Origin of the sequence: Streptomyces solicamelliae (assembly GCF_045348655.1) — a bacterium.
Classification (GTDB): domain Bacteria; phylum Actinomycetota; class Actinomycetes; order Streptomycetales; family Streptomycetaceae; genus Streptomyces; species Streptomyces solicamelliae.
Genome location: NZ_CP160404.1, coordinates 4,588,681 through 4,701,418, shown reverse-complemented (window position 1 = coordinate 4,701,418; position 112,738 = coordinate 4,588,681). Strand labels below are relative to the sequence as shown.

The 112,738-nt window shown below is 71.5% G+C and carries 107 protein-coding genes and 1 pseudogene (2 of these 108 running past the window's edge); 48 read left to right on the top strand and 60 right to left on the bottom strand.

Going from position 1 to position 112,738, the window contains the following annotated elements; genetic code table 11:
- The 3 genes in view from ABZO31_RS22040 to sigE are tightly spaced (at most 56 nt apart) and all read right to left on the bottom strand, a layout consistent with a single transcriptional unit that may run on beyond the window.
- Positions 1-33, bottom strand: partial view of a S1C family serine protease gene (locus ABZO31_RS22040; protein ID WP_406862978.1) — the start only. It extends 2,106 nt beyond the left edge of the window; only the first 33 of its 2,139 coding nucleotides appear in the window; the start codon lies at positions 31-33; the stop codon falls past the left edge of the window.
- Between the two features lie 56 nt (positions 34-89).
- The gene (locus ABZO31_RS22035) at positions 90-1,040 is read right to left on the bottom strand and encodes an anti-sigma factor family protein (RefSeq protein ID WP_406862977.1); all 951 of its coding nucleotides are present in this window, start codon (positions 1,038-1,040) and stop codon (positions 90-92) included.
- On the bottom strand, positions 1,037-1,819 hold the full coding sequence (gene sigE, locus ABZO31_RS22030) for an RNA polymerase sigma factor SigE (protein WP_406862976.1): 783 nt from the start codon (positions 1,817-1,819) through the stop codon (positions 1,037-1,039). The genes ABZO31_RS22035 and sigE overlap by 4 nt, the downstream gene beginning before the upstream one ends.
- A gap of 184 nt (positions 1,820-2,003) precedes the next feature.
- On the opposite strand from sigE, the gene ABZO31_RS22025 reads away from it, so the two are divergent.
- Positions 2,004-2,678 (top strand): O-methyltransferase, encoded by a 675-nt coding sequence (locus ABZO31_RS22025; protein WP_406862975.1) that lies wholly within the window; start codon positions 2,004-2,006, stop codon positions 2,676-2,678.
- Positions 2,679-2,762: 84 nt separating this feature from the next.
- Here ABZO31_RS22025 and ABZO31_RS22020 read toward each other — a convergent pair whose 3' ends face one another.
- Positions 2,763-2,930, bottom strand: coding sequence for a DUF3117 domain-containing protein (locus ABZO31_RS22020; protein ID WP_003966491.1), 168 nt, complete (start codon positions 2,928-2,930; stop codon positions 2,763-2,765).
- A gap of 319 nt (positions 2,931-3,249) precedes the next feature.
- On the opposite strand from ABZO31_RS22020, the gene ABZO31_RS22015 reads away from it, so the two are divergent.
- A complete protein-coding gene (locus ABZO31_RS22015) occupies positions 3,250-4,050 on the top strand; it encodes an enoyl-CoA hydratase/isomerase family protein (protein WP_406862974.1) in 801 nt (266 codons plus the stop codon).
- A gap of 46 nt (positions 4,051-4,096) precedes the next feature.
- Here ABZO31_RS22015 and ABZO31_RS22010 read toward each other — a convergent pair whose 3' ends face one another.
- Both ABZO31_RS22010 and ABZO31_RS22005 read right to left on the bottom strand, forming a co-directional pair.
- On the bottom strand, positions 4,097-4,675 hold the full coding sequence (locus ABZO31_RS22010) for a DNA-3-methyladenine glycosylase I (RefSeq protein ID WP_406862973.1): 579 nt from the start codon (positions 4,673-4,675) through the stop codon (positions 4,097-4,099).
- Entirely contained in the window at positions 4,672-5,025 is a 354-nt protein-coding gene (locus ABZO31_RS22005) for a hypothetical protein (protein ID WP_406862972.1), read from the bottom strand. Before ABZO31_RS22005 ends, ABZO31_RS22010 begins: the two co-directional genes overlap by 4 nt.
- A 108-nt stretch (positions 5,026-5,133) precedes the next feature.
- On the opposite strand from ABZO31_RS22005, the gene folP reads away from it, so the two are divergent.
- Positions 5,134-5,994, top strand: coding sequence for a dihydropteroate synthase (gene folP, locus ABZO31_RS22000; protein WP_406862971.1), 861 nt, complete (start codon positions 5,134-5,136; stop codon positions 5,992-5,994).
- 40 nt (positions 5,995-6,034) lie between these two features.
- Here folP and ABZO31_RS21995 read toward each other — a convergent pair whose 3' ends face one another.
- Positions 6,035-6,784 carry a TIGR00730 family Rossman fold protein gene (locus ABZO31_RS21995; protein WP_406862970.1) on the bottom strand — a complete coding sequence of 250 codons (750 nt, stop codon included), beginning with the start codon at positions 6,782-6,784 and terminating at the stop codon, positions 6,035-6,037.
- Between the two features lie 82 nt (positions 6,785-6,866).
- Positions 6,867-7,958, bottom strand: a complete 1,092-nt coding sequence (gene dapE / locus ABZO31_RS21990) for a succinyl-diaminopimelate desuccinylase (protein WP_406865430.1) — start codon at positions 7,956-7,958, stop codon at positions 6,867-6,869.
- Between the two features lie 144 nt (positions 7,959-8,102).
- On the opposite strand from dapE, the gene ABZO31_RS21985 reads away from it, so the two are divergent.
- Positions 8,103-9,044, top strand: coding sequence for a hypothetical protein (locus ABZO31_RS21985; protein ID WP_406862969.1), 942 nt, complete (start codon positions 8,103-8,105; stop codon positions 9,042-9,044).
- A 164-nt stretch (positions 9,045-9,208) separates the two neighbouring features.
- On the opposite strand, the gene ABZO31_RS21980 is transcribed toward ABZO31_RS21985, so the two are convergent.
- Together ABZO31_RS21980 and ABZO31_RS21975 are read right to left on the bottom strand one after the other, a co-directional pair.
- On the bottom strand, positions 9,209-9,424 hold the full coding sequence (locus ABZO31_RS21980) for a hypothetical protein (RefSeq protein ID WP_406862968.1): 216 nt from the start codon (positions 9,422-9,424) through the stop codon (positions 9,209-9,211).
- A gap of 123 nt (positions 9,425-9,547) precedes the next feature.
- Positions 9,548-10,261 (bottom strand): DUF2625 domain-containing protein, encoded by a 714-nt coding sequence (locus ABZO31_RS21975; protein WP_406862967.1) that lies wholly within the window; start codon positions 10,259-10,261, stop codon positions 9,548-9,550.
- Positions 10,262-10,569: 308 nt separating this feature from the next.
- On the opposite strand from ABZO31_RS21975, the gene ABZO31_RS21970 reads away from it, so the two are divergent.
- Positions 10,570-10,926, top strand: a complete 357-nt coding sequence (locus tag ABZO31_RS21970) for an ATP-binding protein (protein ID WP_406862966.1) — start codon at positions 10,570-10,572, stop codon at positions 10,924-10,926.
- A 65-nt stretch (positions 10,927-10,991) separates the two neighbouring features.
- On the opposite strand, the gene ABZO31_RS21965 is transcribed toward ABZO31_RS21970, so the two are convergent.
- Complete coding sequence (locus tag ABZO31_RS21965) at positions 10,992-12,089, bottom strand: bifunctional succinyldiaminopimelate transaminase/glutamate-prephenate aminotransferase (RefSeq protein ID WP_406862965.1); 1,098 nt, start codon at positions 12,087-12,089, stop codon at positions 10,992-10,994.
- 95 nt (positions 12,090-12,184) lie between these two features.
- Positions 12,185-12,505, bottom strand: coding sequence for a ferredoxin (gene fdxA / locus ABZO31_RS21960; protein WP_031078476.1), 321 nt, complete (start codon positions 12,503-12,505; stop codon positions 12,185-12,187).
- Between the two features lie 114 nt (positions 12,506-12,619).
- On the opposite strand from fdxA, the gene ABZO31_RS21955 reads away from it, so the two are divergent.
- From ABZO31_RS21955 to ABZO31_RS21930, 6 genes are all read left to right on the top strand, one after another.
- A complete protein-coding gene (locus ABZO31_RS21955) occupies positions 12,620-13,624 on the top strand; it encodes a GNAT family N-acetyltransferase (RefSeq protein WP_406862964.1) in 1,005 nt (334 codons plus the stop codon).
- Positions 13,621-14,451, top strand: coding sequence for a transglutaminase-like domain-containing protein (locus tag ABZO31_RS21950; RefSeq protein ID WP_406862963.1), 831 nt, complete (start codon positions 13,621-13,623; stop codon positions 14,449-14,451). The genes ABZO31_RS21955 and ABZO31_RS21950 overlap by 4 nt, the downstream gene beginning before the upstream one ends.
- Positions 14,452-14,509: 58 nt before the next feature.
- Entirely contained in the window at positions 14,510-14,632 is a 123-nt protein-coding gene (locus ABZO31_RS21945; RefSeq protein WP_406862962.1) for a hypothetical protein, read from the top strand.
- A 15-nt stretch (positions 14,633-14,647) separates the two neighbouring features.
- Complete coding sequence (locus ABZO31_RS21940) at positions 14,648-15,730, top strand: Na/Pi symporter (protein ID WP_406865429.1); 1,083 nt, start codon at positions 14,648-14,650, stop codon at positions 15,728-15,730.
- A 63-nt stretch (positions 15,731-15,793) separates the two neighbouring features.
- A complete protein-coding gene (locus ABZO31_RS21935) occupies positions 15,794-15,949 on the top strand; it encodes a hypothetical protein (RefSeq protein ID WP_406865574.1) in 156 nt (51 codons plus the stop codon).
- A gap of 451 nt (positions 15,950-16,400) precedes the next feature.
- The gene (locus ABZO31_RS21930; protein ID WP_406862960.1) at positions 16,401-16,565 is read left to right on the top strand and encodes a hypothetical protein; all 165 of its coding nucleotides are present in this window, start codon (positions 16,401-16,403) and stop codon (positions 16,563-16,565) included.
- Here the strand turns inward: ABZO31_RS21930 and ABZO31_RS21925 are convergent.
- The 5 genes from ABZO31_RS21925 to ABZO31_RS21905 all read right to left on the bottom strand — a co-directional run bounded on the left by ABZO31_RS21925 (position 16,541) and on the right by ABZO31_RS21905 (position 19,149).
- A complete protein-coding gene (locus ABZO31_RS21925) occupies positions 16,541-16,810 on the bottom strand; it encodes a hypothetical protein (RefSeq protein WP_406862959.1) in 270 nt (89 codons plus the stop codon). The genes ABZO31_RS21930 and ABZO31_RS21925 overlap by 25 nt on opposite strands.
- Positions 16,811-16,940: 130 nt before the next feature.
- Positions 16,941-17,396, bottom strand: a complete 456-nt coding sequence (locus ABZO31_RS21920; protein ID WP_406862958.1) for an SRPBCC family protein — start codon at positions 17,394-17,396, stop codon at positions 16,941-16,943.
- Between the two features lie 85 nt (positions 17,397-17,481).
- Positions 17,482-18,108, bottom strand: coding sequence for a hypothetical protein (locus ABZO31_RS21915; RefSeq protein ID WP_406862957.1), 627 nt, complete (start codon positions 18,106-18,108; stop codon positions 17,482-17,484).
- Complete coding sequence (locus ABZO31_RS21910) at positions 18,105-18,338, bottom strand: DUF397 domain-containing protein (RefSeq protein WP_406862956.1); 234 nt, start codon at positions 18,336-18,338, stop codon at positions 18,105-18,107. The genes ABZO31_RS21915 and ABZO31_RS21910 overlap by 4 nt, the downstream gene beginning before the upstream one ends.
- Positions 18,310-19,149: a helix-turn-helix domain-containing protein gene (locus ABZO31_RS21905; RefSeq protein ID WP_406862955.1), complete on the bottom strand. Its 840-nt coding sequence runs from the start codon at positions 19,147-19,149 to the stop codon at positions 18,310-18,312. The genes ABZO31_RS21910 and ABZO31_RS21905 overlap by 29 nt, the downstream gene beginning before the upstream one ends.
- A gap of 114 nt (positions 19,150-19,263) precedes the next feature.
- Here ABZO31_RS21905 and ABZO31_RS21900 point away from each other — a divergent pair, with 114 nt between their 5' ends.
- The gene (locus ABZO31_RS21900; protein ID WP_406862954.1) at positions 19,264-19,476 is read left to right on the top strand and encodes a hypothetical protein; all 213 of its coding nucleotides are present in this window, start codon (positions 19,264-19,266) and stop codon (positions 19,474-19,476) included.
- Positions 19,477-19,516: 40 nt separating this feature from the next.
- The gene (locus ABZO31_RS21895) at positions 19,517-19,795 is read left to right on the top strand and encodes a hypothetical protein (RefSeq protein ID WP_406862953.1); all 279 of its coding nucleotides are present in this window, start codon (positions 19,517-19,519) and stop codon (positions 19,793-19,795) included.
- Between the two features lie 80 nt (positions 19,796-19,875).
- Here the strand turns inward: ABZO31_RS21895 and ABZO31_RS21890 are convergent, their stop codons facing one another.
- The 4 genes from ABZO31_RS21890 to ABZO31_RS21875 all read right to left on the bottom strand — a co-directional run bounded on the left by ABZO31_RS21890 (position 19,876) and on the right by ABZO31_RS21875 (position 23,832).
- Entirely contained in the window at positions 19,876-22,083 is a 2,208-nt protein-coding gene (locus ABZO31_RS21890; RefSeq protein ID WP_406862952.1) for a hypothetical protein, read from the bottom strand.
- Positions 22,084-22,280: 197 nt separating this feature from the next.
- Positions 22,281-22,640, bottom strand: coding sequence for a DUF6113 family protein (locus ABZO31_RS21885; protein ID WP_406862951.1), 360 nt, complete (start codon positions 22,638-22,640; stop codon positions 22,281-22,283).
- A complete protein-coding gene (gene mshB / locus ABZO31_RS21880; RefSeq protein WP_406862950.1) occupies positions 22,637-23,614 on the bottom strand; it encodes an N-acetyl-1-D-myo-inositol-2-amino-2-deoxy-alpha-D-glucopyranoside deacetylase in 978 nt (325 codons plus the stop codon). The genes ABZO31_RS21885 and mshB overlap by 4 nt, the downstream gene beginning before the upstream one ends.
- Before the next feature lie 23 nt (positions 23,615-23,637).
- On the bottom strand, positions 23,638-23,832 hold the full coding sequence (locus ABZO31_RS21875; protein WP_406862949.1) for a hypothetical protein: 195 nt from the start codon (positions 23,830-23,832) through the stop codon (positions 23,638-23,640).
- Positions 23,833-23,998: 166 nt separating this feature from the next.
- Here ABZO31_RS21875 and ABZO31_RS21870 point away from each other — a divergent pair, with 166 nt between their 5' ends.
- Positions 23,999-26,149 carry a S9 family peptidase gene (locus tag ABZO31_RS21870; protein ID WP_406862948.1) on the top strand — a complete coding sequence of 717 codons (2,151 nt, stop codon included), beginning with the start codon at positions 23,999-24,001 and terminating at the stop codon, positions 26,147-26,149.
- Between the two features lie 146 nt (positions 26,150-26,295).
- Here the strand turns inward: ABZO31_RS21870 and ABZO31_RS21865 are convergent, their stop codons facing one another.
- From ABZO31_RS21865 to ABZO31_RS21810, 12 genes are all read right to left on the bottom strand, one after another.
- Complete coding sequence (locus ABZO31_RS21865) at positions 26,296-27,387, bottom strand: ABC transporter ATP-binding protein (RefSeq protein ID WP_406862947.1); 1,092 nt, start codon at positions 27,385-27,387, stop codon at positions 26,296-26,298.
- The gene (locus ABZO31_RS21860; RefSeq protein WP_406862946.1) at positions 27,380-28,363 is read right to left on the bottom strand and encodes an ABC transporter ATP-binding protein; all 984 of its coding nucleotides are present in this window, start codon (positions 28,361-28,363) and stop codon (positions 27,380-27,382) included. Before ABZO31_RS21860 ends, ABZO31_RS21865 begins: the two co-directional genes overlap by 8 nt.
- Before the next feature lie 6 nt (positions 28,364-28,369).
- Entirely contained in the window at positions 28,370-29,356 is a 987-nt protein-coding gene (locus ABZO31_RS21855) for an ABC transporter permease (RefSeq protein ID WP_406862945.1), read from the bottom strand.
- A complete protein-coding gene (locus ABZO31_RS21850; RefSeq protein WP_406862944.1) occupies positions 29,349-30,272 on the bottom strand; it encodes an ABC transporter permease in 924 nt (307 codons plus the stop codon). The genes ABZO31_RS21855 and ABZO31_RS21850 overlap by 8 nt, the downstream gene beginning before the upstream one ends.
- A gap of 102 nt (positions 30,273-30,374) precedes the next feature.
- Positions 30,375-32,003 carry a peptide ABC transporter substrate-binding protein gene (locus ABZO31_RS21845; RefSeq protein WP_406862943.1) on the bottom strand — a complete coding sequence of 543 codons (1,629 nt, stop codon included), beginning with the start codon at positions 32,001-32,003 and terminating at the stop codon, positions 30,375-30,377.
- Positions 32,004-32,154: 151 nt separating this feature from the next.
- Entirely contained in the window at positions 32,155-33,303 is a 1,149-nt protein-coding gene (locus ABZO31_RS21840) for an ABC transporter ATP-binding protein (protein WP_406862942.1), read from the bottom strand.
- Positions 33,296-34,354, bottom strand: coding sequence for an ABC transporter ATP-binding protein (locus tag ABZO31_RS21835; RefSeq protein WP_406862941.1), 1,059 nt, complete (start codon positions 34,352-34,354; stop codon positions 33,296-33,298). Before ABZO31_RS21835 ends, ABZO31_RS21840 begins: the two co-directional genes overlap by 8 nt.
- 11 nt (positions 34,355-34,365) lie before the next feature.
- Entirely contained in the window at positions 34,366-35,328 is a 963-nt protein-coding gene (locus ABZO31_RS21830) for an ABC transporter permease (protein ID WP_406862940.1), read from the bottom strand.
- Positions 35,321-36,250 (bottom strand): ABC transporter permease, encoded by a 930-nt coding sequence (locus tag ABZO31_RS21825; RefSeq protein WP_406862939.1) that lies wholly within the window; start codon positions 36,248-36,250, stop codon positions 35,321-35,323. Before ABZO31_RS21825 ends, ABZO31_RS21830 begins: the two co-directional genes overlap by 8 nt.
- Before the next feature lie 132 nt (positions 36,251-36,382).
- Entirely contained in the window at positions 36,383-37,996 is a 1,614-nt protein-coding gene (locus ABZO31_RS21820) for a peptide ABC transporter substrate-binding protein (protein WP_406862938.1), read from the bottom strand.
- 433 nt (positions 37,997-38,429) lie between these two features.
- The gene (gene typA / locus ABZO31_RS21815; RefSeq protein WP_406862937.1) at positions 38,430-40,331 is read right to left on the bottom strand and encodes a translational GTPase TypA; all 1,902 of its coding nucleotides are present in this window, start codon (positions 40,329-40,331) and stop codon (positions 38,430-38,432) included.
- A gap of 290 nt (positions 40,332-40,621) precedes the next feature.
- On the bottom strand, positions 40,622-42,907 hold the full coding sequence (locus ABZO31_RS21810; RefSeq protein WP_406862936.1) for an ABC transporter family substrate-binding protein: 2,286 nt from the start codon (positions 42,905-42,907) through the stop codon (positions 40,622-40,624).
- A gap of 245 nt (positions 42,908-43,152) precedes the next feature.
- Between ABZO31_RS21810 and ABZO31_RS21805 the strand changes: the two genes are divergently transcribed.
- From ABZO31_RS21805 to ABZO31_RS21790, 4 genes are all read left to right on the top strand, one after another.
- Entirely contained in the window at positions 43,153-43,377 is a 225-nt protein-coding gene (locus ABZO31_RS21805; RefSeq protein WP_406862935.1) for a hypothetical protein, read from the top strand.
- Positions 43,378-43,522: 145 nt separating this feature from the next.
- Positions 43,523-44,350: a hypothetical protein gene (locus tag ABZO31_RS21800; RefSeq protein ID WP_406862934.1), complete on the top strand. Its 828-nt coding sequence runs from the start codon at positions 43,523-43,525 to the stop codon at positions 44,348-44,350.
- A gap of 1 nt (position 44,351) precedes the next feature.
- The gene (locus tag ABZO31_RS21795; RefSeq protein ID WP_406862933.1) at positions 44,352-46,247 is read left to right on the top strand and encodes a fumarate reductase/succinate dehydrogenase flavoprotein subunit; all 1,896 of its coding nucleotides are present in this window, start codon (positions 44,352-44,354) and stop codon (positions 46,245-46,247) included.
- On the top strand, positions 46,244-47,014 hold the full coding sequence (locus ABZO31_RS21790) for a succinate dehydrogenase/fumarate reductase iron-sulfur subunit (RefSeq protein WP_406862932.1): 771 nt from the start codon (positions 46,244-46,246) through the stop codon (positions 47,012-47,014). The genes ABZO31_RS21795 and ABZO31_RS21790 overlap by 4 nt, the downstream gene beginning before the upstream one ends.
- 44 nt (positions 47,015-47,058) lie before the next feature.
- Here the strand turns inward: ABZO31_RS21790 and ABZO31_RS21785 are convergent, their stop codons facing one another.
- Positions 47,059-48,078 carry a hypothetical protein gene (locus ABZO31_RS21785; protein ID WP_406862931.1) on the bottom strand — a complete coding sequence of 340 codons (1,020 nt, stop codon included), beginning with the start codon at positions 48,076-48,078 and terminating at the stop codon, positions 47,059-47,061.
- 122 nt (positions 48,079-48,200) lie between these two features.
- On the opposite strand from ABZO31_RS21785, the gene ABZO31_RS21780 reads away from it, so the two are divergent.
- Both ABZO31_RS21780 and ABZO31_RS21775 read left to right on the top strand, forming a co-directional pair.
- Positions 48,201-50,306, top strand: a complete 2,106-nt coding sequence (locus ABZO31_RS21780) for a TPM domain-containing protein (protein WP_406862930.1) — start codon at positions 48,201-48,203, stop codon at positions 50,304-50,306.
- A gap of 41 nt (positions 50,307-50,347) precedes the next feature.
- Complete coding sequence (locus ABZO31_RS21775; protein WP_406862929.1) at positions 50,348-51,055, top strand: PspA/IM30 family protein; 708 nt, start codon at positions 50,348-50,350, stop codon at positions 51,053-51,055.
- 115 nt (positions 51,056-51,170) lie between these two features.
- Here the strand turns inward: ABZO31_RS21775 and ABZO31_RS21770 are convergent, their stop codons facing one another.
- The 5 genes from ABZO31_RS21770 to ABZO31_RS21750 all read right to left on the bottom strand — a co-directional run bounded on the left by ABZO31_RS21770 (position 51,171) and on the right by ABZO31_RS21750 (position 56,147).
- On the bottom strand, positions 51,171-53,732 hold the full coding sequence (locus ABZO31_RS21770) for a SpoIIE family protein phosphatase (RefSeq protein WP_406862928.1): 2,562 nt from the start codon (positions 53,730-53,732) through the stop codon (positions 51,171-51,173).
- Positions 53,733-53,878: 146 nt separating this feature from the next.
- Entirely contained in the window at positions 53,879-54,289 is a 411-nt protein-coding gene (locus ABZO31_RS21765; protein ID WP_406862927.1) for an ATP-binding protein, read from the bottom strand.
- Positions 54,290-54,533: 244 nt separating this feature from the next.
- Complete coding sequence (locus ABZO31_RS21760; RefSeq protein ID WP_406862926.1) at positions 54,534-54,953, bottom strand: (deoxy)nucleoside triphosphate pyrophosphohydrolase; 420 nt, start codon at positions 54,951-54,953, stop codon at positions 54,534-54,536.
- A gap of 43 nt (positions 54,954-54,996) precedes the next feature.
- Positions 54,997-55,176, bottom strand: coding sequence for an SPOR domain-containing protein (locus tag ABZO31_RS21755; RefSeq protein WP_406862925.1), 180 nt, complete (start codon positions 55,174-55,176; stop codon positions 54,997-54,999).
- 218 nt (positions 55,177-55,394) lie between these two features.
- Positions 55,395-56,147 carry a GntR family transcriptional regulator gene (locus tag ABZO31_RS21750; protein ID WP_406862924.1) on the bottom strand — a complete coding sequence of 251 codons (753 nt, stop codon included), beginning with the start codon at positions 56,145-56,147 and terminating at the stop codon, positions 55,395-55,397.
- Positions 56,148-56,391: 244 nt separating this feature from the next.
- On the opposite strand from ABZO31_RS21750, the gene ABZO31_RS21745 reads away from it, so the two are divergent.
- The gene (locus tag ABZO31_RS21745; protein WP_406862923.1) at positions 56,392-57,738 is read left to right on the top strand and encodes a glycoside hydrolase family 18 protein; all 1,347 of its coding nucleotides are present in this window, start codon (positions 56,392-56,394) and stop codon (positions 57,736-57,738) included.
- A gap of 217 nt (positions 57,739-57,955) precedes the next feature.
- Entirely contained in the window at positions 57,956-58,159 is a 204-nt protein-coding gene (locus ABZO31_RS21740; protein ID WP_406862922.1) for a hypothetical protein, read from the top strand.
- A gap of 73 nt (positions 58,160-58,232) precedes the next feature.
- Here ABZO31_RS21740 and ABZO31_RS21735 read toward each other — a convergent pair whose 3' ends face one another.
- Positions 58,233-59,801 (bottom strand): S8 family peptidase, encoded by a 1,569-nt coding sequence (locus ABZO31_RS21735; RefSeq protein WP_406862921.1) that lies wholly within the window; start codon positions 59,799-59,801, stop codon positions 58,233-58,235.
- A 189-nt stretch (positions 59,802-59,990) separates the two neighbouring features.
- On the opposite strand from ABZO31_RS21735, the gene ABZO31_RS21730 reads away from it, so the two are divergent.
- Positions 59,991-61,127, top strand: coding sequence for a pyridoxal-phosphate dependent enzyme (locus tag ABZO31_RS21730; RefSeq protein WP_406862920.1), 1,137 nt, complete (start codon positions 59,991-59,993; stop codon positions 61,125-61,127).
- On the opposite strand, the gene ABZO31_RS21725 is transcribed toward ABZO31_RS21730, so the two are convergent.
- Together ABZO31_RS21725 and ABZO31_RS21720 are read right to left on the bottom strand one after the other, a co-directional pair.
- Positions 61,124-61,606 carry a cupin domain-containing protein gene (locus ABZO31_RS21725; protein WP_406862919.1) on the bottom strand — a complete coding sequence of 161 codons (483 nt, stop codon included), beginning with the start codon at positions 61,604-61,606 and terminating at the stop codon, positions 61,124-61,126. The genes ABZO31_RS21730 and ABZO31_RS21725 overlap by 4 nt on opposite strands.
- 16 nt (positions 61,607-61,622) lie before the next feature.
- A complete protein-coding gene (locus tag ABZO31_RS21720) occupies positions 61,623-63,494 on the bottom strand; it encodes a DUF4132 domain-containing protein (protein WP_406862918.1) in 1,872 nt (623 codons plus the stop codon).
- A 296-nt stretch (positions 63,495-63,790) separates the two neighbouring features.
- On the opposite strand from ABZO31_RS21720, the gene ABZO31_RS21715 reads away from it, so the two are divergent.
- The 6 genes from ABZO31_RS21715 (at position 63,791) to ABZO31_RS21690 (ending at position 69,063) form a co-directional block, all read left to right on the top strand.
- Positions 63,791-64,993 carry a sensor histidine kinase gene (locus ABZO31_RS21715; protein WP_406862917.1) on the top strand — a complete coding sequence of 401 codons (1,203 nt, stop codon included), beginning with the start codon at positions 63,791-63,793 and terminating at the stop codon, positions 64,991-64,993.
- Complete coding sequence (locus ABZO31_RS21710) at positions 64,990-65,391, top strand: roadblock/LC7 domain-containing protein (protein ID WP_406862916.1); 402 nt, start codon at positions 64,990-64,992, stop codon at positions 65,389-65,391. Before ABZO31_RS21715 ends, ABZO31_RS21710 begins: the two co-directional genes overlap by 4 nt.
- Positions 65,388-65,768 (top strand): DUF742 domain-containing protein, encoded by a 381-nt coding sequence (locus ABZO31_RS21705; protein WP_406862915.1) that lies wholly within the window; start codon positions 65,388-65,390, stop codon positions 65,766-65,768. Before ABZO31_RS21710 ends, ABZO31_RS21705 begins: the two co-directional genes overlap by 4 nt.
- Positions 65,743-66,345 (top strand): GTP-binding protein, encoded by a 603-nt coding sequence (locus ABZO31_RS21700; RefSeq protein WP_406862914.1) that lies wholly within the window; start codon positions 65,743-65,745, stop codon positions 66,343-66,345. The genes ABZO31_RS21705 and ABZO31_RS21700 overlap by 26 nt, the downstream gene beginning before the upstream one ends.
- A gap of 6 nt (positions 66,346-66,351) precedes the next feature.
- Positions 66,352-67,698, top strand: a complete 1,347-nt coding sequence (locus tag ABZO31_RS21695; protein WP_406862913.1) for a cytochrome P450 — start codon at positions 66,352-66,354, stop codon at positions 67,696-67,698.
- 234 nt (positions 67,699-67,932) lie between these two features.
- Entirely contained in the window at positions 67,933-69,063 is a 1,131-nt protein-coding gene (locus tag ABZO31_RS21690) for a tryptophan dimethylallyltransferase family protein (RefSeq protein WP_406862912.1), read from the top strand.
- A 65-nt stretch (positions 69,064-69,128) separates the two neighbouring features.
- Here the strand turns inward: ABZO31_RS21690 and ABZO31_RS21685 are convergent, their stop codons facing one another.
- From ABZO31_RS21685 to ABZO31_RS21670, 4 genes are all read right to left on the bottom strand, one after another.
- On the bottom strand, positions 69,129-70,427 hold the full coding sequence (locus tag ABZO31_RS21685) for a flavin-containing monooxygenase (RefSeq protein ID WP_406862911.1): 1,299 nt from the start codon (positions 70,425-70,427) through the stop codon (positions 69,129-69,131).
- Between the two features lie 115 nt (positions 70,428-70,542).
- Positions 70,543-71,499, bottom strand: a complete 957-nt coding sequence (locus ABZO31_RS21680) for a hypothetical protein (RefSeq protein ID WP_406862910.1) — start codon at positions 71,497-71,499, stop codon at positions 70,543-70,545.
- Positions 71,484-75,866 carry a hypothetical protein gene (locus ABZO31_RS21675; RefSeq protein ID WP_406862909.1) on the bottom strand — a complete coding sequence of 1,461 codons (4,383 nt, stop codon included), beginning with the start codon at positions 75,864-75,866 and terminating at the stop codon, positions 71,484-71,486. The genes ABZO31_RS21680 and ABZO31_RS21675 overlap by 16 nt, the downstream gene beginning before the upstream one ends.
- On the bottom strand, positions 75,859-77,331 hold the full coding sequence (locus ABZO31_RS21670; protein ID WP_406862908.1) for an esterase/lipase family protein: 1,473 nt from the start codon (positions 77,329-77,331) through the stop codon (positions 75,859-75,861). Before ABZO31_RS21670 ends, ABZO31_RS21675 begins: the two co-directional genes overlap by 8 nt.
- A 131-nt stretch (positions 77,332-77,462) precedes the next feature.
- Between ABZO31_RS21670 and ABZO31_RS21665 the strand changes: the two are divergent.
- From ABZO31_RS21665 to ABZO31_RS21655, 3 genes and pseudogenes are all read left to right on the top strand, one after another.
- Positions 77,463-77,681: pseudogene (locus ABZO31_RS21665) on the top strand (DUF6000 family protein); the annotation flags it as partial.
- Positions 77,682-77,926: 245 nt separating this feature from the next.
- Positions 77,927-78,178, top strand: a complete 252-nt coding sequence (locus ABZO31_RS21660; protein WP_046423495.1) for a hypothetical protein — start codon at positions 77,927-77,929, stop codon at positions 78,176-78,178.
- Entirely contained in the window at positions 78,178-78,570 is a 393-nt protein-coding gene (locus ABZO31_RS21655; RefSeq protein WP_406862907.1) for a DNA-binding protein, read from the top strand. The genes ABZO31_RS21660 and ABZO31_RS21655 overlap by 1 nt, the downstream gene beginning before the upstream one ends.
- A gap of 127 nt (positions 78,571-78,697) precedes the next feature.
- Here the strand turns inward: ABZO31_RS21655 and ychF are convergent, their stop codons facing one another.
- Entirely contained in the window at positions 78,698-79,786 is a 1,089-nt protein-coding gene (gene ychF / locus ABZO31_RS21650; protein WP_406862906.1) for a redox-regulated ATPase YchF, read from the bottom strand.
- A gap of 240 nt (positions 79,787-80,026) precedes the next feature.
- Between ychF and ABZO31_RS21645 the strand changes: the two genes are divergently transcribed.
- Positions 80,027-80,611 (top strand): DUF6542 domain-containing protein, encoded by a 585-nt coding sequence (locus tag ABZO31_RS21645; protein WP_406862905.1) that lies wholly within the window; start codon positions 80,027-80,029, stop codon positions 80,609-80,611.
- A gap of 42 nt (positions 80,612-80,653) precedes the next feature.
- Here the strand turns inward: ABZO31_RS21645 and ppgK are convergent, their stop codons facing one another.
- Positions 80,654-81,409, bottom strand: coding sequence for a polyphosphate--glucose phosphotransferase (gene ppgK, locus ABZO31_RS21640; RefSeq protein WP_406862904.1), 756 nt, complete (start codon positions 81,407-81,409; stop codon positions 80,654-80,656).
- A gap of 129 nt (positions 81,410-81,538) precedes the next feature.
- A complete protein-coding gene (locus ABZO31_RS21635; RefSeq protein WP_406862902.1) occupies positions 81,539-82,555 on the bottom strand; it encodes a 4-hydroxy-3-methylbut-2-enyl diphosphate reductase in 1,017 nt (338 codons plus the stop codon).
- Positions 82,556-82,625: 70 nt separating this feature from the next.
- Between ABZO31_RS21635 and ABZO31_RS21630 the strand changes: the two genes are divergently transcribed.
- From ABZO31_RS21630 to ABZO31_RS21615, 4 genes are all read left to right on the top strand, one after another.
- Positions 82,626-83,966 (top strand): APC family permease, encoded by a 1,341-nt coding sequence (locus tag ABZO31_RS21630; RefSeq protein ID WP_406862901.1) that lies wholly within the window; start codon positions 82,626-82,628, stop codon positions 83,964-83,966.
- 377 nt (positions 83,967-84,343) lie between these two features.
- Positions 84,344-85,576 (top strand): exodeoxyribonuclease VII large subunit, encoded by a 1,233-nt coding sequence (gene xseA / locus ABZO31_RS21625; protein WP_406862900.1) that lies wholly within the window; start codon positions 84,344-84,346, stop codon positions 85,574-85,576.
- Between the two features lie 56 nt (positions 85,577-85,632).
- Positions 85,633-85,872 (top strand): exodeoxyribonuclease VII small subunit, encoded by a 240-nt coding sequence (locus ABZO31_RS21620; RefSeq protein ID WP_406862899.1) that lies wholly within the window; start codon positions 85,633-85,635, stop codon positions 85,870-85,872.
- A 116-nt stretch (positions 85,873-85,988) separates the two neighbouring features.
- Complete coding sequence (locus tag ABZO31_RS21615) at positions 85,989-86,582, top strand: malonic semialdehyde reductase (protein ID WP_406862898.1); 594 nt, start codon at positions 85,989-85,991, stop codon at positions 86,580-86,582.
- Between the two features lie 134 nt (positions 86,583-86,716).
- Here the strand turns inward: ABZO31_RS21615 and ABZO31_RS21610 are convergent, their stop codons facing one another.
- Complete coding sequence (locus tag ABZO31_RS21610; RefSeq protein WP_406862897.1) at positions 86,717-87,250, bottom strand: DUF4245 domain-containing protein; 534 nt, start codon at positions 87,248-87,250, stop codon at positions 86,717-86,719.
- Positions 87,251-87,370: 120 nt separating this feature from the next.
- Between ABZO31_RS21610 and glpX the strand changes: the two genes are divergently transcribed.
- The gene (glpX, locus tag ABZO31_RS21605; protein WP_406862896.1) at positions 87,371-88,405 is read left to right on the top strand and encodes a class II fructose-bisphosphatase; all 1,035 of its coding nucleotides are present in this window, start codon (positions 87,371-87,373) and stop codon (positions 88,403-88,405) included.
- A 112-nt stretch (positions 88,406-88,517) separates the two neighbouring features.
- Here the strand turns inward: glpX and ABZO31_RS21600 are convergent, their stop codons facing one another.
- Together ABZO31_RS21600 and ABZO31_RS21595 are read right to left on the bottom strand one after the other, a co-directional pair.
- Entirely contained in the window at positions 88,518-88,889 is a 372-nt protein-coding gene (locus tag ABZO31_RS21600) for a WhiB family transcriptional regulator (protein WP_406862895.1), read from the bottom strand.
- A 174-nt stretch (positions 88,890-89,063) separates the two neighbouring features.
- Complete coding sequence (locus tag ABZO31_RS21595) at positions 89,064-89,783, bottom strand: DUF1707 SHOCT-like domain-containing protein (protein WP_406862894.1); 720 nt, start codon at positions 89,781-89,783, stop codon at positions 89,064-89,066.
- A 231-nt stretch (positions 89,784-90,014) separates the two neighbouring features.
- On the opposite strand from ABZO31_RS21595, the gene ABZO31_RS21590 reads away from it, so the two are divergent.
- Positions 90,015-91,685, top strand: a complete 1,671-nt coding sequence (locus ABZO31_RS21590) for a fumarate hydratase (RefSeq protein WP_406862893.1) — start codon at positions 90,015-90,017, stop codon at positions 91,683-91,685.
- A 187-nt stretch (positions 91,686-91,872) separates the two neighbouring features.
- A complete protein-coding gene (locus ABZO31_RS21585) occupies positions 91,873-92,502 on the top strand; it encodes an HAD family acid phosphatase (RefSeq protein WP_406862892.1) in 630 nt (209 codons plus the stop codon).
- Positions 92,503-92,567: 65 nt separating this feature from the next.
- On the opposite strand, the gene ABZO31_RS21580 is transcribed toward ABZO31_RS21585, so the two are convergent.
- The gene (locus tag ABZO31_RS21580; RefSeq protein WP_406862890.1) at positions 92,568-94,094 is read right to left on the bottom strand and encodes a ricin-type beta-trefoil lectin domain protein; all 1,527 of its coding nucleotides are present in this window, start codon (positions 94,092-94,094) and stop codon (positions 92,568-92,570) included.
- A gap of 107 nt (positions 94,095-94,201) precedes the next feature.
- Here ABZO31_RS21580 and ABZO31_RS21575 point away from each other — a divergent pair, with 107 nt between their 5' ends.
- The 3 genes from ABZO31_RS21575 to ABZO31_RS21565 all read left to right on the top strand — a co-directional run bounded on the left by ABZO31_RS21575 (position 94,202) and on the right by ABZO31_RS21565 (position 98,689).
- Positions 94,202-95,596, top strand: a complete 1,395-nt coding sequence (locus ABZO31_RS21575; protein ID WP_406865428.1) for a class II fumarate hydratase — start codon at positions 94,202-94,204, stop codon at positions 95,594-95,596.
- A 44-nt stretch (positions 95,597-95,640) separates the two neighbouring features.
- Positions 95,641-96,315 carry a DUF402 domain-containing protein gene (locus tag ABZO31_RS21570; RefSeq protein WP_406862889.1) on the top strand — a complete coding sequence of 225 codons (675 nt, stop codon included), beginning with the start codon at positions 95,641-95,643 and terminating at the stop codon, positions 96,313-96,315.
- A 277-nt stretch (positions 96,316-96,592) separates the two neighbouring features.
- Entirely contained in the window at positions 96,593-98,689 is a 2,097-nt protein-coding gene (locus tag ABZO31_RS21565) for a SpoIIE family protein phosphatase (RefSeq protein ID WP_406862888.1), read from the top strand.
- Positions 98,690-98,762: 73 nt separating this feature from the next.
- On the opposite strand, the gene ABZO31_RS21560 is transcribed toward ABZO31_RS21565, so the two are convergent.
- On the bottom strand, positions 98,763-100,916 hold the full coding sequence (locus tag ABZO31_RS21560) for a transglycosylase domain-containing protein (RefSeq protein ID WP_406862886.1): 2,154 nt from the start codon (positions 100,914-100,916) through the stop codon (positions 98,763-98,765).
- 265 nt (positions 100,917-101,181) lie between these two features.
- On the opposite strand from ABZO31_RS21560, the gene ABZO31_RS21555 reads away from it, so the two are divergent.
- Genes ABZO31_RS21555 through ABZO31_RS21545 form a run of 3 tightly spaced genes read left to right on the top strand, consistent with a single transcriptional unit; the run spans position 101,182 to position 104,737 of the window.
- Complete coding sequence (locus ABZO31_RS21555) at positions 101,182-101,706, top strand: PadR family transcriptional regulator (protein ID WP_406862885.1); 525 nt, start codon at positions 101,182-101,184, stop codon at positions 101,704-101,706.
- The gene (locus tag ABZO31_RS21550; RefSeq protein WP_406862883.1) at positions 101,703-102,383 is read left to right on the top strand and encodes an ABC transporter ATP-binding protein; all 681 of its coding nucleotides are present in this window, start codon (positions 101,703-101,705) and stop codon (positions 102,381-102,383) included. Before ABZO31_RS21555 ends, ABZO31_RS21550 begins: the two co-directional genes overlap by 4 nt.
- Positions 102,380-104,737 (top strand): FtsX-like permease family protein, encoded by a 2,358-nt coding sequence (locus tag ABZO31_RS21545; RefSeq protein WP_406862881.1) that lies wholly within the window; start codon positions 102,380-102,382, stop codon positions 104,735-104,737. Before ABZO31_RS21550 ends, ABZO31_RS21545 begins: the two co-directional genes overlap by 4 nt.
- 12 nt (positions 104,738-104,749) lie before the next feature.
- Here the strand turns inward: ABZO31_RS21545 and ABZO31_RS21540 are convergent, their stop codons facing one another.
- Entirely contained in the window at positions 104,750-105,721 is a 972-nt protein-coding gene (locus ABZO31_RS21540) for a hydrogen peroxide-inducible genes activator (protein ID WP_406862879.1), read from the bottom strand.
- A 133-nt stretch (positions 105,722-105,854) separates the two neighbouring features.
- Here ABZO31_RS21540 and ABZO31_RS21535 point away from each other — a divergent pair, with 133 nt between their 5' ends.
- Both ABZO31_RS21535 and ABZO31_RS21530 read left to right on the top strand, forming a co-directional pair.
- Positions 105,855-106,409 (top strand): peroxiredoxin, encoded by a 555-nt coding sequence (locus ABZO31_RS21535; RefSeq protein WP_406862877.1) that lies wholly within the window; start codon positions 105,855-105,857, stop codon positions 106,407-106,409.
- A 2-nt stretch (positions 106,410-106,411) separates the two neighbouring features.
- The gene (locus tag ABZO31_RS21530) at positions 106,412-106,948 is read left to right on the top strand and encodes an alkyl hydroperoxide reductase (RefSeq protein ID WP_406862876.1); all 537 of its coding nucleotides are present in this window, start codon (positions 106,412-106,414) and stop codon (positions 106,946-106,948) included.
- Positions 106,949-107,020: 72 nt separating this feature from the next.
- On the opposite strand, the gene ABZO31_RS21525 is transcribed toward ABZO31_RS21530, so the two are convergent.
- The 5 genes from ABZO31_RS21525 to ABZO31_RS21505 form a co-directional block, all read right to left on the bottom strand.
- The gene (locus tag ABZO31_RS21525; protein WP_406862874.1) at positions 107,021-107,698 is read right to left on the bottom strand and encodes a hypothetical protein; all 678 of its coding nucleotides are present in this window, start codon (positions 107,696-107,698) and stop codon (positions 107,021-107,023) included.
- Entirely contained in the window at positions 107,695-109,128 is a 1,434-nt protein-coding gene (locus ABZO31_RS21520) for an AI-2E family transporter (protein WP_406862873.1), read from the bottom strand. Before ABZO31_RS21520 ends, ABZO31_RS21525 begins: the two co-directional genes overlap by 4 nt.
- Before the next feature lie 147 nt (positions 109,129-109,275).
- A complete protein-coding gene (locus ABZO31_RS21515) occupies positions 109,276-109,968 on the bottom strand; it encodes a transglycosylase SLT domain-containing protein (protein ID WP_406862871.1) in 693 nt (230 codons plus the stop codon).
- A gap of 385 nt (positions 109,969-110,353) precedes the next feature.
- Positions 110,354-111,676 carry a PhoH family protein gene (locus ABZO31_RS21510; RefSeq protein WP_406862870.1) on the bottom strand — a complete coding sequence of 441 codons (1,323 nt, stop codon included), beginning with the start codon at positions 111,674-111,676 and terminating at the stop codon, positions 110,354-110,356.
- 392 nt (positions 111,677-112,068) lie between these two features.
- On the bottom strand, positions 112,069-112,738 hold the 3' portion of the coding sequence (locus ABZO31_RS21505) for an isoprenyl transferase (RefSeq protein WP_406862868.1). 92 nt of this gene lie beyond the right edge of the window; 670 of the gene's 762 nt are visible here — the last part of the coding sequence; the start codon falls outside the window, past its right edge; the stop codon is at positions 112,069-112,071.

Sequence of the window (112,738 nt, the reverse complement as noted above, 5' to 3'; positions counted from 1 at the left end):
CGGCTTCCGGCCGGTGATCTTCCCGTCTTCCATGCTCTCCCCGTCACAGCGTGTCCTGTCCCTGCCCCGAGGATTCAATCAGGTTCAGGTCAACGCCGGGACGGGAGCGGGTCGCTCGAATGCGTCGGAGCCGTCAGAAGGGTCGGTTCGGGGGTGGCGGTCGGGAGGACCGGGGCGAACGCCGACTGGATCGCGGACCCCGTCGGCCGTATCAGCGGCGGGGACATCACCAGCAGCGGCGTGACCGACGACTGGAACCGGACGCCCGACGCCGCGTTCAGCCGGGCGTCGTTGAGGCGGGCCGCGTTCAGCCGGTCCGCGTTCAACGGGTCGGCGTTCAGCCGCGCCGACGTCACCAGCAGAGGGGCCGGCCGCTCCGCCGACCGCCCGCCGCGGTCCGTGGGGGTGTCGCCGATGCTCTGCGCGCCACCACCACCGCCACCGGACCGCGCCGGCGTCACCGCGCCCGCACCCTCGCCGCGCGCACTCGCCTCGACCGCCGCCTCCAGCGGCAGCGCGCCGCCGAGGGCGATGGCCGCGAAGGACACCGCGCTGGCCGCCGCGAAGGCGAACCGGCGCCCGCGCCCCGCGCGGTCCTGGCCGGGCCTGCCGACGTCGTGGATCCGGAAGCCTGGGGGTCCCCCCTGCTCGAGCGGAGCCGAGAGCTTGGGGGAATGCGGATCGACGGCGGCGGCCGTCGCGAACCCGGTGCCGGGCGGCATCCGGCGCAGGCCGAAGACGTCGACCGGGTCGAAGGGGCTGCCGCCGCCTCCGTCACCACCGGGGTCGCCCGGTCCGCCGGGCAGTCCTTGAAGGCGCGCCAGAAGCCCTTCGGACGGGGGCGGCGGCGCGGCCTGCGCGAACACGTTCTTCAGGCTGCGCTGCGCATCGGCCTCGGCCTTGCACTTGGCGCAGGTGGCGAGATGCGCGAGCACCCGCTCGCGCGCGTCATGACCGAGCTCGCCGTCGACGAGCGCCGCAAGCCGGTCCCCGAGGTGGTGCTCCACGGGGGTGGGACCGAGAGGACTGGAGCTGCTCACGCGGTTCCGCCCTCCCAGCCGACGGCGGCGGTCGCGGCCGGCGCCGGCGCCGCGTACGCCCGCTCCGCCCGGGCCTCCGGGGAGCGGTGCTGCAGGGCCTTGCGCAGATGGGACCGCCCGCGGTGGATCCGGCTGCGGACCGTGCCCAGCTTCACGCCGAGCGTCGCGGCGATCTCCTCGTACGAGAGCCCCTCGATGTCACAGAGGACGACCGCGGCGCGGAACTCCGGCGCGAGGGTGTCGAGCGCCTGCTGCACGTCCGCGTCGAAGTGGGTGTCGTTGAACGCCTGCTGCGGGGACGGCTCGCGGCTCGGCAGCCGCTCCGCCGCGTCGTCGCCGAGCGCGTCGAACCGGATGCGCTGCTTGCGGCGGACCATGTCCAGGAACAGGTTGGTCGTGATGCGGTGCAGCCAGCCCTCGAAGGTGCCCGGCGTGTACGTGGACAGCGAGCGGAAGACGCGGACGAAGACCTCCTGGGTGAGGTCCTCGGCGTCGTGCTGGTTGCCCGTGAGGCGGTAGGCGAGGCGATAGACCCGACCACTGTGCGTGCTGACGATCTCCTCCCAGGTGGGCGGAGTCCACGCCTGCCCGTCCGCGTCCGATGCGAAGGTCGCGGTGATGGGTGCGGAGTCGTCGGTGCGGAAACGGTCAGCGGTCTCGGTCACGGATTTCGGCTCACCCGCCGACCTGAGAAGACGCCGAAGCACTCCTCCCCGATCCACAGGCGCAGCCGCACCTCCCCTGTCGGCTCTGGTGGTGTCCAGTGGAGCCCCTACCATAGCCACCTCGTCCGTTAGCTCCGGATAAGAATCTTTACGCGAATTTGGGATCGGCTCGCAGGTCGCCGCCGGTCGTGCCATCGCGTACCCCCCGTTCTCGCGCTTCTCTCGCGCATCCCTCCCTGTCCCTTATGAACGCCCGGTCCCATCTGCGGGTTCCCGGGCACAGCGGATACAGTCACCGTTGCGCCAACTACGGGGACAGGAGAGGGCCATTACCGCCAACCGGCAGACGAGCTGGGCGTTCGCCGACGCCTTTGTCGCCGAGGACGAAGCACTGCGCTGGGCCCGTGACCGGGCCCGGGAGACAGGGCTGCCCTCGGTGTCGCCGTCTACCGGCGCCGCGCTGCGGCTCCTCGCCGCGACGGCGGACGCGAAGGCGGTGGCGGAGATCGGTACCGGCACCGGCGTGTCGGGGATCTATCTGCTGCAGGGCATGCGGCCGGACGGGGTCCTGACGACGGTTGATCCGGAGCCGGAGCGGCAGCAGTTCGCGAAGACGGCGTTCCGCGCGGCGGGCTTCGCCGGCAACCGGGCCCGCTTCATCCCCGGCCGTGCGCTGGACGTGCTGCCGCGGCTCGCGGACGGCGGGTACGACCTGGTGTTCTGCGACGGCGACCGGCTGGAGTGCCTGGACTACCTCGCTGAATCGTTGCGCCTGCTGCGCCCGGGGGGCCTGGTGTGCTTCGAGGGCATGTTCGCGGAGGGCCGCACGGTGGACTCGGCGGCGCAGCCGGCGGAGGTGCTGCGGGTGCGGGAGCTGCTGCGGGCGATACGCGAGAGCCAGGAGCTGCTGCCGTCGCTGCTGCCGGTGGGGGACGGGCTCCTCTGCGCCGTGCGGCGCGGTCAGACGGTCTGACAGAGACCCCCGGAAACGGCACCGCCCCGGCGCGGTCCTGGGGGCCGTGCCGGGGCGGTGCGGAATTCGTGGGTGCCTGTCGCGTCAGCCGACGACCTTCTTGAGGGCGTCGCCGAGCGCGTCGGCCTCGTCCGGGGTCAGCTCGACGACAAGCCGACCGCCGCCTTCGAGCGGAACGCGCATGACGATGCCCCGCCCCTCCTTGGTCACCTCGAGCGGGCCGTCGCCCGTCCGCGGCTTCATGGCCGCCATGCTCGTTCCCCTTCCTGAAACAGCTCACCGTCGCCGACGGCTGCCCCGGAAGAGGAGCACGCGTCACCGGCATCGAACACATTGCTTCCTGGTCATTATCCCGCATCCACGGACCCGATGACCAACATCGGACGGCATCGCTTACGCAACGCGCTCTCGCAAAACCCCCCATTTCGGCGATCGGCCTGCGATACTTCGCCGCTGCGGCTCCCGGGCGACGCGCCGAATGTTTGACGCAGCTCACATGTTCCCTCAGGGCAGAACTCCGCCATGCTGGTCGGATCAGCGATCAACGCTGACCGTCCGAAGGGGATCTGACATGGCCGACACCGTCCTGTACGAGGTGAGCGACGGGCTCGCCACGATCACGCTCAACCGGCCCGAGGCCATGAACGCGATGAACGTGGCGGCGAAGGTGGCTCTCCGGGACGCCGCGGAGGCGGCTGCGGCGGATTCGGCCGTTCGGGCGGTGCTGCTGACCGCGACGGGCCGGGCGTTCTGCGTGGGGCAGGACCTGAAGGAGCACGTGGGCCTGCTGCTGTCGGCCCACGAGACCGGCTCGACCGAAGTGATGAGCACGGTGCGCGAGCACTACAACCCGATCACGCGAGCCCTGGCCGGCATGAAGAAGCCGGTGGTGGCGGGCGTGAACGGTGTCGCGGCGGGTGCGGGCTTCGGCTTCGCGCTGGCGGCGGACTACCGGGTGGTGGCGGACACGGCGTCGTTCAACACGTCGTTCGCGGGTGTCGCCCTGACGGCGGACTCGGGCATGTCGTGGACGCTGCCGCGGCTGATCGGCGCGAGCCGGGCGTCGGACCTGCTGCTGTTCCCGCGGTCGATCACGGCGCAGGAGGCGTACGAGCTGGGCATCGTGAACCGCCTGGTCCCCGCGGCGGACCTCGCCAAGGAGGCGGAGGCGGTCGCGCGCACCCTGGCGGAGGGCCCGACGGTCTCGTACGCGGCGCTGAAGGAGTCCCTGGCGTACGGGGCGGACCACTCCCTGGAGGAGGCCCTGGAGAAGGAGGACGAGCTCCAGTCCAAGGCGGGCGCGTCGGAGGACCACACCATCGCGGTGCGCGCCTTCCTGGCCAAGGAGAAGCCGAAGTACCTGGGCCGCTGACACGGGTCCCCCGCCCCCCGGCCGGGGGCGGGGTCGCACCCCGCCGTCAGCGCAGGGCGCAGTCCTCGAGGTGGTCGTTGACCAGGCCGCAGGCCTGCATCAGGGCGTAGGCCGTCGTGGGGCCGACGAAGCGGACGCCCTGCTTCTTGAGGGCCTTCGACAGGGCCGTGGACTCCGGGGTCACCGCCGGGACGTCCGCCAGCGTGCGCGGCGCCGGACGGCCGGCGTCCGGGGCGTGGGACCAGATCAGCGCGTCCAGGTCCCCGGGCGTCCAGGTCGCCAGCAGCTTCGCGTTCGCCAGGGTCGCGTCGATCTTCGCCCGGTTGCGGATGATGCCCTCGTCCGCCAGCAGCCGGTTCCGGTCCGGCTCCCCGAACCGCGCCACCTCGGCGATCCGGAAGTTCGCGAACGCCTTCCGGAAGCCCTCCCGGCGGCGCAGGATCGTGATCCACGACAGACCCGACTGGAACGCCTCCAGGCACAGCCGCTCGAAGAGCGCGTCGTCGCCGCGGACCGGCTTGCCCCACTCCTCGTCGTGGTACGCGACGTAGTCCTCCGCCGACAGGCCCCAGGGGCAGCGGAGCCGTCCGTCGGGACCCGCGATCGACACACCGGCCTCCGTCATCGCTCGTCCTCCGGGCCCGGCTTCTTGAACAGGTCCGGTCGCGACACCGCCTGCGCCTGCGCGCCCGCCAGCGCCGCCTCCAGCTCCGCGATCCGCGCGTCCCGCTCCGCCAGCTCGGCGCCCAGCCGGGCCAGTACGTCGTCGACGTCCGCCATCCGGTACCCGCGCGCCGCCACCGGCAGCCGCAGTGCCTCGACGTCCGCCCTGCCCACCGGGCGCGTCGCGGGCAGCGGATCCACCAGGCCCTCCGGCGCGGCCTCGGGCAGCACCTCACCGTCGCCGCCGCCGACCACCACCAGGGTGACCGCCGCGACGACCACGACCATCGCTACAGCCAAGAACCAGAACACAGCGCGCCTCTCCCGGTGTGGAATTCGTCCCGTGCCGATCGTGCCATGCGTCACCGACAGCTAGGGTCGCAGGCGAAGAGACCCGAGGGACGAGGGAGGACAAAGGGGATGCTGCGCTTGGGGCGGCGGGAATTCGGGCCGCACGAGCCGGTGATCATGGCGATCGTCAACCGGACCCCGGATTCGTTCTACGACCAGGGCGCGACCTTCCGCGACGAGCCCGCGCTCACCCGCGTCGAGCAGGCCGTCGCCGAAGGCGCGGCGATCATCGACATCGGCGGCGTCAAGGCCGGTCCCGGCGAGGAGGTCACCGCCGAGGAGGAGGCGCGCCGCACCGTCGGCTTCGTCGCGGAGGTGCGCCGGCGCCACCCGGACGTGGTCATCAGCGTCGACACCTGGCGGCACGACGTCGGCGCGGCCGTCTGCGAGGCCGGGGCGGACGTGCTGAACGACGCGTGGGGCGGCGTCGACCCCAAGCTCGCGGAGGTCGCCGCGCGGTACGGAGCGGGGCTCGTGTGCACGCACGCGGGCGGTGCGGAGCCGCGTACGCGGCCGCACCGGGTCGAGTACGAGGACGTCATGGCGGACATCCTGCGGGTCACCCTCGGCCTCGCCGAACGCGCCGTCGCGCTCGGTGTGCGGCGCGACGGGATCATGATCGACCCCGGTCACGACTTCGGGAAGAACACCCGGCACAGCCTGGAGGCGACCCGGCGGCTGGGGGAGATGGCGGAGACGGGGTGGCCCGTGCTCGTGTCTCTGTCCAACAAGGACTTCGTGGGCGAGTCGCTCGACCGGCCCGTCAAGGAGCGGGTCCTCGGGACGCTGGCGACGACGGCGGTCTCCGCGTGGCTGGGGGCGCAGGTGTACCGGGTGCATGAGGTGGCCGAGACCCGGCAGGTGCTGGACATGGTGGCGGCGATCGCGGGTCACCGGGAGCCGGCGGTCGCGCGGCGCGGGCTGGCGTAGCCGACCTGACGCGGGCGCTCGCGCGCCCGCGTCGGCTCCCCTACCGGCCCGTCTCCTTCGACACCAGGGCCACCGCCTCGTCCACGTCGTCCGTCACGTGGAACAGGAGCAGGTCCTTCTCCGAGGCCTTGCCGCCGGCGACGACCGAGTCCCGGAGCCAGTCGACCAGGCCCTTCCAGTACTCCGTCCCGAACAGGACGATCGGGAAGCGGGTGACCTTGCGGGTCTGGACGAGGGTCAGGGCCTCGAAGAGCTCGTCGAGCGTGCCGAGGCCGCCGGGCAGGACGACGAACCCTTGCGCATATTTCACAAACATCGTTTTCCGGACAAAGAAGTACCGGAAGTTGACGCCGATGTCGACGTGCGGGTTCAGCCCCTGCTCGAAGGGCAGCTCGATGCCGAGGCCGACCGAGATGCCCTTGGCCTCCCGCGCCCCCTTGTTCGCCGCCTCCATGGCGCCCGGGCCGCCGCCCGTGATCACCGCGAAGCCGGCCTCGACCAGCGCCCGGCCCAGCCGGATGCCGGCCTCGTACTCGGGCGAGTCCGGCCGGGTACGGGCCGAGCCGAAGACGCTGATCGCGCTCGGCAGTTCCGCGAGGGCACCGAAGCCCTCCACGAACTCCGACTGGATGCGCATGACCCGCCAGGGATCGGTGTGCACCCACTCGGAGTCGCCCTCGGTGTCCAGCAGCCGCTGATCCGTGGTTCCCGGCACGATCTGCTCGCGGCGCCGCAGCACCGGACCGAGCCGCTGCTCCTCCGGCTTCGACGCACCCTCGGGCATGGCCATGGCCTGCTCCCTCCACCGATGTTGCCGATGTTGTGCGGTCAGCGTAGGTCGCCTCAGGTGACAAAGAGCGAAATTGCGGGAGTCAGGCAGTCAGCCAGTCGTGGAGGCGTGCCTCGCAGTGCCGGATCTTGTCCACGTGCACGTGCTCGTCGCGCTTGTGCGCGTACAGAGGGTCACCGGGCCCGTAGTTGACCGCGGGCACGCCGAGGGCGCTGAAGCGGGCCACGTCGGTCCAGCCGAACTTGGGCTTCGCGGCCCCGCCGACGGCCTTCATGAACGCCTGCGCGGCCGGGTGGGAGAGGCCGGGGAGGGCGGCCGGGCTGTGGTCGTCGATCACGAACTCGGCGACGCCGCAGTCCGCGAAGACCTCGCGGACGTGCGCCTCCGCCTCCTCCATGGAGCGGTCGGGCGCGTAGCGGAAGTTGACGGTGACGGTGCAGGCGTCGGGGATGACGTTGGTGGCGACGCCGCCGTTGACGAGGACGGCGTTGAGGCCCTCGCGGTACTCGAGGCCGTCGATCACCCGGTTCTGCGGCTCGTACGCGGCGAGGCGGGCGAGGATCGGGGCGGCGGCGTGGATGGCGTTGGAGCCCATCCAGGAGCGCGCGGAGTGGGCGCGCTCGCCCTCGGTGCGCAGGTGGACGCGGAGCGTGCCCTGGCAGCCGCCCTCGACCTCGCCGAGGGACGGCTCGAGGAGGATCGCGAAGTCGCCCTCCAGCCAGTCGGGGTGGGCCTCGGCCACATGTCCCAGGCCGTTGAGGTGGGCGGCGACCTCTTCGTTGTCGTAGAAGACGAAGGTGAGGTCGCGGTTGGGATCCGGGACGGTGGCCGCGATGCGGAGCTGCACGGCGACGCCGGACTTCATGTCGCTGGTGCCGCAGCCCCACAGGACGCCGTTCTCGTCCAGGCGGGAGGGGACGTTGTCGGCGATCGGGACGGTGTCGATGTGGCCCGCGAGGACGACGCGCTCGGCGCGTCCGAGGTTCGTGCGGGCGACGACGTTGTTGCCGTGGCGGTCGACGGTGAGGTGCGGGAGGGCGCGCAGGGCCTGCTCGATGGCGTCGGCCAGGGGCTTCTCCGTCCCGCTGACGGAGGGGAAGTCGACGAGGGCGGCGGTGAGGGCCGGGCCGTCGAGGGTGAGGTCCAGGGGGGTGCCCTCGGTGTGGTCGGTCATCGTCACTGCCTCGCCGTCTGCCGTCGTCTCGCCGTCTGCCATGCGCTCGACCCTAACGCGCCCGCCCCCGCGGTTCCGGTGCCGCTCATGCCGTGATACGGACGGGGTGGCGGGGCCGTAACCGGACTCCAGTACGGTGGGCCCGTGCCCGAGACCCCCCCCACTTCCGCGTCTTCCGGCCGCAGGCGCCGTCGCCGCGGCCGTCTCGCCCGATTCACGGCCGCGTTGGCCGTGCTGACCGGGCTGGCCGCGTATGTGGCCGTCCACTATGTGACGGGCGGTAAGGGTGCGCCGAAATGCACCGTGGGGAGCGGTGCGAACACGTACGAGTTCACCCCCGAGCAGGCGTCGAACGCGGCGACGATCTCCGCCGTGGGCCGGACCCGGGGGCTGCCCGAGCGGGCCGTGACCATCGCGCTGGCGACGGCGCTGCAGGAGTCGGCGCTGCGCAACATCCAGCACGGCGACCGGGATTCCCTGGGCCTGTTCCAGCAGCGCCCGTCGATGGGCTGGGGCACGCCGGAGCAGATCCTCGACCCGGTGTACTCGTCCGGAAAGTTCTACGAGCACCTGGAAGACGTGCCGGGCTACTCCCGGCTGCCGCTGACCGTGGCGGCGCAGAAGGTGCAGCGCAGCGGGTTCCCGCAGGCGTACGCCAAGCACGAGCCGGACGCGACGCTGCTGGCGGCGGCGCTGACCGGCCGCTCGGGCGCGTCCCTGTCGTGCACGGCCCGCCCCTCGGACGGCCGCGCCGGCGACCCGGCCCAGGTCCGGGACGAACTGATCCGCGCCTTCGGCAAGGACCTGAAGCCGACCCTCCCGGCCACCCCGAGCGCGGGCCGCAACGCGGCGGGCCCGCAGCCCGAGGCGGTCGTGTCGGTCCCGGTCCGCGAGACGTCCGCCCCGGCGGAACAGCACGGCTGGGAGCTCGCCAACTGGTCGGTCGCCCGCGCCGAATCCCTCCGCATCGAGGAGGTCGCCTACGCCGGGCGCATATGGCGTGCCACCGACGTCTCCGGCACCTGGACCAAGGCCACGGCGAACGCCACGCCCCCCGACACGGTCCGCATCCGCGTCGCCCCCTGACTGGGCCGACGCACTCCCGTCCGCGTCCAGGGCGGCCCCGACGCCCTCCAGGATCCCGACGAACTCCCCCACCGGGAGCTCCGCCACGAGCACCGCGCCCGCGGCCTCGCGCCACCACTCCAGCGTGATCGTCAGGCGGTCCGCCTCGCGGAACAGGTAGGCGATCACGTTGTCCGTCGTGGGCCCCAGTGCAGGGTCATGTGCCGGCCGCGCAGCTCGTCATCGGCTTCGCTCTCGTCGTCCGCCTGCGCCCGACGCCTGAAACGGCCATGCGTGGCTTCCGCCGACAGCCCCGGGAACGGCAGCGGCGAGCCGCCGCCCGACCGCAGCCAGGCGGCCGTGTCCAGGACGCTGAAGCGGAACTGCGGCACGAACACCATGTTGTCGTCGCAGGTCAGCCACTTTCCCCGGCGGCCCAGAGGTCCACGCGGCGCAGTCCGTGCTCACGGTCGCCGACCTCGGCGGCGAAGGTGTGCCTGGCTCCCGGAAGCACGTCGGGCACTTCACACCTGGCCGAGGAAGCCCGGGTCCGCCGGGCCCGCCTGACGGGCGAAGTCGGCGGCCACGCCCAGTACTTCGCGCATCGGGACCGGGCGGCGGCTCGTGGCGGCGAGGTCGGCGTGGGCCTCCTTCGACCACAGGGGCGGGAAGACCGAGATGCCCTGCGCCGGCGTCAGGAGCTCCGTCTCCTCGCGCCAGGTCGGCCAGCGCAGGCTCCCGTAGAACGAGTCCAGGCCGCCGGCCAAGAGCCAGGAGAGCCAGCCCGAGTGGCCCGCCTCCAGGGGCTCCCACGCGAGCGTGTCGGGGGCGAAGTACGTCATCTCGCCCGGCGCTCCGGGGCGGCCCGCGCCCGCCGGGTCGGCGGCGTTCAGGGCGAAGACGCCGCCGAGCACGTCGTGGGCGACGACCAGGGCCGTCTCCGGGGCCCAGGAGGGGGCGAAGGTGCCCGGGAAGCCGTTCACCCGCGCCAGGCTCGGGAGTTCCGCGCCGCCGCCGAACACCCGCAGCCAGCCGCCGTCCACCAGCAGTCCGCCGGTGCACAGCGCCAGCGCGCCCAGCGTCGAGCGGGCGGTGACCTGCATCTGCAGCAGGCTGCGGCGGGCCTCCCCCACGTCCGGGGGCAGGACCCGGACCGGCAGGGAGCTCGCTTCGAGCATGGTCCGCAGCTCCGGCCAGGCCGGGTCGTCCACGTCGGCCAGTTCGTCGAACTCTCGCATCCGAGGATCGTCCCACCCACCCCGCACACACCCGTACGACGGGTCACCCCTGCGGGTATTCCGGTCTGCGCCACGGGCGGGCGGCGGACCCGGCCTTCACATCTCCGTCATGCCCGACCCGGTCCCTTGTCGGGGCGAGGGGTAAACGGTTCCGCTGACGGCGCCGCCACCATGTGCTTCGTCCGGGTTTCTGTGCGTCCGATTATGCGACGCGTTACCAAGTCTTTACATTGCGTCGCCGCAACCTCTCCCTCCCCCGGCGCGGTTGATCAGCGCGACAACCACGTCCCCACCGTCGAAGGAGCAACATGTCCCTCCCCCTGAGCCGTCGGATCGCCCGTGCCGCGCTGCTGGTCGCCGCTGGAGCCGCGCCCGTGATCGGCGCGGCCGGTGTCGCGGGTGCCGCGGAGCTGCCCGCGGCCGGTGGGCTGGCCGGGCTGACGAAGCTCGACCCGAGCAGCGCCGCCTCGACCGTCGACGGCGCCACCGACGCCGTGGGCCAGACCGGCAAGACCGCCACCCCGCTCGCCAAGGAGGCCGCCGGCGACGCCACCGGCGGTGCCGGGCAGCTCGTCGGCGGCGCGAAGGACAAGCTGCCCACCGACAGCCTGCCCACCAGCGGCCTGCCGACCGAGAGCCTGCCCACCAACGGCCTTCTCGGCTGACCGGGGAAAGCAAGAGGGCCCGGGGGGGGCATCTGCCGCCCCCGGGCCCTTCCGCGTCGAAGGCCCTACGCCCCCAGCCGCTTCACCGCCGCCGCCACGCGCTCGTCCGTCGCCGTGAACGCGACCCGCACGAACCGCTCCCCCGCCTCGCCGTAGAAGTCGCCCGGCGCGACGAGGATGCCCAGCTCCGCCAGGTACGCCACCGTGTCCCAGCACGGCTCGTCCCGCGTCGCCCACAGGTACAGGCTCGCCTCGCTGTGCTCGATGCGGAAGCCGTGCGCCTCGAGCGCCGCCCTCAGCGCCGCGCGCCGGGCCGCGTACCGCTCCCGCTGCTCCGCCACGTGCGCGTCGTCGCCGAGCGCCGCCACCGTCGCCGCCTGCACCGGTGCGGGCGTCATCATCCCGCCGTGCTTGCGGATCTGCAGCAGCTCGCCGAGCACCGCCGGGTCACCGGCCACGAACGCCGCCCGGTAGCCCGCCAGGTTGGAGCGCTTCGAGAGGGAGTGGACGGCCACGATCCCCTCGTACGAGCCTCCGCTCACGTCCGGGTGCAGCACCGACACCGGGTCGGCCTCCCAGCCCAGCTCCAGGTAGCACTCGTCCGAGAAGACCAGCACCCCGTGCTCCCGCGCCCACGCGACGATCCGGGTCAGCTCGTCCTTCGGCAGCACCTTGCCCGTCGGGTTCGACGGGGAGTTGAGCCACAGCAGCCTCAGCCCCGCCGGGTCCAGCTCCGTCGGGTCGTCGTAGACGACCGGCTCCGCGCCGCACAGCCGCGCGCCGACCTCGTACGTCGGGTACGCGAGCCGCGGGTACGCCACCTTGTCGCCCGCGCCGAGCCCCAGCTGCGTCGGCAGCCAGGCCACCAGCTCCTTCGAGCCGACCACCGGCAGGACGTTCTCGTGCCCGAAGCCGACCGCCCCGAGCCGCCGCTCGCACCAGCCGCTGATCGCGTCGCGCAGCGCGGCCGTGCCCCACACCGTGGGATAGCCGGGCGAGTCCGCGGCCGCCACCAGGGCCTGCTGGATCAGCGCCGGCACCGGGTCGACCGGCGTGCCGACCGACAGGTCGACGATGCCGTCGGCGTGCGCCAGGGCGGTCTTCTTGTACGGCTCGAGCTTGTCCCAGGGGAAGACGGGAAGACGCGAGGAGACTGCGGACACGGTGCTCACTTTCTCGTACGTACGGGACGCGGAGACACCACGGTCCCGCACGGAGGACACACCGTGCGGGACCGAAGGTGCGCGATCGGCGCGGATCAGCCGTTCTGCGGCGGCAGAGCGGCGATGAAGGGGTGGTCGCGCTCGATGAGGCCGAGCTTCGAGGCACCACCGGGCGAACCGAGGTCGTCGAAGAACTCGACGTTCGCCTTGTAGTAGTCCTTCCACTCCTCCGGAGTGTCGTCCTCGTAGAAGATCGCCTCGACCGGGCAGACCGGCTCACAGGCCCCGCAGTCGACGCACTCGTCCGGGTGGATGTACAAGGACCGCTGGCCCTCGTAGATGCAGTCGACGGGGCACTCCTCGATGCACGCCTTGTCCTTCACGTCGACACAAGGCTGCGCGATGACGTAGGTCACGCTGTCATTCCTCCTCGGTAGGGCTGGCTCTGCGCGGGAGCGCGGCGTCGTCGATGCCCGCCCCTAGTATCTCCGTTCTTGGAGACGATCCGAACAGGAGGGGCGGGGAGAACCGTGGAATTCACCGGCGGAGGTCTGCTCGAGGTCCGTATTACCGGTTCTGACGTGGGCAAACGCGTCTCCGTCCGGTATCTGACACACCTCCCGGCGAGCGAGCCGGCCTTCGCTGACGCCGTGGGTGTTCTCGCATCCTGGGACGAGGGTGTGGTGGCGATCACACGGCGCACCGGCGAGACCGTCCGCATCCCGGAATCCTCCCTGGTCGCGGGCAAGGTGGTGCCCCCGGCACCGGCCCGACGGCGCGGCCCCGCGGCCTCGTACGAGGAGCTCGCCCGCGTCACCGCGCGCGGCTGGCCGCCGGTGGAGAGCGAGCCCCTGGGCGAATGGACGCTGCGGGCCTCCGGCGGGTTCACCAAGCGGGCCAACTCGGCGCTGCCGCTGGGCGATCCCGGCACGGACCTGGACACGGCGCTGGAGCGCGTACGGGACTGGTACGCCGCCCGGGAGCTGCCGGCGTACGTGCAGACCGCCACCGGGGCGGAGGGCACGCAGGAGCTGCTCTGCGCCGAGCTGGACAAGCGCGGCTGGACGCGGGAGGTCTCGGCGCAGGTGCAGATCGGCGGCCTGGCGCCCGTCGCCGACCTCGACGCCGACGTCTCCGCCGTCCGCCTCGACCGCGATCTGGACGAGTCGTGGCTCCAGCGCTACCAGCGGTTCGGTGTGCCCGGACCCCATGTGCTCGACGTACTGCGCGGCGGCCCGAGTGTGTGGTTCGCATCCGTACCGGGCACGGGACCCATACCGGCGGCGATCGGACGGTGTGTGGTCGACGGCCGCTGGGCCGGCTTCATGGCGGTGGAGGTCGCACCCGAGCACCGCCGGCAGGGCCTGGCCACGGCGGTGATGACCGCGCTCGCCCGGCGGGCGCTGGACGAGGGCGCGTCGGCGGCCTGGCTCCAGGTGGAGTCGGAGAACGACGGGGCGCAGGCGATGTACACGGGGATGGGCTTCCAGGTCCATCACCACTACCACCACTACCGGGCGGGCGGTCAGGGGTGACCGACTGGGGTCGCGAGTTCGCGGAGGAGGCCCGGACCGAGCGTCCGGACCTCACCCGGCTGTGCCTGCTGCTCGGCGCGGCCTTCGATCCGCTCGCCACAGAGCGGGACCTCGACGAGGCCGACGTCGAGCTGGACCGGCTCGCCGGCCTGCTCCCGTACGGCGCCCGCTCGGCCCGCGCCTGGGCAGCAGCCCTGGCAGAGGTCCTGGGAGACCGAGAAGGCTTCCACGGCGCGTCGACGGACTACCAACGCCTGGAATCATCCCTCCTCCACCGCGTACTGCGCCGCCGCCGCGGACTGCCGATCCTCCTCTCGGTGATCTGGCTGGAGGTGGCCCGGCGGGCCAAGGCCCCCGTGTACGGCATCGCCCTGCCCGGCCACTTCGTCGTCGGCCTCGGCGACCCGCTCACCCCGCTCCCCGACCAGGTCCTCGCGGACCCCTTCGCCGGCGGCCGCGAGATGACCGGCCGGGACGCGGAACTCCTGGTGGCCGGCACGACGGGCGAGACGCTCGACCCCTCGATGCTCCTGCCGGCCGACCCCCTGGACATCGTCCGCCGCATCCTCAACAACATCCGCGCCTGGGCCGCCCCCCGCCCCGAACGCTCCGACATCGCCCTGATCGCCCTGGACCTCCAGCTCCTCCTCCCCTCCCACCCGGCCAGACTCCGCTACGAACGCGCGGAACTCCTCGTCCAGCGCGGCGACTTCCTCAAGGGCGCGGCGGAACTGGAGTCGTACGCGGAAGTCGTCGCCACCGTCGAACCCACGGCGGCCGACCGCATCCGCAGCCGCGCGAAGGCGGCCCGGGCGATGCTGAACTAGTGACCCGCACGGCGCCGGGCCACGCGCGCCCCTGGTCAGGAGCTCGTAGCCTTGATCCATGGCGGAGGCCGACGGACCGAGACACAAGAAGAATGACGGCGGCTCGGCGCTCATCACCCCCAACGCCGAGGACGGCACCGCGGCCGTCCCGCTCCCGACCTGGACCAAGGCCCTCGGCTGAGCCGGTGTCGTCGGGCTGATCTACCTGCTGATCTGCGCCGTGAGCGTCATCAGCCGCGGCTTCGCGGGGCTGGGCACCGAGGCGGCGCACACCATGTTCGCCTTCGCCGCGCACCCGTGGGTGGGGCTGAGCGTCGGCATTCTCGGTACGGTCCTGATCCAGTCGTCGACCACGACGACGGCCATCGCCGTCACCGCCGTGGGGTCGGGCGCGCTGTCCATCGAGGGCGCGATCCCCATCATCCTGGGCGCGAACGTCGGCACCACCGTGACGACGAGCCTGGTCGCCCTGACCTTCATCGGCAACCGCACGGAGTTCCGCAGGGCGCTGGGCGCCTCGACCGTCCACGACTTCTACAACTGGCTCGCGCTGCTCATCTTCTTCCCGATCGAACTGGTCTGGCACCCGCTGCAACGCATCAGCGGAACACTCACCGACGCGCTGTACGGCACGGACTGGCTGCCGAACCCGGCCCACTTCAACTTCATCCGGGCAGCCACCAGACCGGTGGAACACGCAGTGATCCAAGCGACCACCCACATCAGCAGCACCTTCGGCCCCCTGTTCACGATCCTGATCGGCGCCGGGCTGATCCTGGTCGCCGTCCGCTACCTGGGCAAGCTGCTCAAGCTGCTCATGGTCGGCAGGGCCCGCGACATCCTGATCAAGGCCGTCGGCCGCAACGCCTACCTCGCGATGGCATCGGGCATGGGGGTCACCGTCGTCACCCAGTCCTCGACGATCACCACATCCGTGCTGGTCCCCTTCGCCGGAACGGGCATCCTGAAACCGGCCCAGGTGTATCCCGTCGTCGTCGGCTCCAACCTGGGCACCACGTTCACGGTGGTCTTCGCGGCCTTCGCCGGCGTAGGACAGGACGCGAAGATCGGCCTGCAGGCAGCCTTCGTCCACCTGATCTACAACGTCTTCGCCATCATCGCGATCTACGTGATCCCCCTCCTCCGCCCCGTCCCCCTCTTCTGCGCCGAGAACCTGGCCCGCGTCGCCTCGGAGCACCGCTGGGTCCTGGCCGTCTACCTGGGCACGGTCTTCATCGCCGCACCCGCCCTGGTCATCGTCCTGGTGGGCGTCCTCTGACCACGACGCCCGGCTTCGGGGGGAGATCCGTCATCCCCGCGCGAAAAGGCGCCTCTCACCGACATGGCCGCGGCCGATCACCGCTCCGCAGTCCACGCGAACAGCGACGCCCCCGCCGAGCAGCTGGCGTCGCGCCGCCTGACCGCACGGCACGGCGACCGGCCCGACAACATCATGGAGGTCGGCATCGAGCCCTTCGACGAGTACGTAGCCACCTGACGCCCCACCCCCAGAGCCGGACGTTTCGGCGCTGCGGAGCGGTAGTCACCTGCCCGTGAGTCACACAGCCCTCACCCCGTCACTCCCCCACCGATCCGGAACGCCGAGAGCACCGAAACGACACCAGCCGGGCATGCGCAGCACCCCACGACGGCCTGGCGGCCGCCGAGACGGCATTGGGCGCCCCACTCAACGACCGCGTGCCCACCCGCCGGCCGCCCACGGCGGCCAGGCACCACCCCAGGGCTACGCGCGGACCCTCACCCCCGGCCGCCCTCCGAGTGTGAAAAGGCCCCTGGAGGTGCCGGGTCAAGGGTGGAGCGCAAGCGGAATCGCGAAGCGACGCGACGATAGGAGCGCCCTTGACCCGGCGCCTCCAGGGGCCACACTCGGAAAGAGGGCGGCCGCACCAGAAGCCCACCAGCGCCTCTGGATGCTGTACCCCCCGCCGGTGCCCCCCCACCCGCACCGCGACGACGAACTCCCCGCCCACAGACAGTTCCTGCGCGAGACGGACTGGGCCTCGCTGGACACCCCGTCCGCACGGCCCACGTCCTGCCGGCAGCGCTGGCGGGCCTGGTGGACGAGCGACTACTCCGACGCCCCACCGTTCTGACTCCACCAGGCGATCACTCGGGCGGCCATCTCCTCCGGCTCCCGGTGCACAGGGTCGAGACCGAAGTGGTCCTCCAGCTCGTGCCGCAGGAACGCGCCGATCGCCGTCTCGTCGGCGCCGCCGCGGAGCCGCTGGAGCAGAGGGGCGAGCATGCAGTCGTACTCGTCCGGCACTTCGTCCGCCACGCCGATCGGATCCCACTCGTTGAGGAGCTGCCTCAGGTCGCCCTCAGCCGATGCCCTCAACCCTCTCCACGCCACGTTCGCAGGGACGTCGTACGCCACTCGCATCACTCTCCGCACCGTTCGAGCCCGCCGTGAGGCCGAACCTAGCGCACGTCCACTTCAGCCCTCAGCCTCAGCCTCGGCCTCAGCCTCAGCCGCGTACGTTCGCCTCCACCGCGGCCTTGATGCGCTGCCCGAACGCCGGGGCGTCCTTGCGGGCCGCGCCCAGCGCCAGGCCCACCAGAAGCCTGCCCAGACCGTGGCCCTCCAGGACGTTGTGGATGCGCACCCGGGTCCCTCCCTCGGGCAGCGGCTCCAGGTCGTAGCCGCCCTCGCTCGCGGTCACCAGGTTCTTCGACACCTCGGCCCACCGCATCGACCTCGGCGGCTCGAAATCGGTCACACGGAACACCCGCGAGGTCTTCATCCCCGCGTCCTTCACAGTGCTCCGGAACACCGTCCCCACCGCCGTCGGCGACTCCGGAGTCCGCTCGATCTCCTGCACCCGCGGGCTGAACTGCGGATCGTTGCGCCCGTCCGCGAGATACGCGAACACCTCGTCGATCGGACGCTCCACGTCGACCGTCGCCTCGAACTGTCCGCTCATGCCACTCCTCGCGCGCCCGGCACTCGCTTCAGGCCGGCTCCTTCCAGAGTGGGAGACCGACCGGCCCCCCGCACCCCGGACGGCGTCAGACGGCCCGCGCCCGCGCCAGCGTCCGCAGCATCGCCGGGAGGTCCCGGGGGTCGCCGTCCCGGCGGCGCTCGCCCAGGCCCTCCAGGAGCTCCGGCGTGACCGCGCCCGCCTCCGCCGCGTCCAGAAGCTCGTCCGCGCGGGCCGGGTCGACGCAGTCGAACATCATCACCCGCGTCTCCCCGCGCTCCACGAAGCGGCTCATCCCGCAGTCCAGGCCGTCGTCGTCCAGGTCGTCCGGGTACGGCGCCCGCGCCCACGCGCCGTTCTCGTACCAGTACACGCAGCCCAGCTCGTTCCCGGCGAGGCGGTCGCGCAGCTCCTCGTACGGGAGCCAGTCCGGGCCTCCCGCGAGCATGTCGATCGGCGTCTCGTGCCACTTCACGCCGCTCGACTCGTCCTCGCCGTACAGCACGTACCGGCCCTCACCGAGCCGTGAGTACGTCCACCAGGTGCATCCGCAGTCGTCGAGGTGCAGCCCCTCGTCGTCGATCCAGACGCCGACGGGGTACCGGTCGGTCTCCTTGGCGCTCGTCGCCTCCAGCGCGGCGATGAGCGCCCAGCGCGCCCAGAGCAGTTCCGCGGGCGGCAGGTCCTCCGGGCGTCCCGGACGCTCGATCGTCATCGCGCCGCGAACCCGCCCTGCTTCACCGCGTCCACGAACGGCGCCCACGCGGTGGCCGCGAAGAGGAGCGCGGGGCCGGTGGGGTTCTTGCTGTCCCGGACGGGGACGCGGGTGGGGCGGGTGGCGTCGCTGACTTCGAGGCAGTCGCCGCTCTCGCCGCCGCTGTACGAAGACTTCCGCCACCCGGACAGCACGGACGCGTCAGGAATGCCGATCGTGACGTGCTGCATGTTCGTACTCCTCCGCGATGGACCTGATCAGAGCCAGGGAGTTGCGATGCGACAGAGTGTCGCCCAGAGCATGATCGTAGGCGACCTGGCACTCCCGCACCATGAAGGGATCCTCCCAGACCCGACCCGTCTTCAGCCCCTCCACGTAAGCGATTGGCGGGAGTTCGGCGAACCACATCAGTGAGACCACGCCCTCCATCAGCGCGTGATAGCCCACCGAGAACGGCAGCACGTGCACCCGTATGCGGCGGCTCTCTCCGATCCTCACGATGTGACGGAGCTGTTCGCACATCACCGCGTGACCACCGACGTGCTGGCGCAGTACGGCCTCGTCCAGAATCGTCCAGACGACCGGAGAGTCGAAATCGTCGAGGATGCGGGCCCGTTCCAACCTTGTGGCAAGGAGCTTGTCACGTGCCTCATCGCTCTTCGGCGACGAGCCCGAGCTGAGCACTTCACGGGCATACGCCTCGGTTTGGAGGATCCCAGGCACCAACTTGGCGGCATACACCCGAATCACCGTCGCCACCCCCTCGAACTCCAGCGCCTCCGCGAAGTGTTCCGCCACCGCCTTGCCGTCCAGCGTCGGCAGGAAGCGTTCGAAGAAGTCGTCGGGGCCCAGCGCCTTGTCCAGCCGTCTCGCGTCTTCGACGCTCGGGCGGCGGCGGCCCGCTTCCATGTGGGCGAGGTGCGTACGCGAGATGATCGTCCGCTCGCTCAGCTGCTCCTGCGTCAGGCCGGCCGCTTCGCGGCGGCGGCGCAGTTCCTCGCCGTACTTCCTGCGGGTTTCCGGGTTGTCTTCGATGGCCATCCCCCACCCCCTCGTGACTTCCGCGATGGCACGCCCAAACCCCTACCGAGCGTAGCCCGACCCCTTCCACTCTGTGAGCAGTTCGACACAGAGAGCGAAAGTGAGGGCTCTTTCATGGAGCAAGGCGACTTCGTCGCGCATACCGGGACGGACGTGTACGGCCCCGGCAAGGTCATCGGCGTCGACGGAGATCGGCGGCGGGTGCGGTTCATGCACTTCGTCGCGACGATCAAGGCCGCCGACCTACGGCAGGCGTCGCAGGCGGAGACCGAGGTCATCGAGCACTGGCTGCGGATGAAGCGGGAGCGGTACGGGGGCACGTGGTGAGCCCGCCGGGACGGCGTCGGCGCGGCAGTACGCTGGCTGTATGGCCAAGACGCACATCTCGATCAGCCTTGATCCTGAGGATGCGGAACTGATCCGGGAAGTGGCCAAGGAGAACGGCCTCCCGGTCTCGGCATTCCTCGCCCTCGCCGGCCGCAAGGAGGCCGCCCGTCTGGAACGGGTGGCGGCGGCCTTCGCCGACCTGGACGCCGCAATCGCCGCGGCCGAGGCCGAGGCGGAGGTCATGCCGTGGCCGTCCGACCCGGAGCCGGCCAAGCCGGAGTCAGTGGAGTCCGTGCGGGACGCCTCGCCGCCGGGCTGAGCCGCGTACGGTGCGCGAAACGGCGACGGCGCCCGTCGTCCCCGACGAGCGCCGTACCGTGCCGTTCCGTGTGACCTGCCTCAGCCGTTGCCGTTCAGGTCGATGGTCTTCGTCCGCTCGGCCTTGGTCTTGCCCAGCAGCGCGTCCTTCATCACAAAGGCCACGTCGTCGGCCGAGACCGGGTGCTTCTTGCCGTCCGCCTTCGTGATCATGATGCCGTCGAAGACGCCGTCCAGAAGTTCGTCGATGGCCTTCTTGTCGTAGACCTCGACCAGGCGGCCGTCGACGGCCTTCATGGACAGGATCTTCGGCAGCGAGCGCGCCGGGCCGAAGTCGATCTTCTTCGGGCCCGCCTTGATCGTGATCAGGCCGGACATCGCCGGCTTGGCGAACTCCTTCATCGCCCGGTCCAGCTCGGCCTGGGTGATCGTGGGCTCGGCGGTGGTGACCGGCAGCTCGACGACCTTCGAATCGCCCGTCTCGACCTGCGCCCGGTAGGCGTCCTTGACCGAGACGACGGAGCGCGCCACGTCCAGGCCCTTGCCGGCCTTGCCCGGCACGGCGACCGCCTTGTTCGGCTGGAAGGTGATCGTGCCCTCCTGCACGGAACCCGAGGTTCCCGCGATGTCCGCGAGCGCGACGGCCAGCTTCTCCTCGTCGACCGGGATGACCGGGTCGGCCTCGCGGGCGCTGCCGAAGAGCGAGCCGATGACGGAGACCGGGTTGTAGTCGGTGCCCGCCGCGTTGCGGACGGTGGCCTGGCTGTCCAGGGTCAGTCCGGCCTTGTCCGGGGCGAGCTCCTGCTTGCGGCCGTCGACGGCCAGCTGCAGCGGCTTCACGGCGCGCGCGCCGAAGGACGCGTCGAGCTTGCCGACGGCCTCCTCCTTCGTGCCACCGCCGATGTCCACGCCGAGGACCGTGGTGCCCTTCGGCACCTCGGAGTGGTTGAGCAGCAGGCCCGCGCCGTACGCGACGCCCGCGAGGCCGACGATGCCGAAGGCGGCCATCGCGAGCTTGGAGCGGCCCTTCTTCGCGGGGGCCTGCGCGGTGGACGCCGGCCTGGCGGCACGGGGCGCGGGGGCGGGAGCCGGAGCGGTACCGGAAGCCGGGGACGCGGCGCCCGGGAAGTCCGGGGCGGAGAACTGCATCGGCTCCGGGCCGTCGAGGCGCGGGGCCAACGGGTTCGGGCCGCGGCTCTCCGGGGTGATGACGGGGATCCCGCTGGTCAGGGTGTCGCCGGAGACGTGGCTGCTGCCGGGGGGCGGCGGGGTGTCGTCGGTGATCGGGGCCAGTTGGAAGGTGTCGTCGGCCATGCGCGGCGCGGGCGCGCCGCCGCCCAGGTTGGCGGTGCCGGTGACCGGGCCGGTGGTGGGGCCGGTCGGTCCGGTGACGCCCGGCGGGCGCAGGCCGAGGGACGGGGTGGGGCGATCGGACGGGCCGGACGCGCCGGGCCCCGGGGCGAACGGGTCGCCGAGGCCGGCCGAGGCCGCGCCGTCGGCGGGAGCGAACGGGTCCCTGGGAGCGAACGGGTCCGCGGGGGCGAAGGGGTCGGTGCCGGGGGCACCCGGAGCGCCGAGGCCCTCGGGGCCCGGCTTGCCGGAGCGTCCGGGGCGGGTCGGGAGGCCGCCGCGGCCGGGAGCGTCGGGCGCTCCGGGAGCGTCGGGGCGCCTCGTACCGGCGGGAGCGCCGGTCGTCGCGCCGAGGCCGCCGGCGACACCGCCGGGGACGCCGGGCGCGGCCTGACCGCCGGGCTCGGAGCCGTACGCAGGGCCGCCCTGTCCGCCCTGTCCGCCCTGTCCGCCCGGGCCACCCTGACCGCCGGGCTTGGCGCCGCCCGCGTCGCCGGCGTCCTTCTTGCGGGGCGCGAACCAGTCGCTCGTCGGCTTCTTCTCCTCGCGGGCCGGCGGCTCGGTGGCCTCCGGCTCGGCGGGGGGTGCCACGGCAGCGGCGGGCTCCTGGGCGGGGGCGGCGGACCTCTTGTCCTTCTCCGCCTCGGAGACCGGCTTGCGCACGACCACGGGCGGGATCGGCCGCGAACCCGGGATGTTGATCCGGATGCGCGTCGTCAGCGTGGTCTCGGTCTTCGGCTCCTCCGGCTGCTGCGACCGGTTCGCGCCGTCACCGGCGGCGTCGGCGGCGCTGTCGGCCGGAGCGTCCTGCGTGGGGTGGAGCGACGGATACTGGCGGGATCCGTACGGCGGCGTCCCCGAGGGGTACGCGGCTCCCCCACGCCCCTGAGCGGCGCCGGAGGACGAACTGTCGGTCTCTCGACCAGTTTCACGACTCAAAGCAGGCTCTCCCGGTTGGCTCCGCCGCCCGCTCTTGCTGGTGCACCTGTGCCCGGGCGGCTCGGCGGCGCGCACCACCATACTGAACCCGGCCGACACGTACCCGACGGCCGGGTGGACGGGAACGGGCAATCCGGCCGAAGTCCGGGCAGGTCATACGTGAAGGCCCGGGCAGGTCATGTGTGGAGTCGGCGAGTTCAGGGCGTCGGTCGGGGAACCTTCGCCGTCGTGGCGCAGATCACAGCGAGGGCCATGCCGCCCAGCAGGAAGACCCCCTCGCCCAGGTCGCCGGCGAACGCACCGTCACCTTCCGGGCGTCCGACCGCCAGCAGCACGATCGACACGAGCCAGCCCACGGCCGAGGCGGCGATGGCGAGCTGACTGCCGGTCGCGCGCACCCCGCCGTAGAACATCGCGGCGGTCGCGAGGAGCGCGAGGAACAACCCGGCCGGGAGCCAGGCGGCTTGGATCAGCACCCCGGCGGTGCCGACGACGAAGCCGAGCACGGCGAGGCCGAGGTACGCGGCGACCTGCCCGGCGGTCCTCAAGGGGCTCACCTCTCCGCCCCCTGTACATCCTCTACATCCTCTCCGCCCTCCACACCCGCCACGCCCTGCACACCTTCCACGCCCGCCACACCCGCCACGCCCGCGAACAGGTCCGTCTCCCGCTCCCCCGCCGACGCGCCGGACCGGCCGCGCACCAACTCGTAGTACTCGGTGGTGAACAGGGGCTGCCCGAGGTTGTTGGAGAGCGCGAAGTACGGGCCTTCGACGGCGATTTGCGTGGCATGGGCCCGCATGGCCGCCGCCTTCCGCTCCGCGTACCCGGCACCGTCGATCACCGTCGTGATCAGCGCCTCGTCCACCACACCGGGGATGTCGTCCACCTCGGCGATCCCGGGAAAGCCCGGGAAACCGGGGTCCTCGGCCCGCAGCCGGCCGAAGGCGGCCTCGGCGACCGGGCGCGGGACGCGGTTCCAGTAGATCTTGGCGATCTCGTGGGCGGGCCCGAGGTCGGGCCGGTACGCGGGGTCCGCGGCCAGCTCGGCGGCGCGCATGGCGACGCGGTGGGTCTGGATGTGGTCGGGGTGGCCGTAGCCGCCGTCGGGGTCGTAGGTGACGAGGACCTGCGGGCGGACCGAGCGGACGATCTCGACCAGGTGCACAGCCGCGTCGTCGACGTCCGTGTTCCAGAACGCGCCGGGGCGGTGGTTCTGCTCGACGCCCATCATCCCGGAGTCGCGGTACCGGCCGGGTCCGCCGAGGAAGCGGTGGTCGGCGACACCGAGTTCCTTCATCGCGGCGGCGAGTTCACCGACGCGGTGGTCGCCGAGCCGGTCCTCGCGGTCGGGTGCCAGGTGCGCGAGCTCGGGCGGGATGACCTCGCCCTCCTCGCCGAGGGTGCAGGTCACCAGGGTCACCCCGGCGCCCTCCGCCGCGTACCTGGCCATGGTGGCGCCGTTGTTGATCGACTCGTCGTCCGGGTGCGCGTGCACCAGGAGCAGACGACGGCCCGGGAGATCCGTCATGCCCCCACCCTACGAGAGGGCCCTCAGAACTTGATGCCGCCGATCATGCTGGCCACGTTCGTGGTGAAGGTGCTGATCGTCGGGGCGACCGTGGAGCTCGCCAGAAAGAAGCCGAGCAGCATGCAGACCGCCGCATGTCCTCCCTTGAGGCCTGATTTCTTGACCAACAGGAAGACGACGATCGCCAGCAGCAGCACCACCGAGATCGAGAGTGCCACGGCGGTTCACCTCCACACGTCATCGGAGCAATCGGTACGGCCATCGGTACCGCCATCGGTACGACCGTCGGTACGGAACACACTGCAACCGATCATAACTATGTGTGGCCATGCATCCTTCGGTGTACGGGGGCACAGGGGGCGCACGCACCGCTAGGTTCGGCCCATGACCACGAACGAGCCCTCCACGCTTGATGCTGCCGCCCCGCTGTCGTTCCCCCGCCAGTACGCCCGGACTCAGCGGTTCACCCTGGGCGCTCCGCGCGGCTTCACCGTGTCCCCCGACGGCGAGCGGGTGGTGTTCCTGAGATCGTCGTCCGGCACGCACCGGGAGCAGCTTCTGTGGGTCCTGGACCTGGCGGCCGGCACGGCGACCCGGGAGCGGGTGGCGGCGGACCCGTCCGAGCTGCTCGGCGGGGCCGCGGAGCGGCTGTCGGCCGAGGAGCGGGCGCGGCGGGAGCGGAGCCGGGAGGGCTCGGCGGGGATCGTGTCGTACGCGGTGGACCAGGCCGTGGAGCTGGCGGCGTTCCCGCTGTCGGGGCGGCTGTTCACGGCGGAGCTGCGGGCCGGGACGGCGCGCGAACTGCGGGTGCCGGGGCCGGTGATCGACCCGCGGCCGTCGCCGGACGGGCGCCTGGTGGCGTACGTGGCGCGGGGGGCGCTGCGGGTGGTCGGCGCGGAGGGCGAGGGGGACCGGGCGCTGGCGGAGCCGGAGGAGGCGGAGTGCACGTACGGGCTCGCGGAGTTCGTGGCGGCCGAGGAGATGGGGCGGGCCCGCGGCTACTGGTGGTCGCCCGAGTCGGACCGGCTGCTGGTGGCACGGGTCGACGAGTCGCCGGTGGCGCGCTGGTGGATCGCGGATCCGGCGCGGCCCGAGGAGGAGCCGCAGCGGGTGGCGTACCCGGCGGCGGGGACGGCGAACGCGGAGGTGCGGCTGTTCCTGATCGGCCTGGACGGGGACCGGCGGGAGGTGCTGTGGGACCGGGCCCGGTACCCGTATCTGGCGCGGGTGCACTGGTCGGCGGACGGGCCGCCGCTGCTGCTCGTGCAGGCGCGTGACCAGCGCCTCGAGGCGTATCTGGCGGTGGACGCGGTGTCCGGGGAGACCCGGACGGTGCATGTGGACGAGGACCCTGTGTGGCTGGACCTGCATCCCGGGACGCCGGCGTGGGACCCGCAGGGGCGGCTGGTGCGGATCGCGGACGAGGGCGGCGCACGGGTCCTGGAGGTCGGGGACCGGGCGCTGACCGGCGGGAGTCTGCAGCTGCGGGCCGTCCTGGACGTGGGGGCGAACGACGTGCTCGTGTCGGCCGCGGCCGGGGCGGAGGCGAAGGAACCGGAGCTCGGTGAGCTCCATGTGTACCGGGTGAACGAACTGGGCGTGGAGCGGGTGTCCGACGGGCCCGGAATTCACTCGGCCGTGCGAGGCGGCGACGTGACGGTGCTGTCCTCCGCGCGGGTGAACGCCCCGGGGAGCGTGACCCGGGTGCTGCGGGACGGGCGGGAGCTCGCGGTGATCGCCTCGTACGCGGAGCAGCCGGTGCTGTCCGCGCGGGTGCGGCTCGTCGAGGGGGGCGCACGGCGAATTCCGTGCGCCGTCCTGCTCCCCACCGGCTACGAGGAAGGTGACGGACTACTCCCCGTGCTCATGGACCCGTACGGCGGGCCGCACGGCCAGCGGGTGGTGGCCGCGCACAACGCGCACGTCACCTCGCAGTGGTTCGCGGACCAGGGGTTCGCGGTCGTGGTGGCGGACGGGCGGGGCGCGCCGGGCCGGTCGCCGGAGTGGGAGAAGGAGATCGCCGGGGATCTGTCGAAGACCCTGGAGGACCAGGTCGAGGCGCTGTACGGGCTGGCCGGGACGTTCCCGCTGGACCTGGAGCGGGTGGCCGTCCGGGGCTGGTCGTACGGCGGGTATCTGGCGGCGATGGCGGTGCTGCGGCGGCCGGACGTGTTCCGCGCGGCGGTCGTCGGCGCCCCGGTGACCGATCTGCGGCTGTACGACACGCACTACACGGAGCGGTACCTGGGCGGGACGCCGCAGGAGCGGCCGGAGGTGTACGAGGCGAACTCGCTGGTGTGGGACGGCGGGCTGGTCGGGGCGGAGAGCCCCGCGCGACCGATGATGATCATCCACGGTCTCGCGGACGACAATGTGGTGGTCGCCCACTCCCTGAAGCTGTCCTCCGCGCTGCTCGCGGCGGGACGGCCCCATGAGGTGCTGCCGCTGACGGGGGTCACGCACATGACCCCGCAGGAGCAGATCGCGGAGAACCTGCTGCTGCTCCAGGTGGACTTCCTCAAGCGGTCCCTGTGAACAGGGAGCGGTCCCTGTGACCCGGTGAAAGACGGCCGGCCGGAGCGACATCGCGCTCCGGCCGGCCTACGGCACCCGCACGGCCGTACGCTGAGCAGCCTGCCCGATCCGTATATCGGAGCCGGGTCACGGGAGTTGCCGACGCGTTACGTCCCTCCGCCGCCCCAAGTCCCGCCCTCCGTACCGTCCCCCGTCTCGCCCTCCGTCTCGCCCTCCGCCGGCACCACGTGCTTCTCCTCCGCGAAGTGGCAGGCCGAGTCGTGCTTGGCCGGGCTGTCCGTCAGCCGGAAGACGGCCGGCACCGCCAGCTCCGGGACCTCCAGCTCGCAGCGCTCCTGGGCCTTCCAGCAGCGGGTGCGGAAGCGGCAGCCGGAGGGGATGTTGGCCGGGGAGGGCACGTCGCCGGTCAGGATGATCCGCTCGCGGTGCTCGCGGGCCTCCGGGTCCGGGACGGGAACCGCCGAGAGCAGGGCCTGGGTGTAGGGGTGCGTGGGGTGGTCGTAGATCTGGGTGCCCGTGCCGATCTCCACGATCCGGCCGAGGTACATCACCCCGACCCGGTCGGAGATGTGCCGGACGATCGACAGGTCGTGGGCGATGAACACGTACGACAGCTTGAACTCGTTCTGGAGCTGCTCCAGCAGGTTGACCACCTGCGCCTGCACGGAGACGTCGAGCGCGGAGACCGGCTCGTCGGCGACGATGACCTCCGGCTTCAGCGCGAGCCCGCGGGCGATGCCGATGCGCTGGCGCTGGCCGCCGGAGAACTGGTGCGGATAGCGGTTGACGTACTCGGGGTTGAGGCCGACCACGTCGAGCAGTTCCTGCACCTTGCGCCGGCGGTCGCCCTTGGGGGCGACCTCGGGGTGGATGTCGAAGGGCTCGCCGATGATGTCGCCGACGGTCATGCGCGGGTTCAGGGAGGTGTACGGGTCCTGGAACACCATCTGGATGTTGCGGCGCACGGACCGGAGGGCCCGCTGGGAGAGGGTGGTGATGTCCTCGCCCTTGTACAGGATCGAGCCTGACGTCGGCCGCTCCAGGTTGACCAGCATCTTCGCCACGGTCGACTTGCCGCAGCCGGACTCGCCGACGATGCCGAGGGTCTCGCCCTCGTGCAGGTCGAAGTCGACGCCGTCGACCGCGCGGACCGCGCCGACCTGCTTCTTGAAGAGGACGCCCCGGGTGAGCGGATAGTGCTTGTACAGGTCGCGGACCTGAAGAATCGCCTCAGCCATGCAGGCACTCCTTCCAGAAGTGGCAGGCGCTGGTGCGCGGCACGGGTGACTCGGTCACCTCGTACAGCGGCGGCTCGTCGGTCCGGCAGATGTCCTGGGCGAGCGGGCAGCGGGGGTTGAAGGCGCAGCCCGGGGGGATGGCCAGCAGGTTGGGCGGCAGGCCCTTGATCGCGTACAGCTCCCGGCCCTTCTGGTCGAGGCGCGGGATCGATTCGAGGAGCCCCTTGGTGTAGGGGTGGGCGGGTGCCTTGTAGATCTCGTGGACGGGGGCCTGTTCGACGATCCGGCCGGCGTACATGACGGCGATCTTGTCGGCCACGTCGGCGACCACGCCGAGGTCGTGGGTGATGAGGATGAGCCCCATGTTGTACTCGCGCTGGAGCTCGGCCAGCAGGTCCATCACCTGGGCCTGCACGGTGACGTCGAGGGCGGTGGTCGGCTCGTCCGCGATGATCAGCTCGGGTTCGAGGGCCAGCGCCATGGCGATCATGATGCGCTGGCGCATGCCGCCGGAGAACTGGTGCGGGTACTGTCCGACGCGTTCCTTGGCGGCGGGGATGCGGACCCGGTCCATCAGCTCGACTGCCTTGTCCTTGGCGTCCTTGCGGGACATGCCGCGGTGCACCCGGAACATCTCGCCGAGCTGGTCGCCGACGGTGAGGACGGGGTTGAGCGAGGAGAGCGCGTCCTGGAAGATCATCGCCATCTTGGCGCCGCGGATCTTCCGCCGCTCGTCCTCCTTGAGGGTGAGCAGGTCCTGCCCCTGGAAGACGATCTCGCCGCCGGCGATCTTTCCGGGCGGGATGTCGAGGATGCCCATGATGGCCTGGGCGGTGACGGACTTGCCGGAGCCGGACTCGCCGAGCACGGCGAGCGTCTCGCCGGCGTCCACCGAGTAGTTGACGCCGTTGACGGCCTTGGCCACGCCGTCGCGGGTGTGGAACTCCACGTGCAGGTCGCGCACTTCGAGCAGCATGGACGGCTACCTCAGCTTCGGGTCGAGGGCGTCGCGCACCGCGTCGCCGAGCATGATGAACGCGAGCACGGTGATCGCCAGCGCGCCGGCCGGCCAGAGCAGCATGTGCGGGGCGTTGCGGATGTACTGCGAGGCCGAGGAGATGTCGATGCCCCAGGAGACCGACGGCGGCTTCAGCCCGACGCCGAGGTACGACAGGGTCGCCTCCAGGGCGATGTACGTGCCGAGTGCGATGGTGGCGACGACGATCACCGGGGCGACGGCGTTGGGCGTGATGTGCCGCAGCAGCATCCGGGAGTTGGAGGCGCCGAGCGCCCGGGCGGCCTGGACGTAGTCGTTCTGTTTGGCGGTGATGACCGAGCCGCGGGCGATCCGGGAGATCTGCGGCCAGCCGAGCAGCACCATGAAGCCGATGACCGGCCAGACGGTGTTGCTGGTGACCACGGACAGCAGGACGAGGCCGCCGAGGACGACGGGGATGGCGAAGAAGACGTCGGTGAGGCGGGAGAGCACCGAGTCCCATCCGCCGCCGAAGAAGCCGGCCAGGCCGCCGAGGACGCTGCCGAGGATCGCCACGCCGAGGGTGGCGAGGACGCCGACGGCGACGGAGGTCCGCGCGCCGTAGACGGTGCGGGTGTAGACGTCGCAGCCCTGGCCGTTGAAGCCGAAGGGGTGGCCGGGCTGGGAGCCCTCCTGGGCCCTGGAGAGGTCGCAGTCGAGGGGGTCGCCGGAGGCGATCAGGGACGGCCAGATCGAGATGATCACGAGGAAGAGGATGATCAGCCCGGAGATGATGAAGACCGGGTTGCGGCGCAGGTCCCGCCAGGCGTCGGACCACAGGGAGCGGGGTTTCTTGTCGGGGCCGCCGTTCCCGGTCTCGCCCAGGTTCTTCTCCAGGCTCTCGCCCTCGTCCATCGCGAAGTCCGTCGCACCCCCGGCACCGGTGTGGTCGATCGCGCGGCCGTCGTCGAACGGCTCGGGCTGCTCAGGCATAGCGGATCCTCGGGTCGAGTACGGCGTACAGGAGGTCGACGAGCAGGTTGGCCAGCAGGAACACCAGGACCAGGACGGTCACGAAGCCGACGACGGTCTGCGTGCTCTGGCGGACGATGCCCTGGTAGAGCTGGTAGCCGACGCCGTGGATGTTGAAGATCCGCTCGGTGACGATCGCGCCGCCCATGAGCGCGCCGATGTCCGCGCCGATGAAGGTGACCACCGGGATGAGGCTGTTGCGCAGCAGGTGCTTGGTGATCACCCGGCGGCGGGGCAGGCCCTTGGCGACGGCGGTGCGGACGTAGTCGGCGCGCTTGTTCTCGGCGATCGAGGTGCGGGTGAGCCGGGTGACGTACGCCAGCGAGACGGAGGCGAGGACGAGGCCGGGGACGATCAGTTCGTCCAGCGGGGCGTCGCTGGAGACCGCCGGGGAGATCCAGCCCCATTTGACGCCGAGCAGCAGCTGGATCAGCAGGCCGGTGACGAACGTCGGCACGGACAGCACGATCAGGGTCAGCAGCAGCACGCCGGTGTCGACCGGGCGGCCGCGGCGCAGGCCGGTGACCACGCCGAGGGTGATGCCGATGACGATCTCGAAGAAGATCGCCACGAGGGTGAGCCGGATGGTGACCGGGAACGCCTGCCCCATCAGCTCGGTCACCGGCTGGCCGTTGAAGGCGGTGCCGAAGTCGCCGGTGAAGACGTTGCCCATGTAGGTCAGGTATTGCTGCCAGACCGGCTTGTCGAGGCCGAACTCCTTGCGCAGCTGGGCGGCGGTCGCCGGGTCGCAGGCCCGGTCGCCGCAGAGGCCGGCGATGGGGTCGCCCATCACGTTCACCATCAGGAAGATCAGCAGCGTGGCGCCGAAGAAGACCGGAATCATCTGCAGCAGACGCCGGATCACATATCGACCCATGAGGGGCTCCGGGGGTCCGGGGGTGGGTGCGGGGAAGACACCCGGCCCGGCGCGGGAGTGCCGTCGCCGGGCCGGGAGCGGCCGACCTGCGTCAGCAGCCGGTCAGTTGACCGTGATCTGTTCGTAGACGGGCACGCTGAACGGGTTCAGCGTCACGTCGGAGATGCGCTCCGAGTAGCCGGCGCTGCCGTTCTGGTACCAGAGCGGGATGGCGCCCATGTCGTCCCGCAGCACTTCCTCGGCCTGCTGGAAGGTCTTGACGGCCGTCGCCGTGTCGGCTTCGGCGTTGGCCTTGTCCACCAGGTCGTCGAACTCCTGGTTGGTCCACTTGCCGTCGTTGGACGAGGCGCCGGTGTAGTACAGCGGCTGGAGGAAGTTCTGGATCAGCGGGTAGTCCATCTGCCAGCCGGCCCGGAACGGCCCCGGCATCTTGGACTGGGTGATCTGGTTGCGGAAGTCGGCGAAGGTGCCGATGGGGTTGCCGACGCAGGCGCTGGTGTTGCCGAGGGCCCGGTTGATGGAGTTGCAGACCGCGTCCACCCACTCCTTGTGGGAGCCGGTGTCTGCGTTGTACGAGATCTTCATCGTGCCGCCGGGGATGCCGCCGCCCTCGGCGACCAGCTTCTTCGCCTCGGCGGCGTTGTACTTGCAGGCGTCGCCGCAGAGGGTCTCGCTGAAGCCGCCGGCCTCGCCGAGCACCGGGGAGGTCCAGTCGGTGGCGGGGGTGCGGGTGTTCTGGAAGATCGTCTGGGTGATCTGGTCGCGGTCGATCGCCATCGACAGGCCGGTGCGCAGCTTCTCCTGGCCCGGCTTGTTCCAGGCCGGGTCGTAGAACGGGAAGGCGAGGGTCTGGATGATGCCGGCGGGCTGGTTGATGTACCGGTCGCCGAGGTCGGCCTCGACGTTCTTCAGCTGGGAGGCGGGCACGTCGTCGACGAGGTCGAGGTTGCCGGCGACCAGGTCGGTGTAGGCGGTGTTGTTGTCGGTGTACACCTTGAGGGTGACGCCGCCGTTCTGCGCCTTGTCCTCGCCCGGGTAGCCGTCCCACTTCACCAGCTCCATCTGGGAGCCCTTGGCGTACGACTGGATGGTGTACGGGCCGTTGCCGATCGGCTTGGCGACCCAGGCGTCGTGGTCGGTGAAGAAGGCCTGCGGCAGCGGCGAGAAGGCCGCGTAGCCGAGGGTGTCGGGCCAGGTGGAGAACTTCTGGGTCAGCTTGACCGTGAAGACCTTGTCGTTGACCAGCTTCAGGCCGGACATCGTCTGGGCCGTCGGCTCGCCGGACTCGGGGTGGACCTGGGCGTAGCCCTCGATCTGGCCGAAGAAGAACGCGTTGCGCTGATTGTTCTTCAGGTTCGCGCCGTAGTTCCAGGCGTCCACGAAGGACTTGGCGGTCACCTTCTCTCCGTTGGAGAAGGTCCAGCCGTCCTTGACGGTGATGGTGAAGTTGGTCGAGTCGGTGGTCTCGATCTTCTCGGCGAGGAGGTTCTCGGCCGCGCCGGACTTCGGGTCGTACTGCTTGAGCCCGCGGAAGATCATGGCGAGCACCTTGCCGCCCTGCACCTCGTTGGTGTTGGCCGGCTCCAGCGGGTTCTGCGGGTCACCCCAGGACGCGCTGACGATCCCCTCGGCACCTCCGCCGCCACCGCCGTCCCCTCCGCCGCAGCCGGTCCCGGCCAGGGCGACGGCCGTGGCCACTGCGGCCCACTTGGCGAGCGTGGCTCCGCGCATGGAGTGCCTCCTGAGTGTGCTGATGCTCATGTAGGCCCCAATATCACCCCATATCCATCGCTATGCACGTTCACCGCGCCCGGACGCGGGAGGGCCCCGGCACCCACTCGGGTGCCGGGGCCCTCAAGCCGCCGGTGGCGTCGTCCGCGGGTCAGCCCGCGTGCACGACGTCCTTCTCCTCGGCGAAGTGGCACGCGGACTCGTGCGCGGCCGGGGTGTCCTGGCCCTGGTAGCGCTCCGGGACCGCGAGCAGCGGAACCTCGGTGGAGCACTTGTCCTGCACCTTCCAGCAACGGGTGCGGAAGCGGCAGCCCGACGGCGGGTTGGCCGGCGAGGGGACGTCACCGGTGAGGATGATCCGCTCGCGGTTCTCGCGGGCCTCCGGGTCCGGGACCGGGACCGCCGACAGCAGCGCCTGGGTGTAGGGGTGCGTGGGGTGGTCGTAGATCTGCCGGTCCGTACCGATCTCGGCCATCTTGCCGAGGTACATCACGCCGACCCGGTCCGAGATGTGCCGGACGATCGACAGGTCGTGCGCGATGAAGACGTAGGAGAGGTTGAACTCGTCCTGCAGCTTCTCCATCAGGTTGACGACCTGCGCCTGCACCGACACGTCGAGCGCGGAGACCGGCTCGTCGCAGATGATGATCTCCGGGTTGAGCGCGAGGCCGCGGGCGATGCCGATGCGCTGGCGCTGACCGCCGGAGAACTGGTGCGGGTACCGGTTGATGTACTCCGGGTTCAGACCGACGACGTCGAGCAGCTCCTGCACGCGACGGCGGCGGTCGCCCTTCGGGGCCACCTCGGGGTGGATCTCGAAGGTCTCGCCGATGATGTCGCCGACCGTCATACGCGGGTTCAGCGAGGTGTACGGGTCCTGGAACACCATCTGGATGTTGCGGCGGACGGCCTTCAGCGCGCGGCCGGACAGCTTGGTGATGTCCTGGCCCTTGTAGAAGACCTCGCCCGCGGTCGCCTTCTCCAGGCTCATCAGGAGCTTGGCGACGGTGGACTTGCCACAGCCGGACTCGCCCACGATGCCCAGGGTCTCGCCCTGGTACAGGTCGAAGGAGACCCCGTCGACGGCCTTGACCGCGCCGACCTGCTTCTTGAAGAGGATGCCCTGGGTCAGCGGGAAGTGCTTGACCAGGTTGCGCACCTGGAGGATCGGCTCCCCACGGCCGACCGGCGCCTCGAGGGCGGCCACGGCCTCCGCCTCGCTGTGCGCGTCGACCTCGTGCACCTCGGTGACGTTCGGAGTCTCGTCCGTGGCCTCGTCGTTCTTGCTGAGCTCAGCCATGGATCGTCTCCTTCCAGAAGTGGCACGCGCTTCCGCGGCCGGGCAGCTCGGTGCCGTCCTGCTCGGTCACCGGGTGCAGTGCCGGGATCTCCGTACGGCAGATGTCGTCCGCCTTCGGGCAGCGCGGGTTGAACGCACAACCGGTCGGGATGCGCGTCAGGTTGGGCGGCAGACCCTTGATCGCGTACAGCTCCTGGCCCTTCTGGTCCAGGCGCGGGATCGAGTCGAGGAGGCCACGGGTGTACGGGTGCGCCGGGCGCTTGTACAGCTCGTGCACGGGCGCCTGCTCGACGATCCGGCCGGCGTACATGACCGCGATCTTGTCCGCGACGTCGGCGACCACGCCGAGGTCGTGGGTGATCAGGATCAGACCCATGTTGTATTCCTGCTGGAGCTCCGCGAGGAGGTCCATGACCTGGGCCTGCACGGTCACGTCGAGCGCGGTGGTCGGCTCGTCCGCGATGATCAGGTCCGGCTCCAGGGCCAGCGCCATGGCGATCATGATGCGCTGGCGCATGCCGCCGGAGAACTGGTGGGGGTAGTCCGAGACCCGGGCCGCGGCGGCCGGGATCTTGACCTTGTCCATCAGCTCGATGGCCTTGGCCTTGGCCTCCTTCTTGGAGAGGCCCTGGTGCACGCGGAACATCTCGCCGAGCTGGTAGCCGACGGAGAGCACCGGGTTGAGGGACGACAGCGCGTCCTGGAAGATCATCGCGATCTTCCGGCCCCGGATCCGGCGGCGCTCCTCGGCGGACATCTTGAGCATGTCCTCGCCGCGGAAGAAGATCTCACCCTTGGGGATCCTGCCGGGCGGCATGTCGAGGATGCCCATGATGGCCTGGGCGGTGACGGACTTGCCGGAGCCGGACTCGCCGAGCACGGCCAGGGTCTCGCCGGCCTTGACCGAGTAGTTCACACCGTTGACGGCCTTGGCCACGCCGTCGCGGGTGTGGAACTCCACGTGCAGGTCGCGGACTTCGAGGAGCAGGTCGTCGCCGTCGGAGGCGTCGCGCGGGGCGGGTACGCTCGCGGTCCTGTCGATGATGGTCATGTACGCCTCCCTCAGCGCAGCTTGGGGTCGAGGGCGTTGCGCACTGCATCGCCGAACATGAGGAACGAGAGCACCGTGATCGAGACCATGATGGACGGGATGATCAGGACGTACGGCGCGTTCCGGATCTGCTGGAAGCCGTCGGAGACGTCGATGCCCCACGAGACCGTCGGCTCGGCCAGACCGATACCGAGGAAGGACAGCGTGGCCTCGGCGCCGATGTAGCCGCCGAGCGCGATCGTCGCGACGACGATCACGGGCGCGAGGGCGTTCGGCAGGATGTGCTTGATCATGATGCGCGAGGTGGAGGCACCGAGCGCGCGGGCCGCCACCACGTAGTCGGCCTGCTTGACGGTGATCACCGCGCCGCGGGCGACACGGGCGATCTGCGTCCAGCCGAGGAAGGCCAGGGCGAGGATCACGACCCAGACCTCACGCTTCTCGAAGCTGGTCAGGATGACCATCGCGCCGAGGAGGAACGGGATGCCGAAGAAGATGTCGGTGACCCGGGACAGGATGCTGTCGATGAGGCCGCCGTAGTAGCCGGCCAGCATGCCCAGGGTGCCGCCGATGATGGTGACCAGGATGGTGACCGTGACACCGACGGTGATCGACGCCCGGGCGCCGTGGATGACGCGGGCGTAGATGGAGCGGCCCTGGATGTCGTAGCCGAACCAGTCGGCCGCGAAGAAGTGGCCCCAGTTGGGCTGCTGCAGGTAGTGGTTCACCAGGTCGCCGTCGCGCGGCGAGGCCTCGGTGAACACCGTGGGCACGGCGGCCATCACGACGAGCAGCAGGATCAGCACCGACGAGATGAGGAACAGCGGGTTGCGACGCAGGTCGTGCCAGGCGTCGGACCACAGGCTGCGCGCCTTCTCCGGAGCGGGACCCGCCTCGGCCACCTGGACGGCGTCGGACGCGGCCGCGGTGGTGACCACGGAGCCCTCCGCGGTCTCTGCGATCTTCTCAGGCATAACGGATCCTCGGGTCCAGAACCGCGTAAAGCAGGTCGACGAGCAGGCTGGCGATCAGGTAGACGAGCACGATCAGCGTGACGACGCCGACCACGGTCGCGCCCTCACGGTGCTTCAGCGCATCGAAGATGAGGCTGCCGACGCCCTTGATGTTGAAGATGCCCTCGGTGACGACCGCGCCGGCCATCAGCGTGCCGAGGTCGGTGCCGAGGAAGGTGACGACCGGGATCATCGAGTTGCGCAGCAGGTGCACGCTGACGATCCGGCGGCGCGGCAGACCCTTGGCGACGGCCGTGCGGATGTAGTCGGCGCGCAGGTTCTCGGCGATCGACGTGCGGGTCAGCCGGGCGACGTACGCGAGGGACAGCGCGGCCAGCACCGAGGCGGGCAGCAGCAGTTCGCTCAGGTTCTCGTCGAGCGAGACGTTCGGCTCGACGATGCCGAGCTCGAACGCGAAGAAGTACTGGGACAGTCGGCCCAGGACGAACGAGGGGACCGAGATCAGCAGCAGCGTGAGGATCAGCAGTCCGCGGTCGCGCAGCGTGTCGGGCTTGAGGCCCGCGATCACACCGAGGCTGATGCCGGCGACCACCGTGAAGGTGAACGCGAACAGGGTCAGCTGGATGGTGATCGGGTAAGCGGCCGCGATCACCTCGGAGATCGGGAGCTTGCTGGCGATCTGCGTACCGAAATCACCCTGGAGCAGGTTGCCCAGATAGATCCCGTACTGCACAAGGAGTGGCTTGTCGAGTCCGAGGTCGCTTCTCAGCGCCGCGATCTGCGCCGGGTCCACGTTCTGTTCGCCTGCCAGCGCGCGCACGGGGTCGCCGGGCAGCACGTACATCATCGAGAAGATCAGCAGGGTTGACCCGATGAAGACCGGGATCATCTGGAGCAGTCGTCGTGCGACGTAGCGCCCCATGGGTGCCTCCGTGAGGGGTGAACGACGGTCAGGGGGCCGTCCGTGCCGGACGGCCCCCTGACCTCCGCCGCCGTCGGATGTCCGACGGCGGCGGATTGACGGCCGAGTGGGGGGTTGAGGCCCGCAGGCTGGTTACTTGACGGTGACGCCGGTCAGCTCGAAGTCACCGTGGAAGTCGACCTCGACGTTGTCGACGCCCTTACCGTGGCCGCCGTTGATGCGGTAGTACCAGAGCGGGATGGCCGGCATCTTCTCGAGGATCTTCTTCTCGACCGCCTGGTAGGCCTTGACCGACTCGTCGAGGGAGTTGGCCTTGTCACCGGCCGCCATCAGCGCGTCGACCTCGGGGTCGTTGAAGCGACCGTTGTTGCTCTCCGCCTTGGAGTGGTAGAGCTCCTTCAGGAAGTTGACGTTGACCGGGTAGTCGGCAACCCAACCACCGCGGTACATCGCCTTGACCTGGTTGTTGTCGCGCGCCTCGAGGTCCGTCGGGAAGTCGGGCTTCGGGTCGCCGACGCAGTCGACACCGGTGGCCTTGCGGATGGACTCGCAGACCGCGGTCACCCACTCCTTGTGGCCACCGTCGGTGTTGTACTGGATGAAGAGCTTGTTCTCCGGGACGCCGCCGCCCTCGGTGATGAGCTGCTTCGCCTTGGTCGGGTTGTACGTGAAGACGTCCGTGCCCAGGTCCTGGTTGCCCTTGACCGACGGCGGGGTGAAGCTCTTCGCCGGGGTACGGGTGTTGTTCAGGACGGTCTTGGTGATCGTGTCACGGTCGATCGCCATGGACAGACCCTGGATGACCTTGGGGTCGATGTCCTTGAACGTCTTGCTGTAGAACGCCGGGACGAGCGACTGGATGGCCGCGTACGACTGCTCGATGGCGCCGTTACCCAGGTCCTGCTTGTACTTCGGCAGGTCCGTCGGGCCGACCTGGCGGATCATGTCCAGGTTGCCGGACAGGACGTCCTGGTACGCCGCCTCGACGGTGGCGTAGTTCTTGAACTGGATGCCCTTGTTCTTGGCCTTGTTCGGACCCTTGTAGTCCTCGTAGGCCGCGACCTGGATGAGCTTCTTGTGGGTCCAGGACTCGAACTTGTACGGGCCGTTGCCGATCGGCTTCTGGCCGAACGCCTTCGGGTCGTCGTAGAAGACCTTCGGGAGCGGCGCGAACGTCGCGTAGCCGAGCTTGTAGTTGAAGTACGGGACCTTGTCGGTCAGCGTGATCGTGAAGGTGCTGTCGTCCACGACCTTCAGACCCGACATCTTGTCGGCCTTCGGCTCGCCCTTCTCCGGGTGCACGTCGGCGTAGCCGGCGATGTCGGAGAACCAGAACGCGTTCTGCTGGTTGTTCTTGACGTTGGCGTACCAGTTCCAGGCGTCCACGTAGGACTGCGCGGTGACGGCCTCGCCGTTGTGGAACTTCCAGCCCGACTTCAGCTTGACGGTCCACACCTTGGAGTCCGTGGTCGAGACCGACTCGGCGTTGGTGTAGACGATCTCGCCCTTGGCGTCGAAGTCCAGCAGCTGGGTGAAGACCGACTGGATGACGTAGGAGCCGAGGCTCTCGTTCGTGTCGGCCGGGATCAGCGGCTTCTGCGGCTCGCCGACGTCGATCGAGACGTAGCCCTCGGGCTGGCCCGAGGCGTTCTTCTTGTCCTCACCACTGCCACCGCCACAAGCCGTGGCCGCCAGGGCGACGACGATCGCACCCGCTACCCACTTGGCGCTCTTGGCACCGCGCATGGGTTCCTCCTCATGAGTCCACTTGTCACTACAAGAGGGGTACTCCGAGGACGCCGACACCCCTGACGGCAATCCCTCATGTACCCCGAGTGTGCTCGTGAGTCGGCACTCCCCACAGTGCGTGACCCATTGACCCGAGCTCAATGGAGCCAACTATTAAGTACGTCAGGGCCGTAAACCACACTTAAGTGGTCTCGGTTTGACAACATCAGGATCGGCCATGAGACCGAAATCCGGACAAAGCGAGCACAGACAGACACCCCCGAAACGGACCGTTAACACACGTTCCGGAGAGCGACGGCCGATTACCGGACACCCGGTGCCGCTAATGGATTTGACGAAGGGCCCGGTTCCCCACAGTGTCTGCGGGAAACCGGGCCCTTCGCTGATACACCGTCAACAGACGGTGACTTATGTCACATCGACGCCCGGATCAACCGTTCTTGGCGCGCGAGGCGGCGCGGGCGCGCTCGCGCTGGTCCAGGTTCACCTTGCGGATGCGGACGGCCTCCGGGGTGACCTCGACGCACTCGTCGTCGCGGCAGAACTCCAGGGACTGCTCCAGGGAGAGCTTGCGCGGCGGGACGATCGCCTCGAAGGAATCGGCCGAGGAGGAGCGCATGTTGGTGAGCTTCTTCTCCTTGGTGATGTTCACGTCCATGTCGTCGGAGCGCGAGTTCTCGCCGACGATCATGCCCTCGTACACCTCGGTGCCGGGGTCGGTGAACAGCACGCCGCGCTCCTGCAGGTTGGTCATCGCGAAGGCGGTGACCGAGCCGGCGCGGTCGGCGACCAGCGAACCGTTGTTGCGGGTCTGCAGCGGGCCGAACCACGGCTCGTGGCCCTCGTGGATCGAGTGCGCGATGCCGGTGCCGCGGGTCTGGGTCAGGAACTCCGTACGGAAGCCGATGAGGCCGCGGGACGGGACGACGAACTCCATGCGGACCCAGCCGGAGCCGTGGTTCGACATGTTGTCCATCCGGCCCTTGCGGACGCCCATGAGCTGGGTGACGGCGCCCATGTGCTCCTCGGGCACGTCGATCGTCATGCGCTCGACCGGCTCGTGGACCTTGCCGTCGACGTCCTTGGTGACGACCTGCGGCTTGCCGATGGTCAGCTCGAAGCCCTCACGGCGCATCTGCTCGACCAGGATGGCCAGCGCCAGCTCGCCACGGCCCTGGACCTCCCAGGCGTCCGGACGCTCGGTGTCGAGGACGCGGAGCGAGACGTTACCGATGAGCTCGCGGTCCAGACGGTCCTTGACCTGACGGGCGGTGACCTTGCGGTCCTTGACCGCGGCCTTGGCGTCCGCGCCCTTGCCGGTGCCGCCGCGGCCGACCAGCGGGGAGGTGTTGGTGCCGATGACCATGGAGATGGCCGGCTCGTCCACCGTGATCAGCGGGAGGGCGATCGGGTTCTCCGGGTCGGCCAGCGTCTCGCCGATCATGATGTCCGGGATACCGGCGACGGCGCAGATGTCGCCGGGGCCGGCGACCTCGGCAGGCTTGCGGGTGAGCGCCTCGGTCATCATCAGCTCGGTGATGCGGACGTTCTGGATGGAGCCGTCACGCTTGATCCACGCGACCGTCTGGCCCTTGCGCAGCTCGCCCTGCTCGACACGGAGCAGCGCGATACGGCCGAGGAAGTTGTCGGCGTCGAGGTTGGTGACGTGGGCCTGGAGCGGCGCGTCCTCGTCGAACGTCGGGGCCGGGACGTGCTCCAGGATGGTGGAGAAGAACGGCTCCAGGTTGGTGGAGTCCGCCGGGACGGTGCCGTCCTCCGGCTTGGTCAGCGAGGCGATGCCGTCACGGCCGCAGGCGTAGACGATCGGGAACTCGATCTGGTCCTCGTCCGCGTCCAGGTCCAGGAACAGGTCGTAGGTCTCGTTGACGACCTCGTCGATCCGGGAGTCCGGGCGGTCCGTCTTGTTGATGCAGAGGATGACGGGCATGCGGGCCTGCAGGGCCTTGCGCAGCACGAAGCGGGTCTGCGGGAGCGGACCCTCCGACGCGTCGACCAGCAGGACGACGGCGTCGACCATCGACAGACCGCGCTCGACCTCGCCACCGAAGTCGGCGTGGCCGGGGGTGTCGATGATGTTGATCGTGATCGGGGCCCCGCCGTCCTTGGGGTGATACTTCACCGCCGTGTTCTTGGCGAGGATCGTGATGCCCTTCTCACGCTCCAGGTCGTTCGAGTCCATCATGCGGTCGTCGAGCTGCTGGTGGGCGGCGAAGGCGCCGGCCTGCTTGAGCATGGCGTCGACGATGGTCGTCTTGCCGTGGTCGACGTGGGCGACGATGGCGACATTGCGGATGTCGTTGCGCGTGGGCATGAGTGGCTTGCGCTTCTCTCGGATCGTGGGTCAGGCGTCGGAGAGAGTCTCGGTCCTCGTACGCCCGCCGGGCGGGGACGCGCCACGGCTCCTCCCATGGTACGGGAGGAGCCCAGGGGGGCCATTCGAAGGTCATGCCGAGCGGGGTCTTGCCGAGTGGGGGGTGAGCCCGGGTCAAGGGCAAGCGTGATGTTGCCCGCCGGCGGGTCCGGCGGGCAAGGGACTTGAGCCGATTCTGAGCTTGCGAAAGGGCGCGGTCGGATCCGCGCCCTCTCCGCGCCCGTTCTGGGTCAGTTCTGCCGGTTCACGGCGCCCTTCCCCGAGTCGGCCTTCTTCCAGCCGATGTCCTGGTAGCGGGGGGCGGCGAAGCCGAAGGCGCCGGCGTTCACGAGGTCGTGGCGCGCGGCGACCAGCTGCGGGCGCTGGTACAGCGGAATCGATCCGGCGGTGGCCCAGATCCGGGCGTCGGCCTGCTTGACCAGCTCGCGGGCCTGCTTCTCGTCCAGCTCCCCGACCGCCTGATCGAACAGCTGGTCGATACGGTCGGTGCCGACCCGGGAGTAGTTCTGCTCCACGAGGAGGGAGCCGTCCGAGGCCGGCTGCGGCTTGGCGAAGATCGGCCGGGCGTCGGTGGCCGGGAAGGCGGAGGCGGGCCAGGAGTACAGGGCCAGGTCGTACTCGCCGGCGGCCACGTGGTCCTTGAAGAAGCTCTCGTCCGGGACCTTGGTGATCGTGGTGCCGATGCCGATCCTGTCGAGCATCTGGGCGATCTTGTCGCCGACCTGGCGCAGCGACTCCGAGCCGGGCCCGGAGGGGAGCACGAAGCGCAGCGAGAGCGCCTTGCCGTCCTTGCCGAGCGGGCCGCCGGCCGCCGGTCCGTCCGCCGCGGGGGCGGCGGTGCCGCGCGGGGCGTACGCGCCGGCCACGGCCTCCTGGTCGCCGGTGAGCGCGCCGGCGGAGGCGAGGCGGGGGGTGTCGCCGGTGCCCGGGACCCGGCCGCCGGGCAGGACGGTGCCGGGCGGGATCTCGCCGGGCTTGTCGTCGCCGACGATGTAGAGGCCGTCGTCGGAGGCGGCGTCGCCGCTGTTCTTCCCGGACGTCTTCTTCTCGGCGGTCTTGTCGGCCGCCTTCTTCTTCTCGGTCGACTCCGCGCCCGCCTTCGTCCCGGCCGGCTTCGTGTTCGCGCCGCCCGGCACCCAGCCGGCGTCGGCGAGCAGCGCCCGCGCCTCCGCCGCGTCCTGCTTGCCGAGCGCGTCGCTGCTGTCGGCGTACGCGGCCTGCCCGGCCAGGGCGAGGTGGCTGCCGGGCGGCTCGGCGGGCAGGCCGAGCGGGGACAGCACGGTCCTGGCCAGTTCGCGGCGGTCGAGGGCGCGGGCCACGGCCCGGCGCACCCGCTCGTCGGCCAGCGGCCCGGACTCGCCGTTCAGCGAGAGCTGCGTGTAGGAGGGCTCCAGGGACTTGCGGACCCGGTAGCGCTCGAGCGCGTTCTGCTCGGCCGCGTACACGGCGACGGCCTGCTGGTTCTTCTTCCGGGCCGCCTGCACGAGCTCGGCCTGCCCGTCGTCGGAGCCGTTCGCCAGCGCCCAGGACTTCAGGGCCGCGGAGGGGGTGATCTGCGCGCCGGGGCCGTGGGTGAGCGGCTTGCCGTGGGCGCCCTCGTCCCGTACCGCGAGCGCGATCCGGTCCGCGGTGGAGCGGTCGACGTCGGCCAGGTCGACGGTGCCCTTGGCGAGGGCCGCGGCGCGCTCGGTGCGCGGTACGGCGGTCAGGACCAGGGCGTCCAGCTTGGCCGTGCGGCCCCACCAGCGCGGGTCGCGGTCGAGGGTGACGGTGCCGGACTTCTTGTCGAGGGCCTTGATCCGGAAGGGGCCGGCGGTCGCCTTGAGCGCGGTGCGCGCGCCCTCGTTGAAGGCGGCCGGGGAGCCCATCACCTCCTTCGGATAGAGGGGGGTGAAGAGGGACTGCCAGTCGGCGTACGGCTTGCCGAAGGTGACCCGCACCTCCAGGTCGTTCTTGCCCTTCTCGATCTTCTCGATGCGCTCGTAGCCGGCGTTGCGGGCGGTCCAGTACGCGGTGTCCCGTCCGCTCAGCGCGCGCCACTGGGCCACGAAGTCCGCCGCGCCGATCTCCCGGCCGTCGCTCCAGACGGCCTGCTGGTTGAGCTTGTAGAGGACGACCTGCTTGGGCTCGCGCTCCACGACCTGCGCGGACTCGAGGTAGTCCGGGTTGAGCACCGGGCGGCCGCGGCCGTCGAGCGTGTACAGCGAGGGCAGTACCGCGCCGGCGACCCGGGCGGTCGCCGCGTCGGCGTCCGCCTGGAAGGAGTTGAGCGTGGTGGGCATCGCGTCCACGGCCCAGCGGACGGTGCCGCCGTCGGCGACCCGGTCGCGGTCGGCCGGCGCCACGTCCTGGGCGGCGAGCGGACGGCCGCCGCCCTCGTCGTCGCCGGAGCTGCATCCGGTGAGCAGGGAGACCGCGAGCACGCCGCCGGAGACCAGCGCGACGGAGCGGAGGGTGCGGGAGCGGGGGCTCCGGGAACCGGTCCTCCCACGAAGAGCGGCGCCGACCTGGGACATGGCTTGTACCTCTTCGTCCTGTTTGGTGGAATTTGGAGATGATCACACCTAATGCCCATACTGAAGAGGAAGGAACGAGCCCGATGACGGCGACACGGCGGCCCGGCCGCCAACCCCACCCGTGCGGCGCAACCGCCGCCTCCCCGGATGAGTGGAATCCCGGCACACGGCTTCCGATCAAGGATGTGACGCGCAACACTCAGGCGGGTGTGTGCCACCCGCGATCGCGGAAGTGAGGGCAACCCATGTCCCTGCAGGACGAGCTGAACGCCGTACGCCGCAGCCTGGACGAGCTGAACCGCAAGGTCCAGGAACTGGAGAAGCGGTCCGGAGCGCAGCCTCCGACGCGCGGCTCCGCGCCGGCGGACACGTCGGGCCTGGTGTCCATCCCGGACACGCCGTACGACGACAAGCTGTGGACGGACTCCGACGACGAGGGCCTCGGCGCCCGCGACCGTCACGCGCCCTGACGGGCGGAGCGAGGGGTGTCGCGGCCGGTCCCCACCGGCCGCGACGCCCCTCGTGACGCCCCGGGCACGCCTCCGCGCGCCCCCGGCACCTTCCTGGCACGTCCCTGGCACGCCTCCGAGCACGGCGGATCCCTAGGAGACCTCCTTGGCCACCGGCACCGAACCACCTCACCTCGCGCCGGGCCGCGGTGTCCACGACGCCTCACGCGCCGCCATCGCCGCCCGGCACCTCCGTACCGACCGCTGGTGGCTCGCGCCCGCCGCCACCGCGGCCGGACTGCTCGCCTTCGTCGTGTACTCGACCTGGCGGGCCTTCGCGAACGCCGACTACTACGCGGCCCCGTACGTCTCGCCGTTCTACTCGCCCTGCCTGGCGGAGAACTGCGTGCCCATGAAGGGCGGGCCCAACTGGGAGATCTTCGGCAGCTGGTGGGGCCTGTCCCCCGCGCTGCTGATCCTGATCTTCCCGCTCGGCTTCCGGCTGACCTGCTACTACTACCGCAAGGCGTACTACCGGGGCTTCTGGGCCTCTCCCCCGGCCTGCGCGGTCGCCGAGCCGCACGGCTCGTACTCCGGTGAGACCCGCTTCCCGCTGATCCTGCAGAACGCGCACCGGTACTTCTTCTACACCGCGCTGCCGGTCGCCGGGATCCTCACCTACGACACCGTGCTCGCCTTCCGCGACGAGACGTACGCGTGGGGCCACGCCGGGCTCGGCACGGTCGTCTTCCTGGTCAACATCGTGCTGATCTGGGCGTACACGCTGTCCTGCCACTCCTGCCGGCACATCGTCGGCGGACGGCTGAAGCACTTCTCGAAGCATCCCGTGCGGTACCGGCTGTGGACCTGGGTGGGGAAGCTCAACACCCGCCACATGCAGCTCGCCTGGGCCTCGCTGTTCAGCGTCGCGCTCGCCGACCTGTACGTGTATCTGCTCGCCACCGGCGCCTTCGACGACCCGAGGATCTTCTGACATGGCACAGGTCGACCGACAGCAGTGGGACGTCGTGGTGGTGGGCGCGGGGGGTGCCGGGCTGCGCGCCGCCATAGAGGCGCGCGAGCGGGGCGCCCGTACGGCGGTGATCTGCAAGTCCCTCTTCGGCAAGGCGCACACGGTGATGGCGGAGGGCGGCATCGCGGCCGCCATGGCCAACGCGAACGCGCACGACTCCTGGGAGGTCCACTTCCGCGACACCATGCGCGGCGGCAAGTTCCTCAACCAGTGGCGGATGGCCGAGCTGCACGCGCAGGAGGCACCGGAGCGGGTCTGGGAGCTGGAGACCTGGGGCGCGCTCTTCGACCGGACGGCGGACGGGCGGATCTCGCAGCGGAACTTCGGCGGACACGAGTACCCGCGGCTCGCGCACGTCGGCGACCGGACGGGCCTGGAGCTGATCCGCACGCTCCAGCAGAAGATCGTGCAACTGCAGCAGAAGGACTTCGCGGAGACCGGCGACCACGAGTCGGGGCTGAAGGTCTTCCAGGAGTGCACGGTCACCCGCGTGTTGCAGGACGAGAGCGGCCGGGTGACGGGGGTCTTCTGCTACGAGCGCGAGAGCGGGAAGTTCTTCGTCCTGGAAGCCCCCGCCGTGGTCCTCGCCACCGGCGGGATCGGCAAGTCCTTCAAGGTGACCTCGAACTCCTGGGAGTACACCGGCGACGGGCACGCCCTGGCGCTGCTGGCGGGGGCGCCGCTGCTGAACATGGAGTTCGTGCAGTTCCATCCGACCGGGATGGTCTGGCCGCCGTCGGTGAAGGGGATCCTCGTCACCGAGTCGGTGCGCGGTGACGGCGGGGTGCTGCGGAACTCCGAGGGCAAACGGTTCATGTTCGACTACGTCCCGGACGTCTTCAAGGAGAAGTACGCGGAGACGGAGGAGGAGGGCGACCGCTGGTACGAGGACCCGGAGAACAACCGGCGGCCGCCGGAACTGCTGCCCCGTGACGAGGTGGCGCGGGCGATCAACGCCGAGGTGAAGGCGGGCCGGGGCTCGCCGCACGGCGGGGTGTTCCTGGACGTGTCGACGCGGATGCCGGCGGAGGTGATCCGTCGCCGGCTGCCCTCGATGTACCACCAGTTCAAGGAGCTGGCGGACGTGGACATCACGGCGGAGGCGATGGAGGTCGGGCCGACCTGCCACTACGTGATGGGCGGGATCGCCGTCGACTCGGAGTCGGCCGCGACGGTCGGGGTCCCCGGGCTCTTCGCGGCCGGCGAGGTCGCGGGCGGGATGCACGGCTCGAACCGGCTGGGCGGCAACTCGCTCTCGGACCTGCTGGTCTTCGGGCGGCGGGCGGGGCTGCACGCGGCGCGGTACGCGGCGTCCGCCGGGTCCGGTCCGGAGGTTTCCGCGGCCGCGGTGGACGCGGCGGCCGAGGAGGCGCTGGCCCCGTTCGGGGCGGAGGCGTCGGACGAGGGCCCGGTGGAGAACCCGTACGCGCTCCACCAGGAGCTGCAGCAGACGATGAACGACCTGGTCGGGATCATCCGGCGCGAGGGCGAGATGGCCGAGGCGCTGGAGCGGCTCGCGGTGCTGCGGGAGCGGGCGCGGCGGACCGGGGTCGAGGGCCACCGGCAGTTCAACCCCGGCTGGCACCTGGCCCTGGACCTGCGGAACATGCTGCTGGTCAGCGAGTGCGTGGCCCGGTCCGCCCTGGAGCGCACGGAGAGCCGGGGCGGGCACACCCGGGAGGACTACCCGGCGATGGACCGCTCCTGGCGGGCGGCGAACCTGCTGTGCCGGCTGCGGAAGGACAGGACCGGCGTGGACCTGGAGCGGGTCACCACGGAACCGGTCCGCCCGGACCTGCTCGCGCTCTTCGAGAAGGACGAACTGGCCAAGTACCTCGCGGACGAGGAGTTGTCGTGACGACCTATGACGCGCACTTCCGGGTGTGGCGGGGTGACGCCGACGGCGGGGAGCTGCGGGACTTCTCGGTGGCGGTGCACGACGGCGAGGTGGTCCTCGACATCGTGCACCGGCTGCAGGCCACGCAGACGCCGGACCTGGCGGTGCGGTGGAACTGCAAGGCGGGCAAGTGCGGTTCGTGCTCGGCGGAGATCAACGGGCGGCCGCGGCTGATGTGCATGACGCGGATGTCGGTCTTCGGCCGGGACGAGACGATCACCATCACCCCGCTGCGGGCCTTCCCCGTGGTGCGGGACCTGGTGACGGACGTGTCCTTCAACTACGCGAAGGCCCGCGAGATCCCGGCCTTCGTCCCGCCGCCCGGTGTGAAGCCCGGCGAGTACCGGATGGCGCAGGAGGACGTCGCGCGCTCGCAGGAGTTCCGCAAGTGCATCGAGTGCTTCCTGTGCCAGGACACCTGCCACGTGGTCCGCGACCACGAGGAGAACAAGCCCGCCTTCGCCGGCCCCCGCTTCCTGATGCGCATCGCCGAGCTGGACATGCACCCCCTGGACGCGGCCGAGGAGACCGGCCTGGACCGCAAGCGCACCGCCCAGGAGGACCACGGCCTCGGCTACTGCAACATCACCAAGTGCTGCACGGAGGTCTGCCCGGAGGACATCCACATCACCGACAACGCCCTGATCCCCCTGAAGGAACGCGCCGTCGACCGCAAGTACGACCCCCTGGTCTGGCTCGGCAACAAGATCGGCAGACGGAAGAGCTGACCGGCGGGACGGTCCGGGTGCCCGCGGGCCCCGGACCGTCCGGTTCAGTGCCAGCCCTCGCGATAGGCGGTCCAGTCCCCCTCCTCCGCGGCGAAGTCCACATAGAGGGCCACGCCGAAGCGCTTGCGGCCGGGGTCGGCGGCGGTCAGGCCCAGGCGGGTACCCCGGACGGCGGCGGCGACCGTCTCGGCGGAGTCATGGTGCCCGAGGTCGTCCTCGTGGAAGAAGGGCAGACCCATCAGCAGGTCGGTGTCCTCCGGCGTGACCTCCAGCGCCAGCTCCGTCTGCTGCGCGACGTAGCCGCCGTACATCACCTCCAGCGGCATCCACGTGTCGTACGACATGACGGCGATCTGGTCGACCCGGCGGGCGACCTGGCCGAAGAACTCCTGCGACCACCACTTCTCGCTGCCGGACAGCGCGCCCACCACCGTGTGCGCGGCCGGCAGCGGGTCTATCTGATGGGCGGCCACCGAGAGCTGGGCCCTGCGGGCGCGGGTCAGCTCGCGCAGGTCGTCCAGGAGGGAGAGGTAGTGCGCGTCGCCGGAGTGGAGGGGTTCGAGGTCGAAGTGGACGCCCTCGAAGCCCGCGTCGAGGATCTGGCGCGCGGACGCCACCACGGCCGCCCGGGACTCCGTCTGCTCCAGGCGCAGGCCGTCCGGGCCCTCGGTCGCGAGGATGTCGCCGAGCCAGGCCTGGACCCGTATCCCCGGCATCGTGCGGTGCACGGCGTCGATCAGCCACTTCGCCCGCGGGTACCGGTCCGCGGGCAGCGTGCCGTCGTGCTCCAGCGGACCCGCGTGCACGTACAGGTCGCGTATCCCGGTGCCCTTGATCCGCGCGGCGAAGGCCGCCACGTCGGCGTCCTTCTTGCGGCCGTCCACCCAGGCGTGGCCCAGCCAGATCGCGTCCTTGCCGCGGGACGTCGTGCCCTCCGCCACGTCACCCGCGTAGGTCACCCGCAGCGCGGCGTACGCGCCCAGGGGCGGGAGCACCAGCAGCAGAGCCAGGGCGAGGACGATCCAGCGGCCCCTGCGCCACCATTTCCGTACACGTTGCTGCACCGGACCCCCCGGGTGTCGTGCCGTCACTGCTTCGAGACGATCACCACCCTAGAGGTCGCTACTGACAGTGACCGTCCGGCGTCGGGTCGCGAGGGGGCGAGTCCGCGCATAGCCTCCCGAATGTGACACGACGAGCCACCCGGGGTGCCGCCCGTGCCCTCCTCGCGCTGCTCGCGGCGGCATGGTGGCTGAGCGTGCCCGCCGCCCCCGGCGCCCTGGCCGAGGACCCCGTCGTGCTCTCCCGGGAAGGCCAGATCACCGACCGCGTCGACGCCCTCGGGCAGCGCCGCACCTCCGTCGCCGCCGCGCTCGACCGGCTCTACGACGCGCGGCGGCTGCAGCTCTTCGTCGTCTACGTACGGGACTTCTCCGGCCGCCCCGCCCAGGACTGGGCCGACGCCACCGCCGAGCGCAACGGCCTCGGCCGCGACGACGTGCTGCTCGCCGTCGCCACCCACGACCGCCAGTACGCGTACTCGGTGGACGCCGGCTCGCCGCTCACCGACCCGCAGCTCGACGACGTCGCCCGGACCGCGATCGAGCCCCCGCTGCGGCAGAACGACTGGGCCGGCGCCGCGATCGGCGCGGCGAACGGCTACGACGCCGTGCTCGGCGGGCAGCCCGTGCCCGTCCCCGGCATCAGCCCCGGCCCCGCCGACCCCGGCGGCGGCGACGCGGACACCGTCGAGGCGAGCGACTACGTGCTGCCGGTGACCGTCGTGGGTCTCGCGGCGGCCGGCGCGGCGTATCTGGTCAGCCGCCGGGCCGGGCGCCGGCGCGCCGCCGGTCCCGCCGCGCCCGCGCCGCCGGCCTGGGGCGCCCCCAAGCAGCCCGCCCCCACCCCGCTGCCCGAGCTGGACGGGCAGGCCCGCCGGGCCCTGGTCGCCGCGGACGACGCCGTCCGCACCAGCCAGGAGGAACTGGGCTTCGCCACCGCCCAGTTCGGCGAGGAGGCGGTCGCTCCCTTCACGGAGGCCGTGCGGTACGCGCAGGACGAGCTGACGGCCGCGTTCCGGCTGCGCCAGGCGCTCGACGACGCCTACCCCGAGGACGACGCGACCCGCCGGTCCATGCTCGACGAGATCCTGCGCCGCTGTGCCGACGCCGACGCCCGCCTCGACGCCGTCGCCGAGGACTTCGACCGGCTGCGCGACCTGGAGCGGGACGCCCCGCGGGCCCTGGAGGCCGCCGATGCCGCGTACCGCGCGCAGGTCGCGCGGATCGGCACGGCCGAGGCGGCCCTGGAGGCGATGCGGCAGCGGTACGCGGAGTCCGCCGCGGCGCCGGTCGCGAGCGACGCCGCGCAGGCCAAGGACCGGCTGGTGTTCGCCACCACCAACCTCGACCGGGCCCGCGAGGCGGTGGCCGCGGGCGGGAACGCCGTCGCGGCGGTGCACATCAGGGCCGCCGAGGGCGCTGTCGACCAGGCCGCCCGGCTGATCGAGGCCGTCGACCGGCGCGCCCGGGAACTGGCGGAGGCGGTGGGCCGGCTGTCGGTGGCGCTCACCGAGACCGAGGCCGATCTCGCCGACGCGCACGGCCTGTTGCAGGCCGCGCGGGACTCGGCTGACCTGCGCGGCCGGGTGGCCCGCGCGGAGTCCGTCCTGGCGGACGTGCGACGGGTCGTCGAGGCGGGACGGTACGACCCGCTCGACGCGCTGCGGCGGGTGGAGGAGGCCGACGCGGCGCTGGACGAGGCGCTGGCGGGGGTCCGCGAGCGCGAGGCGGGCGCGGGGCGGGCCCGCGTCCTGCTGGACCAGGCGCTGCTGACCGCGCGGTCCGCGGTCGGCGCGGCGGCGGACTACGTGACGACGCACCGCGGCGCGGTCGGCAGCGAGGCCCGCACCCGGCTGGCCGAGGCGCAGCGGCGGCTCGACCGGGCCGGGCAGCTCGCGGAGAGCGGCGACCCGCAGGCCGCGCTGACGGAGGCCCAGCAGGCGGACGCCCTGGCCCGGCAGGCGCAGGAGCTGGCGGAGCAGGACGTACGCGGCTACGGATACCCGGGCCCGTCCCGTACGGCCGGCGGCTCCGGCCTCGGCGGCGCGGTGCTCGGCGGCATCATCCTGGGCGGCCTGTTCGGGGGCGGCGGAGGCGGCGGGGGCGGGGGCGGCCGCGGTGGGTTCGGCGGGGGTGGCTTCGGCGGCGGTTTCGGCGGGGGCGGGCCCGGTCCCGGCAGTTTCGGCGGCGGGGGCACCCGCGGCCGGCGGGGCGGAGGCGGCCGGTTCTGACGACGTACCTCCCCCACGTACGAGCACAAGGAGCGGCACCCATGAGCAAGCAGACGATCCTGGGCCGGGTCACCCAGCTGGCCAAGGCCAACATCCACGCCCTGCTCGACCAGGCCGAGGACCCGCAGAAGATGCTGGACCAGTTGATCCGCGAGTACACGGACAACATCCGCGAGGCGGAGGAGGCGGTGGCGGCGACCATCGGCAATCTGCGGCTGATGGAGCAGGACCACCGGGAGGACGTGGCCGCGGCGCAGGAGTGGGGGACGAAGGCGCTGGCCGCCAGCCGCAAGGGGGACGAGCTGCGGGCGGCGGGGCAGACGGCGGAGGCGGACCGCTTCGACAACCTGGCGAAGGTCGCGCTCGGCCGCCAGCTCCAGTCGGAGAAGGAGGCGAAGTCGGCCGAGCCGACGATCGCGGCCCAGACCGAGGTGGTGGACAAGCTCAAGTCCGGCCTGGACCGGATGAAGGCCAAGCTGACCGAGCTGCAGGCCAAGCGCGACGAACTCGTGGCCCGCGCCCGCTCGGCGCAGGCGCAGAACACGATGCTGGACGCGGTGAAGAACATCGACGTCCTGGACCCGACGAGCGACCTGGCGCGGTTCGAGGAGAAGGTCCGGCGCGAGGAAGCCCGCGCGGCGGGCAAGCAGGAACTGGCCGCGTCCTCGTTGGACGCCCAGTTCGAGCAACTGGAGACGCTCACCGACTCGGCGGAGATCGAGGCGCGGCTGGCAGCCTTGAAGAGCTGAGGCCCTCGGGGTGAGCGCCCCGGAGCAGTCACCGCCCTCCGGGGCTCGTGCCCACCCGTTCCCCCCGGACTCCGTCCGGGGGACCCCACTGCGGAACGACGGCCCACAAGCGGCCTCAGAACATGCTCAGCAGTTGCTCCACCGTCGGTTCCGCGTTGTTGTCGCCGTCCGGGAGGGGGAGTTCGAACCAGACCGTCTTGCCGCGGTGGGTGCGGCGGGAGCCCCAGGCGGCGCTCAGGAGGCCGACCAGCTGCAGGCCGCGGCCGCCCTCGTCGGTGTCGCGGGCGCGGCGGCGGCGAGGCTGGACCAGGCCCGAGTCCCAGACCTCGCAGACCAGGGTGCGGTCGCGCAGCAGGCGGAGGCGGATGTCGCCCTCGCCGTACCGGAGCGCGTTGGTGACCAGTTCGCTGACGAGCAGTTCGACCGTGTCCACCAGCGGTTCGAGGTCCCAGGCGGTGAGCTGGCCGCGGGCCAGCTCGCGGGCCTTGCCGACCGAGCGGGGCTCGCGAGGCAGGCTCCAGTCACCGACGGCCTCGGCGGGCAGGCCCTGTATACGGGCCATCAGCAGGGCGATGTCGTCCTGGCCGTGCCCGGTGTCCAGGGTGTTCAGGACGTGGTCGCAGACGTCCTCGAGGGCGGGCCGGCCCGGCTCGGTCAGGGCCCGCCGGAAGGCGTTCATGCCCTCGTCGAGCGGATGGTCGCGGGACTCGACGAGCCCGTCGGTGTACAGGGCGAGCAGCGCGCCCTCCGGGAGCTCGACCTCGACCTCCTCGAACGGCTCCCCGCCGACGCCGAGGGGCATGCCCGGCGGCACGTCGAGCAGCATCGCCCGCTCGCCCGGCTCGACGAGAACCGGCGGCAGATGGCCCGCGTTGGCGAAGGTGCAGCGCCGGGTGACCGGGTCGTAGACCGCGTACACGCAGGTGGCGAGGTACACCTCGGCGAGCTCGGGGCCGCGGGTCTTGTGGGCCCGCCCGCTCGTCTGCGCCCCGGCGGGCGCGCCGAGCCCGCGGGCGATCTCGTCGAGGTGGGACAGGACCTCCGCAGGTTCGAGGTCCAGCTGGGCCAGCGTGCGGACCGCGGTGCGCAGTTCGCCCATGGCGACGGCGGCGCGCAGGCCGCGGCCCATCACGTCGCCGATGACGAGGGCGGTGCGGTGGCCGGGGAGTTCGATGACGTCGAACCAGTCGCCGCCGACCTCGGTGGCCGCGTTGCCGGGCAGGTACCGGCAGGCGATGTCGAGGCCGGCGGCCTCGGGGTCGCCGGGCGGCAGCAGGCTGCGCTGCAGGATCAGGGCCCGCTCGTGCTCGCGCCGGTACAGCCGGGCGTTGTCGATACAGACGGCCGCGCGGGCGGCGAGCTCGACGGCGAGCGCCCGGTCACGCTCGCCGAACGGCTCGCTGCCCTTGGCGCGGGAGAACTGCACCAGGCCGACGACGGTGTCGTGGGCGACCATCGGCACGGTGAGCGTGGACTGGACGAGGCTGCCCTCGGGCCCGGGCACGGTGCGCACCCGGCCGGTGCGCAGGGCGCTCGCGCAGGGGGAGTTGAACGGGTAACGGTGGACGGAGCCGAGCTCGACGGACCCGTCCTCGCAGCCGCCCGGTACGGAGCGCAGCTCCACCGGCGCGTCGGAGACGGCACTGGCGAAGGCGACCCGGCGCAGTTCGGCGCTGCCCGCCCCGTAGCCGACGTCCTGCGGGGAGCCCCAGCGGCCGGGCGGGGCCTCGTCGCCGGTGAGCAGTCCCTGGTACAGGTCGACGGAGGCGAGGTCGCAGAAGCCGGGGACGGCCACGTCGAGCAGCTCGCGGGCGGTGGCCTCCAGGTCCAGCGAGTTCCCGATCCGGGCGCCGGCCTCGTTGAGCAGCGCGAGGTTGCGGCGGGCGCTGGCGGCCTCGCGGGCCGCGTTGTGTCTGCGGGTGACGTCGATGCCGAGGCCGGCGACGCCGATGGGGCGTCCGGAACCGCTGTGCACCCGGTACAGGTTGATCGACCAGTGGCGGCGGTCGGTGCTGCCGGGCGGGGCGCCGATGATCTGGAGTTCGGTGACGGACTCGCCGGTCTCCAGGACCCGCTTGAGCGCGGCGGTCAGCCGGTCGGCCTCGGGGCGGGCGAGGTAGTCGTGGACGGTGCGGCCCCGGTGGTCGTCGGCGGAGCCGCCGAAGACGGTGGCGAAGCGCTGGTTGGCGCGCTGCACGGTGAGGTCGGTGCCGAACAGCAGGAAGCCGAAGGGCGATTGACCGAAAATCGCCTGCGAGGCGGCGAGGTCGGTCTCGATCTGACGCAGCGCCCGGACGTCCACGACGATGCACAGCGCGGCCCGGTCACCGGTCCTGGTCTCACTGGGCATCACATACATCTCGGCGATGCCGTGCGGACGGCCCTGCCCGGGGATCCGGAACGGGACGAGGCCGGTCCATTCCTTGCCGTCGAGTATCTCCGCGATCCTGCGATGACCGCGCTCGCGCAGCTCACGGGGCAGAAACGCCTCGACCGGGTCCTTGCCCATGGCCTCGTCGACAGGCACGCCGAACAGCTCGACGGCGCGCCGGCTCCACTGGTCGACGAGCCCGTCGGGCCCGATCGAGAAGGAGGCGACCCTGATGTAGTCGTAGATCGAGCCAGGCGGGTTGCTCTGCCACACGACGCCGCTCGCCGTCCCAGGTATCTCGCTCACGCGACCGTCCCCTCCAGCTCACCGCACCGGACCGGCCATGCACGCAGTATTCAGCACTACGGCCCCGGTCGGCACGACGTTCACGATCACAGGGTGGTCTCGTTCATTTCAAGCCGGGTCCCGTGATCGAAAGTCCCTCCTGTCTTCTAACCAGGGAGAGCCAGCTCGAACCACACGGTCTTTCCCGTCCTGCCCTTGCGGGTGCCCCAGCGGCGAGCGGAACAGGCCACCAGCTGCAGGCCACGGCCACCTTCGTCGTCGGGTCCGGCGTCGCGTTCCAGCGGAGGATCCGGAAGCGGATCGGAGACCTCCACGAGCAGGCCGGGGTGTCCGTCGCCGTTGGGCTGCTGCCGGACGAGGCGCACGCCGATCGGACCGGAGGCGTGCTGCAGCGAGTTCGTGACCAGTTCGGAGACGAGGAGCACGGTCACGTCGCGGACGTTCGGGTCGATGCGCCAGGTCCGCAGGGTGTCGCGGACCACGTGACGGGCCGCGCGCACGGCGTCCGCCTCCGCCGGGAAGTTCCACTCGGCGCGGTGGCCCTCGTTGTCGATCACGCGACCACTTCCCCAGACCCAGCGGGAGACCTGTGTCCCTTTTCAGAGGGTTAATGGGCACATACCCGATATTTGGGGCGGGATATCGCAGGTTTCCCGGCCGGGGTGCACGGTGACGCGAACGGCGTACGGGCATGAGCACGCGCCCCACCGTACGAGTGCCCGCTCCGCGCGTCACGATGCATCCCGGCGTCGTGACGCGCCTTCCGTCCGGCGGCGCGTCCTCGCGTCGCGACGCCCCGCTCTACGCGTCCGCCGCGGGCCACAGCCGGGCGGCGACCGCGGCGACCGCGGGGCGGTCGGCGTCGAGCCAGTCCACCGACTCCAGCTCGTCGCGGCCGAGCCAGCGCACCTCGTCGTGCTCCTGCTGGGGCTCCGGCTCGCCCGCGAGCAGCCGTGTCGTCCAGACCCGCATGACGTAACCGGGCTTGAGCGGCCACTCGCCGGGGATCCGCTCACCCGGCTCGGTGTCCACGCCCAGTTCCTCGCGCAACTCGCGCACCAGCGCCTTCTCGGCGCTCTCCCCCGGTTCGAGCTTGCCGCCCGGCAGTTCCCAGCGGCCGGCCAGCTCGGGCGGGGTGCTGCGGCGCGCGGCCAGCAGACGCCCCCGTTCGTACAGCGCTCCGGCGACCACCACCACGTGGTCGGCGTTGTGATCGGTCATGGGCCGGAGCCTAGCCCGGAGGTCCGGGCGGGGAGGACGGCGGTCAGAGCGCGGGCTGCCCGATGCGCTCCACCCAGTAGAGCTGCTTGTGTCCGCGGTCGTCGAGACTGTCGGCGATCTTCTGCGCCTCGTCCTTGGTGGCGTAACGGCCCACGCGATAGCGGTTGCCGTTGTCGTCCTGACGTATGACCAGCCAGGGGAGGACAGCGTTGCCCTCAGTCATAGGAGCCCTCCCTCCGCCGGTCCGCGCACCGTCGACGATCCCCAGGAAACCGCAATCCGCATATGCCCGAGCTTACGCCTGACCTTTACTCAGCGGATCGAGGTTTTCACAAAGAGATACGGATCCGGCCAGTCGGCGGCACCGAGTGCCGCGTCGGCACGGAAGTCGCACGGGAGTCGGCACGGGAGGCGAGGGAAGCGAGGGGAGTCGAGGGTCCGTCAGCGGACCGGAAGGTGGTAGGCGATGCGGTAGCGGTCGGCGGGAACGACCACGTCGGCGGTCTCGACCGCGCGGCCGGAGGCGTAGAAGGTGCGCTCCAGGACGAGGACCACATGACCGGGAACACCGCCGAGGGTGAGGAGCTCCTCGGCGAGGCCGGGACGGGCGCCGACCTCCTCCACCACGTTGTCGACGACGACGTCGATCGCGGCCATCCGCTCGACGACGCCGCAGCCGCCCAACGGCCCCTCCTCGGGAAGCATCACGGGCGTGCGGCCGGTGACGGCCAGCGGCTCCCACGACGTGGAGAGCATCATCGCCTCGCCGGCGTCCCGGTACACGTACCGCGTGCGCATCACGCGCTCGCCGGGCTCGACGCCGAGCCGGGCGGCGGTCGCGGCGCTCGCCGGCTCCTGCTCGCTGCTGGACTCCCAGGTGCCGCGGGTGCCTTCCTCGGCCTGCTCCTGACGGAACGGGTTGGCGCCGGTCGGCGGCCGGTTGCCCGAGCGGAAGACACGGCGCGGCACGGGTCGTTCGCGTACGTACGTGCCCGAGCCGGAGCGGCCCTCGACCAGCCCCTCCGCCATCAGCACCTTGCGGGCCTCGAGGGCGACGGTGTCCGAGACCCCGTACTCCTCGCGGATGCGGGCCTGCGAGGGAAGGCGGGCGTGCGGGGGCAGCGAACCGTTCGCGATCTTCTCTCTCAGATCGCTCGCCACGCGGAGATACGCCGGCTGCTCACCGAACGTCACTGGACACTCCCCTCAGGTTGACGGACAGCTACAGACTGACAACCGTCGGTCGCACCCCGCAAGCATGGGCCAGAGTTTCACTCGATGTGATGATCTTCCTCTGCGCTGGGGTTTACCCGCGGTAGGACGACTGCGCCGAACGGAGTCCCACCGCCCCCTTGACCCCATTGGTCCAGACCAATACCTTCCTGTACGCACAGCCGCGCACCGCCCCCTTCCCGGCCTTCGCACAGGAACGAGACTCATGCGTCGCAGAACTCTTTCCCGGCTGACCCTCGGCGCAGCCTCCGTCGTCACCCTCGCTCTGGTGGCCGGCCTCGCCCCGGCCTCCGCCCAGCCCACCGGCGGCCACGGCGCCGCTCCCGCGCTCAAGCGCGTGGGCTACTTCACGCAATGGGGTGTCTACGGACGGAACTTCCAGGTCAAGGACCTGGACACCAGCGGCACGGCCGCCAAGCTCACCCATGTCAACTACGCCTTCGGCAACGTGGGTCCGGACGGAAAGTGCTTCACGGGCAACGTGCCCGGCGAGGCCGACGCCTGGGCCGACTACGTGCGTCCGCTGGACGCCGCCGGTTCCGTGGACGGCGTCGCCGACACCGCCGAGCAGCCCCTGGCGGGCAACTTCAACCAGCTGAAGGAGCTGAAGGCCAAGCACCCCGGCCTCAAGGTCCTGATCTCGCTGGGCGGCTGGAGCTGGTCCACGCACTTCTCCGACGCGGCCCGGACCCCCGCCTCCCGCAAGGCGTTCGTGTCGTCCTGCATCGACCTCTACATCAAGGGCAACCTGCCCGCCGACGGCGCCCGGGGCGGCGCGGGCGCGGCGGCGGGGCTCTTCGACGGCATCGACCTGGACTGGGAGTGGCCCGGCTCGGCCGGCGACACGGACACGGTCTTCCGGCCCGAGGACAAGCAGAACTTCACCGCCCTGGTCCGGGAGTTCCGCACCCAGCTCGACGCCTACAGCAAGTCCCGGCAGCAGGGGAAGAAGCGGAAGCACTACGAGCTGACCGCGTTCGTCCCGACCGCCCCCGCCAAGATCGACGCGGGCTTCGAGGTCCGGAAGATCATGCGTGACCTCGACTTCGTCAATCTGCAGGGCTACGACTTCCACGGCTCCTGGGAGTCCACCACCGCCCAGCAGTCCGCACTGTTCGCCGAGAACGACTTCAGCGTCGACCAGACCGTGAACGACTGGCTGAGGCGCGGCGCACCGGCCCGCAAGCTGGTCGTCGGCATGCCGTTCTACGGCCAGGGCTGGACCGGCGTCTCCGGCGGCGGCGACGGCCTCGGCCAGGCTGCCACCGGCCCCGCCCCGGCGACCTGGGCAGCCGGGTACGAGGACTACAAGGCCCTGAAGAAGCTCGCCGACTCGGGCACGTACACGGTCCACCGCGACCGCCGCAACGGACACGCCTGGCTGTTCGACGGCACGACCCTGTGGACGTACGACGACCCGCAGGTGCTGCGCGCCAAGTCCCGGTACGTGCGCGCCGAGGGCCTCGGCGGCGCGATGTTCTGGTCCCTGGACGGCGACACCCCCGACGGCGAACTGATCACCGCCGTGGACCGGGCCCTCGGCCGGCGCTGAGATCACGGGCGCCGGGACCGCCGGGCGCCGGAAATCGCTCGCCGCGCCCCGCGGGGCCGCCGGTACCGTGCTCGCCTGACAGGCGGACACGAGGGGGCGGCTTTGCGGGCGACGACGGCGACGATCCGCGCGGTCAACGGGCTCACCTCGCGCTGGGCGACCCAGGGCCCCGGGCCCGCGGCGCCCGGCGCGGGGACGGTGTTCTCCGCGGCGGGCGATGGCCGCCTGCGCGGGCGGCGCCTGGGAGCCGCCGAGGCAGCCGTACGTCGTGCGCCGCGTCGACCTCGTCCACGACCGGCCGTTCGGCTTCCTCACCGTCCACCGGACCTCCCGCCTGGTGCTCTCGGCGGGCTGGGTCGCCGAGCCGGTGGACTACGTCTTCGAGGAGTACGACGAGGACGAAGAGGACGACCGGGTTTGATGGCCCGTGCGTGACGAAGGGGCGGCCGCCCGCCGGCGGCCGCCCCCCTCATCCGTTCAGCCGTTCAGGTCGCTCAGAACTGCAGCGCCCAGGAGTCGATCTTGCCGGTGTCCCAGGCGGCGTTGTCCGTGACGCGGAGCTTCCACGTGCCGTTCGCGACCTCGGAGGAGGCGTTGACGGTGTACGTGGTGTTGATGTTGTCCGCGCTGCCGCCGGTGCCGAAGCCCTTCAGCGTGTACGCCGAGCCGTCGGGGGCGATCAGCTGGACCTGGAGGTCACCGATGTAGGTGTGAACGATGTTCACCGGGACCTGCAGGGCCGACGGGGCGTTGCCCGAGATGCCGGACACGGTGACCGGGGACTCGACGGTCGCGTTGTCGCGGATCGTGTAGTCCGTGGTGTTCTCGAAGCGCTTGCCGGTCGGAGGCGGCGTGGTGCCGCCGCCGCCCACGAAGAGCAGGCGGTTCGGGGAGCCGGTGCCCGGGGAGCCGACCACGTTCGGGGTGGAGTTGTTCACCAGCGCGGTCTGCACCTGGGCCGGCGTGGAGGACGGGTTGTCGCCGAGGTAGACGGCGGCGGCGCCGGCCACGTGCGGGGTCGCCATCGAGGTGCCGGAGATGGTGTTGGTGGCGGAGTCGCCGGTGTTCCACGCCGAGGTGATGTTGGAGCCCGGGGCGAAGATGTCCAGGACCGAGCCGTAGTTGGAGAAGCTGGAGCGGGCGTCGGTGTTGGTCGTGGAGCCGACCGTGATCGCCTCGGTCACGCGGGCCGGGGAGTAGTTCGACGCGTTGGCGTTGCTGTTGCCGGCCGCGATGGCGTACGTGACGCCGGACGCGATGGAGTTGCGGACGGCCGCGTCGAGGGTCGAGTCCGCCCCGCCGCCGAGGCTCATGTTGGCGACGGCCGGCTTGACGGCGTTCTGCGTCACCCAGTCGATGCCCGCGACGACGCCGGCGGTGGTGCCGGAGCCGTTGTTGTCGAGCACCCGGACGCCGACGATCTTGGCCTTCTTGGCGACGCCGTACGCGTTGCCCGCGACGGTGCCGGCGACGTGGGTGCCGTGGCCGTTGCCGTCCTGCGCCACGTTGTCGTTGTCCACGGCGTCGTAGCCGTTGAAGGCGCGGCCGCCGAAGTCGCTGTGGGAGATCCGCACACCGGTGTCGATGATGTACGCCGTGACACCCTGGCCCGCGCTGTCCGGGTAGGTGTAGCTCTGGTTCAGCGGGAGCGCCCGCTGGTCGAGACGGTCCAGGCCCCAGGACGGCGGGTTCGGCTGGGTGCCGGTCATCTTGAAGACGCGGTTCTGCGCGACGGACTTGACCGCCGGGTCGGCGGCGAGCTTCTTCGCCTGCGCCTCGGAGAGCTCGACGTTGTAGCCGTTGAGCGCCGAGGTGTACGTCTTCTTGATCGTCGCGCCGTACTCGGCGGCCACCGCGCGGCCCTTCGAGGTCTCGGCCTGCGCCGACTCCTCGAGGGTGACGATGTAGCTGCCGGCGATCGCGCCGGGGGCGCCGGCGTTCTCGATGACGCCTTCCGGGGCCGCCACGGCCGCGGGGGCGGAGAGGGTGCCGAGGGCGAGGGCGGCGACGGCTATGGCGCTGGCCGCGGCGAATCTGCGCCGCGAATCACGCATCACTGACATGTGAGGGGTCCTCCTCATAGGTGGTGCGTTGCTGTGGGGGTGCGGCAGGGACATGACAAACGCTGATCGAGCTCCCCTGGCGTTTCCCTTGTCGACTGCCGAGCGAAAGATTGGCCGATCCATAGGAATCGCACAAGAGCCCCGAGCGCCATGCAACGAGGCCGCCACACGCCTGTCACGCTGGCCGCCATGACGGCCTACGTGTGCCCCCGATGCCGGTCCCGAGCCGCCTCGGATGCGCTCACCTGGTGTTGTCCGCTGTGCCGTGGTCCCTGGGATCTGGACTTCACCGCCGCGCCGGTGTCACTTCCGTCCCTCGCGTCTCGTGTGAATTCCTTGTGGCGATACGCCGAGGCGCTGCCGTTGGCGACTTCCCGACCCCGGGTGACCCTCGGCGAGGGCCGGACGCCCGTCGTCCCGCTGACGGAGGACATCAGCGCCAAACTGGACTTCCTCACCCCCACGTCGTCCTTCAAGGACCGCGGTGCGGTCATGCTCGCCGAACTGGCCCGCCGTCTGGAGCCGCGCCTCGTCGTCGCGGACAGCAGCGGCAACGCGGGCACGGCGATCGCGGCGTACACGGCGCGGGCCGGGCTGCCCTGCGCGGTGTACGTCCCCGAGGGCACCTCCGCGAAGAAGCTGGAGCAGATCCGGGCGCACGGCGCGCGGCTCGTCGTCGTCCCCGGCGGCCGGGACGCCGCCGCGCGGGCCGCGCAGGAGGCGGCCGGCGAACCCGGCGCCTTCTACGCGTCGCACGTCTTCAACCCGCACTTCCTGCACGGCACGAAGACCTATGTCTACGAGCTGTGGGAGGACGGCGGCGGCACACTCCCCGACACCCTCGTCGTCCCGGTCGGCAACGGCACCCTGCTCCTCGGCGCCGCCCTCGCCGTCGGCGAACTCCACGGCCACGGGCTGATCGACCGGCGGCCGGCCCTGGTCGCGGTCCAGGCTGAGGCCGTCTCGCCGCTCGCGGCGGCGTACCGCGCGGGCGCGGACGCCCTGGACGCGGCGGCGGAGGCCCGGCCCACCCTCGCCGAGGGCATCGCCATCCCGCACCCGCCGCGCGCCGCGCAGATCCTGAAGGCGGTCCGCGACAACGGCGGCACCTTCCTGACCGTGACGGACGATCAGATCCGCTCCGCCCAGGCGGACCTGGCCCGGCGCGGGCTGTACGTCGAGACGACCGCCGCGGCCTGCTGGGCGGCCGTACGCGCCGAACCGCCGCGCCCCGGGACCACGGTGCTGCCCCTGTGCGGGGCGGGCACCAAGACCGGCCTCGCGCCCGAGGCGACGCCGGAGGAAGCCGCCCCGGACCGGTCCTAGTCCGTCCAGTACGTGTCGTGCTTGAGGAAGAACGCGGCGCGCTCGTCCTCCGTCATCCGCGCGACCGTGCCGACCTTCTCGAAGTACTCCTCGCGGGGCGCGCCCGGCGCGAACAGCAGCAGCATGGAGGAGGGTTCGTCGGAGTCGTTGCGGAAGGCGTGCAGCCCGCCGGTCGGCACGTACACGCAGTCGCCGCGCCGCGCGTCGACCCAGTTCTTGCCGTCGAAGATCCGGACGGTGCCGTCGAGGACGTAGAAGGTCTCGGAGATCGTCCGGTGGAAGTGGGTGGACGGGCCGCCCGCCTTCGGCGTCATGTCCACCTGGTACAGCCCGAATTCGCCGCCCGTGGAGGCGGTGGTGGCGAGATAGCGGGTCTGCGTGCCGTTGCGCGAGGTCAGCTCCGGAGGCGCGGAGGCCGGGCGGTAGGTAGCGGTGATCTCGCCGGTCTCGCCGTGGTAGCGGGGCTCGGGGTACGACATGGTGACTCCGTTCGTGTCAGCTGCTGGGCCGCTTGATCTGGGTCAGGATCGAATCGTCCGTGATTCTCGCGTCGTCGGCGAGCAGAAAAGCCTTGCTGAGGATCAGCGAGAGCCGGTCGTCCTCGAACGGCAGGAACACCTTCCCGTCGGGCTTCCGCGAGGCCGGGACCACGCACAGGTACGCGTCGTCCGGCGCCATCCGGATGTTCGCCGAGCCCAGGTGGATCTTGTACGTGCGCAGCTCGCCGCGGACGACCAGGCACCGCCCGTCCAGGGTGCAGCGGTCGGCGATCTTCAGCCGCGGCAGGATCCGTTCGAGCACGTCACGGCGGGTCCGGGCGGTCCCGTTCAGCTCGCCGAAGCCGGCCTGCTCCCAGTACGGCCGCCGCCCCCCGTCCCTCCATTCCGGGTCAGCGGCGATCGAGGTCAGACCCACGAACAGGTCCACGTCGCGCATGGCCTCGCTGAGCACCAGCGGCGGCACCTCCGCGAGGGACGCCTCTTGGAACCCGCGCATCGTGCGGCGGCGGAAGCGCACCTGGTCGGTGGAGGCGATGAGGTCGTCGTCCGACCAGTCCGCCAGGGCGTGCCGGAAGTCGACCGTCCACTCCCCCGCCGCCAGCGTGCGCGAGGCCGCGTCCTCCTCCCCGCCGTCCCAGGGCCCGAGCAGCCGGCTGGTCCACGCACGGGCCCGGAACAGCGCGAACATGCGGCGGTAGTGGACGAGATGGCCGGCGAAGCGGTTGGAGTAGTCGCGGGTCCCCTCCTCGGCCGGGGTGAGCCGGTAGATCTCCCGGAACGCCTGCTTGAACGGCTGGCGCAGCTCCCGCCCGGTGATCAGGTCGCGCCAGGACTCCACGGTCTCCGGGTCGGAGCGCAGCGGGTGCCAGAGCCGTACGGCCGCGTCCTCGGGCGCGTCGGGCAGCGCGTCGAACTCCGGCAGGACGGCCCACCATGCGCCCGGAGCCGTCTCGATCTCCCAGATCAGCCGGCGCACCACGGCCCGCGCGACCGGGTGTTCGGCCAGTTCGGCGCGCCAGCGCGCGTACGGGGGCATCATGTCGGCGGTCCAGCCCGCCTCCAGGGCCCGGGCGAGGGTGCCGTGCTGGATGTCGACCCGCTTGGCCAGGTCGCGCAGCTCCTTGACCTCGGCGGGGTGGTCGCGGCGGGCGGGCGCGGGCACGGAGCGCAGCGCACGGCCGTCCTTGGACCAGGTCAGCGTCGCGCCGCCGGCGCCGGCGGTGACGACGGCCTCGTACGGCCCGAGTTCACGCCGCAGCACGCCGTCGGGGCCGAAGCCGAGCGTGGGCTGCCGCAGCGCGACCTCGACGCGCTCGACCAGGTTCGCCTCGACCTTCTTGAGGTTCTTGTCGAGCTGCTTGGGCACCCCGCCGTGCCGGGTGGCGGCACGGGCGGCGCGGACGGCGGTGACCAGCTCGGGGGTGGGGAAGTCACGCCCGGCGCGGACGAGTTCGAAGAGCAGCGCCTGGGACGGCAGCGTCTTCGCGGCCGTGGGGGCGACCGCGACACCGGGCAGCAGCCGGTCGAGCAGCGCGGGCAGCCAGGGCTCGTCGCGGAACAGTGCGGTGCGGGCGGCCCGCCCGAGGGCGTCGACCTCGTCCGCGGTGAACGCCTTCTCCGCCACGTACGGGATCACGCCCCGATGCAGCGCCTCGACGCGCTCCGCCGCCGCCTCCAACGCCCGGCGGGCGTACGCCGCGTACGCGGGTATCGCGGCGATGTCCCGCCACCGCTCGGCGTACCGGTCCGGCGGAGCGTACGTGTCGGACGGATGCATCGAACGGAAAAGCACTTGCTCGGCCTCGGTGAGTCCTTTGAGGACCGCCGCCTCTTCGGATGCGACTGCGAAGTCGTTCTCGTCTGGCATGGGGCCGGATGCTGCCACACAGCACTGACAGTCACCGCCCTTCCGCGGCGTCTCCGCAGGTCAGCGACGACCCTTCCGTACGGACCGACTCTTTTACGCCTCCCGTCTATTGACTGACCGTCACGTAATCGCACAGTGATACGATCTGCGCGCAAGCGGGGCGGGCGGATGAGCGCAGGACAGCACCTCCAACGACGTGGGCGGTCCGAGCGGCGTCCCGATGCGGGCGGTTCCGCCGGTTCACCCGCATTGAGGGGAATGCAGCTACTGGCCGTCGGTCGCCTGAAGAGAGTCTTATGACGGAATACATACAGAACCCTGTGCTCTGGGTTTTGTTGGTCCTCGTCCTTGCCGCTGTCGCCGTCATCGTCCGCCTGCGCGGATCGGGCCGGGCCCTGCGGCAGGAGATCGACGGGCTCAGGACCCACTACTCCGACCTGGAGAACCGCTACTCGCAGTCCGTCGCGGCCGCGCAGGAACAGGCCGAGGAGGGCACCAAGACCGTCCTCAAGTCCGCCATGCGGACCCTGCAGGGTCTCGCCGCCGAGCAGCAGCTGATCGTCTCCCGGCTGCAGAACAAGTACGGCGAGTCCGCCATGCTCCAGGACCTCCTGGAGATCGACCACACCAACTCGCAGTTCGGCCGGCGCGCGCAGTCCATCGCCGTCCTCTGCGACGGCTGGCTGGGCCGGCACCGCGACGTCGCCTCCGTGTACGACGTGGTCCGCAGCGCCCAGGGCCGGATCCGGCACTACCGCCGCGTGGAGATCCTCTCCCGCGTCGACTTCGGCATCACCAGCCGCGCCGTCGAGCCGGTGGCCCTGGCGCTCGCCGAGCTGCTCGACAACGCCACCAGCTACTCCAGCCCGGACACGGTCGTCGAGATCAACACCCGGACCGTGCCCAAGGGCGTCTGCATCGTCGTCGACGACGCCGGTGTCGGCATGAACGACGAGGAGCGGGCCCGCGCCGAGCGCCTGCTCACCAGTAACCGCGTCTCCGGCGTCTCCGGACTCGGCAACCCGCCGCAGTTCGGCTTCGCCGTCATCGGCGTGCTGTGCGAGCGCTTCGGCTTCGAGGTGTCCGTGGACTCCTCGTCCCCGTACGGCGGCGTCCGCGCCGTCGTCCTGCTCCCGCACGACCTGCTCACCGGCATGCCGGACCAGCGGCCCGCGGCTCCGGCCATGCCGGCCGTGGCGCCGACCGTGCCGGCCGGGATGCCGCAGACCGGGATCCCGCAGACCGGGGGGCCCGAGGTCGCACCGACCCTCGACGCCACCGCCGACGGCCTGCCCCGTCGCCGCCGCAAGCGGCCGATGGCGATCGTGCCGAACAGCGCTCCCGGCGTGCACACCCCCGGCCGCAGCGGCGCCGAGACGGCGGCGATCATGGGCGCCTTCCAGCGGGGCACCCAGTCAGGCCGGGCCACCCAACCGGAGGTAGTGGACCCGACGAGCAGCACCCGTGGTGCAAGCAGCGAAGGACATGAGGTCTCGTGAACGACGATCTGTCATGGATGCTCGACAGCGCCCTGGAGATACCCGGGGCCCTGCACGCGGTCCTGATATCCGCCGACGGGCTGCTGATGGCCCGGACGAAGGACTTCGACAAGGACAACGCGGACCGGGTCGCCGCCGCCATGAGCGGCGTGCAGTCGCTCAGCCGCTCGCTCGGGTTCTTCTGTGAGGACCCCCGGGCCGGCTGGCGGCAGACGCTCGTCGAGTTCGACGGCGGCTGGGTCTTCCTGATCTCCGCCGGCGAGGGCGCCTACCTCGGCGTCTCGGCCGGTCCGGAGGTCGACATGGCCGACATCACCTTCCGCATGCAGCAGCTCGTCGGCCAGCTCGGCAAGGTGCTCATGACCCCGCCCCGCGAGAACCTCGGCGCGCGGTCATGACCGGGGCCGAGATGTGGGAGCCGGAGGCCGCCGAGCTGGTGCGGCCGTACGTCATCACCAAGGGCCGCGGCCTGCCGGACGACGCGCAGCTCTCGCTGATCACCCTGGTGACGGCGGCGCCGGACGAGGGGCGGCAGCGGCCGACCCGGCTGTCCCCCGAGGAGCAGCGGCTGCTCGACATCTGCTCGGCCGGCTATCTGTCGGTGGCCGAGATCGCCGGGCACACCCGGCTGCCACTGGGCGTGGTGAAGATCCTGCTCGCGTCGCTGACCGAGGGCGGCTACGTCCTCACCCGCGCCCCGGTGGCGCGGGCGCCGCTCGCCGACCGGGAGATCCTCGAGGAGGTGCTCAATGGCCTCCGCCGCAAGTTTGGGTGAGCAGGCGTACGTCCGGGACGGAGCGACGCAGATCCCGGTGAAGATCCTCGTCGTCGGGCACTTCGCCGTCGGCAAGACCACCTTCATCGGCGCGATCTCCGAGATCGAACCGCTGTCCACCGAGGAGCGGATGACCCGGGCCGCGGAGCGGGTCGACGACCTCAAGGGCGTCCGGAGCAAGACCACCACCACGGTGGCCATGGACTTCGGCCGGCTGACGATCAGCGACCGCGTCGTGCTGTACCTCTTCGGCACCCCCGGCCAGCAGAGGTTCGTCCAGGTGTGGGAGGACCTCGCGCGCGGCGCGCTCGGCGCGCTGGTGCTCGTCGACCCCGAGCGGCTGGCCGACTCCTTCGAGGTCATCGACCTGATCGAGCAGTACGGACTCGACTACGCCATCGCCGTCAACAACTTCGACGGCTCCCCGGTGCGGGACGAGACGGCGCTCCGTGAGGCGCTGGACCTGCTCGACGACACCCCCGTCGTCACCTGCGACGCGCGCGACGAGGCGTCGTCCGCCGCAGCCCTCACCACTCTCGTCCGCTTTTTGCTGGACCGTGCCCAACAGGAGCAGTAAGCCGATATGGACGCATCGACCCCCACTCCGGTGCCCCCGCCCGGATGCCCCGCGCACGCCCTGGGCGGCCGCGTTCCGCTGTACGGACCGGAGTTCGCGGCCGACCCGCAGGCGTACTACGCGTACCTGCGCCAGTACGGCCCGACCGCGCCCGTGGAGCTCGCCCCCGGTGTCGAGGCCACCCTCGTCACCGACTACCCGACGGCGCTCCAACTGCTCCAGGACAACGGCTCGTTCCGCAAGGACGCGCGCCGCTGGCGGGCCTTCCAGCAGGGCCTGATCCCGCCGGACAGCCCGGTCGCCCCGCTGCTCGCGTACCGCCCGAACGCCATGTTCAGCGACGGGGCCGAGCACGCGCGGCTGCGCCAGGCCATCACCGACAGCATGGCCCGGATCGACACGACCCGGCTGAGCCGGCGCACCGAGCAGGTCTCGGACTACCTGATCGCCCAGTTCGGCTCGCGCGGTTCGGCGGACCTGCTCGGCGACTACGCCAAGATGCTCCCGCTGCTCGTCTTCAACCAGCTCTTCGGGTGCCCGGCGGACATCGGCGACCGGGTCTTCTTCGGCATCAACAACATGTTCGAGGGCGTGAACGCGGAGAAGGCCGCCGAGGTGATGTTCGAGGCCGCCGGGGAGCTCGTCGCCCTGAAGCGGAGCGCGCCCGGCGACGACGTCACCACGTGGCTGATGCAGCACCAGGTGCGGCTGACCGACGAGGAGATGGTCCACCAGCTGGCGCTGCTGCTCGCCGCGGGCGCGGAGCCGATGCGCAACCTCATCGGCAACACCCTGCACCGGCTGCTCACCGACGACGAGTACGCCCACCGGGGCGGGCTGATCGACGAGGCCCTGGACGACACGCTGTGGGAGAACCCCCCGATCGCCAACCTCGCGCCCCACTACCCGGCCTCCGACATGGAGTTCGCCGGGCAGCAACTGCGGGCCGGCGACCTCGTCCTGGTCAGCTTCGCCGCCGCCAACTCGCACCCCGCCCTGGCGGCCTCCCGGCAGACCGGCAGCAACCGCGCCCACCTGGCGTGGAGCGCCGGACCGCACGGCTGCCCGTCGAAGGACCCGGCGCGGCAGATCACGGTCACCGCCGTCGAGAACCTGCTCAATCGGCTGCCCGACGTCGAACTCGCCGTTCCCGACGACAGTCTGACGTGGCGTCCGGGTGCCTTCAGTCGCGGTCTGACCGCGCTTCCGGCCCGCTTCACCCCGGTCAGCGTGGCACCGGCCCACACGGCGGTACGGGACACGGCGCCGGCCCAGGGCGGGCGGCACGCGGCGCCCCAGGCGGCCGAACGCACCGGTATGTGGAGCTCGTTCCTCAGCTGGCTCAAGAAGTGATTCACCCAACACCCACAACTCCTGCACCCCGGCATGGACGTCTGATGTGACGGGTAGTGAGGCACGCGGTATGAGACATTCCGCGTTACTCACGAGAATGAGGAGGTGTGTGGTGTTGGACCACATACCCATAACCGGCGCCCTGCCGCGGCGCCCCGCCCCCGCGGTCCCCACGGATACCCGCCCCACCGGCGGGTATCCGTCTGTCCGGGCCGGCCGGACCGGGGAGGGCCGGTGACCGCGTTCGGGAGTCACGGCCTAGCCCCCGGTGCGCGCACCCTCGGCGCCCATGTCACGGACCAGTTGCTCCGGCTCTGCGCGACCGCGGGCCTCGACGCGGCCGAGAGCGCCGACCACGCCCTGACCCTGATCGCGGCGCTCGGCCCGGTGGCCGACCGGCCGCTGGACCTGCCGGCGCCCGACCGGTCGTTCCTCTCCGACGACCACACGCCGGTGGAGTTCTCACTCTCCTTCGAGGGCAGCGCGCCGCCCACCCTGCGGGTCCTGTTCGAGCCGGGCTGCGGCACCGGCGACCTGGCGCGGGGCGGCCGCATCGGCCTGGAGGTCGTCCGCGCGATGGGCGAGCGCTGGGGCTTCGGCACCGAGCGGCTCGACGAGCTGGCGGACCTGTTCCTCCCGGCCTCCCCCGAGGGCGCGTTCGCGCTGTGGTGCGCGCTGGAGCTCCGCGCCGGCGCGACCCCCAAGCTGAAGGTGTACCTGAACCCCGCGGCGAACGGGGCGGAACGTTCCGCCACGACCGTACGGGAGGCGCTGCACCGGCTCGGCCACCGGCACGCGTTCGACGCACTGCCGCCGGGCGACCGACACCTGTTCTTCGCCCTGGACCTGGGCGCCTGGGAGACCCCCCGGGTGAAGGTCTACCTGGCCCACCACGGGCTCACGGCCGCCGAGGCGGCGGGGCTCTGCCGGGCGCCCGGCGAGCTGGACCCCTCCCTCGTACGGAGCTTCTTCCGCACGACGACCGGCCGGGGCCGCGGCGGCGCGCGCGGACTGCGCCCGTTCCAGTCCTGCCACGCGTTCACGGAGACGGCGAGCGGCCGCCCCAGCGGCTTCACCCTCTACGTCCCGGTGCGGGAGCACGCCGCGCACGACCGGGAAGCGCTCGACCGGGCGCTGACCGTCCTCGACCGGCTCGGCACCGACCCCACGCCCCTGCTGACGGCGCTGCCCGCCGTCACCTCGCGCCGGCTCGAGGACGGCGTCGGGCTCATCGCCTACCTGGGGCTCGCGCACCAGGACGGCAGGCCGCCGCGGGTGACCGCGTACCTGTCCTCGGAGGCGTACGAGGTCAAACCGCCGCGCATAGCCGGCGCGGCGCACCGCCAGGCCGTGCCGGTGCACTGAGGCCCCGGGGTCCCACGTAGCGGCGAAGCTCCCGACCGTCCACCGGGAGCTTCCCGTCGCCGGAGTCAGACGCCCTGCAGCTCCCGGAGCTCCTGCAGGTAGGAGCCGACGTCCACCTGCACGGAGTGCCCGCTGCTGCTGCCGTACCGCTCGGTGATCCCGGTGAGGTACGCGTGGATCTCCGCGCGCATCTCGTCCCGCGGCGGGAGGGCGGTCCGGCCGGCGACGAGGTCGCCGACCCAGCGGGCCTGCGCCTCGACGAGGCGTGTGATGGAGCCCACGGGGCGGATGAGACCCACGAAGTACAGCCCGCTCCGGTCGGCGGGGACGACCCGCTTGTACAGCTCGACGCTGCCGCCGGCACCCACCGGGTACCCGTCCGGCAGGAAGGGGAAGTCCATGTGGAAGCCGGTGCAGTAGACGACGGCGTCGGCCTCGGCGGAGGTCCCGTCGGCGAAGACGACACGGTCGCCGTCGAAGGACGCGACCGCGGGCTTCGGGGTGACCGACCCGTGCCGGATGCAGCTGAGGATGTCGTCGGAGATGGTCACGGCCGAGGAGAAGATCGGGTGGTCGGGCTCGGGCAGCCCGTAGTCCGAGAGCCGGCCGCGTGCCACGAGCAGCGCCTGCTCGACGAAGCGGCGCTGCTCGGCGAAGGACATGCGGGTGAACCAGGGCGCCTCGGCGATGAGGTCGACCGGGATGCCGAAGAGCTGCTTGGGCACGACGTGCAGGCCGCGGCGGACGGAGAGCAGGGTCCGCCCGGCATGGCGGGAGAGGTCCGCGGCGATGTCCACGCCGGAGGCGCCCATGCCCACGACGACCACGTTCTGCCCCGCGAACTCCCGCCCGTCGCGGTAGTCCATGGAGTGCAGAATCCTTCCGCCGAACGAACCGGCCCCGGCCGGCAGCGGATCCGGAAGGGCGGGCACGGAGTGGTGCCCGGAGGCGACGACGACCTGCTCGAAGACCCGCTCCCGGACCTCGCCCTCCGCGTCCCGGCTGCCGACGCGCCACAGCCCGTCCGCGTCCTGCCGCACGGACAGCACCTCGGTGCCGAACTCGATCCGCGACCGCAGCCCGGCCCAGTCCGCGAACGACCGCAGATAGGCGGCGATGTCGGCGTGCCCGGGGTAGAGCGGGAGCTCGTCGGACATCGGGAAGTCGGAGTAACCGGTGAGCTGCCGCGCGCTGTTGAGGTGCAGTGCCTCGTACGCCGGCCCCCGCTCCCCCGCTCCGGGCTGCCGCCAGATGCCACCGACGTCCGGGGCCTTCTCCAGACAGACGAACTCGACACCGCGCTCGCCGAGCGCATGCGCCGTCGCCAGCCCGGACAGCCCCGCCCCGATCACACAGACACTCACTCTTGCCCCCACAGGACAGCCACGCTCCATTCCGCTTCCGAACCCCCTGTGACTTCCCACCCGCCCCAGTCCTCACACCAGCGACAACGCGGCCGAGGCACGCGTCACACGGCGCTCACACGACGGGAGGGACGAACTGCCGCGTGGCCGTGGAGGCGAGGCGGGAGAAGAGCGTGCCGGAGAAGCCGAACAACAGGGCGAAGGCGAGCGCCAGCGGCTGTGTCGGGGCGTCCCAGGAGTTGTCGAGGAAGACCTGCCCGAGAAGGTTGAGGTCGGGATCGGCGAGCATGCGGACCAGCAGGAGGCCCCCCACCGCGGCGAGGGCGCCCCCGACCGGGGCCAGTACCAGAGCCCCCCACGACCTGGGGCGTTCGGGCTGCGGCCGCAGGACCCCGATGACGGGCGACAGGAACCCGCCGAAGGCGCCCAGCAGCATCGTCAGTTGATGGTCGAGGGCCAGGCCCAGCGCGAGAACCGCGCCGACGCCGGTCGTGGCCAGCCAGAGAGCGATGCGCTGCTGTTCGAACTCGGCCTCGGTCGCGGCCTCCTCGCGCGCGTGGAGGAGTTCGAGCGAGGCGACGAGCAGGGACCGTGTCTCCGGACCGGAGGCGGGAGCGGCGGTCAGCACGCCGGAGAGTTCCTTGTCGGCCGGACGGCCGGAGGCCGCCAGCTCCAGGCGCAGAGAGCGCAGGAGCAGGGCCGCTTCCTCGTCGCTCTCCAGCCGCAGCAGCCTGCGTTCGGCGGCGTGCAGGACACGCCAGGCGGAGGCGAGCTTCGACAGCGGAATGGCGACGACACCGGCCTGCGGCAGCAGTCGCCAGGCGACGGTGCCGAGTCGTTCGAGGTCGTCCAGGCGCTGTGTCACCGCTGCGAGGGTCGCCGTCGCGGCCGGGCCGTCGTTGTCCACGGCGAGGGTCTCGGCCCGGGCGCGGCAGTCGCGTATCCGGCCCGACAGATCCCGGTAGCGCGGGGCCGCGATCAGGCCCCGGCTGGTGATGAACACGACCCCCAGATAGACGGCGCACGCCAGTACCAACGCCTGGTTGCCGCTCTCCATCAGCTGTTCCCGCACTCCGAGTCCCCCTTCCGGGCGGTCGGCAGATTGACGACCACCAGCCCTTCCGAGCAGGCGACGGCCACCCGGCCGTCGGCCGCGCAGAGTCCGTGGACCGCCACACCGATGGGCACGACCCACGGCGCCGCGGTTCCGAGCGGGTCCCAGATCCGCAGGTCACGGTCCCAACTGCCGCTGATCAGCCGGGGACCGTCCTGGTCGGTCCGGGCCCACGTGATCGCCGTGACCGGCTGGGAGTGTCCCTTCAGGACGTTCTCCTGAGCGCCGGTGTCCGGGTCGATGATGCGGATGGCGCGGTCCTTGCCCCCGACGGCGAGCAGCCACCGGCCGTCCGCCTGGAAGGCGCAGAGCGACAGAGCGCCGGAGGGGAGGAGGACGGGATCGCGCGCCGGGGTCCGATGGTGCGCGTTCCACACCCGGAGCGTCCGGTCGTCCCCGACGGTGACGAGCATGACCCGCTTGGTCTTCGCCTCGGGGAACCACGTCATCGCCGCGACCCTCTTCTCGTGCGCGGCGAACTCGGCCCCGTAGGTGGTGTGGGCGACCGGGTCCCACAACCGGACCTGACGGCCGTAGGCGCCGGCGAGCAGGACGGTCTTCTTGCCCGGCCCCGGGAACGAGGTCAAGGCGGTCAGCCGGCCCCGGGCGACCAGGGGGGATCCGATGCGGCGGCTGTCGGCGGGGTCCCAGATCCATATGTGTCCGCCGTTGCCGGCCGTGGCGAGCAACTGCGCCCGGCCGCCGGCCTGGATCGCCGTCACCGCACGCACCGACCGGGAGTGGAGCAGCGTCCCGGTCGGCCGGGAGCGGGCAGGGTCCCACAGCCGGGCCGTCCGGTCGCTGCTCACCGTCACGAAGCTCACCCGGCTGTCCTGCCGGCGGTAGGAGCCGACCGCGTGGACGGACCCGCCGTGGCGCAGCGTGCTGTCGTCCGGGAAGTCGGGGCGGGTGGCGGGATCCCAGGTCTTCACCCTGCCGTCCTGGCCCCCGGTGGCGAGCATCGTGCGCTGCTCGGGGCCCGTGAAGACGTGGAGGGCGCGAACCCCCTTGGTGTGCCCGGTGGTCCACGGTTCGCCGATCCGGTTCCCGGTGAGCGGGTCCCACAGGCAGAGGGTGCCGTCGTCGCCTGCGGAGGCCAGCATGGTCCGGCCGTCGGGCCCCGCGAAGACGGCCAGGTCGTTCACCCACTTGGTATGGCCGGTGAGTTCCGGGCGTACCTGCGTGCCCGTGGCCGGGTCCCAGATGCGTACGGTCCGGTCCTCGCCGCACGACGCGAGCAGGGGCCTGCCCCCGTGGCCCGTGAAGCTCCGCACCACGCCGATGCGGCCGTGCCGGGCGTCCCACTCGGAGACCGGGGAACCGTCCGCCGCTTCCGCCAGCGGGTCCCAGATCCGGATCCTGCCGTCCTGACCGGCCGTGACCAGCAGAGGCAGCGGTCTGCTCCCCGGAGCGGCCTGCTCGGTGAACGTCGTCATGGCGCGCACCCAGTGGCGCCGCCCCGCTCCGGGCCGCTCCCGGTACCGGGACGCCCGCGCGCCCGGCGGCTCGGACACCGTGCTCAGCGTCCCGTGCAGCGAACCGGTCGCGGAGTCCCAGAGGCGTACGACACCGTCGTCGCCCCCGGAGACGAGCAGCACCCGTCCTTCGGCGACCAGGACCGTCATCGACCGGACGCCACCGGGGTGTTCGAGCGAAGGCAGCACCTGGGCCCCGTGTCCGCGGACCGCCCAGACACGGATCGCGTCGCCGCTGCCTCCGGCCGCCAGCAGCGTCCGCCCGTCGGGCCCGGGAAACGCCTGGACCGCCCGCACCTCCCTCCCCCGTGGGCCGGGCAGCGGGTCGACGCGCTCTCCGGTGGGGCTCCAGACGCGCACGGTGCCGTCCGCGCCGCCGGCGGCCAGCAGGTCCGTGCCACGACGGCCGGCGTACGAGGTCAGCGCGTTGAGCCCAAGGCTGCCCCGGCCGTCCATGGTGGTGTGCGGATTCTGGTGGCGCAGCCAGGCCCGGTGCACGGTCCAGGCCGCGTCGCCGCGCCCCCGGGCGGGAGGTGCGGGGAACTCGGTCGTGCCCGCCTGCTGCGCCATGGCGATCTCGCGGATGCCTCGCCGGTCGCGCGGGTGCGCGTTCACGAGGCGGTGCCGCGCGCCGATGACTCCGGCTATCTCGACCGGCGTGTCGGGCCTGCCCAGGGCGCTGCGCACCGCGTCGGCCCCGAGCGACCGCGCGTCCAGCCGGTCCAGTACGTCGGTGCGTGCCGCCAGGTCCCGCCAGCCGTCCGTACCCGCCAAGGCCGCATGGCCGGAGAGGTACCGGAACAGGTACGGATGCAGCGGGTCACCGGACTCCGTCCCCACGCCGCTCAGCAACGCCCGGACGATGCGGCCGTGGCCCGCCCGGACCTCGGCCCCGCCGTCCGCGGCGAGGAAGTGCTCCTGGAACGTGTGATGGGCCAGCCGGTACACCGTCTCCCCGTCGTCGTCCAGGCTGATGTACGGGGAGGCTGTCCGGGTGAGCCGCTCGAACTCCGCGTGGGAGGGCGCGGGTTCGCCGGACAGCGCTTCGACCACGGTGGCCCAGATGCCGCCCGTGAGCGGCAGTCCCGCGCCCTGGGCGTAGGCGAGTGCGCGCAGCATCCTGCCGTCCGCCGGTGCCGCGGTGCTCATCCTGTCGACGGCCGCGCCGAACAGGCGCCGGGGGTCGGCACCGGCCAACAGCTCCTTCAGCTCGTCGGGGTCGTCGAGCAGAAGGGGGCGGGCGAGGACCTCGTGCACGGCGAGGCGCGCGAACAGAAAGCCCCAGCCGTCCGGCTCGACCATGTTGCGGAGCTGTCTGCGGGCCCTGCCGGGCAGTCCCTCGCCGAGGGCCGCGTCGAGCCGGTCGGTCACATAGGTCACGACGTCGTCGGGCTGCGTCGTCAGCGTGACCAGCCGCGGCCGGTCGACCGGAGCGCCCGCGCCACCCGGGGAGAGGGGTGCGGCACCGAGGGCTTCGAGGAGGTCGGCGCCGTGCCGAGGACCCGTACCCGCATCCTGCGGTACGGCATCCTCCGACCCGGTTTCGGGGTCCGTGGACGGCCGCGTCCCGACGACCACGCGCACCCCGGGGAGGGCGGCCAGTCCACGCAGCACGCCGTCGGCGATCTCCAGAGGGTCCTGTGCCTCGTCCAGCCCGTCCAGCAGCAGGGTGAGCCGCCGCCCGCTCCCGCGCACGCGGTGCACGAGCCACTCGGCGGGCTGCCGCAGGCCCCGGTGGGACCAGGCCCTGCCCAGCCCGCAGGCGTCCGCGATCGCCGCCACGGCGCCGGCCGTGCTCAGGTTCCGCAGCGACAGGGCCGCCGTGAACACGTCGTCCGGCGGACGCTTCCCGTCCTCGGCCTCGAAGACCAGGTCCAGGGCGTCCAGCACGGCGCGCAACGCGGGCTGTGACTGCGCCCACAGCCACGCCAGGAAGGCCGACTTGCCGGCTCCCGGCTCTCCGGTGACGACGAGCATGCCCTCGGGACGCTCGCGCAGCCAGTCCACCACCTGCAGGCGTTCCGCACGGCGCCCCGTGAAGTGCCAGGTCACATCGCCGTACTGGGCGTTCTGGGCGTCCCGGACGCTCTCGGTGAGCTCCTGGACCCGCTCGCGGGTGAGTCCCCGCAGGGCGGCGTCGAGCCGGTCCATCATGTCGAGCGGCCCGCGGACCGACAGCCAGGGGTCACGGCGGACGAGTCGCGCGCCGGCCATTCCGGACGGTTCGCTGAAGTCACTGCCGTGCAGGAGCTCCCGCAGCCGCGCCGCCAGCTCCTGAAGGGGAATCACGGCTCGTCCGCGGAAGTCGGTGCCCACCGCCTGCTCCAGGGCGGTGCCGAACTCCCCGAGCCGGGTGGTGCCGGCGCCCGACGCACCGAAGAGCAGGACGCTGTGCCGCCCCTTCTCCGCTCTCAGCACGCTGCTGGTCTGTTCGACGAACGTCCTCGCATGACAGGCGTCGACGACGACGAAGGTCCAGGAGGCTTCGGAGCCGTGGTGCGCACGGTCGCTCAGCGCGTCGGCGAAGTCCTCGGGCCGCATGCTGCTGGACGCGTCCCAGGTCAGCAGTCTGGCCCGCCGGTTGGCCAGTTCGCCGTGGCCGATCCAGTACAGGATCGTGTCGCTCTCGTCGCCGCGGCCGCTCCAGTTCGCCAGGCGGTCCGTGACCGCCGCGTGGCCGCGGCCCTCCATCGGGACGTCCCAGGCCTCGTCCTCCACCCCGAAGAGGGCGAACACCGCCCGGACCCGGGCGAGTTCGGCCTCCACCTGGTCGAGTTGCCCGGTTCCTTCACGCGAGTACGCGCCTATGGCGAAGGACAGCATGCCCGGCGGCTTCACGGGCTCAGTCATCGTTCACCGGGTCGGCCGCGAGGACGAGCTGGCTGATCGGCGCGCCTTCGGGCGGCTGGAACGTCACGCGGTAGAGCCCGGGACGGTCCAGCGTGACGGGCGCGTGCCGTTCGCCGTCGCGCCGCTCGATCCGGAACGTGTCCGCCCACCTCCGGCGCGCACCGACCGACTCGACCGTGCAGAAGGCGTCGGGCCGGTCCTCCGCTCCGGTGACGACGGCCGTCCAGGTCTCTCCGGGGAGAACAGCGCCGTCCGGTGTGTCGAGCCCTGCCTGTCCTGCTTCCGTCCCCATCGGGGGCCCGATCGTCCCGATGTCCCCGTCCCGCAGGATCCTCGCCACCTGGCGGACGACGACGTCCGCCATCCCCAGCCCCGAATGCGACTGGAACAGCCGGGCCGCCGGTCGCACGCCCGGTACCTCAGCGGAGAAGCCGGGGACCGTGCCGTCGCCCCGTTCGTCCTCGCGGCGAGGCACCTCGTCCGTACCGCGCAGCGACACGAAGAGCGGGGTGACCACGCCGTCGTCGACGCGCATGCTCTGCGCGGTCCGCTGGGCGGTCCCCATCAGGAGCTGATGGTCCGGGAGGTCGGTCCGATCCGTCACCTGGCGTTCGGCCCAGGCCTCGGCCTGATCCCGGTCTCCTCCGAGCCCGACGACGTCGGCGGACGTGAGGCGCCGCCCGGCACCGCCGTCGTCGAGACAGCGGTAGGCGGGTAAGAGGTCGTACACACCGGGAAGGCCGGCCGCGAGAGCCCGGAGCCCGTCGTCAGGGTCACGCCGGTGGATGGCCGAGGCGGGACGCTTCGCGGGAAGCAGCGGGACACCACGGCCGGAGTTCAGCAGCACCGCCGCTTTCGGGGTGCCGTAGAAGGGGGTGCCCAGGGTGACGCAGGTTCTGATGAAGGGCCTGATCGCCGGGTCCAGCGCCAGATGGCGCACCAGCAGACCGCCCATGGAGTGCGCGACGAAGACGAGCTTCGCCGGTTCCTGGGGCTGTACGGGATGCCGTCGCCTGGCCCTGTCGTGGGCGCCGCTCGCGCGCCACCGTTCCAGGTGCCCCAGCGCGTCCCTGGCGAGCAGCCGTGCGTTGTGGGCGACGGGGAGCCGCCAGTCGTAGGGGAACTCGCGCACGGCGTGCGGGTCCGCCACCGCGCTGTGAACCCCGCGGAGAAGCTCGCGGTAGCGCTCGATGCCCCGAAAGCCGGGGAACCAGGCCGCGTACCGCAGGAGCGATTCGGGGACGATACGTCCGTACCGCCCCTCCAGCTCGTCCGCGTCGAGCCGCAGCCTGCGCAGCGCGGCGCCCGTGAACCAGGACGCGACGACGGGCCCGTCCCCCCACACCTTCTTCTCCGTGCGGCGGTCCACCAGCACACTGCCCATGATGCCGGGGATGACGACGACCGCGTCGTGGGTGGCGTACGGACGCGGGACGTCCCTGCCGGCTGTCCCCCTGTCCCCCATGGGGCAGACGATAACCGCCCTCGCGATCGTTTCGCGGCGTTATGCAGAGACCACCCACGGCCGGTCCTGCGGACAGCACAACGGCCTGACCGGGCTTCCCGCAGGTCAGGCCGTTTCGCCTCCCCCGCACCGACCTCCACTACGACCAGCCCGCCGCCTTGGGCGCCCTCCTCCGCCTCGACGCCCTCCTCGGTACCCACCACACCGACCGCTTCACGGAGCCCGACGGCCTCTGGGACGAGTGGGTCAAGGGCGTGGGACGGGTCGGCTACCCCAGCCACACCCCCGCCGAGCTTCGCCGCTGGACGGACCTCCCATGCGACTTCGCCAACGGCTGGAGCCGGACGTAGCCGTATCTGTGGCGTCGAGCTCCCGCTTCACCTCCGCACCGTGGATCGGCTTCAGGGCCGCCCGTGCCGCCTCCACTGCCCTTCCCACGCCCCACGCTCCCCGCCCCTCTTCGGCCCTCACCGCATCTCCTATCGCCCGCATCGGGCCTTGACGGGCATTCGCAGTTCCCTGCGGACCGGCCGAACCTCGGGGCAGGGCAGTCATTCACACCCCCAGACTTACGACCGCCGGTAGGATCAGCACCATGAGCGGTAGTAGGAAGTATTCGATCAGCCTGCCCGAGGATCTCGCCGAGGCCGTACGCGCCCATGTCGGGCCCGGCGGTTTCTCCGCCTACGTCGCCGAGGCTCTCGAGCAGAGGGTCGCCATGGACAAGTTGCGGGAGATCGTCGCCGACTTCGAGACCGACAACGAAGCCCTCACCCGCGAGGAGATCGAGGCCGCCCGGGCGCTGCTGCGCCACGACCACCGGCAGGCCGGCGGGGCCGCCGCCTGATGCCCGGCACCCTCCTGCTCGACAGCGAAGGACTCTCGAAGCTCTACCGCAAGGACCGCACCGTCGTGGCTCTGGCCCAGGCGGCGTCGGAGGAGGGCGTCCGCGTCGTCACCAGCGCCATGACCACGCTTGAGGCCGACTACGAGCGCGTCCACCCGGCCCGCATCAAGTGGGTCCTCTCCCGCGTCGACGTTCACGACGTCACCAAGGAGATCGCCGAACAGGCTGCCGTCCTCCTTCGTGCCCATCACCTTCACGGCCACAAGTACGCCATCGATGCCGCTCTCGCCGCCATCGCCCGTACCGCGCCCCAGCCGGTCACGGTCCTCACCTCCGACCCCGAGGACCTGACACTCCTGTGCGGCCCTTCCGTGGAGGTCGTCAAGGTCTGAGGCCGTGTCGCCGCCACGCCGCCTGGCCAAACGCTGTCACCGCATCGCGGGATCGAGGACCCACTGCGGACAGACGCCTGGGCCCGACTCGCCAACAGGCGAGTCGGGCCCAGATGTTGACATGACGTCACACGTTGAAGCGGAACTCCACCACGTCGCCGTCCTGCATGACGTACTCCTTGCCCTCCATGCGGGCCTTGCCGGCGGAGCGGGCGTCGGCGACCGAGCCGGTGGTGACGAGGTCGGCGAAGGAGATGACCTCGGCCTTGATGAAGCCCTTCTGGAAGTCGGTGTGGATCACACCGGCCGCCTCCGGGGCCGTGGCGCCCTTCTTGATGGTCCAGGCGCGGGCTTCCTTCGGGCCGGCCGTCAGGTAGGTCTGGAGGCCCAGGGTGTCGAAGCCGACGCGGGCCAGGGTGGCCAGGCCGGGCTCCTCGGCGCCCACCGACTGGAGGAGCTCCATGGCGTCCTCCTCGTCCAGCTCGGCCAGGTCCGCCTCCAGCTTGGCGTTCAGGAAGATCGCCTCCGCCGGGGCGACCAGGGCGCGCTGGTCCGCCTTGAACGCGTCGTCCGTCAGCTCGTCCTCGTCCACGTTGAAGACGTAGAGGAAGGGCTTCGTCGTCAGGAGGTGCAGGTCGTGGAGGAGCTCAGACTTCTCCGTACCCTGGACGATGCCCTGGGAGAACAGCGTGTCGCCGCGCTCCAGGATCTCCTTCGCCGCCTCGACCGCGGCGACCTTCGGCGCCACGTCCTTCTTGATCCGGGCCTCCTTCGCCAGGCGCGGGAGGACCTTCTCGATCGTCTGGAGGTCGGCGAGGATCAGCTCGGTGTTGATCGTCTCGATGTCGTCCTTCGGCGAGACCTTGCCGTCGACGTGCACGACGTTCTCGTCCTTGAAGGCGCGGATGACCTGGCAGATCGCGTCCGACTCACGGATGTTCGCGAGGAACTTGTTGCCCAGGCCCTCGCCCTCGCTCGCGCCGCGCACGATGCCGGCGATGTCGACGAAGTCGACCGTCGCGGGGAGGATGCGCTGCGAGCCGAAGATCTCGGCGAGCTTGTCCAGGCGGGCGTCCGGCACGCCGACGACGCCGACGTTCGGCTCGATGGTGGCGAACGGGTAGTTGGCCGCCAGCACGTCGTTCTTGGTCAGGGCGTTGAACAGGGTCGACTTGCCGACGTTCGGCAGGCCGACGATTCCGATCGTGAGCGACACGAGGCGACTTCCCTAGCGGTGTGGATGCGGTGTACGCGGTGTACGTGTGGATGCGGTGTGCGTGCGGTGCGCGGTGGGGTTCCGGTGCCTTGCGCCGCTCGGCCCGGGGGCCGATCCACCAGTTTACGGGCGCGGCGAACCGGCCATCCACGCCCACCTTCGGCCGTTCTCACCGTCCGCCTCACCCAAAGGGCGTGTCCTGTGACCGTTTCCTGCCCGGTTGCGACCTACGTTGGAGACGTGGAGCAGCACAAGACCCGTCACCCCCAGCGCCGGACGTTCGCCGACGGCGCCGCGGTCTACCCGGTGCCCGCGCGCCCGGGCGTCCGCCCGGTCCGCGAGCCCGGCGCCGCGCGGCCCCGCCCGGCCCGGCCCGCCGCGCCGGCCGCCCCCGTACCTCTGTTGCGGCGGCTGCCCAACCCCCGGCTCACCGGGCTCGGCGCCGGGCTCTTCGCCGCCGCCACGATGCTGGTCGTCGGGTTCCTCGATCAGCTGCTCCTGGACGGGTCCCCGCTCGCGTACGGGCTGCTGTTCCTGCCCGTCAGCGCCCTCACCGCGCTCTGGGTGCGGGCGGCCGACCTGGTGACCGCGCCGATCAGCGTGCCCATCGCCTTCGCCGTCGGCATCGTGCCCCTCTCCGGGGGAGCCGGGGGCGTCGGCGGGCGCATCATGGCCGTCGTCACCGCCCTCGCCGTCCACGCGGGCTGGCTGTACGGGGGCACGCTGGTCGCCGGTGTGATCACCTGTGTGCGGAAGGTCCGGGACATGGGGCGACGGCAGCGGGCGGCGTCCGCGGCCGCCCGACGGGCCGGCGCGGCACGCTAGCTCCCCTGCCCGGCGCTCTTCGGCTCCCCGGTCCGGCGCCCCTCAGCTCCCGTGCCCGGCGCTCTTCGCCGCCATCGCCGCGCCGACGATGCCCGCGTTGTTCTGGAGCTCCGCCGGGACGATCTCGGCGCGGATGCCGTCGAGCAGGGGCAGGAACCTGTCCGCCTTGCGGCTCACGCCGCCGCCGATGATGAAGAGCTCCGGCGAGAACAGCATCTCCACATGGGCCAGGTACTTCTTGAGCCGACGGCCCGCCCAGTGCTCCCAGCTGAGGTCCTCGTCCTCCTTGGCCTTGGTCGAGGCCCGCTTCTCCGCGTCGTGACCCTTCAGCTCCAGGTGGCCGAGCTCCGTGTTCGGGACCAGGCGGCCCTCCGTGAAGACCGCCGAGCCGATGCCCGTACCCAGCGTCAGCAGCACGACCGTGCCCTTGCGGCCCCGGCCGGCACCGAAGGTCATCTCGGCCACGCCCGCCGCGTCCGCGTCGTTCAGGACGGTCACCGGGAGGCCGTCGAGGCGTTCGCTCAGCAGCCGGCCGGCGTCCGTGTCGATCCAGCCCTTGTCGACGTTGGCCGCCGTACGGACCGTCGAGCCGGTCACCACGCCGGGGAACGTCACGCCCACCGGGCCCGACCAGCCGAAGTGACGGACCACCTCCGCGACGCACCCCGCCACGCCGTCGGGCGTGGCGGGGTGCGGGGTCAGCACCTTGTGGCGGGGCTCGGTCAGGTCGCCGCGCGCCAGGTCGACGGGCGCGCCCTTGATGCCCGAGCCGCCGATGTCCACTCCGAAGACGTTCATGCCGTCCACGGTAGGGGGGAAGCGGGCTGCTCACGCCCGGAACTACTCCGGATCACTCCGGAGCACTCCGGAGCACTCCGGAGCACGTCGGTCACTTCGAAGTGCTCCGGGAGCGCGGCGGAGCTGCGCTCACTGCTCCTTGACCAGCTCCGCGGCCTCCGCGCGCAGGTCGCGGCGGAGCTCCTTCGGGAGGGAGAAGGTCAGGGACTCGTCCGCGGTCTTCACCAGCTCCACGTCCGCGTAGCCGCGCTCCGTCAGCCACTCCAGAACCTCCTGGACCAGGATGTCCGGCACGGACGCACCCGAGGACAGGCCGACGCTGGTGACGCCCTCCAGCCAGGCCTCGTCGATCTCGCTCGCGAAGTCGACGAGGTACGCGGCGGGCGCGCCGGCCTGCTTGGCGACGTCGACCATGCGCTGGGAGTTCGAGGAGTTCTTCGAACCGACGACGATGACCAGCTCCGCCTGCGTCGCCAGCTCCTTGATCGCCAGCTGGCGGTTCTGGGTGGCGTAGCAGATGTCGTCGGACGGCGGGGAGATCAGCTGCGGGAACTTCTCCTTCAGCGCGTCCACGGTCTCCATGGTCTCGTCGACGGAGAGGGTGGTCTGGGAGAGCCAGACGACCCTCGAGGGGTCGCGGACTTCGACCTTCGCCACGTCCTCGGGGCCGTCGACCAGCTGGATGTGGTCGGGGGCCTCGCCGGAGGTGCCGATGACCTCCTCGTGGCCCTCGTGGCCGATCAGGAGGATGTCGAAGTCCTCCTTGGCGAAGCGGACGGCCTCCTTGTGGACCTTGGTGACCAGCGGGCAGGTGGCGTCGATGGTCGCGAGCCTGCCCTGACGGGCCTCCTCGTGGACGGTCGGGGCCACACCGTGGGCGGAGAACATCACGATGTTGCCCGGCGGGACCTCGGTCGCCTGGTCGACGAAGATCGCGCCCTTCCGCTCCAGGGTCTGCACGACGTACTTGTTGTGGACGATCTCGTGGCGGACGTACACCGGGGCCCCGTACTGCTCCAGGGCCTTCTCGACGGCGATCACGGCACGGTCCACGCCCGCGCAGTAGCCGCGCGGGGCGGCGAGCAGGACACGCTTCTGGCGGGTGGGCGCGGGCGACGACGCGGGCGTTGCAGTCATGCGACCCATCGTAAGGGTGGGCGGGGTACGGGCCGCGTCGCGGCGGTCCTGTGCGGACACGGTGCCAGAGACTGTGCGCATGGCCGAGGAAGCGCCCATTGCGGGGCATACGGGACTGCGGCGGAACCTCGGGTTCCAGGACCTGGTGGTCTACGGGCTGCTGTTCATCGCGCCGATGGCGCCGGTGGGGGTCTTCGGCGCGCTGGACGCCCGCTCGGACGGGGCGGTGGCGCTGGTGTACCTGGTCGCCACGGTGGCCATGGCGTTCACGGCGTACAGCTACGCCCAGATGGTGCGGGTCGCGCCGCTGGCCGGGTCGGTGTTCACGTACGCGCGCAAGGGCCTCGGGGACGGGCCCGGGTTCGTCGCCGGGTGGATGGCGCTCCTCGACTACCTGCTGATCCCGGCGGTGGCGTACCTGTTCGCGGGGATCGCGATGGAGGCGCTGGTGCCGGAGGTCGACCGGTGGATCTGGACCGGCCTCGCCGTGGTGATCACGACGCTGCTGAACCTGTGGGGCGTGCGGACGGCGGCGCGGGTGGGGTTCGCGGTGCTGGCGATGGAGATCGTGGTGCTGCTGGTGTTCGTGGTGTCGGCGGTGGTCGTGCTCGTACGGGACGGGGCGCGGCGGGACTGGTGGTCGCCGCTGACCGGGGACACGGCCTTCTCGATGGCGGCGGTGCTGGGGGCGGTGTCGGTGGCGGTGCTGTCGTACCTGGGCTTCGACGCGATCGCGAGCTTCGCGGAGGAGGTGACCGGGGGGTCGGCGAAGGTGGCGCGGGCGGTGCTGTTCTGCCTGGCGCTGGCGGGGGTGCTGTTCGTGGTGCAGACGTACCTGGTGGCGCTGCTGTCGCCGGTGTCGTCGCAGACGCTGGCGCTGGAGCCGGCGCGGCAGGGGGCGGCGTTCTACGACGCGGTGGACGCCTCCGTGGGGACGTGGCTGCACGACCTGGTGGCGGCGAGCAAGGCGATCGGGGCGGCGTTCGCGGCGCTGGCGGGGCAGGCGGCGGGCGGGCGGCTGCTGTTCGCGATGGGGCGCGAGCGGCGGCTGCCGCACGTCCTCGGCCGGACCGACGCCGGGGTGCCGCGGGTGGCGCTGCTGGTGTCGGCGACGGTGACGATGGTGGCGGCGGTGTGGGCGGCGCGGCAGGACGAAGGGCTCGACCATCTGGTGTCGGTGGTGAACATCGGCGCGCTGACGGCGTTCGTGCTGCTGCACGCGAGCGTGATCGGCTGGTTCGCGGTGCGCCGGATGGCGGGACCGCCGCACTGGCTCCGCCATGTGGCGGCCCCGGCGGCCGGCGCGGCGATCCTGGTCGCGGTGATCGCGGAGGCGGCGGTGTCGGCCCAGGTGGTGGGCGTGATCTGGCTGGGGGTGGGGCTGGTGGTGCTTGCGCTGCAGGGGGCGCGGGGGGTGTGAGGGGTGCGGGGGGTGTGAGGGGTGCGGGGGGTGTGAGGGGTGCGGGGGGTGTGAGGGGGCGGCGCGCCCGGCCGCCGTGCGGGGCCGTGGCCCGAGTACCGATCTCGTACGGGGCTTCGCCCTACGCGTCCCGCGACGGAAGGGGCGACCGGGTGGGGGCGGGGGCGGATGCGGCCCGGTGGGCGTCGGGGTCGCGTTGCCGTGTGCGGCGGAGTCGTGGGATCGATCCCCCCACCCCACCCCACCCCTTCCCGAGACCCTGCCGGGGGCCGGTGATCGTCGGGTGCGGCGCGGTCGTGGCTGGTCGCGCAGTTCCCCGCGCCCCTGTGGGGCGCTGCCCGGGCGGCGTTGTCGTGGGTCGCCACTACGCTCGGTGCATGGCTTTGACTACGTCTGCCGAGGCACCGTTGCCCGTCGGAGAGGTTTCACGGTTGATCGGAAGGTGGATCGACCGGCTGGGGGCCGTCTGGGTGGAGGGGCAGATCACGCAGTTGTCCCGGCGGCCCGGGGCCGGGGTGGTGTTCCTGACCCTGCGGGACCCCTCGCACGACATCTCCGTGTCCGTCACCTGCTACCGCCAGGTCTTCGACGCCATCGCCGACGTCGTCTCCGAGGGCGCCCGCGTCGTCGTGCACGCCAAGCCCGAGTGGTACGCCCCGCGCGGGCAGCTGTCGCTGCGGGCCGCCGAGATACGGCCCGTCGGCGTCGGCGAGCTGCTCGTACGGCTCGAGCAGCTCAAGCGGGCACTGGGGGCCGAGGGGCTCTTCGCGCCCGAGCGGAAGAAGCCTCTTCCCTTTCTGCCGCAGCTCGTCGGGCTCGTCTGCGGCCGTGCCTCCGCCGCCGAGCGCGACGTCCTCGAGGTCGCCCGGCGCCGCTGGCCCGCCGTCCGGTTCGAGGTGCGCAACGTCGCCGTGCAGGGCGTGCACGCCGTCCCCCAGGTCGTCCAGGCCGTCAAGGAGCTCGACGACCACGGCGACGTCGACGTGATCGTCGTGGCCCGCGGCGGCGGCAGCGTCGAGGACCTGCTGCCGTTCTCCGACGAGCAGCTGATCCGGGCCGTGGCCGATTGCCGTACGCCCGTCGTCTCCGCGATCGGCCACGAACCCGACTCCCCGCTCCTCGACCTCGTCGCCGACCTCCGCGCAGCCACGCCCACCGACGCCGCCAAGAAGGTCGTCCCCGACGTCGGCGAGGAGCTGGAGCGCGTCCAGGCCCTCCGGGACCGCGCCCTGCGCACCGTCCGGGGGCTGCTCGACCGCGAGGAGCGCGGGCTCGCCCACGCCCTCGCCCGACCCGTCATGGAGCACCCCCGGCGCATGGTCGAGGAGCGCGACGCTGAGCTCGACGCTCTGCTGGCCCGCAGCCGCCGCGTCCTCGGGCATCTCCTCGACCGCGCCGAGTCCGAGATCTCGCACACCCGGGCCCGCGTCCGGTCCCTCTCCCCCGCCGCGACCATGGAGCGCGGGTACGCGGTCCTCCAGCGCGCCGACGGGGCCGTCGTCCGCTCTCCCGACGAGGTCGCCGAGGGCGAGGAGCTGCGCGCCCGCGTGTCCGAGGGGGAGTTCGCCGTCCGGCGCGTACCCCAGTCGCAGTCCCCGTCCCAGTCGTAGTCCCAGTCGTAGTCGTAGTCGTAGTCGTAGTCGTCAGTAACGCGAAGGTGGAATTCATGGCAACCCGTACCGACGAGACCGCGCTCGGCTACGAGCAGGCCCGCGACGAGCTCATCGAGGTCGTCCGGCGGCTGGAGGCCGGCGGGACGAGCCTCGAGGAGTCGCTCGCGCTCTGGGAGCGGGGCGAGGAGCTCGCCAAGGTGTGCCGGCGGTGGCTGGATGGCGCCCGTGCCCGGCTCGACGCCGCGCTCGCCTCCGCGGAGGACGGCACAGACACGGTCGCTGACCAGGACTGATACACAAGGAGCCTGTGAAACGGATCACTATCCGGTTCGTTTAGTTGAAAATTAACCAATCTCGCCGTACCTTTCAAGACATCGCACTACCCCTTGCACGTCCGGAAGGTACGCATATGTCCCTCGTTCTTGACACCACCGCCCAGGACCTCCTCTTCCGCGAGGCCCGCACCGCCAACGCGTTCACCGACGAGCCGGTGACCGAGGCGCAGGTCCAGGCGATCTACGACCTGGTCAAGTTCGGGCCGACCGCGTTCAACCAGACCCCGCTGCGCGTCACCCTGGTCCGCTCCCCCGAGGCCCGCGAGCGCCTGGTCGCGCACATGGCCGAGGGCAACCAGGCGAAGACCGCCGCCGCCCCGCTGGTCGCGATCCTCTCCGCGGACAACGAGTTCCACGAGGAGCTCCCCCAGCTCCTGCCGCACTTCCCGCAGGCCAAGGACATGTTCTTCGGCGAGCGTCCGGTCCGCGAGCAGTCCGCGCTGCTGAACGCCGCCCTGCAGGCCGCGTACTTCATCGTCGGCGTCCGCGCCGCCGGCCTGGCCGCCGGCCCGATGACCGGCCTGGACTTCGCCGGCCTCCAGAAGGAGTTCCTGGACGACGACCACACCCCGCTGATGGTGGTCAACATCGGCAAGCCGGCCGAGGACGCCAGCCCGTTCCCGCGCTCCCCGCGCCTCGCCTACGAGGACGTCGTCACCACCGTGTGACCCCGGCGGACACGCAGAAGGCCCCGCACACCTCGTGTGCGGGGCCTTCTCGCTGCCTCGGGTCTGCGCCAGACCTGCCTCACGTCTGCGCCAGACCTGCCTCACGTCTGCGTCAGGCCTGCCTCACGTCTGTTTCACGCCTTCTTCGACTGCAGCGCGCCCGCCATCTCCGCCAGCCGGTCGAGCGACGCCGTGCCGGTGACCACCGTCGTGGCCTTGCCCTCCGTACGGACCAGGGCGTCGTACTTCGGGCCCTCCCAGACCTGCCACACCTGACCGGCCACCGTCCGGGTCTTCCCGGACGCCTTGGCCTTCTGGGTGACGTCGGGGACGTACTCCTTCGGGTCCTCGGTCGACTGGTACAGCGCCGCGTACTGCGTGTCCGGAGTCAGGAAGCCCAGCTGCCAGCGGTCGTTCTGCTCGCGCTTGTACGAGACGACCGTCGCCTTCCAGCCCTCGCCCAGCCCCTCCGGGGCGAGCACGGGGTACGGCGCCGCGCGCTGCGCCGTCAGCAGCTCGACCCGGTAGTCCTTGGCCTCGACCGGGTTCGCGTCCTCGTCGTGCGGAATGAAGAGATACATGACGCCGGCGGCGGCCATGATCACCGCCAGCGACTGGAACATTCCGCGTACTGTCTGCTTGCCTCGCATACCTGCCACGCCCCCCATGGTCGCATCATGGTGTTGTGCTCATACGTGGGCCCCTCTGCTCAATTTGTCGACCTGACGATAGAGTCACAGCACCCTCTTGTTCTCTTCCGGCCGTCGCCGTACAGAAAGGTGCGCTCGATGACCGAGCATCACTCGCTGCCGCCCGAGCTGGAGGTCTCTCCCGAGGCCCCCGACCGCAACCTCGCCCTGGAGCTGGTCCGCGTCACCGAGGCCGCGGCCATGGCCGCGGGCCGCTGGGTCGGCCGCGGTGACAAGATCGGCGCGGACGGCGCGGCGGTCAACGCCATGCGGACCCTGATCTCCACCGTCTCGATGAACGGCGTCGTCGTCATCGGCGAGGGCGAGAAGGACGAAGCCCCCATGCTCTTCAACGGGGAGCGGGTCGGCGACGGCACCGGCGCCGAGGTCGACATCGCCGTCGACCCGATCGACGGCACCACCCTCAACGCCAAGGGCATGCCGAACGCGATCGCCGTCCTGGCCGCCGCGGACCGCGGCACCATGTTCGACCCGTCCGCGGTGTTCTACATGGACAAGCTGGTCACCGGCCCCGAGGCCGCCGACTTCGTCGACATCGACGCGCCCGTCTCCGTGAACATCCGGCGGGTCGCCAAGGCCAAGAACTCCTCGCCCGAGGACATCACGGTCGTGATCCTGGACCGCCCCCGTCACGAGGGCATCGTCAAGGAGATCCGCGAGACCGGCGCCCGGATCAAGTTCATCTCCGACGGCGACGTCGCCGGCTCGATCATGGCCGTCCGCGAGGGCACCGGCGTCGACATGCTCATGGGCATCGGCGGCACCCCCGAGGGCATCATCTCCGCCTGCGCGATCAAGTGCCTCGGCGGCGTGATCCAGGGCAAGCTGTGGCCGAAGGACGACGCGGAGCGGCAGCGCGCGCTGGACGCCGGTCACGACCTGGACCGCGTGCTCTCCACGAACGACCTGGTCAGCGGCGACAACGTGTTCTTCGTCGCCACCGGCATCACCGACGGCGAGCTGCTGCGCGGCGTCCGCTACCGCGCCGAGACCGCGACCACCCAGTCGCTGGTCATGCGCTCGAAGTCCGGCACGATCCGGCAGATCGACTCCACGCACCGGCTGTCCAAGCTGCGCGCGTACAGCAAGATCGACTTCGACCGGGCCAAGTAGGCCCGACGGCGTCACGGACGCGTCACGTACGAAGAGGGGCGCCCCCATGTGCGGTGGGGGCGCCCCTTCCCGTACGGGCGAAGAGACCGTCGCGGCGCGGGCCCGCGGGCCGTCAGCCGGCCTGGGCGATCCGCTCGGCCGACGCGGCCTTGCGCAGCTCCACCTCGCGGCGGCGCCGGCGGGCCAGTACGACCCGGCGCTCGGCGGCCGTGAGCCCGCCCCACACCCCGTACGGCTCGGGCTGGAGCAGCGCGTGCTCCCGGCACTCGACCATCACCGGACAGCGGGCGCAGACCCGTTTCGCGGCCTCCTCACGGGAGAGCCGGGCGGCGGTCGGCTCCTTGGAGGGCGCGAAGAACAGCCCGGCCTCGTCGCGGCGGCACACGGCCTCCGCGTGCCAGGGTCCGGCCTCGTCCTCCCGTGCGGGCGCACGCTGGGCCGGGACGGCGGCGGCCTGGAGGGGCTGATGCGGCAGTTGCAGCACGGTCTACTCCTGACGACGGCTTCGCGAGCGAGAGACGATGCAGCAGCCCTACCCGCTGTGCGCGCGCCTATGCACTGAGTGGCACGCCACGTACCGAACTGCGGGCAGTGGTGGGCGGATTCCGGTCACTCGGCGACCGGACCCGGTGGCTCGGCGCCTGCCTGCGTCAGTGCCTCAGTGACCCAGGTGCTTGCGCAGCCGGTCCTGCAGATCGGCGATGAACTTGCCCCGCTTCGGGCGGGCCTCCACGTTGCCGAACACCGAGTAGCCGTTGACCACCACGACCGGGGCCTCCGGGTCGGGCGCCTCCAGCGTGCGCACCTCGAAGTTGCCGAAGACGCCGGTGCCGTTGCCGCGCAGCGAGATGTTCTCGGGGACCCGGACCTCGACGTTGCCGAAGATCGACGTGGCGTTGATGGTGGTCAGCCGCTGGGCGAAGATCGCCTCGGTCAGGTCGATCTCGACGTTCCCGAACAGCGCGAACGCGTTCGTCCGGCGGCCGACCCGCCAGCGCCCCTTGCGGCTGTTGCTGGAGAAGACCGCGACCATGCTCTCGGCGGGCACCGCGGAGTCGTCCTCGGGGCCGTACGCGTACCGCTCCTCGGGCGCCGGGCGGGCCGCGCCCGGCGCGGGCAGGTCCCGTACCAGCGGCTCCAGTTCGCCCATGGTCTTGGCCCGGTAGACGGCGTCGATCCGCTCACCGTGCTCCTCCGCGTCGAGCCGCCCCTCGGCGAGCGCGTCGCGCAGGATGTCCGCGATCCGGTCCCGGTCGGCGTCCGAGGCCCGCAGCGCACCCGCCGCGTCGGCGACCGCCGGCGGCTCCGCGACGGCCGGCTCGGCGACGGGCTCGGCGGGGGCGACCGGCTGCTGCTGGGGCTGCTTCTCGAGGTCCACGGAACCACCCTAGCGAAACGCGATAGATCGCGACTAGGGGGCGCGGGAGGAGGGCCGGATTCCCGTTCCACGGGCACCGCCCGAACCGAAACACGCCATTCCGGCGTGCTCCCCCCCGCCCAGTGAGCCTTACCTCACAGGATCCGGGCCCCGCCCGCGTCCTACCCTGGAGTGCGCGCCCGCCAACGGAGGCGGCGCGCTGCTGTCTGCCGAGTGAGGAATGGCCCCGTCATGGCTGAGTTCGCGTACTCCGATCTGCTCCCCCTGGGAGAGGACACCACGCCCTACCGCCTGGTGACCGCCGAGGGAGTCTCCACCTTCGAGGCCGACGGCCGTACGTTCCTCAAGGTCGAGCCGGAGGCGCTGCGCAAGCTGGCCGCCGAGGCGATCCACGACATCCAGCACTACCTGCGCCCGGCGCACCTCGCCCAGCTGCGGCGGATCATCGACGACCCGGAGGCGTCGAGCAACGACAAGTTCGTCGCGCTCGACCTGCTGAAGAACGCGAACATCGCCGCCGCCGGCGTCCTCCCCATGTGCCAGGACACCGGCACCGCGATCGTCATGGGCAAGCGCGGCCAGAACGTCCTCACGCCGGGCCGCGACGAGGAGGCCCTGTCCAAGGGCATCTACGACGCGTACACCAAGCTGAACCTCCGCTACTCCCAGATGGCCCCCGTGACCATGTGGGAGGAGAAGAACACCGGCTCGAACCTGCCCGCGCAGATCGAGCTGTACGCGACCGACGGCGGCGCGTACAAGTTCCTCTTCATGGCCAAGGGCGGCGGCTCGGCCAACAAGTCCTTCCTCTACCAGGAGACGAAGGCGGTCCTGAACGAGGCCTCCATGATGAAGTTCCTGGAGGAGAAGATCCGCTCGCTCGGCACGGCCGCCTGCCCGCCGTACCACCTGGCGATCGTCGTCGGCGGCACGTCCGCCGAGTTCGCGCTGAAGACCGCGAAGTACGCCTCCGCGCACTACCTGGACGAGCTGCCGACCGAGGGCTCCGCCGAGACCGGCCACGGCTTCCGGGACAAGGAGCTGGAGGAGAAGGTCTTCGAGCTGACGCAGAAGATCGGCATCGGCGCGCAGTTCGGCGGCAAGTACTTCTGCCACGACGTCCGCGTCGTCCGCCTGCCCCGCCACGGCGCCTCGCTGCCCGTCGCGATCGCCGTCTCCTGCTCGGCCGACCGTCAGGCCGTCGCGAAGATCACCGCCGAGGGCGTCTTCCTGGAGCAGCTGGAGACCGACCCGGCGCGCTTCCTGCCGGAGACCACGGACGAGCACCTCGACGAGTCCTCCGACGTCGTCGAGATCGACCTCAACCAGCCCATGGACGAGATCCTCGCCGAGCTGACCAAGTACCCGGTCAAGACCCGCCTCTCCCTGACCGGCCCGCTGGTCGTGGCGCGCGACATCGCGCACGCCAAGATCAAGGAGCGTCTGGACGCGGGCGAGGAGATGCCGCAGTACCTGAAGGACCACCCGGTCTACTACGCCGGCCCGGCCAAGACCCCCGAGGGCTACGCCTCCGGTTCCTTCGGCCCGACGACGGCCGGCCGCATGGACTCGTACGTCGAGCAGTTCCAGGCCGCGGGCGGCTCGAAGGTCATGCTGGCCAAGGGCAACCGCTCCGGCCAGGTCACCGACGCCTGCGGCACGCACGGCGGCTTCTACCTGGGCTCCATCGGCGGCCCGGCGGCCCGCCTCGCGCAGGACTGCATCAAGAAGGTCGAGGTCGTCGAGTACGAGGAGCTCGGCATGGAGGCGGTCTGGAAGATCGAGGTCGAGGACTTCCCCGCCTTCATCGTCGTCGACGACAAGGGCAACGACTTCTTCCAGAATCCCGCCCCCGAGCCGACGTTCACCCACATCCCGGTCCGCGGCCCGGGTCTCGGCTGACCCTCCGTCAACACCGCCACGACGCCCCCCGGTCCATACGGACCGGGGGGCGTCCCCGTTCTCCTGCGGGCCGCGTGGGGCTTCGCTCAGAAACTCGCTACCGACCGGTAGCCCTCTCGTCGCCTACCGGTCAGTATTGGGCGCGAGCATGTCAACCATTGAGCCGGTCGACCACTCGGGAGCCCCCATGCTTTCCACCCCCACCAAGGCCAGAGCCGCCGCGGCCCTCGGTCTCACCGCCGTTCTCGTCGTCGGGCCCGCGCCCGCGGCGTTCGCGGCCGACCCGGACAGTCACCACACGTCCGCCGCCGCGATCGACGGCGTCGACTACAGCACCTGGCGGCGCGACGTGGCGGCCGTGATCGACCAGGCCCGGCCGTACGTCGAGAAGCGCTCCGAGAACGCGGGCCGCGAGAAGCAGGCGATCGTCCTCGACATCGACAACTCCTCGCTGGAGACGGACTTCCACCCGTTCTGGGAGCTGCCGACGCCGGCCATCCCCGAGGTGCGTGAGCTGGTCGCCGACGCCCATGAGCGCGGGGTGAAGATCTTCTTCGTCACCGCCCGGCCGGGCATCATCTACTCGCTCACCGACTGGAACCTCAAGCAGGCCGGCTACCCGGTCGACGGGCTGTACGTGCGCTCGCTGCCCGACCTGTTCGCCGAGGTCAGCGCGTACAAGACGGAGAAGCGCGCGGAGATCGAGGCCAAGGGCTACACGATCATCGCGAACATCGGGAACAACACGACCGACATCGTCGGCGGGCACGCCGAGCGGGCGTTCAAGCTGCCGGACTACGGCGGCAAGCTGTCCTGACCCCAGGCGCACGAGAGGCCCGGCCGCCCCCCGGCGGCCGGGCCTCTCGCACGTACCTGTACGTGCTACGCGAAGCGCTGGTTCGGCGCGCCGGTGCACGTCTGGAGCCTGATCGGCTCCTTGGCCGCCGACTGCGTCAGGCACATGCCCGTCGCGGCCGCCGGGCGGATCGTGGCGCCGTTCTTCACGAACTTCTGGTTCGCGCCGCCGTGGCAGTTCCAGACGATCAGCGCCGTGCCCGCCGCGTTCGACGTGCTGGGCACGTCCACGCAGCGGTCCTGGGTGAGCCCGGTGTGGACGGTCTGCCGGGCGGAGTCGTACCACCAGGTCTGGTTGCGGCCGCCGTGGCAGTCCCAGCCGAGGACCCTGGTGCCGTTGGTGCTGGTGGCGGCGTCGACGTCCACGCAGTTGCCGGTCGCCTCGTTCTTCAGGGGCTTGTACGCGTCGTCCCAGGCCAGCGGGAAGAGGGTCGGCGTGCCCTTCGAGTTGACGTCCGCGCAGCTCGCCTCACGCAGCCCCGAGTCGTAGAGCTGGGTCAGGCAGGACGCGAAGGCGGCGTGGCCGCGGGCGTTGGGGTGGAAGGACTGCCGGACCGAGTTCTCGTCGGGCGTCCCGGGCTTGGAGAGGTCGATGTACAGACCGCGGGCCCAGGGGTCCTCCATGCAGACCTCGTGGCCGTGGAACAGCCGCGAGTTGTCGAGGTACGTCGCCCCGGTCGTCTGGGCGGCCTTCCGCATGCCCCGCTCGAAGGCGGGAACGGCGGTGTTGCGGCCCCAGACGGTGTCGGAGTCGTAGCCCATGCCGCCGCAGGCGAGCTTGCCGGGGAAGCTCGGGTTGTCGCGGAAGTCCGGGCCGATCGGGCTCGGGTAGCCCATGAGGACCAGCTTGTAGTCGCCGTCCGCGTACCCGGCGTCGCGCATCACGGTGCGCAGGTCGCGCGCGGTCTGCTCGACCTTGGGGACGAGGGCGTCGACGCGGGCCTGCCAGCCGGGGGCGTACTTGGGCTCGCAGGGGCCCTGGGAGAGCAGGAAGCGCTGGACGCAGTCGGTCATGACGGGGCCGAACTGCAGGTCGTCGTTGGCTCCGGCGACCAGCAGCACCATCTTGATCTTCGTGTTGCGGGCCTTGATGGCGAGGTTGTCGCTCTGGACCAGTTCGTCGGCGTACTGCTTCGAGCCGCCGATCTTGATGTTGCCGCTGTACGCGCCGGAGCAGGACACGTTGAACGTGAGGTCCGCGGGGATCCCGGTGCGGTGGACGGCGGCTTCGGGTGAGCGGTGGCACCAGTTGGTGGGGCCGTTGGTGGGCGCCTCGTAGGTGCCGACGCCCTCGCCGGAGATCTCGCTGTCGCCGAGCGAGATGAGGCCGGTCTTGCGCTGGGCGAGCGGCCGTTCCTCCGGGCTGCCGTAGATCTTGGTGGCCTCGGCCGCCCGGATCGCCTCCAGTTCGGGCGGGAGCGGAACGGATGCGGTGGTGCGGGGTGCGGTGTCGGCCGCGCCGGCGGGAGCCGCGGTCGTCATGCCTCCGAGGAATGCCGCGGTCGCGGCGCCGGCCGCGATCGCCCATCGGAGTCTGTACCTGGTGCGCCTCATCGCGCCTCCTGGTGAGTGGGGTTACCCACGGTTTTTACTGGCCGGTACGTGACATGGGAATACACGGAACAAGACAACTGCTCATCTTTTTGAGGAGGTTGACGATGATGAACGACACCGACGGGTACCGCATCGAGCACGACTCCATGGGAGAGGTACGGGTCCCCGCCCACGCCAAGTGGCGCGCCCAGACCCAGCGGGCCGTGGAGAACTTCCCGGTCTCCGGCCAGCGCCTGGAGCGCGCCCACATCGAGGCCCTGGCCCGGATCAAGGCCGCCGCGGCCAAGGTCAACGCCGAACTCGGGGTGATCGACCCCGAGGTGGCCGGCGCGATCCAGGGGGCCGCCGCCGAGGTCGCCGAGGGGCGCTGGGACGAGCACTTCCCGGTCGACGTCTTCCAGACCGGCTCCGGCACCTCGTCCAACATGAACACCAACGAGGTCCTCGCCACCCTGGCGACCGAGCGGCTCGGCAAGGACGTGCACCCCAACGACCACGTCAACGCCTCGCAGTCGTCCAACGACGTCTTCCCGTCGTCCATCCACATCGCGGCCACCGCCGCCGTCACCGCCGACCTGATCCCCGCCCTCGAACATCTGGCCGCCGCCCTGGGGCGGAAATCAGCCGAATTCGCGGACGTGGTGAAGTCCGGCCGCACCCATCTCATGGACGCCACTCCGGTCACCCTCGGCCAGGAGTTCGGCGGCTACGCGGCGCAGGTCAGGTACGGGGTCGAACGGCTGCGCGCCACACTGCCCCGGCTCGCCGAACTCCCCCTGGGCGGCACCGCCGTCGGCACCGGCATCAACACCCCGCCCGGCTTCTCCGCCGCCGTGATCGCCGAGATCGCCCGCACCACCGGACTGCCGCTCACCGAGGCCAGGGACCACTTCGAGGCGCAGGGCGCGCGGGACGGCCTGGTCGAGACCTCCGGCCAGCTCCGGACCATCGCGGTCGGCCTCACCAAGATCGCCAACGATCTGCGCTGGATGGCCTCCGGGCCGCGCACCGGACTCGCCGAGATCAACCTGCCCGACCTCCAGCCCGGCTCCTCGATCATGCCCGGCAAGGTCAACCCGGTGGTCCCGGAGGCGGTCCTGATGGTCGCCGCGCAGGTCACGGGCAACGACACCACCGTGGCGGTGGCCGGCGCGGCCGGGAACTTCGAGCTCAACGTGATGCTGCCGGTGATGGCCAAGAACCTGCTGGAATCCGTACGGCTTCTGGCCAACGCCGCCCGGCTGCTCGCCGACCGCACCGTCGACGGGATCACCGCGAACGCCGAGCGGGCCCGGGAGTACGCCGAGTCCTCGCCGTCCGTCGTCACGCCGCTGAACAAGTACATCGGCTACGAGGAGGCGGCGAAGGTCGCCAAGCGGTCGCTGGCGGAGCGGAAGACCATCCGCGAGGTCGTTCTGGAGTCCGGTTACGTGGACCGCGGCGACCTCACGGTCGAGCAGCTGGACGAGGCGCTGGACGTGCTGCGCATGACGCATCCGTGACCTTCGCCGCAGCGGCCGGAGCGCGGCGCACCTAAGATCTGCCCATGACAGCATCGGCAGCTTCGCAGGACACCGTGCACTGGGCGCCGGGGGACAGCATCCTCTGGCGCTACCGCGGCATCGGCTCCGACGACGTGCACATCTGCCGGCCGGTGACCGTCGTGGAGGACACCGACGAGCTGCTCGCCGTCTGGATGGCGCCCGGCACCGAGTGCGTCAAGCCGGTGCTCCTGGACGGCACCGCCGTCCACCTGGAGCCGCTCGCCACCCGCTACACCGCGCCGCGCACCACGGCGCGCGCCCACTGGAGCGGGGCGGGCGTGCTGAAGCTGGCGCGGCCGTCCGAGCCCTGGTCGGTCTGGTTGTTCTGGGACCAGGGCTGGCGCTTCCGCAGCTGGTACGTGAACCTCGAGCTGCCCCGGACCCGGTGGTCCGGCGGGGTCGACTCCGAGGACCACTTCCTGGACATCTCGGTGTACCCGGACCGCAGCTGGCTCTGGCGGGACGAGGACGAGTTCGCGCAGGCCCAGAGCTGCGGGCTGATGGACGCGGCGCTGGCCGGGCGGGTACGGGAGGCCGGCGCGGCGGCGGTGGAGCTGATCGGTGCGTGGGGGCCGCCGTTCTCGGACGGCTGGGAGCACTGGCGGCCGGATCCGGCCTGGACGGTTCCCGAACTGCCGGCCGACTGGGACCGCACCCCGGCGCACACGGCGCCGTGAGACCCTTGATGCGCCCCCCGGGGGCAAACGTAGGATCGTCCTCCGCAAGCCCGTGACGCATCGACAGCGCATCAACCAGTGAGAACTGCACAGGACCTGACCGTAAGTCATTGATGAGGGGGAGAGCCGTGCCGGACGTGTGCCCGGGTGGGCGTGCCCCCGCCGATGCCGTGGACGCATCGAGCTCCCGTCAGGGGTTTAGCCCCGGTGACGGCGCGGCATCGGCTGACAGAGCGATGGCATCGCACAACCGGCCCGGACGGACGGAATCCCACGCGTGACGGAGCATCCCACCTCCCACGAAGGCCGCCAGCCCCTGGCTGCCCGCCCTCAGGAACCCACCCGGCCGCGCCCCGACGGCGCGGCGGGCGGGCACGGCGCGGCGCCCGACGCCGCGCCGGCGCCGCACGCCTCCGATCCGGCCCGTCCCGCCGACGCGGCCCGCGCCGCCAAGCCGTCCCGCCGCCGCAAGCCCGCCCGCAAGCCCGGCACCGCCGCGTCCCTGCCTGCGCAGGCCGCCGCGCAGGACCGCAAGGACGCCGCGCGCCGCCGCGGCCCGGAGCGCGCCGCCGGTGCCTCGGTGCCCGCGCAGACCGCCGACGCCCATGCCCGTACGGACGCGGGCGGCGCGGCCGGCGGCGACGGGCCCGCCCGGCCCGGCGGCAACGGACCCGCCGGGGAGCCCGGGCGGCGCGAGGGTGACCGGCTGCGGTTCGTGGGGGCCGCCACGCGCCGGGTCGCCCGCGGTCTGGACCTCGACGAGATCGTGCTCGGGTTGTGCCGGGCCACCGTGCCGACGTTCTCGGACGCGATCCTGGTCTATCTGCGTGACCCGCTGCCGGTCGGCGACGAGCGGCCGGTCGCGCCGTTCGTGCTGCGGCTGCGCCGTACCGACCGGCTGCGTTTAACCGACGTCGACGGCGAGGACCCGGTGCTGGTCCCCGACCCCGATCCCACCCCGGCCGCCGAACTGTGCGAGGTCCGGGCCGGCGGCGCGCTCGCGGAGGTGCTGCGCGGCGTCCGCCCGGTGTTCGGCGACTCCGCGGCCGCCCGGGCCGCGCTGCCCGAACTGCTCGGCCCCGACCACCCGGTGCCGCCCGGCCACCGCGCGATCCTCGCTCCGCTGCGCGGCCGCCGCCGGGTCATCGGCGCGGCGGTGTTCCTGCGCCGTACGGAGCGGCCCGCGTTCGAGCCGAACGATCTGCTGGTCGCCGCCCAGCTGGCCACGCACACCGCGCTCGGCATCGACAAGGCCGTGCTGTACGGCCGCGAGGCGTACATCGCGGACGAGCTGCAGCGCACCATGCTGCCGGACTCGCTGCCCCAGCCGACCGGCGTCCGGCTGGCCTCGCGCTATCTGCCGGCCGCCGAGACCGCGCGGGTCGGCGGTGACTGGTACGACGCGATCCCGCTGCCCGGCAGCCGGGTCGCGCTGGTCGTCGGCGACGTCATGGGCCACTCCATGACGTCCGCCGCGATCATGGGCCAGCTGCGCACCACCGCGCAGACCCTCGCCGGGCTCGACCTGCCGCCGCAGGAGGTGCTGCACCACCTCGACGAGCAGGCCCAGCGGCTCGGCCAGGACCGCATGGCGACCTGCATGTACGCGGTGTACGACCCGGTCTCGCACCGCATCACGATCGCCAACGCCGGTCATCCGCCGCCGATACTGCTCCACCTCGGCGGCCGCGCCGAGGTGCTGCGTGTCCCGCCGGGCGCGCCGATCGGCGTGGGCGGTGTGGACTTCGAGGCGGTCGAGCTGGACGCCCCCGCCGGGGCGACCCTGCTGCTGTACACCGACGGCCTGGTGGAGTCGCGGCTGCGCGACGTGTGGACCGGCATCGAGCAGCTGCGCGAACGGCTCGCCGCGACCGCGCAGTTGACCGGCCCGGACCACTCGCCGCCGCTGGAGGCGCTCTGCGACGACGTGCTCGACATGCTCGGTCCGGGTGACCGGGACGACGACATCGCGCTGCTCGCGGCCCGGTTCGACGGGATCGCGCCGAGCGACGTGGCGTACTGGTTCCTGGAACCGGAGGACGCCGCCCCGGGGCGGGCCCGGCGGCTGGCCCGGCGGGCACTGGCCCGCTGGGACCTGGAGGACCTGACGGACTCCGTGGAGCTGCTGGTCAGCGAGGTCGTCACCAACGCGGTGCGGTACGCGGAGCGGCCGGTGACGCTGCGGCTGCTGCGGACGGACGTGCTGCGCTGCGAGGTCGGCGACGACTCGCCGCAGCTGCCGCGGCAGCGCCGGGCGCGGGAGACCGACGAGGGCGGCCGCGGGCTGTTCCTGGTGAACCGGCTGGCACGACGCTGGGGCGCGACGCGGCTGTCGGGCGGCAAGGTGGTCTGGTTCGAGCTGCCGACGCGCTGAACACGCGAGAAGGGCCGCGGCCCGGACCCCCGGCGAGGGGTCCGGGCCGCGGCCCTTCTCTGTGCGTGCGCCGCTACTGGAGCGCCTGCGTGCCGTCCTCGATCCCCGGGTCCGGCGGGGTCGTCGGATCGGTCGGCTTGCCGGGCCGGGTCCACGTCGGCAGCGGGTCCGGGCCCTGCGTCGCGGTCTCCGTCGGCGTCGGGTCAGGGTCCCGGGTCGGCGACCAGGTCGGCGTCGGATCCTGGGTCGGCGTCCGGGTCGGCGTCGGGTCCGGGCTCTCGGAGGTCTCGCTCGCGCTCGGGACGGGCTCGACGATCTCGGACTCGTCGATCTCCAGGTCGAACCGCTCGTCGGAGCCGCCGCCGAGGGCCTTGGTGGTGTACGCGCCCCAGATCATCGCCGGGGTGCGACCGCCGTTTGCGCGGCCCGGGTTGATGGTGTCGGTGAGCGTGACCTGGCCGGTGCCGTCGGCCTTCTCGCCGAACAGGCCCACCGCGGTGACCAGTTCGGGGGTGTAGCCGACGAACCAGGCGGAGCGGTTGTTCTCGGAGGTGCCGGTCTTGCCGGCGGCGTCGTAGTCGCCCGCGGCGCGGAAGCCGGAGCCGGACTTCACCACGCCGGTCATCGCCTTGGTGACGGTGTCGGCGGTCTCGCGGCTGACGACCTGGCTGCCGATGGCGCGCACCGGGTCGGCGGTGCGGTCCTTGTGCGTGGCCTTCTTGACGATGGTCGGGGTGACCTTCTTGCCGTGGTTGTCGAGCGTGGCGTAGACGCCGGCCATGTCCCAGGTGGAGGCGCCCATGGTGCCGAGCGACATCGCGGGGGTCTCGCCGAAGTCCTTGCCGTCCTTCATGCCGAGGTCGAGCGCGGTCTTCTTCACGTTGCCCACGCCGACGTCCACGATCATCTGGGCGTAGACGGAGTTGATGGACTTGTTGGTGGCCGTCTGCACGGTGACCATGCCGTGGCTGCGGTTGTCCTCGTTCTCCGGGGCGAAGGGCGCGTCGCTGCCCTCGACGGGGCGCTTGCTGGTGCCGTCGTAGACGGTGCCGAGGCCGATCCTGCGGCCGTCCTGGGTCTCGGCGTCGTTCTCCAGGGCGGAGGCGAACACGATCGGCTTGAAGGTCGAGGCGGGCTGGTAGTCGCGGCGGGTGGCGTTGGACATCCAGTGCTGGGTGGCGCCGACGCCGCCGTACAGGGCGACGACCTCGCCGGTCTTCGGGTTGACGGAGGTCGCGCCGGCCTGGACGACCGCCTGGTCCTCGTCCTTGCGGTCGATCTTGTCCTCAAGCTGCTGGTCGACGGCCTTGACCAGTGCCTTCTGCTTCTTCTCGTCGATGTTGAGGGTGATCGTCCAGCCGCCCGCCTTCAGGTCCGTCTCGTTGACGCCCTGGCGGATCAGCTCGGCGTTCGCGGCCTCGACGATGTAGCCGGTCTGGCCCTCCATGCCGGGGGCCGGCTTGGGGTCCTTGGGGACCGGGAACGTCAGCCCGGCGCGCTCGGAGGAGGAGAGCCAGCCCTCCTCGACCATGTTGTCGAGGGTGTAGTTCCAGCGCTCCTGGACCAGGCGGCGGCCCTTGTCGTTGGCGGCGGTCCAGTCGTACTGGCTGGGCGCCTGGAGCACCGAGGCGAGGTACGCGCCCTGGGCGACGGTCAGCTTGGAGGCGTCGACGCGGTAGTACGCCTGGGCGGCGGCCTGGATGCCGTACGCGTTGCGGCCGTAGTAGCTGGTGTTGATGTACCCGGCGAGGATCTCGTCCTTGGTCAGGCGCTGGTCGACCTTGACGGCGATGACCAGTTCCTTGAGCTTGCGCGTCGCGGTCTGGCTCTGGTCCAGGTAGTAGTTCTTGACGTACTGCTGGGTGATCGTCGAACCGCCCTGCTTGCCCTTGCCGGTGAGGGTGTTCCACGCGGCGCGGACGGTGCCCTTGATGTCGACGCCGTTGTCCTTGTAGAAGGTCTTGTTCTCGGCGGCGACGAAGGTGTTGCGGACCTTCTCCGGGATCTGGTCGAGACCGATGATCTCCCGGTTCATCTTGCCCGTCCGGGCGAGCACCTTGCCGTTGCTGTACTTGTACACGTTGCTCTGCATCGTCGCCTCGGCGTTGGCGTTCGCCGGGACGGGGACGAGCAGGTAGGCCGCGTACAGGGCGCCCATGCCCAGCAGGCAGGCCACGAGGAACGTGCCAAGGAGCTTGCGCCAGGTGAACAGACGGCGTATGCCCATCGCTTCGTCGCTCCGCTCGTGGTCGTGATCGAGGTCGTGGTCGGGTGAGGTCTGGTCCGGGGATCAGCTGAAGAAGCTAACACCGCCGCCTATGACAAAGCGCAATCGATCCGGTCTTTTCCGGACGTGAGAATCAGCACCCACTCCTGTGGGAACCGACGCGTGAAAGCGCCGAAGGGTTGCGTCCGAGCGGGCATTCATCACCCGTTCGGGCCTCTCACCACGGCTATACACCGCAGGTATACACCCTGTGTAGAGTGGGATCATGTCCATCGGTCACACCCTTCTCGGGCTCCTCGAATCCGGCCCCCGGCACGGCTACGACCTGAAGCGCGCCTTCGACGAGAGATTCGGCCACGACCGGCCGCTGCACTACGGGCAGGTCTACTCGACCATGTCCCGGCTCCTGAAGAACGGGCTCGTCGAGGTCGACGCGATCGAGTCCGGCGAGGGCCCGGAGCGCAAGCGGTACGCGATCACCGAGGCCGGGATCACCGACGTGGAGCGCTGGCTGACCCAGCCGGAGAAGCCCGAGCCCTACCTGCAGTCCGTCCTCTACACCAAGGTCGTGCTCGCTCTGCTCACCGGGCGCGGCGCCGCCGAGCTCCTCGACGCGCAGCGCGCCGAGCATCTGCGGCTGATGCGCGAGCTCACCCGCCGCAAGCGGCAGGGCGACCTCGCCGACCAGCTGATCTGCGACCACGCCCTGTTCCACCTCGAAGCCGACCTGCGCTGGCTGGAACTCACCGCCGCCCGGCTCGACCGACTCGCCGAGGAGATCCGCGCATGACCGGCGCCCTGCTCACCGCCGAACGGCTCGACAAGACCTACGGGCCCACCCCGGCCCTGTCCGGGGCGTCCCTGACGATCCGGGCCGGCGAGGTCGTCGCCGTCATGGGCCCCTCCGGCTCCGGCAAGTCCACGCTGCTGCACTGCCTCGCCGGGATCGTCCGCCCCGACGCCGGGACGATCACCTACGACGGCCGGGAGCTGACCGCGCTGTCCGACGGCGCGCGCAGCGCCCTGCGGCGTACCGACTTCGGCTTCGTGTTCCAGTTCGGGCAGCTGGTGCCCGAGCTGACCTGCGTGGAGAACGTGGCCCTGCCGCTGCGGCTCGCCGGCGAGCGGCGCAGGAGCGCCGAGGCCCGGGCCGCCGAGTGGCTGGCCCGGCTCGAGGTCGACGACGTCGCGGGCAAGCGGCCCGGCGAGATCTCCGGCGGCCAGGGCCAGCGGGTCGCCGTCGCCCGGTCCCTGGTCACCGCCCCGCGGGTGCTGTTCGCCGACGAGCCGACCGGCGCGCTCGACTCGCTGAACGGCGAGAAGGTGATGGGGCTGCTCACCGACGCCGCCCGGGACACCGGCGCCGCCGTCGTGCTCGTCACCCACGAGGCCCGGGTGGCCGCCTACTCCGACCGGGAGATCGTCGTCCGCGACGGGCGCGTGCGGGACACGGCGGTCGTCGCGTGAACCTCCGCACCTGGACCCGCGACCTGGCCCTCGGCGCGCGGTTCGCCGTGACCGGCGGGCGCGGCGCCCTGCTCCGTACGGCGCTCACCGCGCTCGGCGTCGGGCTCGGCGTCGCGCTGCTGCTCCTCGCGGCGTCGATCCCGCACATGTCGTTCCAGCGCGAGCTGCGCGAGGCACAGCGGGCGCCCGCCGCGAGCGAGCAGCTGGAGACCTCCCCCGGCCCGGACACCTTTCTGCACGTCGGGCACAGCACGACCTTCCGGGGCGAAGGGATCACCGGCCTGGTCCTGCGGCCCGAGGGCCCGGACGCCCCACTGCCTCCGGGCGCCTCGCGGATACCCGGGCCGGGCGAGATGCTGGTCTCCCCCGCGCTGCGCGAGCTGCTCGACTCCCCCGCGGGCGCGCTGCTGCGCGACCGCTTCCCGTACAAGGTGGTCGGCACCGTCGGCGACGCCGGGCTCATCGGGCCGGCCGAGCTGCGCTACCTCGCCGGCAGCGACACCCTCACCACCGAGAACTACGACGGCCGCGGGCGGGAGTACGGCTGGTCGGAGCCCGAGGAACCGCTCAACGCCTTCCTGCTGCTGCTCGTCGTCATCGCGAGTGTGGTGCTGCTGCTCCCGGTGCTCGTCTTCGTCGCGACCGCCGTCCGCTTCGGCGGCGAGCAGCGGGACCGGCGGCTCGCCGCGCTGCGGCTGGTCGGCGCGGACATCCCCACGACCCGCCGGATCGCGGCCGGGGAGGCGCTCGCCGGGTCGCTGCTCGGCCTGGTCACGGGCGTCGGGATCTTCCTGCTCGGCCGGCGGTTCGTGGGCCTGTTCACGGTCTGGGACGTCAACGCCTTCGCGTCCGACGTGGTCCCGGTGCCGTGGCTGGCGGCGCTGACGCTCACCGTCGTGCCCGTCGCGGCCGTCGCGGTGGCGCTGTTCGCGCTGCGCGGGGTGGCGATCGAGCCGCTGGGCGTCGTACGGAACACCGTGCCGCGGCCGCGGCGGGTGTGGTGGCGGCTGCTGCTCGTCGGCGCGGGGCTCGCGCTGCTCGCGCCCGTGGTGGGCGGCGGTATCACGATCGAGGACGCGTCGATCGACACCGTCGCCATCACGGCGGGTGCGACGCTGCTGCTCGTGGGGCTGACCACGCTGCTGCCGTGGCTGGTCGAGGCCGCGGTCAAGCGGCTGCACGGCGGGCCGGTGGCCTGGCAACTGGCCGTCCGCAGGCTCCAGATGAGCAGCGGCGCGGCCGCCCGCGCGGTGAGCGGGATCGTGGTCGCGGCGGCCGGGGCGATCGCGCTGCAGATGCTGTTCGGGGCCATGCAGCACGACTTCATGCAGCCCACGAACATGGACACGGCGCGGGCGCAGATGGAGACCCGGCTGGACGCCCGGGACGGCGACGAGGCCCGCGAGCTGATCGCGGGGTTCTCCCGGACGAAGGGCGTCACCGGGGTCATCGGCACGATCGAGTCCCACGCCTGGCGGCCCGGACCGCCGAAGAAGGGCGAGGACTTCGGTCCGATCACCGCGCTGACCGTCGGCGACTGCCGCTCGCTCGCCGAGTTCGCGAAGCTCCCGTCCTGCACGGACGGCGATGTGTTCGTCGCGCTGTCCCACGGGGCGCAGGGCGGGCCGGACGACGCCTGGGTCCGCGAGACCGCGCGGCCCGGTGCGCAGGTCGCCCTGCGGGACCCGCTGCTGAAGGACGGCGGGCCCGCGCCGCTGTGGCGGATCCCGGCCGGGGCGCGCACGGTCGACGCGCGGCTGGACCCGATGGGGCAGATCGCGTTCGGGATCCTCGCGACCCCGGCGGCGATCGACGCGACCCGCCTGGACAGCCCCGAGGCGCACGCGATGCTGCAGATCGACCCCGCGGAGCCGGACGCCGCCGAGCACGTACGGAACACGGCCGCGTCGGTCGAACCGCTGGCCCGGGTCACGACCCTGCAGAACGTCGAACGCGACGCCCAGTTCACCTCCGTCCGCACCGGCATCCTCGCCGGGGCGACCGCGACGATGCTGCTGGTGGCGGCGTCGCTGCTGGTCACCACGCTGGAGCAACTGCGGGACCGCAAGCGGCTGCTGTCCGCGCTGGTCGCCTTCGGCACCCGGCGGACCACCCTGAGCTGGTCGGTTCTCTGGCAGACGGCGGTGCCGATCCTGCTCGGCCTGGCCCTCGCGGTGACCGGCGGCCTCGGCCTGGGCGCGGTGCTGCTGGCGACGATCGGCAAGACGATCGAGGACTGGACGGTCCTCCTCCCGGTCACCGGCATCGGCCTCGCCCTGATCGCCGGCGTCACCCTGCTGAGCATGCCCCTGCTGTGGCGCCTGATGCGCGCGGACGGGCTGCGGACGGAGTAGGAGCGGCGGCCCCTACGCGGCGCCGCCGGCCCCGTCGGACCCGTCGGACACCCGCACCGGGAGCCGGCGCATCGACCCCCGGAGCGCGTCCGCCAGTTGCTCGAACTCGGACTGGCGGGCCGCTCCCGTGCGCATCGCGAGGGCGATCCGGCGGGAGGGGGCCGGGGCGGCGAAGTCGCCGGTGAGGAGGGCCGAGTTGCGGGCCGTCTCGACCTTCACCGCGGTGCGCGGGAGCAGCGTCACGCCGAGGCCGCCGGCGACCAGCTGGACCAGCGTCGACAGGCCCGCCGCGGTCGTGGTGACCGCCGCCCCCTCCGTACGGCCCGCCTCCCGGCAGATGTCCAGGGCCTGGTCGCGCAGGCAGTGCCCCTCGTCGAGCAGCAGCAGGTCCAGCTCCTTCAGGACCTCCCGCGGCAGGTCCGCCCGCCCGACCAGCGGATGCTCCCGGGGCGCGACCAGGACGAAGTCCTCGTCGAAGAGCGGGAGTTCGGTCACCCCCGGGACCCCGAGCGGCACCGCGAGCAGCAGCAGGTCGAGCCGGCCCGCGGCCAGCCCCTCCAGGAGCGAGGAGGTCTGCTCCTCGTGGACCTGGAGGTCCAGCTCCGGGTACCGGGTGTGGACCAGGCGCAGCACGGTCGGCAGCAGGTACGGCGCGACCGTCGGGATCACCCCGAGCCGCAGCGCCCCGGTGAACGGTGCCTGCGCCGCCTCCGCCTCCTCCAGCAGCTCGCCCACCGCGTCGAGCACCGCCCCGGCCCGTACCGCGAGCCGCTCGCCGGCGGGCGAGAGCAGCACCTTGCGCGTCGTACGCTCGAGGAGCTGCACACCGAGCGCCTCCTCGAGCGCCGACACCGCGCCCGAGAGCGCCGGCTGACTCATCCCGATGGCCGCCGCGGCGTCCCGGAAGTGGAGATGCTCCGCGACCGCCGCGAAGGCTCTGAGCTGGGAAAGGCTGGGCTGCTTCACCCGACGCGCCGGAATCACTGATAACCACCTTCGATCAACCCGACGCAGTCTAGCTATTTCACTGATCAATGCGGGCCGTGTCAGGATGTGAGACGTCCAACCCCTCACGGAAGCCCCCAAAAGGGACCCTTCCACCCTGCAAGGAGAGCGCGTGCTCACTGTCGGTGACAAGTTCCCCACCTACGACCTGACCGCCTGCGTGTCGCTGGAGAGCGGCAAGGAGTTCGCGCAGATCGACCACAAGACCTACGAGGGCAAGTGGCGCGTGGTGTTCTTCTGGCCGAAGGACTTCACCTTCGTCTGCCCGACCGAGATCGCCGCCTTCGGCAAGCTGAACGACGAGTTCGCGGACCGCGACGCCCAGATCCTCGGCGTCTCCGGCGACTCCGAGTTCGTCCACCACGCCTGGCGCAAGGACCACGCCGACCTGCGTGACCTGCCCTTCCCGATGCTGGCCGACTCCAAGCACGAGCTGATGCGCGACTGCGGCGTCCAGGGCGAGGACGGCTTCGCGCAGCGCGCCGTGTTCATCGTGGACCCGAACAACGAGATCCAGTTCACCATGGTGACCGCCGGCTCCGTCGGCCGTAACCCCAAGGAGGTCCTGCGGGTCCTGGACGCCCTGCAGACCGACGAGCTGTGCCCCTGCAACTGGAACAAGGGCGAGGACACCCTCGACGCCGGCAAGCTCCTGGCCGGTGAGTGAGCATGGCCCTCGATGAGCTGAAGTCCGCCCTCCCGGACTACGCCAAGGACCTGAAGCTGAACCTCGGTTCGGTCATCGGCAACAACGACGCGCTCACGCAGCAGCAGCTGTGGGGCACCGTCCTCTCCTGCGCGATCGCCTCGCGCTCGCCGAAGGTCCTCGCGGAGCTGGAGCCGGAGGCCCGGGGCAACCTCAAGCCCGAGGCGTACCAGGCCGCCAAGTCCGCCGCCGCGATCATGGCGATGAACAACGTCTTCTACCGGACCCGGCACCTGCTGTCGGACCCGGAGTACGGGACGCTGCGCGCCGGTCTGCGGATGAACGTCATCGGCAACCCGGGCGTGGAGAAGGTCGACTTCGAGCTCTGGTCCCTGGCCGTCTCCGCGATCAACGGCTGCGGCCAGTGCCTGGACTCGCACGAGCAGGTGCTCCGCAAGGCCGGTGTGGACCGCGAGACGATCCAGGAGGCGTTCAAGATCGCCTCGGTGATCCAGGCCGTCGGCACGGTCCTGGACGCGGAAGCGGTCATCGCCGAGTAGCAGGCGCCGTACGCACGGAAGGGCCCCGGGGACACCTCGTCCCCGGGGCCCTTCCGCCGTGTGCCCGGCGGCTCACTTCTTCAGCGCCGCCATCAGCGCGGCCATGTCCTGGGCCATCACCTGGTCGATGCCGGAGAGGTCGATCTCCTTGGTCTTCTGGACGGGCTCCCCCTGGTCCTCCATCCAGCTCGCCTGCGAGTCGAACGAGAGCTCCAGCTCCACCTGGCCGTCGAGGACCCGCAGTCGGGCACCGCGGTTGCCGTCGACCGAGACGTACGCCTTCTCGCCCAGGCCCTCGAACGGCTCCATCTCGTACGGCTTCGCGTGTGCCTCGAACTCGGGGCCCGGGTCGGTGACCAGGTGACGGGTGTACTCGATCATGCCGCTGTAGCCCGTCTCCGGCGAACCGAAGGTCATGGTGCAGATCGTCCACTCCAGCGCCGGGTCCTTCTCGACGGACGGGGTCGCGTCCCAGGACGCCTTCCCCAGCACGCCGGCGAGGCCCTCCAGCTTCGCCTTGCCGCACACGTCCGTCGCGCTCCTGTAGCCCCGCATGTCCGGGCCCGGGTCCGGACGGGACTCGTACGCGTACAGGCCGCCCGCCCACAGCGCCGAGGCGACCAGCGCGCCGCCCAACGCCCAGCCCCAGGGTCGGCGCTGCCGGGGGCCGGGCGGGGCCGGCTCCTCGGAGCGCAGGCGCTCCGGCTCGGGATAGTGCGTCCCGCCCACCAGTTCCGGCTCCGAGATCATGCGTCGTCCCCTCCCCCGGTCCGCTCCGCCGAGCCCGGCGCGGACGTCGGCGCGATCGCGTACGCGGTCGCGCCGTGCGGCTCCGGCGCGGCGCGCAGCGCCTGTTCGTGACTGTACGCGCGCAGGTAGCCGACCACTGTATTGGTGACCGCGACCAGCGGCACCGCGACCACCGCGCCGCCGATGCCGGCGATGAGACCACCGGCGGCGACCGCGAGGACGACGGCCAGCGGGTGGACCCGTACCGCGCGGCCGAGGATGAACGGCTGCAGCACATGGCCCTCGATCTGCTGCACCGCAAGGACGACCACGAGCACCATCAGGGCGGTGAACACCCCGTTGGTGACCAGCGCGACGACCACGGCCAGCGCGCCCGACACCACCGCACCCACGAGCGGGATGAACGAGAACAGGAAGATGAACACGGCCAGCGGCACGGCCAGCGGCACGCCGAGGAAGTAGATCCCGACGCCGATGAACACGGCGTCGATGAGCGCGACGAGGACCGTGCCGCGCACGTACGCGGTGAGGGTGCGCCAGGCCCTCGGCCCCGCCCCGGCGACCCCGGGCCGTGCCTGCGCCGGCACCAGCTTCAGCGTCCACTGCCACACCCTCCGGCCGTCGTACAGCAGGAAGAGCGTGCAGAACATCGCGAGCAGTATCCCGGTCAGCGACTCGACGACCACGGTGACGCCCTGGAGTCCGGCGGAGGTGATCTGCTCGGTGTTCGCGCCGATGTAGTCGCTCAGGTTCTGGGCGATGTCGTTGATCTGCTGCTCGGTCACATGGAAGGGGCTGTCGAGCAGCCAGCGCTTGAGCTCCTCGATGCCGTCCCGGACGCGGTCGGAGACGTTGTCGATGTTGTCCATGACCTGCCAGACCACGAACCACCCCACCAGGCCCATGATCACGAACCCGGCGACGGCGGTGACCGCGGTGGCCACGCCGTGCGGCAGCCCCAGCCGGCGCAGCCGGGTCACGGTGGGCTGGAGCAGGGCGGTGATCAGCAGCCCGGCGACGAAGGCGAGGACCACCAGCTGGATCGCGCTGATCACCCGCATCAGCACCCACAACGTGCCCGCGAGGACGAGGAGTCGCCAGCCGGCCTCGGCGGCGACCCGCATCCCCCACGGGATCGCGGCGGACGGGTCGGGCCGCGCCGCGACGGCGGGCGCGTACGCGGGCGGCGGCGGGATCGCGCCGCCGGCGGCGGGGGCCCCGGCCGCTCCGGCCGCCTCGCCCTTCGACGCGGGGGTCTTCGGTTCCGTACCGCCGTCGTCGCCGCCGGTCGAGCCGCCGGGTTCCGCGGGCGGGTACGGCGGCGCGAGCGGATCGTCGCCTTCCGCCGCCGCCCTGCGGGCGTCCAGGCGCTCGCCCATGCGCTGCAGCGCGGCGCCCACTCCGTTGAGCCAGCCCGGCAGTCTCGACATCCTCTTCCCTCTTCCCCCGCCACTCCCCTCGGGAGTCCGCTCGTCACCGGACCCCGAACCTACACGCAGGCAGCCCCTCACCGAAGGACGGTGAGGGGCTGCGCGAGGTTGAGCTCCGGACCGGGTCGCCGGTCCGTCGGGCGCGACCTAGTACCAGTGGTTGGCCTGCCAGAAGGACCAGGCGCCGCACGGGCTGTCGTAGCGGCTCTCCATGTAGTTGAGGCCCCACTTGATCTGGGTGGCGGGGTTGGTCCGCCAGTCGGCGCCGGCCGAGACCATCTTCGAGCCCGGCAGCGCCTGCATGAGGCCGTACGCGCCCGAGGACGGGTTGGTGGCCTTGTAGTTCCAGCCGGACTCGTGGTCCACGATGTTGCTGAAGCACTGGAACTGGTCCGCCGGGATCATCTGGCGGGCCATCGCCTTGACCTCGGAGATGGAGTACGAGCTCTGCGCGGAGAAGCTCGACGCGTCGCGCACCGCGGCGCGGTTGGCGCGCAGCTCGGCGTCCTTGCGGTCCTGCTCCGCCTTGTCGGCCGCCTTCTTCTTGGCCTCGGCGTCCTTGGCCGCCTGGAGACGGGCGGACTCCTCAGCGGCCTTGCGCGCGGTCGAGTCGGCCGCGGCGGCCTGGGCGTCCGCCTGCTGCGACAGCGACGACACCTGAACCTGTGCCTGCTCGCCGACGGGGATGTCGGCAAGCAGCGTGGTGTCGGCCGCGGTGGCCTCGAAGTTGTCGTCCGCGGCAGCCTGGGTGTTGCCCGAGGCTACGCCGACGACGGCGCCGACGGTGGTGACCGCAGTGGCCGAAGCCACCGCGAATCCCCGGACCGAGATCCGGCTCACACGGTTTCCTTCCAGCATCCCCCGCAACGGTGACCACGCGGGCGAAATCGTGCCCCTGGCGCTGGTCTTCATCGTGCTGGTCACAAAAGACACGGGCCCGTGGTGCTGTGGGCGGCATACGGCTGCAAGTCTGGAGTTGTGTGGTGCGGTGCACCCCTGAGGGTGCACGTGTGCCGTATGCGGGGCCTGACGGAAGCAAGACTCTGCCGGAAGCCGATGCCGCAAGGCAATTCCCGGTTACGTGGGAAAGCTCACACCTCTGCAGTCACAGGAGTTTTGACGAAACGCCCACGACGCGCGACGCCGCCCGGCTAAGCTCCTTCGCTTCGCCGGGCGGCGTCAACTCCCTTTCGGGACATAGGGGCATATGCCCCTCAGGCGTCTCTCAGATGTGGCCGTCCTCCAGCATCTCGGTCACCAGGGCGGCGATCTGCGAACGCTCCGAGCGCGTGAGCGTGACGTGCGCGAAGAGCGGATGCCCCTTCAGCTTCTCGACCACGGCGACGACTCCGTCGTACCGGCCGACGCGCAGATTGTCCCGTTGTGCCACGTCGTGCGTGAGAACAACCCGGGAATTCGCCCCGATCCGGGACAACACGGTCAGCAGGACGTTCCGTTCGAGAGACTGCGCCTCGTCGACGATCACGAACGCGTCGTGCAGCGAGCGGCCCCGGATGTGCGTGAGCGGCAGGACCTCCAGCATCCCGCGCCCCAGCACTTCCTCGATCACGTCCCGGCTGGTCACCGCCGAGAGCGTGTCGAACACCGCCTGCGCCCAGGGGCTCATCTTCTCGGCCTCGGTGCCCGGCAGATAGCCGAGCTCCTGCCCGCCCACCGCGAACAGCGGCCGGAAGACCATCACCTTCTGGTGCTGGCGCCGTTCGAGCACCGCCTCCAGACCGGCGCAGAGCGCCAGCGCCGACTTGCCGGTGCCGGCCCGGCCGCCCATCGACAGGATGCCGACGTCCGGATCGAGCAGCAGGTCCAGCGCGATGCGCTGCTCCGCGCTGCGGCCCCGGATGCCGAACGCCTCCCGGTCCCCGCGCACCAGCCGGACGTTGCCCTGGGCCGTGACCCGGCCGAGGGCCTTGCCGCGCTCCGACTGGAGCACCAGACCGGTGTGCACGGGCAGCTCGGCGGCCTCCGGGACGTACAGCGACTCCTGGTCGTAGAGGAGGTCCACCTGGTCCGCGGAGAGTGCCAGTTCGGACATTCCGGTCCAGCCGGAGTCCGTGATGGCGAGCTCAGCGCGGTACTCCTCGGCGAGCAGGCCCACCGACGAGGCCTTGATGCGCAGCGGAAGGTCCTTGGAGACGACCGTGACGTCGTACCCCTCGGCCTGGAGGTTGCGCGCGACCGCCAGGATCCGTGAGTCGTTGTCCCCCAACCGGTAGCCGGCCGGGAGCACGCCGGGATCGGAATGGTTCAGCTCGACCCGCAGCGTCCCGCCGAGATCCCCGATCGGCAGCGGGGCGTCGAGGCGTCCGTGCCGGACCCGGAGATCGTCCAGCAGGCGCAGGGCCTGCCGGGCGAAGTAGCCGAGCTCGGGATGGTGCCGCTTGGCCTCCAGTTCGGTGACCACGACGATCGGGAGCACGACCTCGTGCTCGTCGAACCGGGCCAACGCCTTGGGGTCGGCCAGCAGGACGCTGGTGTCGAGAACGTAGGTGCGCCGGTCGGGCATGCGGCGCTTTGTGCTGGTCACCACGGAAGGACAGACCCCCCTTTATAGGGACGCATGATCGCGGGTGGTTGGGGCCGGGCTCTGGCCACGATGCGCGGGCCGAGCTCCGGCCCTCCGCGTCGTCCGTGCACGTCCGGCACGGTCGTCGTCCTGGTGCAAGGGGCCTCCCGGGTGAGCGGGCTCCGTGCCGCTCACTCTGGAAGTGGTATTCCCTCGAACTACCTTGGCCATGCCATGGCATATGACGGCGCGTTCATGAACGGGGGGTGTCCCGGGTGGTGCTCCGTCAGGTGCCGTAGCGCCGGTGCCGGGCCGCGCTGTTCCTTCCCGGGGGACGCCCCCCGGACCCCCAGCAGACCCCGGGGCGCCCCGCCCCGCCCTGCACCTGTCCTGCCCTGCCCTGCCCTGCCCTGCCCTCAGGTGCCGTAGCGCCGGTGCCGGGCCGCGTAGTCGCGCAGCGCGCGCAGGAAGTCGACCTTGCGGAAGGCCGGCCAGTGGACCTCGCAGAAGTAGTACTCGGAATGGGCGCTCTGCCACAGCATGAAGCCGGACAGCCGCTGCTCGCCGCTGGTGCGGATCACCAAGTCCGGGTCGGGCTGGCCGCGGGTGTAGAGGTGCTCCGCGATGTGGTCGATGTCGAGGATCTCGGCCAGCTCCTCGAAGCTGGTGCCCTTCCCCGCGTGCTCCAGGAGCAGCGAGCGGACCGCGTCCGCGATCTCCTGGCGGCCGCCGTAGCCGACCGCGACGTTGACGAGTATCCCCGTGTGGTCGTGCGTGGCCTGCTCGGCCTCCTTCAGCACGGCCTGGGTGCGGGCAGGCAGCAGGTCCATGTTGCCCACGTGGTGCACCCGCCAGCGGCCGTCCGCCGCGAGCGCGCGCACCGCGTTCTCGATGATCCCGAGCAGCGGGACCAACTGCTCCTCGGGACGGTTCAGGTTGTCGGTGGACAGCATCCAGAGCGTGACGACCTCGACGTCCGTCTCGGCGCACCAGCCGAGCAGCTCCTGGATCTTGTCCGCGCCGGCCTTGTGGCCCTGCTCGGGGGTCCCGCCGGAGGCCTTGGCCCAGCGCCGGTTGCCGTCGAGG

Bases quoted from the DNA above. Each gene is read 5' to 3' on its own strand.
- ABZO31_RS21835 (WP_406862941.1), bottom strand. From the start codon at position 34,354: ATGACCATCATCGACAGGACCGCGAGCGTACCCGCCCCGCGCGACGCC.
- ABZO31_RS21855 (WP_406862945.1), bottom strand. From the start codon at position 29,356: ATGCCTGAGCAGCCCGAGCCGTTCGACGACGGCCGCGCGATCGACCAC.
- typA (WP_406862937.1), bottom strand. From the start codon at position 40,331: ATGCCCACGCGCAACGACATCCGCAATGTCGCCATCGTCGCCCACGTC.
- ABZO31_RS21810 (WP_406862936.1), bottom strand. From the start codon at position 42,907: ATGTCCCAGGTCGGCGCCGCTCTTCGTGGGAGGACCGGTTCCCGGAGC.
- ABZO31_RS21560 (WP_406862886.1), bottom strand. From the start codon at position 100,916: ATGGGCATACGCCGTCTGTTCACCTGGCGCAAGCTCCTTGGCACGTTC.
- ABZO31_RS21735 (WP_406862921.1), bottom strand. From the start codon at position 59,801: ATGTCAGTGATGCGTGATTCGCGGCGCAGATTCGCCGCGGCCAGCGCC.
- ABZO31_RS21620 (WP_406862899.1), top strand. From the start codon at position 85,633: ATGGCAACCCGTACCGACGAGACCGCGCTCGGCTACGAGCAGGCCCGC.
- ABZO31_RS21580 (WP_406862890.1), bottom strand. From the start codon at position 94,094: ATGAGGCGCACCAGGTACAGACTCCGATGGGCGATCGCGGCCGGCGCC.
- ABZO31_RS21825 (WP_406862939.1), bottom strand. From the start codon at position 36,250: ATGGGGCGCTACGTCGCACGACGACTGCTCCAGATGATCCCGGTCTTC.
- ABZO31_RS21995 (WP_406862970.1), bottom strand. From the start codon at position 6,784: ATGGCCATGCCCGAGGGTGCGTCGAAGCCGGAGGAGCAGCGGCTCGGT.
- ABZO31_RS21860 (WP_406862946.1), bottom strand. From the start codon at position 28,363: ATGCTGCTCGAAGTGCGCGACCTGCACGTGGAGTTCCACACCCGCGAC.
- ABZO31_RS21980 (WP_406862968.1), bottom strand. From the start codon at position 9,424: ATGGTGTTCGTGCCGCAGTTCCGCTTCAGCGTCCTGGACACGGCCGCC.
- ABZO31_RS21910 (WP_406862956.1), bottom strand. From the start codon at position 18,338: ATGCAGCACGTCACGATCGGCATTCCTGACGCGTCCGTGCTGTCCGGG.
- ABZO31_RS21820 (WP_406862938.1), bottom strand. From the start codon at position 37,996: ATGCGCGGTGCCAAGAGCGCCAAGTGGGTAGCGGGTGCGATCGTCGTC.
- ABZO31_RS21730 (WP_406862920.1), top strand. From the start codon at position 59,991: ATGACGGCCTACGTGTGCCCCCGATGCCGGTCCCGAGCCGCCTCGGAT.
- ABZO31_RS21840 (WP_406862942.1), bottom strand. From the start codon at position 33,303: ATGGCTGAGCTCAGCAAGAACGACGAGGCCACGGACGAGACTCCGAAC.
- ABZO31_RS21970 (WP_406862966.1), top strand. From the start codon at position 10,570: ATGTCCCTCCCCCTGAGCCGTCGGATCGCCCGTGCCGCGCTGCTGGTC.
- ABZO31_RS21755 (WP_406862925.1), bottom strand. From the start codon at position 55,176: ATGACTGAGGGCAACGCTGTCCTCCCCTGGCTGGTCATACGTCAGGAC.
- mshB (WP_406862950.1), bottom strand. From the start codon at position 23,614: ATGACGGATCTCCCGGGCCGTCGTCTGCTCCTGGTGCACGCGCACCCG.
- ABZO31_RS21920 (WP_406862958.1), bottom strand. From the start codon at position 17,396: ATGAGCGGACAGTTCGAGGCGACGGTCGACGTGGAGCGTCCGATCGAC.
- ABZO31_RS21725 (WP_406862919.1), bottom strand. From the start codon at position 61,606: ATGTCGTACCCCGAGCCCCGCTACCACGGCGAGACCGGCGAGATCACC.
- ABZO31_RS21700 (WP_406862914.1), top strand. From the start codon at position 65,743: ATGGCCTCCGCCGCAAGTTTGGGTGAGCAGGCGTACGTCCGGGACGGA.
- ABZO31_RS21520 (WP_406862873.1), bottom strand. From the start codon at position 109,128: ATGTCGAGACTGCCGGGCTGGCTCAACGGAGTGGGCGCCGCGCTGCAG.
- ABZO31_RS21935 (WP_406865574.1), top strand. From the start codon at position 15,794: ATGGCCGCGGCCGATCACCGCTCCGCAGTCCACGCGAACAGCGACGCC.
- ABZO31_RS21845 (WP_406862943.1), bottom strand. From the start codon at position 32,003: ATGCGCGGAGCCACGCTCGCCAAGTGGGCCGCAGTGGCCACGGCCGTC.
- ABZO31_RS21590 (WP_406862893.1), top strand. From the start codon at position 90,015: ATGGCTGAGTTCGCGTACTCCGATCTGCTCCCCCTGGGAGAGGACACC.
- ABZO31_RS21865 (WP_406862947.1), bottom strand. From the start codon at position 27,387: ATGGCTGAGGCGATTCTTCAGGTCCGCGACCTGTACAAGCACTATCCG.
- ABZO31_RS22015 (WP_406862974.1), top strand. From the start codon at position 3,250: ATGGCCGACACCGTCCTGTACGAGGTGAGCGACGGGCTCGCCACGATC.
- ABZO31_RS22010 (WP_406862973.1), bottom strand. From the start codon at position 4,675: ATGACGGAGGCCGGTGTGTCGATCGCGGGTCCCGACGGACGGCTCCGC.
- ABZO31_RS21915 (WP_406862957.1), bottom strand. From the start codon at position 18,108: ATGACGATCGAGCGTCCGGGACGCCCGGAGGACCTGCCGCCCGCGGAA.
- ABZO31_RS21715 (WP_406862917.1), top strand. From the start codon at position 63,791: ATGACGGAATACATACAGAACCCTGTGCTCTGGGTTTTGTTGGTCCTC.
- ABZO31_RS21760 (WP_406862926.1), bottom strand. From the start codon at position 54,953: ATGACCGATCACAACGCCGACCACGTGGTGGTGGTCGCCGGAGCGCTG.
- ABZO31_RS21795 (WP_406862933.1), top strand. From the start codon at position 44,352: ATGGCACAGGTCGACCGACAGCAGTGGGACGTCGTGGTGGTGGGCGCG.
- xseA (WP_406862900.1), top strand. From the start codon at position 84,344: ATGGCTTTGACTACGTCTGCCGAGGCACCGTTGCCCGTCGGAGAGGTT.
- ABZO31_RS21720 (WP_406862918.1), bottom strand. From the start codon at position 63,494: ATGCCAGACGAGAACGACTTCGCAGTCGCATCCGAAGAGGCGGCGGTC.
- ABZO31_RS21635 (WP_406862902.1), bottom strand. From the start codon at position 82,555: ATGGGTCGCATGACTGCAACGCCCGCGTCGTCGCCCGCGCCCACCCGC.
- sigE (WP_406862976.1), bottom strand. From the start codon at position 1,819: ATGGTAGGGGCTCCACTGGACACCACCAGAGCCGACAGGGGAGGTGCG.
- ABZO31_RS21675 (WP_406862909.1), bottom strand. From the start codon at position 75,866: ATGACTGAGCCCGTGAAGCCGCCGGGCATGCTGTCCTTCGCCATAGGC.
- ABZO31_RS21610 (WP_406862897.1), bottom strand. From the start codon at position 87,250: ATGGGGGGCGTGGCAGGTATGCGAGGCAAGCAGACAGTACGCGGAATG.
- dapE (WP_406865430.1), bottom strand. From the start codon at position 7,958: ATGACCGACCACACCGAGGGCACCCCCCTGGACCTCACCCTCGACGGC.
- ABZO31_RS21905 (WP_406862955.1), bottom strand. From the start codon at position 19,149: ATGGCCATCGAAGACAACCCGGAAACCCGCAGGAAGTACGGCGAGGAA.
- ABZO31_RS21660 (WP_046423495.1), top strand. From the start codon at position 77,927: ATGAGCGGTAGTAGGAAGTATTCGATCAGCCTGCCCGAGGATCTCGCC.
- ABZO31_RS21530 (WP_406862876.1), top strand. From the start codon at position 106,412: ATGGCCCTCGATGAGCTGAAGTCCGCCCTCCCGGACTACGCCAAGGAC.
- ABZO31_RS21975 (WP_406862967.1), bottom strand. From the start codon at position 10,261: ATGCGAGAGTTCGACGAACTGGCCGACGTGGACGACCCGGCCTGGCCG.
- ABZO31_RS21570 (WP_406862889.1), top strand. From the start codon at position 95,641: ATGACAGCATCGGCAGCTTCGCAGGACACCGTGCACTGGGCGCCGGGG.
- ppgK (WP_406862904.1), bottom strand. From the start codon at position 81,409: ATGAACGTCTTCGGAGTGGACATCGGCGGCTCGGGCATCAAGGGCGCG.
- ABZO31_RS21830 (WP_406862940.1), bottom strand. From the start codon at position 35,328: ATGCCTGAGAAGATCGCAGAGACCGCGGAGGGCTCCGTGGTCACCACC.
- ABZO31_RS21900 (WP_406862954.1), top strand. From the start codon at position 19,264: ATGGAGCAAGGCGACTTCGTCGCGCATACCGGGACGGACGTGTACGGC.
- ABZO31_RS21525 (WP_406862874.1), bottom strand. From the start codon at position 107,698: ATGATCTCGGAGCCGGAACTGGTGGGCGGGACGCACTATCCCGAGCCG.
- ABZO31_RS21850 (WP_406862944.1), bottom strand. From the start codon at position 30,272: ATGGGTCGATATGTGATCCGGCGTCTGCTGCAGATGATTCCGGTCTTC.
- ABZO31_RS21870 (WP_406862948.1), top strand. From the start codon at position 23,999: ATGACCACGAACGAGCCCTCCACGCTTGATGCTGCCGCCCCGCTGTCG.
- ABZO31_RS21670 (WP_406862908.1), bottom strand. From the start codon at position 77,331: ATGGGGGACAGGGGGACAGCCGGCAGGGACGTCCCGCGTCCGTACGCC.
- ABZO31_RS21745 (WP_406862923.1), top strand. From the start codon at position 56,392: ATGCGTCGCAGAACTCTTTCCCGGCTGACCCTCGGCGCAGCCTCCGTC.
- ABZO31_RS21615 (WP_406862898.1), top strand. From the start codon at position 85,989: ATGTCCCTCGTTCTTGACACCACCGCCCAGGACCTCCTCTTCCGCGAG.
- ABZO31_RS21740 (WP_406862922.1), top strand. From the start codon at position 57,956: ATGGCCGCCTGCGCGGGCGGCGCCTGGGAGCCGCCGAGGCAGCCGTAC.
- ABZO31_RS21550 (WP_406862883.1), top strand. From the start codon at position 101,703: ATGACCGGCGCCCTGCTCACCGCCGAACGGCTCGACAAGACCTACGGG.
- ABZO31_RS21945 (WP_406862962.1), top strand. From the start codon at position 14,510: ATGGCGGAGGCCGACGGACCGAGACACAAGAAGAATGACGGCGGCTCG.
- folP (WP_406862971.1), top strand. From the start codon at position 5,134: ATGCTGCGCTTGGGGCGGCGGGAATTCGGGCCGCACGAGCCGGTGATC.
- ABZO31_RS21630 (WP_406862901.1), top strand. From the start codon at position 82,626: ATGGCCGAGGAAGCGCCCATTGCGGGGCATACGGGACTGCGGCGGAAC.
- ABZO31_RS21655 (WP_406862907.1), top strand. From the start codon at position 78,178: ATGCCCGGCACCCTCCTGCTCGACAGCGAAGGACTCTCGAAGCTCTAC.
- ABZO31_RS21585 (WP_406862892.1), top strand. From the start codon at position 91,873: ATGCTTTCCACCCCCACCAAGGCCAGAGCCGCCGCGGCCCTCGGTCTC.
- ABZO31_RS21775 (WP_406862929.1), top strand. From the start codon at position 50,348: ATGAGCAAGCAGACGATCCTGGGCCGGGTCACCCAGCTGGCCAAGGCC.
- ABZO31_RS21695 (WP_406862913.1), top strand. From the start codon at position 66,352: ATGGACGCATCGACCCCCACTCCGGTGCCCCCGCCCGGATGCCCCGCG.
- ABZO31_RS21805 (WP_406862935.1), top strand. From the start codon at position 43,153: ATGTCCCTGCAGGACGAGCTGAACGCCGTACGCCGCAGCCTGGACGAG.
- ABZO31_RS22020 (WP_003966491.1), bottom strand. From the start codon at position 2,930: ATGGCGGCCATGAAGCCGCGGACGGGCGACGGCCCGCTCGAGGTGACC.
- ABZO31_RS21705 (WP_406862915.1), top strand. From the start codon at position 65,388: ATGACCGGGGCCGAGATGTGGGAGCCGGAGGCCGCCGAGCTGGTGCGG.
- ABZO31_RS21575 (WP_406865428.1), top strand. From the start codon at position 94,202: ATGAACGACACCGACGGGTACCGCATCGAGCACGACTCCATGGGAGAG.
- glpX (WP_406862896.1), top strand. From the start codon at position 87,371: ATGACCGAGCATCACTCGCTGCCGCCCGAGCTGGAGGTCTCTCCCGAG.
- ABZO31_RS21895 (WP_406862953.1), top strand. From the start codon at position 19,517: ATGGCCAAGACGCACATCTCGATCAGCCTTGATCCTGAGGATGCGGAA.
- ABZO31_RS21555 (WP_406862885.1), top strand. From the start codon at position 101,182: ATGTCCATCGGTCACACCCTTCTCGGGCTCCTCGAATCCGGCCCCCGG.